Here is an 87,625-nt window from a genome sequence, read left to right as displayed (position 1 = left end):
CTGCGTCCGGTGTGCTACCAGGCGCTGCCGCAGGGCCTGCTGCCCGAGGTGCTGCGTGACGGCAACCCCTGGGGTGTGTCACGGTTGGTCGACGGCAAACGCGAGGCATGAGACGTGAACGACGACAAGACGACCGCTTACCTTCCCCATGACGTGGACCAGGCCCTGCTGGCGGGGCGCGTATGGCGTGACGACGGCCCGGCCCTGGTGGTAGTGCGCCAGGGGGAGGTGATCGACATCTCCGCCCAGTGTGACTGCATGGCCGACCTGCTCGACCGCAAGGACGCCGCCGAGTTCGTGCGGCGTGCCGAAGGCGAATCGCTGGGCTCCGCCACGACCCTGCTGCAGAACTCGCTGGCCGAACCGCAGGTTGTCCCCTACCTGCTCGCCCCCTGCGACGTGCAGGCGATCAAGGCCTGCGGTGTCACCTTCGCCGTGAGCCTGCTGGAACGGGTGATCGAGGAGCAGGCCGGCGGCGACGCCGCCAAGGCCAGCCAGTTGCGCAGCGAGCTCAACGAGCTGATCGGCCAGGACCTGTCGCGTATTGCACCGGGTTCCGACGAGGCCATGGCACTCAAGGCGGCGCTGCAGGCGCGCGGCGCCTGGTCCCAGTACATGGAGGTGGGCCTCGGCCCCGATGCCGAGGTGTTCACCAAGGCGCAACCGCTCTCGTCGGTGGGCTTCGGTGCCCGTGTGGGCCTGCACCCCGCCTCCGAGTGGAACAATCCCGAGCCGGAAATCGTGCTGGCGGTGGACGCCAAGGGGGAAGCCAAGGGCGCCACGCTGGGCAACGACGTCAACCTGCGCGACATCGAGGGCCGCAGCGCCCTGCTGCTGGGCAAGGCCAAGGACAACAACGCCTCCTGCGCCATCGGTCCGTTCATTCGCCTGTTCGACGAGCGCTTCACGCTGGACAGCGTGCGCCAGGCCCACGTGACGCTGCGCATCGAGGGCGAGGACGACGGCTTCCTGCTTGAAGGCGAGAGCGACATGCGCGAGATCAGCCGCGACCCGCTCGACCTGGTGCGCCAGACCGTCGGCGCCCACCACCAGTACCCGGACGGCTTCATGCTGTTTCTCGGCACCATGTTCTCGCCGATCCAGGACCGCGACGGCGAGGGTCAGGGCTTCACCCATCACATCGGCGACAGCGTCACCATCGCCACGCCGGCACTGGGTGCGCTGGTCAACCGCGTCGACCGCTCCGACAGGCTGCCGCCCTGGACCTTCGGTATACGCCAGTGGCGGGCCCATCGGCGCTAGGATGCCTCACGGCAGTACCGCATCGGGGATCCCCCGAGGCGGCACTGCCCCGCGACTCACTCGTGAAAGGCGTCGGTGGTCTCGCGCCATCCCGCGAGACAGGCATCCGCCACGTGGCGCAATGGCGCCAGATCGACGTCCGAACTCCCGCTGCGTATCAGTTGGGCAAAGCGTGCATAGAGCCCGGGATATTCACGCTCCTCGTCGTCGAGAACGCACTGCCCGGCGATCTCCAGCCGACGCCCGCCCTGGGCCAGGCTCAGGCGACCGCGATCCGTCTCGACGTGGATGCTCCAGGTCGGCGGGCCGGGTTGACGGAAATCGAAGTCAGCCACGATCGGTGTCGCCAAGGCGTCGCTGAAGTCCAGCCGGGCCGCAATCGGCGCCTGGCAGTTGCTCGGCACCCATAGCCGCGCATCGCGCAGGAAGAAGGCCTGCGGCAGTATCTCGGTGACGATCGACAACGCGTTGATGCCCGGGTCGAACACGCCCATGCCCGCCGGCTCCCAGATCCAAGCCTGGCCGGGATGCCATACCCTCACGTCCTCCTTCCAGTCGATCTCGACTCGCTCAACCCGACGCTCCCGCAGCCACTCGCGGGCATCCGCCACGCCCGGGGCGAAGCGCGAATGCCAGGCGGCAAACAGGGAGCGACCCTGGCGCTCGGCCAGGGCCATCAGGTCCTCGACCTCGCTCAGCGTCGCCCCTGGCGGTTTCTCCAGCAGCACGTGCTTGCCCTTCTCGAGGGCCAGGCGAGCCTGCGTGTAGCGCAGGCTGGTGGGAGTACAGACAGCCACCGCCTCGAGTTCGGGATGCGCCGTGAGCATCTCGTCCAAGGCGGCATGGCCGGGGATCAATGGGTGACGGGCGTGGGGGTCCGCGCTCGCTACCAGATGGAAATCTCCGCTCTCGGTCAGGGCCGGAAGATGCTGGTCGCGGGCGATCTTGCCGACGCCCACGAGCCCCAGGTTGATGACGGACATGGCACGTCCTTTTTTCGCGTCCGGTGGTGGAATGAGCCACCATGCCGTCTTGGCACCGGGCCTTCAAGTCTGCCAGGGCACGGACCCGGCTATTGCCCCCTGGCCAGAACGCCACCCCAGGCAAGCGTATCCGCGAGGCCATGAGCGGTCAGGCAGCGGTAGGCCGACACCACCGCCGCCACGAAGCCGGCGTGCCCGGCCAATGCCGGCGGGAAAATGGCATCGATCTCGAAAAAAGCCTCCACCAGGGCCTCGATATCCTCACCATGGGCCTCATGCAGAAGCTTGAAGGTCGTCGCCATGGGATCGTCGACGGGATAGGCGTTGCCGTGCAGGTCGACCCCCAAGGTGTAGCGGATCCAGGCCGCTACGCCGAGTGTCGTGCAGGGCACTTCGGCCCCCGCCTCGAGCCGCGCCAGGGCACCCTGCAGCCAGCGCTGGGGCAGCTTCTGGGACCCGTCCATGGCGATCTGCTGCAGGCGATGGCGCAGGCTGTCGTTGGCGAAGCGGTAAAGGAGTTGCTCGGCATAGCGCTCCAGGTCGGTTCCCGCAGGCATCGCCAGAGTCGGCGCCGCCTCACGCAGCATGTAGCGCCGCAACAGGGCGCTCAGATCGTCGCGGCTCACCGCATCGAAGACGGTCTCGATATCGTCCAGCGCGCCCAGGTAAGCCAGTAGCGAATGGCTGCCGTTGAGCATGCGCAGCTTCATGGTCTCGAACGGCGCCACGTCGGCGACCATTTCCACCCCGTCGACCTCCCAGGCCGGCCGGCCGAGGGGAAAGTGGTCTTCCACCACCCATTGCGAGAAGGCCTCGCCCACCACGGCGTTGGGGTCGTCGATTCCCAGCTCGGCCAGGCGGGCAAAATCGCCCTGAGTCATGGCCGGCACGATGCGATCGACCATGCTGCAGGGAAATGCTACCTCGCGCTCGATCCAGGCGGAGAACTCGGCATCACGACAGGCGGCGAGCTGCACCACCGCCGCCCGTGTGCGCTGGCCGTTGTTCGGCATGTTGTCGCAGGAGAGCACGGTGAACGGCGGCAGGCCCGCCTCACGGCGGCGCGCCAGGGCCTCGACCAGGATGCCCGGCGCCGTGCGCGGCGTCTGCGGCTGGGCGATGTCATGAGCGATCAGCGGGTCGTCGCGCAGCAAGGCGCCCTCGGCGGGGCTCAGAAAATAGCCTTTCTCGGTCACCGTCAGGGTGACGAGCCGCGTGTCGGACGAGGTCATGCGCCTGAGCAGCGCCTCGAGATCCCGCCCCCATCGATGCGCGGGGTCCCGGCCAGTAAACAGGGCCTCCTCGATCACGCCGATCTCGCGCAGCGTGACGTGATCACGGTCGGTGTACTCGGCGACATGGAAGCGGTAGCCGGCGTCGCGCAGGGCATCGACCAGCGCCACCCCGCCGCGCAGGTTGGCGCTGCATGCACCCCAGGCGCCGTCGCCGCTGCGCTGCCGATAGCGCTCCAGGTAGACGGCCTGGTGGGCGCGATGGAAAGCGCCCAGTCCCAGGTGGACGATGCCGAGGCGGCCGGTCGGCTCGGCGGCGGGTAGGCGGGTCACGTCTGGCATGAGTGGACTCCTCACCAGTGCCACAGCGTGCCGTCTTCCAGCCGGTTGACCGGCAGGCTGGCACGCTTGTAGGGGTACCGCTTGGCCAGGGCTTCGTCGATGTCGACGCCGTGCCCCGGCGCTTCGCCGACCAGGAAGTGGCCATCCTCGAAACGGTAGTCGTGGGGGAAGACGGCGTCGGTCTCCGGCGTGTGGGGCATGTGCTCCTGGATGCCGAAGTTGGGTACCCAGGTATCGAAATGGATCGCGGCTCCCAGGCACACCGGCGACAGGTCCGTCGGCCCATGAAAGCCGGTGCGCACGTGGTAGAGCCCGGCCAGGTCGGCAATCCGCCGCATATGGGTGATGCCGCCGCCGTGGGAGAGCGGCGTACGGATATAGTCGATCCACTGGTTCTCGATCAGTTCACGGTAGTCGTGGATCGAGTTGAATACCTCCCCCACCGCCAGCGGCGTGGTGGTGTGCTGGCGAATCAGGCGAAAGCTCTCCTGGTTCTCGGCCGGCACACAGTCCTCGAGCCAGAACAGGTGGTAGGGCTCCACCGCCTTGCCCAGGCGCGCCGCCTCGATGGGCGTGAGGCGGTGGTGCACGTCGTGCAGCACGTGCAACTCGTCACCGAAGTGCTCGCGTACCGCGGCGAACAGCTTGGGCACGTGGTTGAGGTACTTCTCGGTGCTCCACACGTGCTCGGCAGGCAAGTCGGCGTCCGCCGGCTCGTAGCGCTCGCCCTCGCGCTTGGCCACGCCGTAGATCGTCGGGATGCCGGGCACGCCGGCCTGCACCCGCACCGCCCGGTAGCCGAGCTTGACGTGTTTCTCGACCTCGGCGAGGCAACCCTCGATGTCGCGCCCCGTGCAGTGGGCGTAGGTCATCACGCGCTCGCGGCTCCTGCCGCCGAGCAACTGGTACAGCGGCATGCCCGCCGCCTTGGCCTTGATGTCCCACAGCGCCAGGTCCACCGCCGAGACCGCCGCCATGGTCACCGGCCCCCGGCGCCAGTAGGCACCGCGGTAGAGGTAGTGCCAGATGTCCTCGATGCGGCTGGCGTCGCGCCCGATCAGGGCGGGCAGCACGTGCTCCTCGAGGTAGGCCACCACGGCCATTTCCCTGCCGTTGAGGGTGGCATCGCCGATGCCGTAGGTACCCGACTCGGTAACGATCTTGAGGGTGACGAAGTTGCGCCCCGGCGAGGTGACGATCACATAGGCGTCGCTGATTTTCATGCGTGTTCCGTCGCAGTCATGGGATAAGGGCTTGGCATCAGGGGCTCGATTCATCGTTCGAAGAGATAGCCCTGCACGTTGTCGTAGCACACCGCCCGCACCAGCTCGCCGATGCGATCGAGGTCGTTGGGCAGCTCGCCGCGCCGGATCTGCGCACCGAGCATCTGGCAGAAGATGCGGCGGAAGTAGTCGTGGCGGGAGAAGGACAGCAGGCTGCGCGAGTCGGTGAGCATGCCGATGAAGTGACGCAGCAGGCCGAAGTTCATCTGGGTGACGAGCTGGCGCTCGATGCCGTCACGCTGGTCGTTGAACCACCAGGCGGCACCGAACTGCAGCTTGCCGGGGATACCGTCGCTGGCGAACGAGCCGACCAGACTCGCCAGCATCTCGTTGTCGCGCGGGTTGAGGTTGTAGACCACGGTGCGCGGCAACGCCCGCTCGCGGTCCAGCGCATCGAGAATCGCCGCCAGCGGCTCGGCATAGGTCACGTCGCCGATGGCGTCGAAGCCGCTGTTGGCGCCGATCTCGGCCAGGCCGCGCTGGCTCAGGCTGCGCAGCGCACCCAGGTGGAGCTGCATCACCCAGCCGCGGCGGGCGTACTCGCGTCCCAGCCACAGCAGCAGCGAGGTGGTGAAGGCGGCGTTCTCGTCGCCGCTGAGGATCCTACCCTGGCGGCGGCGCTCGATCAGCCGGTCGAGTTCGGCCGTGCTCGGCGGCGCGACGAACACCGGCTTCTCCAGGCTGTGGTCGGAGAGGCAGCAGCCGTGGGCGGCGAAGTGCTCGAGGCGCTGGTACAGCGCCGCGAGCAGATCGTCGTAGCCGCGGATCGCCACCCCGCTGGCACGCTCCAGTTCGCCCAGGTAGTCGGCGAAGCCGGGGGCTTCGATCTTGAGCACGGCGTCGGCGCGGAAGGTCGGCAGCATGGCGGGCATCGCCCCGCTCTCGGCATGCCGCCGGTGCAGGCCGAGAGTGTCCACCGGGTCGTCGGTGGTGCAGACGGTGCGCACCTGGAAGCGCTCGAGGATGCCCTGGGCGCTCAGCGGCGGCGTTGCCAGGCGCTCGCGTGCAGTGGACCAGACCTCCTCGGCGGTGGCCGGCGAGAGCAGCGTGTTCTCGATGCCCAGCGGATGACGCAGCTCCAGGTGGGTCCAGTGGTAGAGCGGGTTGCCGAGACAGGCCGGCACCGTCTCGGCCCAGGCCTGAAAGCGCTCGCGGTCGCTCGCTTCGCCGGTGATGCGCCGCTCGTCGATGCCGGCGATGCGCATCGCCCGCCACTTGTAGTGATCGCCCTTGAGCCACAGCTGGGTGAGGTTGTCGAAGCGCACGTTGCCGGCGATTTCCTCGGCGCTCAGGTGCGAGTGGTAGTCGCAGATCGGCATGGCCGCGGCATGTTCGTGGTAGAGCCGCCGCGCCGGCTCGCTTTCGAGCAGGAAATCCGGCCCCATGTAATCGATGCGATCATTGAAGGTCATGACGCGCTCCGTCGTTGTCGGCTGGCTCCATGCTCAGTCCATCAGCAGGTTGGGCAGGAACAGCACGAGGTCGGGGAAGAAGATGATGCCCAGCACCACCACGAATACCGCCAGGGCGAAGGGCACCAGCTCGCGGCTGTAGTCGAAGAAGGAACAGCGCAGGATGCCGCACACGGTGTACATCGAGATACCCACCGGCGGGGTCATGCCGCCGAAGGTCACCAGGGTCATCATCAGCAGGCCGAAATGCACCGGATCGATGCCTGCCGCCTTGACCACCGGCACCAGGATCGGCGTCAGCAGCATCACCACCACGGTGGCCTCGAGCAGCATGCCGAGCAGCACCAGCAGCACGGCCAGGGTCAGCAGCAGCGTGGCGTGGCTGGAGAACACGCCCAGCGTCAGCTCGGCGATGGTCTGCGGCACCCGCTCGAAGGAGACCACGTAGCCGATGATCCCCGCGAACATGATGATCAGCATGATCATGCCGATGTCGCGCACGCTGGCGTGCATCGCCGCCAGGATCTCGCGCAGCCCCATCTCGCGATGGATCACGCAGCCCACCAGCAAGGCAAAGGCCACGGCGAACGCCCCCGCCTCGGTGGGCGTGAACAGGCCGTAGCGGATACCGACCAGCAGCCACACCGGGAACAGCAGCGCCCAGAGGCTGCTGCGTGCGGCCTTGAGTACCTCGCGGCCGGCAGGCAGCCCCTCGCGGACCGGCGTGTAGCCACGCCGCCGGGCGACGAAGAAGGTCGTCACCATCAGCGCCACCATCAGCAGGAAGCCGGGCACCACGCCGGCGATGAACAGCCGCCCGATGGACACCTCGCCCAGGTAGCCGTAGAGGATCAGGCCGATGCTCGGTGGAATGGTGGCGGTGACGAGCCCGCCGATGGAGAGCACCGCCCCGGTGAAGCCGGGGCTGTAACCCTCCTTGACCATGCCCTGCCCCAGCACCCGCGACTGCATGGCGGCATCGGCCACTGCCGAGCCCGAGACCCCTCCCATCAGCGTGCTGAGCACGATGCTGGCCTGGGCCAGTCCGCCGCTCATCCAGCCGGCCAGCAGCGTGGAGAGCCGGATCAGGCGCGGGGTGATGCCGCTGGCGTTCATCAGGTGGCCGATGAAGATGAACAGCGGCACCGCCAGCAGCGGGAACGACTGGGTCGCGGAGACGATGCGCTGCGGCCCGATGTTGATGGGCAAAAAGGTCTCGGGGAGAAAGAAGTAGGTGAAGCCGGCGATGCCGATGGCGAAGGCCACGGGCATGCCGATGGCCATCAGCGCCAGGCCCAGGCCCAGGAGGAGCGCGGCCGTCATGGCGTGCCCTCCACGCGGTCGTCGTCCGGGGCCAGGCTCATCACGATGCCCCGCGCCACGATGCGCCGCAGGAGCGAGACGATCATCAGCATGGCTCCCACCGGCAGCGCCAGCGTGATGTAGCCGTAGCTCAGCCCGGCCACGCCCAGCGGGCGCTGCCAGTTGGAGAGGGCCAGGGGGAAGCCATGCCACACGAGCAGGGCCAGGAATCCCAGCATCAGCATCAGGCACAGGGCGGCGAGCAGGCGCTGCAGCGCCTGCGGCAGTCGCACCGTCAGGGCATCGATGCGCACCTGCCCGCCGTGGCGCAGGGTGATGTCGGCGCCCAGCACCGCGGTCCAGATGAACAGCAGCTGGGCCAGCTCGGCGCCGCCGGCGAAGGGCTGGCCGACGGCACGCGCCGTCGAGCTGGCCAGCAGGGTCAGGGAAGTGCCTCCGAGCAGGCCAACGGCGAGCCACGCCTCGAGCCGGTCGTACCAGTGCCACATAGAGCGAGTCCTCGAAGCCGGAGTGCCTCCGGCCGGTTCCAGGGAGATCCCGCGAGCCGACATGGCCCCTGCCGCCGAGGCGGCAAGGGCGGCGGGCATCACTCGCCGGCGGTCAGCTCATCGCGAAAGCGGTCGTAACCGAGCTCCTCATAGACGCCGTCCACGCGTTCGCGGAACAGCTCGACGTCCACCTCGGTGAAGGTGACCCCCTCCGCTTCCATCCTCTCGCGCACGGCCTCCTGGGCGTCGGCAGTGGCCTGGCTGGCCTCCTCGCCGGCCCTGCGCAGCTCCTCGTCGAGGAGCGTTCGCAGCTCCTCCGGCAGCGACTGATACCACTCCTCCGACGTGGCGATGCCGGTCATCAGGTGGATATGGCCGGTCAGGGCGATATGGTCGATGACCTCGTGCAGGTTCTGGCCTTCGGCGGCGGTGAGCTGCGCCTCGGCGCCATCGATCGAACCGAGCTGCAGCGCCGAGTAGACCTCCGACCACGGCAACGGCGTAGGGGTGGCCCCCATCGCCTCGATGGTCTTGACCCACACCGGTGAATTGATGGTACGCACGCGCACGCCGTCGAGATCCTCCGGCGTCTCCACGGGCTCCTGGGTCAGCATGTGACGCGAGCCCTGGAACCAGTTGTAGTTGAGCAGACGCAGGCCGCTGTTCTCGGCCAGGCTCTCGACCCACCCCTGGTAGCGCTCGGACGAGGTGATGCGCTCGTAGTCCTCGTGGGATTCCACCAAGTAGGGTGCGCTGAGGATGCCCAGCTCCTCCTGATACTCGGAGAGGCGCCCGGCATCGATCAGGATGGCGATGTTGGCCCCGCTACGGATCTGCTCGACCACGTCCTCGTCGGAGCCCAGCTGGCTGTTGGGGAAGACCTGCACGGTGAGCTCGCCATCGGAGCGCTCCGCGATCGTCTGGCTGGCCTCCTCCATGGCCTGGACGATGGGGTCCTGGGCGCTGAGCGCCGAGGAGAGGTTCAGCTGATAGGCCGCCTGGGCGAGGTTGGCACCGGCGGCCAATGCCACGGCGGATACGAGTACGACTGTCTTCATGTGAGCCTCCTGACGTGTGTTGTGGTTGTTGCGTCTCGTGCTTGGCGTGTTGCTGCGTGACGGCTACCTGCTGCCGACGGCGACAGCGGCGGGGGCGCCGTCGAACATCTCGGGGAAGCGACGCATGAGCTCGGGCAGCGACTGCAGGATCTCGCGCTGGTGGATGCTCATGGCCTTTGCCGCCGCCTCGGGGTCGCGGCGAGCGATGGTTTCGACGATCATCGCGTGCTGGTCGGTCAGCTTGGCGATCGGCGTACTGTCGGGGATGCTCAGGTAGCGCACCCGATCGAGCTGCGCCTTGACCTCCTCGGTGACACGCCAGGCCGCGGTATGCCCCACCCCGAGCGACAGCGCGCGATGGAAGGCCTCGTCGAGCCGGAAGAACCGGTCGTAGTCGTTGGGCTCGATGCAGCGCCGCTGGCGTTCGATCAGTTCGCGCAGCTCCTCCAGGGTCGCCGTGGCGACGCCCGAGTCGGCGGCCTCGCGCGCCACCGCCACCTCGATCGCCTCGCGCACGAAGCGGGCCTCGAGCACGGCCTGCCGGGAGATCCTCACCACGTAGGTGCCGCGCTGCGGGCGCACCTCGACCAACCCCGCCTCCGACAGCCGGATGAAGGCCTCGCGCACCGGCTGCCGGCTCACCGAGAAGGCATCGGCCAGCTCCTTTTCCGACAGCGCCTGTCCCGGCGCCAGCACCATGCGAATGATCGACTGGCGCAGCACACGATAGAGCCGCTCGCGAACCGAGCCGTCGTCGCGCGCTTCCTGCCACATGGCCTGCAAGGGAGTTGTCATGGGCACCGTTCTCCGTTGTCACGTTCAGACGCATCGTTTCGCCCGAGCGCATCGCTATTCTGAACAGACTAGTATGGTAGTATGGCAATTAGCAAGGCGGCGAAAAAAAGCCCAGGCCGGTTACCCGGCCTGGGCTTCGAAAATCGCGCTCGCCGCTAGTGGCGAACGCTGCGCTCAGGCGGTGGTGCGGCGACGCACCGGCGCCTCGCCATCCTCGCGGCGGCGACGCGGGGCACGCTCAGGAGCCCCCTGGTCCTCGCTGATCTCCAGCGCACGGCCGGCGACGCGGGCACGCGCCATCTTGGCCAGGATGCTGGGCGGCAGCGAGCTGGGCAGCTCCACCACCGAGAAGGCGTTGCGAATGTCGATGCGGCCGATGCGCGAGCCCTCGATACCGCCCTCGTTGGCCAGCGCGCCGACCAGCTGGCCCGGCTTGACGCCGTCCTTGTGGCCGACGGCCACGCGATAGCGGGTCATGCCCTCGCTCGGGCCGCGCTCGCGACGCGGCGGCTTGCCGTCGCGCGGGGCGCGCTCGGTGCGCTCCTTGCGCGGCGCCTGCAGGCGGCCGATAGGCGCCTCGTCGGCGCGCGCCAGGGCGGCAAAGGCACAGGCCAGCTCGAGCGGATCGTGACCTTCCGCCACCAGTCGCTCGACCAGGGAGCGCTGCTCGTCGGCCCCGGCGGTCAGCATGCCGATGACGCGCTGATGGAACACCTCGTCGCGATGGGCGCGGATGGCGGCCTCGTCGGGCAGCGCCATCTCGGTCATGCGCTGGCCGGTGGCCTGCTCGATCCAGCCCACCTTGCGCCCTTCGCGGAAGCCGACGAAGGTGATCGAGATGCCGGTACGCCCGGCCCGGCCGGTACGACCGATGCGGTGGGTGTAGGCCTCGGCGTCCTGGGGCAGGTCGTAGTTGAAGACGTGGGTGATGCGCGGCACGTCGAGGCCGCGGGCGGCCACGTCGGTGGCGATCAGCACGTCGACCTTGCCACGCTTGAGCCGCTGGATGGTGCGCTCGCGCAGGCTCTGGTCGAGGTCGCCGGAGAGGCTGGCCACGTTGACGCCACGCGCGGAGAGCTGCTCCATCAAGGTGGTACAGGCGGCCCGGGTGCGCACGAAGACGATCGCGGCATCCACCGGCTCGACCTCGAGGATGCGCGCCAGCGCCTCCAGCTTGGCACCGCCGTCGACCCGAACCAGGCGCTGCTCGATGTTCTCGCCGGTGGTGGTGCGCGACTCGATGGCCACCTTGACCGGGTCGACCAGGTAGCGGTTGACGATGCGCTCGATCTCGCTCGGCAGGGTGGCGGAGAAGAACACGCGCTGAGCGTCCTTGGGGGTGTCGGCAACCACGCGCTTGACGTCGTCGATGAAGCCCATGCGCAGCATCTCGTCGGCTTCGTCCAGCACCAGGGCGGAGAGGCCGTCAAGCTTGAGGCTGCCGCGATCCAGATGATCGATCACTCGCCCCGGCGTGCCTACCACCACCTGGGCGCCACGCTTGAGCGCGCCCAGCTGTTCGCGATACTCCTGGCCGCCACACAGGGTGGCCACTTCCAGCCCCGGCAGGTTCTGGCCGTACCTGGTGAAGGAGACGGCCACCTGCTGGGCCAGCTCACGGGTCGGTGCCAGCACCAGCACCTGGGGCTCGCGGCGAGTCAGCTCGAGCCGCGACAGCAGCGGCAGGGCGAAGGCCGCGGTCTTGCCGGTGCCGGTCTGGGCCTGGCCCAGCATGTCACGCCCTTCCAGCAGCGCCGGAATGGTCTGTGTCTGAATCGGTGAAGGCGTTTCGTAACCCAATGTTTCGATAGCGGCGAGGACGGCAGGCAGCAGAGCAAGATCGCCGAAGCTCGGCGAGGCGACAGAAGTCGAGGTCATCAATCACACCTTGGTAGGCCGGCACTCGCCGGCAATCACATTGAGGCATCCCCGACACAGCCATGCGGCATGGTCGGTGGCCCTGTCGTCGCGGGCCGGTTCGGCCTGTACAGAGCGGATCACGTTATCGTGGGACGCCGGTCGCACCTGGCATCCGGTTCGCGCCTTCTGGCGGGAACCGCTGTGGCGACCTTTTTGCACCGATGACGCCCGGTTGGCGGCATCCTGTGGTGCTCCATCTTCACATCTCGGACGTTGCAGCAATCGCTGTCGGTCTCGGTGATTGCCTCTCGTAGGCACAGCCTACGGAGCGAATCGTCATGATGGCGGGGTCAACACATGCGAGGAGCGCGCATGCTACCATCGATACTGGTTCCATGACCAGTGCTTTCCACGTCACGCTCACCCGAGCCTTCACTCAACGCCGAGGAGCCCGCCCGAATGCCCACGCTCTGGGTCGATGCCGATGCCTGCCCCAAGGTCGCGCGCGACATCATCGTTCGCGCCGCCGAGCGCACCGCCACACTGGCCTGGTTCGTCGCCAACCACGCCGTGCCCCTGCCACCCTCGAAGTGGGTCAGGTCGCTGTCGGTGAGCCACGGCTTCGACGCCGCCGACAACGAGATCGTGGCACGCATCGAGCCGGGCGACCTGCTGATCAGCGCCGACCTGCCGCTGGCGTTGGAGGCCATCGACAAGGGCGCAGCGGTGATGACCACCCGCGGCGAGAACCTCGACCGCAACAACATCCGCGCTCGCGTCCAGATGCGGGATTTCATGGAGACCCTGCGCTCCAGCGGCGAGCATACCGGCGGCCCCAAGGGCTACAGCGACGCCGATCGCCGCGAATTCGCCAACGCCCTCGACCGCTGGCTGGCGAAGAACGCCAGGAAGCCGTGAAGTCCCGGGCCCGGGCCTCGGGCTTGAGCAACAAGCACAACCTGTGGCTCGCAGCTCGTGGCTCGTCGCTTACCCCTTTTCGCGAATCCCCCGCCCCGGCAGCCGCTCGCGGTCGTGCGGGCGCTCCAGGTCGAGAAGTGGCCCCTTGGGCACGATGCGCGTCGGGTTGATGGTGTCGTGGCTGTAGTAGTAGTGACGCTTGATATGCTCCAGGCTCACCGTCTCGGCCACGCCCGGCCACTGATAGAGCTCGCGCAGGTAGTGCGAGAGCTGGGGATAGTCCTCGATGCGCCGCAGGTTGCACTTGAAGTGGCCGTGGTAGACGGCATCGAAGCGCACCAGGGTGGTGAACAGGCGGATATCGGCCTCGGTGAGCCACTCGCCGGCCAGGTAGCGCTGCCCGGCAAGACGCGCCTCGATGCGGTCGAGCGCCTCGAACAGCGCCGTCACGTGCTTCTCGTAGACACCCTGCTCGGTGGCGAAGCCGGCCTTGTAGACCCCGTTGTTGATGTGCTCGTAGACGTCCGCGTTGACCGCGTCGATGACGTCACGCAAGTCCGCAGGATAGAAGTCGAGGCGGTTGCCGGCGAGCTCGTCGAAGGCGTCGTTGAGGATGCGCACCAGCTCGGCCGATTCGTTGTTGACGATGCGTCCTTCGCGCTTGTCCCACAGCACCGGCACCGTCACTCGGCCGGTGTAGTGCGGGTCGGTCAGGGTGTAGAGCTCGCGGTGGTACTCGACGCCGTTGACCGGGTCGCCGCTGGCGCCCTCCCCCTGGTGGTAGGTCCAGCCCTGGCCGAGCATCAGCGGGCTGACCCAGGAGACGCCGATCTGCTCTTCCAGCCCCTTGAGCTTGCGCATGATGAGGGTACGGTGCGCCCAGGGACAGGCCAGCGAGACGTAGAGGTGGAAGCGCCCCGCCTCCGCCGGCACCGCGCGCTGCCCTTCGGGCCCGGGGCCGCCGTCGCGGGTCACCCAGTCGCGCAGCTTGGCCGATTCGCGCACGAACTCGCCGCCGTGCTTACTGGTGTCATACCACTGGTCGTGCCACTTGCCATCGATCAACAGGCCCATCGGGTTCTCCCGTCACAGTCAGTTGGCTAGTGAGGGTAACGTCCCCTGCCCGGCGCTCAAGCGCAGTTTTTCCGCCTCTAGCGTCGAAAAAAGCGAACGATCACGCCGGAACCGGGCAAGCGTCGGCCACCGCTTCATGCAGCGTACGGGCCATGGCATGGGTCGCGGGCCCCGCCCGGTCGCGGTCGCGGAAGATCATCTGCATCGGCACCTCGCGAACGCCGCCGGCCGTGAGCGGCAACGGGCGCAGCACGCCCCGCTCCAGCTCGTCATGGATGCGCGTCTCGGGCAGCCAGGCGAAGCCCAGGCCGCGGCGCACCATATCGATCGAGGTCTCGAGATGGCTCACCGTCCAGCGCTGTTCCGCCTTGAGCCAGCCGGCATCCATCGATTGGCGCAGCGCCGAGTCGCGCACCACCAGCTGGCGATGGCGCTGCAGGTCGCGCAGGTCGAGCTCGCGCTCGAGCAGGTGCAGCTCGTGTTCGCGATGGGCCACGGCAATGAAGCGGATCGTGACCAGCGGCTCGCCGAGAAACCCCTGGGCCGCCAGCCCCGAGATGGCCAGGTCGGCGCGGCCGTCATAGAGCATCTCGATGCCGCCGTTGAGCACCGTCTCGTGGAGCTGCACGCGCACGTAGGGAAAGGCGGCGGAAAAACGACTCAGCGCCAGTGCCAGGGCGTCGGCCGGAAAGATCTGGTCGATCGACAGCACCACCTCCGCCTCGAGCCCCTTGGCGAGGCGGCCGGCCACGTCCTCCAGCGCTTCGGCGCTCTCGATCAGCTGGCGCGCACGGCGCAGCAGCATCTCCCCGGCCTCGGTCAGCCGTACCTGGCGCCCCGCCGGTTCCAGCACCTGCACGCCAAGCTGCTGCTCCAGCTTGTGCACGGCGTGATTGAGCGTGGACGGACTCTTGTGTATGGCCTCGGCGGCGCGGGCGAAGCCACCGTGGTCGACGACCGCCGCGAGCATTTGCCACTGGGCCAGGGTGACGCGAGACATATTCGACTTCCTCGAATGAAAGCTGCGAAACGTTGCGCTTAATTTTCGAAAAAAACGGCCTAGAATGCCAGACATATCCACCTCGGAGAGCCCCAACCATGGCTACCAGTCCCCGCATTCGCCACATCGAAGGCCGGCTCCAGAGCCACCCCAGCCAGGACGGCGACGGCGTGCACATCCAGCGCATCCATCGCTTCGACGGCGAACTCGACCCGTTCCTGATGCTCGACGAGCTCGGCTCCGACCGGCCCGACGACTACATCGGCGGCTTCCCGCCGCATCCCCACCGCGGCATCCAGACGCTGACCTACATCGTGCATGGCGGCATCACCCATGAGGACCATCTCGGCCACCGCAGCAGCATCCAGGCCGGCGACGCCCAGTGGATGCATACCGGCCGCGGCATCGTCCATTCCGAGATGCCGCTGAGCGACAGCCAGGGCCTGCACGGCTTCCAGCTGTGGCTCAACCTGCCGGCGCGCGAAAAGATGAGCGAACCACGCTACCGCGACGTGCGCAGCGACGAAATGCCGCGACTGACGGCAGGCAAGGCGGAGCTGATCGCCCTCGGCGGCGACTGGACGACGCAGGCCGGCGACAGCGTCGCGGGCCCGCTGGAGAGCCTGGCAGGCAACGGCGCCGTGGCCCATGTCCGGCTCGCGGCAGGGGGCGAGCTCAGCCTCGCGACAAGCCGCGAGACGCTGGCCGTCTACGTCTTCGAGGGCGCCCTGCAGATCGCCGGCGAGGAAGTCGTCGCCGGCCAGCTGGCCCGACTGGGCGACGGCGACACGCTGGCCCTCGCCAGCCCCGAGGGCGCCCAGTGCCTGGTGCTTGCCGGCACGCCCCACGGTGAGCCGATTGCCCACTACGGCCCCTTCGTGATGAACCACGCCCACGAGATCGACCAGGCCCTGCGCGACTACCGGGGTGGCCGCTTCACCGGCTGATCGTCACGAATTCATTTACCGAATAGGGGTTGTTTCCTACCCTTTATTCACGTTCAATGACTTTGTTGAACAGTGTTCGATATGATTCCGACGGCCCGGGGCCTCAACCGAGGGACTCCGGGCACGTCTTGCTGTATGTGTATACAGTCTAGGCAGGCCATATATCATGGGTTAAGGTTCCCGTGGCTTTTTATATTCTTGTCATCTTTTTTTATGGCCTATACACATGTTGCGAATCCTTCATTCGCTGCCCCGCACGCATAAGTTGCTGCTGTTACCCGTCGCCACCATGGTGACTGTGCTAGGCGCGCAAAAAATCGTCACCCTCGTCGAGAATTCCCAGCGACAGGACCAGGTCCCCCAGACCGTGCTGTTCCCCCTGTCGCCCGAGGCCCAGCCCGGCCTTCCTGCTCTCAACAGCGAGCGCTACTCCGTCGCCGACGCCATCGAGATCGCCACCCAGGCCATCGACGCCACCCGCGACTACATTCCCCTCTCCCAGCTCCAGCCCAGCGAGATCATCGATCTCTCGGGGGTGACCGTGGCCCAGGCGGGGCAAGCGGACGCCTCCACTCCCGCTCCGGCCGCTGCCGAGTCCGATGCCGCCACCATGATCGACGACGACGGCATCGAACTGACAACGGTGCTGGACTCCGGGGCGCTGCACATGGCCATGGTGATCGGCACCCTGGCCAGCGGCATGCTCGACGAGACCCATACCGACGACGAGGCGCTGGCTAGCGACGCGACCTCCTACGAGGATTATTCGGAGGAAGAGCTCGGCCTGTTCGAGGATGGGCCGATCAACTTCGACCATGAGGTCGCCGCCGCCGAACCCTTCGTGCCGGAGTGGCGCACCTACACCGTGCAGCAGGGCGACACCTTCGCCGTGCTGGCCCAGAACGAACTCGGCCTCGGCTACAGCGAGGCGATGCGCCTGCTCGAGGACATGCCCGACAAGCGCCTGCTGACCCACTGGCGCGTCGGCAATACCTTCGAATACCAGCTCGACGAGCAGGAGCGCCTGCTGGCCCTGCGCATCATGAAGAATGCCCGCCAGGGCTTCATGCTCGAGCGCGACGAGGACGGCTTCGACATCGCCACCATCGAGCGTGCCGGAGAAGCCACCCAGCGCCTGTTCGCCGGCAGCGTCAGTGGCAGCTTTGCCCGCTCCGCCCAGGCCACCGGCCTTTCCAGTACCGAAGTGGCGCAGGTAGCGCGGCTGCTGGAGAAGAAGCTCGACTTCCGCCGCGACACCCGTCGCGGCGACGAATTCCAGGTGCTGATCGAGTCCGACATCATCGACGGCGCCAGCTTTGACTCGCGCGTGCTGGCCATCGAGTACCAGGGCGCCCGCATGGACCTGACGCTGGTGCGCAACAGCGACGACAACAACTTCTACACGCCGGATGGCCAGAGCCTCGACCCCGCCTTCAGTCGCTACCCCTTCGAAGGCAGCTACCGCATGAGCTCCAGCTTCAACCCGCGCCGCACGCATCCGGTGACCGGTCGCATCAGCCCGCACCGCGGCACCGACTGGGCCATGCCCATCGGCACCCCCGTGACCGCCCCGGCCGACGGTCGCGTCGAGAAGGTCGGCAACCACCCCGTGGCAGGGCGCTACATCGTGGTGCGCCACGACAACGGCTATCGCACGCGCTACCTGCACCTCTCGCGCGCCATGGTCAACCGCGGCGAGCGCGTCTCGATGGGGGAACGCATCGCGCTGTCGGGCAATACCGGCCGCAGCACCGGGCCTCACCTGCACTACGAGGTGATCGTCGACAACAATGCGGTCGATGCCATGAAGGTCGAGCTGCCGGAGAGCCAGAGCCTCGACGGCGAGCGCCTGGTGGCCTTCCAGCAAGAGGCGGAGCCGCTGCTCGCCACCCTGCGCTCAGGCCAGGCCGGCCCGGTGGTGGCCCAGACCTCGGCCGACGAAGAAAGCGAAGACGACTGACCGAGCAGAGGTCAGCCGCCAGCACGACACGCGACGCCCTGCCCTCGAGCAGGGCGTCGCTTCTTGGACGCAGCCCTTGCCCAGCCAGCCCATGCACCGCACCTCGCCTGCCCCACCGCCGCCCAACGGCAGCCGCCTGGCCGCCTTCTTCGGCGTGTTCCGCTACAGCCGCCGCGCCCTGACGCTGGTGTGGCAGACCTCTCGCGCCCTCACCCTGGGGCTCGCGGTCTGTACCCTGGTCGCCGGGGTACTGCCGGCGGTGGCCGCCTGGATCGGCCAGCTGATCGTCGACGCCGTGGTCGAGGCCATGGCCCATCACCGCGACACCGGCGCCACCCTGACCTTCGACACCACCTGGCCGGTGATGCGCTACGTGCTGGCGGAGGCCGGGGTGATCGCCGCCATCGCCCTGGCCCAGCGGGGGCTCGCGGCGCAGCAGTCGCTGCTTCGCGCGCTGCTCGGCCAGAAGGTCAACGTCATGATCCTGGAGAAGGCGGGCACCCTGTCGCTCGCCCAGTTCGAGGATTCGGAGTTCTACGACAAGCTCACCCGGGCCCGGCGTGAGGCCTCCACGCGGCCGCTGGGATTGGTCAACAAGACCTTCTCGCTGCTGCAGAACGGCATCTCGCTGGCCAGCTTCGGCGTGCTGCTGGTGCAGTTCTCGCCCTGGGCGATCCTGATACTGGTGGTCGGCGCGCTGCCGGTGTTCGTCTCCGAGGCCAAGTTCTCAGGCGACGCCTTTCGCCTGTTCCGCTGGCGCTCGCCACAGACTCGCATGCAGATGTACCTCGAAACCGTGCTGGCCCGCGAGGACAGCATCAAGGAGGTCAAGCTGTTCGGGCTGGAGCGACTGCTGCTCGAGCGCTACCGGCAGATCTTCGACACCCTCTTCGGCGAGGACCGGCGCCTGACGCTGCGCCGCGAGACGTGGGGCTTCCTGCTCGGCCTGCTCGGCACGCTGGCCTTCTATGCCGCCTATGCCTGGGTGGTGGTGGAGACCATCTCGGGCACCCTGACCCTGGGCGAGATGACCATGTACCTGATGGTCTTCAAGCAGGGCCAGGCGGCGCTCTCCGCCAGCCTCACCTCGATCAGCGGCATGTACGAGGACAACCTCTACCTCTCCAACCTCTACGAGTACCTGGAGCAGCCGGTGGCCCCGGAGGGCGGCACCTTGTCCCAAGGCGCCAGGCCGGGCGACGGCATCCGCTTCGAACGGGTCGGCTTCACCTACCCAGGCGCCGACGCACCCGCGCTGCGCGACATCTCGCTGCACCTGGCGCCAGGTCAGAGCCTGGCACTGGTCGGGGCCAACGGCTCCGGCAAGACCACCCTGATCAAGCTGCTCACCCGCCTCTACGAGCCCAGCGAGGGGCGCATCCTGCTCGACGGCAGCGACCTGCGCGAATGGGACCTGGCCACCCTGCGCCGGCGCATCGGCGTGATCTTCCAGGACTTCGTGCGCTACCAGCTCAAGGTGGGCGAGAACCTGGGCGCCGGCGATGTCGAGGCCTTCGCCGACGAGGCGCGCTGGCAGGAGGCGGCCGAGCGCGGCCTGGCCGACGGGTTCATCCGCACCATGCCCGGCGGCTACCACACCCAGCTCGGCCGCTGGTTCAAGGGCGGCCAGGAGCTCTCCGGCGGCCAGTGGCAGAAGATCGCCCTCGCCCGCGCCTACATGCGCGAGAGTGCCGACATCCTGGTGCTGGACGAACCCACCGCGGCCATGGACGCCGCCGCCGAGGCCGCCGTCTACGCCGACTTCCGCGAACACCGCCGCGACAAGATGACCCTCCTCATCTCGCACCGCTTCTCCACCGTACGCGCCGCCGACCAGATCCTCGTGATCGACGGCGGCGAGGTCATCGAGCGCGGCGACCACGACAGCCTGATGGCCCAGAACGGCCGCTATGCGCGGCTGTTCCGGCTGCAGGCCGAGGGGTATCGGTGAGTCTCAAAGGGTCAGCGGGCGATCCAGCGCGCGCAGCAGCGCATCGTCGCGCTCGTAGATGTCGGGGCGGAACGAGAGTTCGCCGTCGTCACCAGGATTCACCGTCCAGTAGTGGATGATGACCGGCATGCGGTTGGCCAGCGAGACGTTGCGCGTCTCGCCGCTGGCGATGCGCGCCTCGATGTCGTGCTCGCTGCGGGTGTCGTCCATCAGCAGCTGGGCCAGCTCGCGAATGTTCTCGACGCGGATGCAGCCGGAGCTGAAGGCGCGCTGCTCGCGTGAGAAGAGGTCCTGGGACGGGGTGTCGTGAAGATAGACCATATGGTCGTTGGGAAAGCGAATGACGAGCTGGCCGAGGGCATTCTGCGGCCCCGGCGCCTGGCGCAGAACGACGTTGCCAGGGTTGTCCCAGTCGATCTCCCAGGGGTCGAGGGGCGTGCCCGACGGGCTCAATACCTGGATCCTTTCGCGCCATAGATAGCCAAGATCCTCCCGCACCCGGGGCAACACATCCTCGCGACGGATGGTGGGCGGTATCGTCCAGGTGGGGTTCACCGTCATGTGGGTGATCTCCGAGCGCAGCGAGGGGGTGCGACGATAGGGCCGACCCACCACGATGCGCGAACGCCAGACCTGGCCGTCCGGGCGATAGTAGCTGAGCCGATAGCCGGCGATGTCGACCAGCACGAACGCCTCCGGCAGCCCGTGCAGCAGCCAGCGGGCACGCTCCATGTTGAGTCGGATCTGGTCGATGCGACGCTCCACCGGCACGTTGAGGGCCGCCAGGGTCTGGCGCCCGACGATCCCATCCGGTTCCAGCAGGTGCCGACGCTGGAAGCGCTTGACCGCGTCCTCGAGGCTGGCATCGTAGCGATGCGGGTCGGGCGCCTCGAACTCTCCCACTGGGAAGAGGTCGTTGTCGGCGACCAGCAGCTCGAGCTCGCCGATGACCGCCAGGCGCTCGCGCAGCCGTGGGACATCGGCATCGACGCCTCCTGGACGCAAGGCCTTGTCGCGTTCCGGCAGGCGCGGCCAGCCCCCCAGCTTCTCGATGTTGCGATAGCGCGCCAGCCCCGAGCGCAGCCGCTGGTAGGGGACGAAATCCGGCCGCACTTCACCGATCAGTGCCTCGAACCTCTGCTGATCCACGCCATCGGACACTGCCTCGAGGGAGTAATCGGGGGGCGCCACCGGCACCTCCCAGCCGGTATCGAGCGCTTCGGGATCGACCTTGCCGCGCTGCAGATGATCCAGTGCCAACAGCAGCATCCGGCTGGCAAACAGGTCGTATCTGGCCTGCGTCTCGGGATCGCCCTCGTCCTGATAGGCAGCGCGATGCCCGGCCCTCACCTCGTCCGGGCGATAGTCCTGCGGACGCAGCCCATCGCTTTCCAGGGTGTGCAGCGCCGAGGCGAACGCCGCCACGGTGTCGGCATCCTGCCATGCCGGGCGATGATCACGCAGGGCGTAGAAGTCCCGTATCCGCTGCTCCTCCGCACCGACCAGGCGGGTCAGTTCGCCCGCGATGCCGCCGGCATCGGCGTGCCGCCCGGCCTCCTGCTCTGCCGAGGCCAGCGGCACGAGGCCAAGCAGCAGCATCACCATGCCCATCCATGTAATTACCCGCATCTCTGGCTCCTGCTCCGTTGATGGCCGGTCTGGTCATCCTCGCCTCTGCCTTCATAATAGGGCCTGGTACTGGGCTGCCAGCCAGCCGGGTCCGTTCACCTTATTCAACCTTTTTCGTTACCGCGAGCGGCACCCGGCGCTCGCGATGCCAACGCCACAGGCACGCCGATGCGCTTTCTACCGACGCTGCGACTCTCGCTCCCGACCCTGGCCGCCTCCCTGCTGGGCGCCCTCTCCCCGGCCCATGCCGGGGAATTCCTGGCCCAGGCCGGGCTCTCGCTGCCCGCTTCCGCGACACTGGGCCAGACCCTGACTCGCCTCGCCCCGGACGCCGACGCCCGAGTGCTGGAGCTAGCCGCCAGTGCCCTGGCCTGCGCCGAGCCCGATGCCGAAAGGCTGGCGGTGATCGACTTCTCGCGTCCTTCCACCGAGCCGCGCCTGTGGGTCTTCGACCTGGCGCAGGAGCGGCTGCTGTTCGAGGAGATGGTGTCCCATGGCCGTGGCTCGGGCGACGCCGAGGCGACGCTGTTCTCCAACACGCCCGAGAGCCACCAGTCGAGCCTGGGGCTGTTCCGCACCCTGAACAGCTACTACGGCCGCAACGGCTATTCGCTGCGCTTGGAAGGGCTGGAGGATGGCGTCAACGACCTCGCCTACGAGCGCGCCATCGTGATCCACGGCGCCGACTACGTCAGCGAGTCCTTCATCCAGAAGACCGGCCGCCTGGGGCGCAGCCACGGCTGCCCGGCGGTGCGCCAGGAAGTGACCTACCCGCTGATCGACAGCATCAAGGAGGACCACTACCTGTTCGCCTACTACCCCGACCCCGAGTGGCTGGAAAACTCGGCCTTCCTCAGCTGCGACCGATCCCCCACGCAGCTGGCCATGTACTGAATCAGCGTGAACGGAGATAGCCCCCTATTGGCACCAGCAGGGGGCATCGTTCTGCGGCACTGCACCATTCTTATCACGTCGACACGCGCTCCCCGCCACTCGCCTCTGTCCCTATCAAACCACAACCCAATGTTTTAAAAGAATAAGCCACTGATGTGGCAAACAGGTTGCTTGACATAAGTCAATGCTGGGTAGGCGTGGACCAGGCTCCCTAGGGAAGCACGAGTGCGTCGGACCTGACCTTCAACGGAGAAGGGCGAACAACACGTATCGACAATCCGTACGAGGTCACAGCCCATGGAAATTCGCAACAAGGCGAACCGCATTCGCCTCCTGAGCCTGCGCACGCCCCAGATGCGCGCCTTCCACTTCTCCTGGTTCGCCTTCCATCTCTGCTTCTTCGGCTGGTTCGGCATCGCCCCGCTGATGGCGGTGGTGCGTGACGATCTGGGGCTGACCAAGACCCAGATCGGCAACACCATCATCGCCTCGGTGGCGATCACCATTGTGGTGCGCCTGGTGATGGGCGTGCTGTGCGACCGCATCGGGCCGCGCAAGGCCTATACCTGGCTGCTCTGCCTCGGCTCGCTGCCGGTGATGGGCATCGGCCTGGCCTCGAGCTTCGAGACCTTCTTCCTGGCGCGCCTGGCCATCGGTGCCATCGGCGCCTCCTTCGTGATCACCCAGTACCACACCTCGGTGATGTTCGCGCCCAACGTGGTCGGCACCGCGAATGCCACTTCGGCCGGCTGGGGCAACCTGGGCGGCGGCACCACGCAGATCCTGATGCCGCTGATCTTCTCCGGCATCCTGATGCTCGGCGTCAACGAGGCGCTCGGCTGGCGCCTGGCGATGATCGTGCCCGGCGTGGTGCTGTTCTTCGCCGGCATCGGCTACTACCTGTTCACCCAGGACGCCCCCGACGGCAATTTCAGTGACCTGCGCGCCCGCGGCGAGCTCCCCGAGGCCAATGGCGAGCACGGCATGGGCGCGAGCTTCAAGACCGCGGCCAAGGATATCCGCGTGTGGGCGCTGTTCGTGGTCTATGCCGCCTGCTTCGGCGTCGAACTGACGATCAACAACATCGCCGCCATCTACTTCTTCGACAACTTCGACCTGACGCTGGCCACCGCGGGCATGATCGCCGGCCTGTTCGGGCTGATGAACATCTTCGCCCGCACCCTGGGGGGTGTGTTCTCCGATCTCTTCGCTCGCAATGGCGGGCTCAAGGGGCGCGTGCGCTGGCTGTTCATCGCCATGCTCTGCGAAGGCGTCGCGCTGCTGTTCTTCTCGCAGATGCACGTGCTGACGCTGGCCATCGGCATCATGCTGGTGTTCAGCCTGTTCGTGCAGATGGCCGAAGGCGCCACCTTCGGCGTGGTGCCCTTCGTCAACAAGAAGGCGCTGGGGGCGGTGGCCGGGATCGTCGGCGCCGGCGGCAACGCCGGTGCGGTGGCGGCCGGCTTCCTGTTCCGCTCCGAGTCGCTCTCCTACCAGCAGGGGCTGTTCTATCTCGGCATCGCCGTGATCATCGCCTCGCTGTGCGCCCTGGTGGTGCGCTTCTCGCCCGAGGTCGAGGCCGAGGAGGCCAAGGCCTACAGCGACGCGGTGGGCGAAGATGCCGGCGCCGGGGCGCTGAGCCTGCGCTGACGACCTGGGTGGACCGGCCGCCGTCCGGCTTCGCGGCAGTTCCTTCGTCCGCTCGACCGACCGCACCATCGCCACCTCCAGCGCCGCCCACCCGGGCGGCGCTGGCGCTTCTGCCTGCGAGGCAGGGCCGCGATCGCGCGGGAGCGGCTATGCTGTTACAGACGCTTCTCTGCCAACGTACTACTGGAGCAGCCGGTGGCCGAACCCAACAGCGTGACCGCTTTCTACGACGAGCGCGTCCTCATCCACCAACCCGACAGCGATGCTCCTTTCCTGCCCGGCCGCATGGACCGGCGCATTCGGCGGCTGCTCTCGTCGCTCAACGTCCCCTGGAAATATCCGGAACACGCCGGGCGGCTCACCGCCATCCGCCACCTGCTGGAGATGGAGCCGGTGCCCGGCCTGCGCTTCGAGAAGGGTCGGGCGGCAACACGGGAACAGCTGGCACGCGTCCACACCAGCGCCTACCTGGAGCACATCTTCGAACTGCGTGGCAAGAATGCCTGGCTCGACGTCGACACCACCGCGGTTTCCCCCGGCAGCGTCGATGCCGCCGAGGTGGCCGCCGGTACCGCTATCGCGGCGGTCGAGGCCGTGCTCCAGGGCCACACCGAGTCCGCCTTCGCACTGGTGCGCCCGCCCGGCCATCATGCCGAGCCGGTGCGGGCCCGCGGCTTCTGTCTCTTCAACAACGCGGCGGTCGCCGCGGCGCATGCGCAGGCCGCGTTCGGCTGCCAGCGCGTGATGATCGTGGATTGGGACGCCCATCACGGCAACGGCACCCAGGACATCTTCTTCGCCGATCCCGACGTGCTGTTCTTCGACATTCATCGCGCATCGCCCTTCTACCCCGGGTCCGGTCAGTTGGAAGATATCGGCGCGGGGCTGGGCGAGGGAACGACGGTCAACGTCCCCCTGCCGGCAGGCGCCGGGGATCGCGCCTACCTCAAGGCCTTCCAGGAGATACTCGTGCCCGCCGCCGACTGGTTCCAGCCCGACCTGATCCTGGTCTCGGCAGGGTTCGATCCACACCCTTTCGACCTGGCACTCAACGTCTCCTTCGAGGGATTCGCCGCCATGACCGGCATCCTGCAGGGCCTGGCGCGTCGCCACTGTGAGGGGCGCCTGGTCTTCGTGCTGGAGGGCGGCTACCACCTCGTCTCGCTGTCGCGCGGCGTCAGGACGGTACTGAACGTGCTGGCAGGTGGCACCATCCCCGAGCCGGACAGCATCGGTCTCGCCGAGGTCGAGGCGGCGGCCGACTTCCACCGTCAGGCTTTCGTGGCCGACGACCCCGACTAGACGCTGCCCGCCCCCTGTCAGGGCTCACTCCACCGACGCGACGGGCAGTCGGATCGTCATGCCCAGCAGCAGGAAGGAGAGCGTCTTGCCGTGGCCGTCCAGGTTCAGCGCGCCATTGACGCCGCCCTGCAACACGTCGTCGATCACCAGGTTCATGCCGGCCAGCCCCGGCATCAGGTAGCGGCGCACGCGGCTGGCGCCGCGGTGGGCGAACAGCGCCAGCACCCGCGCCTCGGTGACCTCCTCCACCAGCGTCGCGTAGTGGTGCGGCTCAAAGGCGAACAGCGCCAGGTTGAGGCGCTCCCCCTTGTCGCCGGCGCGGGCATGGGCCAGGCGATGCAACGGCACCTCTGCGCTACCGACGGGGCCAGCGACATTCGGCTCAGGATACGGCATGGGTAGCCCTCCTCTGACTGGCCATCTTCGTCTCGAAAAGAGTGGCATCGAACAGGGTGGCGCAGGCGTTCACGTCGCCGCGTCTGACCAGGTAGGAGGCCGTGCACACGCGCCGCTGGAACTGGCGACGCACCCCGCCGCCACCGGCCGGGCCGGCGCAGTAGAGCGCCAGCAGCTCCTGGGTGGCACGCTCCACCCAGCGCCGCTCGGCATGCTCGACGGCCAGGCGCAGGCGGTAGTCGCCGCCGACGCCGCCTGGCAGCGTGCGCTGCAGGTCGCCGGCATCGCTGTCGAATACGCTGGCGTGGCCGACGATGTCCAGCCGCGAGCGCAGCTCCGGCGGCGCCCGGAACGTCAGCCGCTCGCGCAGCACCTCGGCGGCGAGCCGGGCGCGGGCCAGGGCGTTGGGCCCGGCGTAGGAGATCTCCGCCTCGCCCTGCCAGCCGCCCTCGTAGCAGACGGTGGTCTTGAGCCGCTGCGGCGCCGGCTTGCCGCGAATGCCGGTTACCGCCACCCGGTCGCGGCCGAGCTCCTCCACCCGCACGGCGGAGAGGTCCACCACCACGTCGGGGGTCAGGTAGTTGGCCGGGTCATGCACCTCGTAGAGCAACTGCTCCTTGACCGTGCGCGCGGTGACCATGCCACCGGTGCCGGCGGGCTTGGTCACCACCAGGCGGCCATCCTCCTCCACCTCGATGATCGGATAGCCGACCCGTGCCAGGTCTGGCACCTCCTTGCAGCCGGGGTCGGCGAAATAGCCGCCGGTGACCTGCGCCCCGCACTCGCCCAGGTGGCCGGCCATCATGCCGGCGGCCAGGCGGTCCCAGTCGTCCCAGGCCCAGCCGAAGTGATGCATCAGCGGCGCCAGGAACAGCGCCGGATCGGCCACCCGGCCGCTGACCACCACCTCAGCGCCGAGCGCGAGGGCCTCGACCAGGGGCGCCGCGCCGAGATAGACGTTGGCCGAGATCAGCGCCTCCTCGCCGGGCAATTCGCGGTTCTCCGCCTCCCAGCGCTCGAGGTCCAGTTCACCGAGGCGCGCGCGGATGTCGTCGCCCTGCACCCGGCCGATGCTCGCCTTGCCCCGCTCGGTGCCGGCGGCCAGCTCGGCCACGATGCGACAGGCACCGTCCGGATTGGCCGCGCCGAAGTTGCCGAGGATGGCGATGCCATGCGTCAGGCAGTCGTCGAGCACCGGCGTAAGCAGCTCTTCCAACAGCGGCTCGTAACCCGCCGCGGGGTCGTCGCGCAGGGCGCGATGGGCTGCCGCCAGGGTGCGCTCGCCCAGGGTCTCGAAGATCAGCGCGGAGGGCTGGCCGCGGCGAATCAGCTCGGCGACGACGGGAATCGCCGCATCGGTGCGATCGCCGGAGAAGCCGGCCCCGCTGCCCAACAGGAAGGTCATGAGTGCGTCTCCTTGGCCGGCATGCCGCGGGCGCGCGGCGTATCCTCGTGGGGTGACGCTGCCAGGCGCTGGCGACGCCTGGCGAAGAGCGCCAGCAGCAGCAGCAGAGCCCCGGTCGTGGTCAGCCAGCCGGGGATCAGCGCCAGGCCCACCACCAGGAGCAGCCCGGCCACGTCCAGCAGCCGATGGCCGGTGACTGCCACCCGCGACATCAGCGCGGCGAAGGCGAACACGAACACCACGCCCTGGCAACTGGCCAGCACGATCTCCAGGCCGCTGCCGAAGCCGGCCAGGGCCGGATAGATCAACAGCAGGAAGGGGATCACGTAGATCGCCGCCGCCAGGCGCACGGCCTCGCCTGCCGAAGGAAGCCAGTGAGTCTGGGCGATGCCCGAGGCGACGAATACCGCCACACAGACCGGTGGCGTGATCACCGAGAGGGTGGCGAAATAGAATACGAACAGATGAGCGATCAGTGGCTCGATGCCGATCTTGGTCAATGCCGGGGCCAGCACCGAGGCGACCAGCACATAAGCGGCGGTAGTGGGAATACCCATGCCCAGAATCAGGCACACGCCACCCACAATCAGTGCAACCAGGAACAGCGACTCGCCGCCGAGGCTCACGATCAGCCCGGCCAGGGTCACGCCGATGCCGGTGAGGCCGATCATTGCCACCAGGATCTGTGCCCCGGCGAGCAGCACGCCGATGATCACCATGCCCTTGCCGGCATCCATCAATCCTGCCAGCAGCTTGCCGGCGATCGTGCGCAGCGGCATCCGGGCCAGCAAGGCGAAGGGCACGAAGGTCAGCACCGTCATCAGGATGCCATAGAAGGCAGCGGTCTGGATCGAACGCCCCAGCGCCACCCCGGTGAACAACCCGCCCAGGGCACCGAGAATCGGAACAAGGCGTTCGGCGCGCAGGATCGAGACCCAACTGGGCATCTCGTCGTCCGGCACCACCTTGAGGCCGCGCCGCTTGGCGATCAAGTGGATGGTCACGAACACGCCCAGGTAGAACAATACCGCCGGCAGTAGCGCCGCCGCGGCGATGCGCACGTAACTCTCGCCGATCAGCTCGGCCATGATGAAGGCCGCCGCCCCGAGGATCGGCGGGGCGATCTGGCCGCCGGTCGAGGCCACCGACTCCACCCCGGCGGCCAGCGGCGCGGGATAGTGCAGGCGCTTCATCATGGGAATGGTGAAATTGCCGGTGGTGGCGACGTTGGCCACCGCACTGCCGCTGACCATGCCGAACAGACCCGAGGCTACCGTGGCGACCTTGGCCGCCCCGCCCGGCGAGCGCCCACTGATGCGCATCGCCAGATCCATGAAGGTCTGGCCGCCGCCGGAGTGCAGCAAAAGGCTGCCGAACAGCACGAAGGCGGCGATGGTCGTTGCCGCCACGCCGACCAGCATGCCCCAGACGCCCCGGTCACCGAGAAAGATCGTTTCGGTGATGTAGGCCTCGTCGAAGCCGCGATGGCCCAGCGCCCCGGGAATGGCGCTGCCGAAGTAGGCATACGCCAGGCCTGCCACCACCAACAATGGGAACATCACGCCGATCGCCCGGCGCGAAATCTCGAGGATCGCCACCAGCAGCACGCCGGTCATCAACAAGTCCTGGAACGTCGCCCAGGGCAGTTCGACCAGGATCCTCTCATAGTTGACGACCACATAGCCGCAGGCCGTCACCACGCCTGCGGCCAAGACCAGATCGACGGCCAGACCGAGCGGCCGCCAGCGACGGCCGCCCCCCAGCGGGTAGATCACCAGCCCCAGGACCAGCACCAGCGCCAGGAAGATGCCGCGCTGCACCAGGCTCTCGAAGGCGCCGGTCGCCGAGGTATAGAGAATGAAGGCGCCCAGTGTCAGGGCCAGCGCCTTGGTCAGATACTCGCGCATGTCTTGCAGCCTCCCGGCCGGGCGTCGCTAGCCGCCTGTCGGGCTTGACCGGCCGCTGCGAGAGAAACGGGTTCGCAGCCGATCCATGTCAAGTCCGATAGGCCGCTTGGTCAGGGTTGCAGTGCGTCGGGGATCTCCACGCCTTGCTCTTCGAAGTAGCGGGCCGCACCGGGATGCAGGGCCACCGTGCCCACCTTCATGGTCATGTCGGCGAGATCGGCGTCCTCGATGGCCGAGAAGGCATTGGCCTGGACTTCCTGGTCCTCCATGGCGGCCTTGACGATCTGGTAGGCGATCTCCTCGTCGAGGTCCGGGGTGGCATGCACGGCCACGCCGAAGGCCCAGGTGGTATAGGCGGGAATGTCATCGCCGGCGCCTTCGGGGATGTCGACCACGGCGATGTCCTTCATCTCCTCGCGCAGCGTATCGGCCTGCTCGTCGGTCAATGACAGCACGCGGATCGGGGTCGAGGTGGCGATGTCCATGGTCGAGCCGTCGAGTTTCTCGCCCACGCCGGATTTCACATAACCGGCTACCCGGTCGTCCTTGATCGAATCGACCACGTCGCCGGTCGAGCCGCGCACGTAGTCGGGAGCGATGCCGAGCGCCTCCATCACGGCCTCGGTGGTGCTCTCGGTGGCCGAACCGGTAATGCCGGGATTGAAGCGCACCCCCTCCAGGGCCTCCAGGCTGTCGACATCCGCGTCCTCGCGCACCACCACGTTCTGGGGTGCCATGGTGTAGACCCAAAGCAGCTGGCTTTCCACCGGGCGGCCCTCGAAATCCCCCAGCCCTTCGGCGGCCTGATAGCCGGTATTGGTCGTCACCAGACCCAGGTCGATCTGGCCGCGGCTCATGCGCTTCAGGTTGTCGACGGTAGCGCCGGTCTCGGTTACCGAGGAACTCACTCCCTCGACGTTATCGTTGATGATCTGGTTGAGCGCGACGAAATAGCTGTAGTGGCTCGAGGAGCTGGATGTCGAACCGATCAGGAGGCGCTCGTCGGCCTGTACGCTGGCGGCATTGAAGAGCAGAGTGGCACCGGCCGTCATGGCGGTCAGAAGGGTCTTTGCGGTTGGCTTCATGAGTGGCTCCTTGAGCCCAGCGGGCGGGCTTGTTGTTGTCGAGTTGCGTTGGGGTTCTGCCCCAAGCAACAGCATGGATCGAGGCGTTAATTTTGTATATTGAATAGTTTTTAAATTGTGTTTTACTTTCTAAATGAAACCCAGTATCAAGCAGCTGCGTGCCTTCGTCGCCGTGGCCCAGTCGAGCAGCCTGGCCGAGGCCAGCGAACGCATCCACCTCTCCCAGCCGGCGATCTCCATCGCCCTGCGCAAGCTGGAGGAAGCCGTCGGCGGCGCGCTGTTCTCGCGCACCACGCGCCAGCTCGGCCTGACGCCCGAGGGCGAGGCCTTCCTGCCGGTGGCGGTGCGCCTGCTGCACGACTGGTCCGAGGCCTTCGAGGATCTCGAGGAGCGCTTCTCCAAGCAACGCGGCAAGGTCACGGTGGCCGCCCTGCCCACCCTGGCGGCGGGGCTGCTGCCCGGCATCATCGCCGCCTTCCATGCCCGCTACCCGCGCATCAACCTGAGCCTGCATGACGTGCTGGCCGAACAGGTCAGCCAGCTGGTACGCGAGGGCCGCGCCGACCTGGGACTGTCGGTGGCGCCACACGACAGCGAGGAACTGGCCTTCGAACCGGTGCTGGTCGATCGCTACGTGGCGGTCTGCCCCAGCGGCCACCCGCTGCTGGAGCAGCGCAGCGTGCAGTGGGCACAGCTCGCCGGACACCCCTTCATCGGCATCAGCCGGCTCTCCAGCTCGCGCCAGGACATCGACCGCATCATGGCCGAGGTGGGCGCCCCGCTATCGATCCTGTGCGACGCCAGCCAGATCGCCACCGTGGGGCGCATGGTCGCCGCCGGCCTCGGCATCAGCGTGCTGCCGCAGCTCAGCTTTCGCCAGATCGCCACCGACGGCATCGCATACCGGCCGCTGACGACGCCGGACGTCAGCCGTCCGCTGGGCATCGTCCTGCGCCCCCGCCATCCCCTCTCGGCCGCCGCCGCGGCGCTGCGCGCGCTGATTCGGGAACATGCGGTGGAGTGAACCGGGGGCGGGCAAAGGCGGTAAGGGCGGGGCTCCTGCAACTACACTGTTGACTTGGGCGGGTCGCCCCCGCAGCTTCCACGACGATCTCCCACGACGAGAGGAGCACGACATGAAGGATGGCATGAATGCACGCGGCAGCTGCCTGTGCGGCGCAGTGAAGGTCGCCGTGGCAGTCAACAAGCAGAACGTCGGCGCCTGCCACTGCGGCATGTGCCGCACCTGGGGCGGCGGCCCCCTGCTGGCGCTGGAATCGGTCAGCGACGTCGAGATCGAGGGCGAGGAGAACATCACGGTCTATGCCTCGTCGGACTGGGCCGAACGCGGCTTCTGCCGTCGCTGTGGCACCCATCTCTTCTACCGCCTCAAGACCGGCAACCACTACGCCATTCCGGTGGGGCTGGTCGACGGCGGCGAGGCGTGGAGCTTCGACAGCCAGATCTTCATCGATCAGAAGCCGGAGTACTACCGCTTCGCCAACGAGACCCGCGACATGACCGGCCAGGAAGTCTTCGATGCCTACCAGGGCAGCTAGCCGGGCTACACTCGGCTACGTGCCAGGACGCCAAACTGCGCTACAGTATCGCTAACCCAGACACCACATGGAGCCGCCCATGCCCATTTCCGTAGGCGACAAGATTCCCGACGTCACCCTCAAGACCAACGGCCCCGACGGGCCCGAGGACATCTCCACGGGCGAACTGTTCGCCGGCAAGCGCGTGGTGCTGTTCGGCGTGCCCGGCGCCTTCACCCCCGGCTGCTCCAACACCCACATGCCGGGCTTCGTGATCAAGGCCGACAAGGTGCTGGAGAAGGCCGACACCCTGGCCTGCATGGCGGTCAACGACGCCTTCGTCATGCGTGCCTGGCAGAAGGATCAGAACGCCGAGGCGATCCTGATGCTGGCCGACGGCAACGCCGAGCTGACCCGCGCCCTGGGCATGGAGAAGGACGCCAGCGGTGCCGGCATGGGCGTGCGCAGCCTTCGCTTCGCGCTGATCGCCGAGGACGGCGTGGTGACTTACGTGGGCATCGACACCGAGCGCGGCGTGGTCGACAAGAGCAGCGTCGATACCGTGCTGGCCCACCTCGCGTAATCCCCCGCCGGGCCCGTGTCGGCGGGCCCGGCCCTTTCCGGCGTTCACTCGCGCTGCCCCAGCACGTCGACCCGGTCGCCGAGCACGTCCTCGATATAGAGCATCTGCACGGCGACGACCGCCACCACCGCAATGGGCGTCGCCAGCATGACCCCGGCCACCCCCGCCACCGCCGCACCGGCGAGCTGGACCACCACGGTAAAGGCCGGCGGCAGGCTGACCATCTCCCTGGCCGCCAGCGGCATGACGATGTTCGACTCCAGCGTCTCGATGATCACGTAGAGTCCGATGGCATAGAGAGCCAGCACGGGCGCTTCGAGAAAGGCGATCAGTATCGTCGGGATGGCGCCGAGGATCGGCCCCAGGTACGGGATGAAAGAGAGCAGACCCGCGATCAGCCCCAGCGCGCCCGCCATCGGCACGCCCATGATCACCAAGCCGAGGGCAACGCCGACACCGACGAACAGCATGGAGATCAGCCGGCTCACCAGCCACAGCCGCAGCGAGCGCCCCTGCAGGCTCAGCACCTGATGCAGTCGTTCGCGCCGAGCGGGCGGGCACAGCAGCACCAGCCGGCTCAGGTACTGGCGCGGGCTGAGAACCAGGTAGAAGCCGATCAAGAGGACCAGCAGGAAATTCGTGAGCGCACCGAAAGTGGTGGAGATGGCGGTGGACAGGCGGTCCAGCACGGGCTGTCCGACCAGGCTTGCGGGGTCGTCGAACTGCTGCAGGGCCGCCTCGACGCCGGGCAGCCCCTGAACCGCTGCCATGAGGCGACGAATGGCCTCCGGGAGCTGCTGGACGAGCTGCGGTAGCTGCTCCGCCAGGCGCGGGCCGATCAGCGCACCCAGCCCGCCCAGCACCAGGCAGATCAGCAGCAGCGCCGTGACCAGCGCCCAGCGTCGGCCGATCGGCAAGAAGCGTCGGCACAGCCGCACCACCCCATCGATGGCCACGGCCGTCAAGATGCCGGCGAAGACCAGCAGCAGCACATGGATGAGCTTGCTGGCGAAGTACAGCAATACCGCCACGAGGGCCACGAGCCCGATGGCGATCATCACGCGCCGGGTGTAGCGCGAAAGCGTTTCGGTGCCGCTCTCCTCCTTGTCGGCCATGGGAGCTCCTTGCCAGCCGCGGCATTTGCCGCATCGCGCCATTCCAGGCGCCCGCAGGAGTCAGCCTAGCAGATGTCGAAGAGGCGGCTCACGCCGCGGAACTTCGCCCGCTCGGTTCGCGGGCCCAGCGGCAACCGGCGCGACGAAACTCATTCGAGCAGCAGCGCGAGCACCAGAAGCGCCAGCAGTGCGGCAAGCCCCTGCCAGAAGCGCACGGGATCGCGCTCGATCAGCGGCGGACGACGCTTCTGCACAAACACGGGGCTGGGCTGGCGCAGCTCGTGGACGAACTCGGAGAGCGCCTCGAAGCGCCGTTCGGGCCTGGGATGCAGCGCCTTCCTGAGCACCTCGTCGAGCCAGCCAGGCAGGTCGCGGTTGTGCGTCAGCGCCGAGCGATAGCGGAGGCGACGCTGGGCCGCCCGGGTGCGCGACCCGGCCACCTCGGTGCCGTAGGGCAACGCCCCGGTGAGGGCATGATAGGCGATCACCGCCAGCGAGAACTGATCCGAGCGCGGCGTGGACGGCTCACCGAGGAAGCACTCCGGTGCCGTATAGGCGGCCGTGCCCAGCGGGTCGTTGGCCTGCCCCGGCCGGGCTTCGGCGATGCCGGCCACGCGCACCGAGCCGAAGTCGATGAGGGTCGCGTGGCCCGCGGCGTCGACCATGACGTTCTGCGGCCGCAGGTCCTGGTGCACCATCTCCAGGCGATGGAAGGCACGCAGGCCGCGGGCGATCTGCCCGACGAGGTCACGCACCGTCTCCAGCTCCGGGCGCGGCTCGTCGCGCAACCACTGGGCGAGCGTGCGCCCCTCGAGGTACTCGGTCACGCTGTAGAGGTAACGGCGGGGGCGCACCGAGCGATGCGCCTTGACCACGTGGGGACTGGCGATGCGCCGGGCGATCCACTCCTCCAGCAGAAAGCGCTCGACGTGTCCCGGATCCTCGCGCAGCTCGGTCGCCAGGGTCTTGATGACGACCTTCTCCGCGGTTTCCGTGTCCACGGCCAGGTAGGCATGGCTGCGCGCGCTGGCGTGGAGCTGGCGCAGGATGCGATAGCCGTCGAGGGACATGCGTGGCGAGAGTTGCGGCGGGAACGGCAGTCTCGCCTCGCCCGAATAGATCTCCCCGGCCTGACCCAGCGGCACTTCCTCCACCCGCACCACCTGCACCGTCAGGTTGTCGTCGCTGCCCGCATCGAAGGCTGCCTGCACCAGGGCGCGGGCGGCGGCGTTCAGGTCCGCCTCGTGCTCGGCGAGAATCGCCTGCATGCGCGATTCGCCCAGGTGCTCGTATACGCCATCGGTCATCAGCAGGAAGCGCTCACCCGCCTCCACCGGCAGGGCCAGGTAGTCGATCTCGAGCTGCTCGCTGGCGCCCATCGCCCGGCCGAGGTAGTAGCTGTCCGGCGTCGCCCGGACGCGATGCTCGCGGGTCAGCGGCTCGAGGCCACCCTGAGCGCCCAGGCGATAGAGCCGTGCATCGCCGACATGAAAGACGTGTGCCGTACGCGACTTCAGCACCAGCGCGGTGAAGGTGCAGACGTAGCCGCGATCCTTGTCCCAGCGGTATTCGCTGCGCCGGGTCTGGGCATGCAGCCAGGAGTTGGCCGCCGTCAGCACCCGCTGGGCGGCGGTCTTCACCGTCCAGCTCTCGGCGGTGCAGTAGTAGTCCTCGATGAAACTCCTGACCGCCGCTTCGCTGGCGATCCGACTCACCGCGCTGCTGCTGATGCCGTCGGCCAGCGCCACCACGATGCCCTTGCGCGAGAGCTCCGGCTCACGCGGTACGTAGGCGCCGTGGAAGTCCTGGTTGACCGCCTTGCGCCCCGCCTCCGAACACTGGCCCAGCGACACCCGCAGCGACCCGCCAGGCTGGAAGGCCGACATCTCAGATGTCGCGCAGCGGCGCGGTGCGCACGTGGGTGGCGTAGAGCGTCAGCCCGGTCAGCGAGAGCCCACCGATCAGGTTGCCGACCACCACCGGGATCTCGTTCCAGATCAGGTAATCCGCGATCGAGAAGCCGCCGCCCATCATCATCGCCGAGGGGAACAGGAACATGTTGACGATGGAGTGCTCGAAGCCCATGAAGAAGAACACCATGATCGGCATCCACATGGCGATCACCTTGCCGCCCACCGTGGTCGAGATCATCGCCCCGACCACGCCGAGCGAGACCATCCAGTTGCACAGGATGCCGCGGATCAGGATGGTCAGCATGCCGGCCGCGCCGAACTCCTTGTAGCCCACGGTACGGGCATGGCCGATGCCGGCAATCTTCTGCCCCACCTCGTCCGGCGGTGTGGAGAAGCCGTAGGTGAAGACGATCGCCATCAGCACCGCCACGGTCAGGGCACCGGCCAGGTTGCCGCAGAAGACCTTGCCCCAGTGGACCAGGATCCTCTCGATGGTGACCCCGGGGCGGCGGTCCAGCCAGGCCAGCGGCGTCAGCACGAAGACCCCGGTCAGCAGGTCGAAGCCCATCAGGTAGAGCATGCAGAAGCCGACCGGAAACAGCGCGGCCCCGAGGATGGCCGAACCGGTCTCGACCGTGATGGTCACCGCGAAGACCGCGGCCAGGGCCAGGATGGCCCCCGCCATGAAGGCGCGGATCAGGACGTCCCGGGTGGCCATGTGGAGCTTGGACTCGCCGGCATCCACCATCTTGGTCGCGAACTCGGAAGGAAGCAGATAGGACATAGCGTTGTTTACGCGCGTGGCGCCTCTCGTCTCGTGGCTGACGTGACAAACGCAAGGGCGCCTGAAGCCGGCGTGCAGCTTCAGGCGCCCTTGCCTGTGTTCGTCGCGTTGTCGTGGGCCTGCGAAGAATGGCAGCGGCGATCGTCGTTGATCCCGCCGGCCCGCCTGCATTGGCAGCAGAGCCCTGCCATGAACAAGCACGTTGCGTGCCAACTCATTGGCAACTGCGACAAGGAAGCCAGCGGAAGGCAACCGCGGGGGGCTCAAGCGATGCCGCCAGCCATCGGGATTCGACGACCGAGGGTCGGAGAGGCACTATGTCCGGGCGAGATCGGCCACGCCGGTGCATCCCGGCGTGTCGTCGCTCAATCTTGGTGCATGTGGCCCTTGGTCTGGGCAGACGGGGCAGCGGCCGGGCTGGTCGCGACCATGCGCACCACGCTGCCCACCACGATCAGGCACGGCGACGGCAGCGGCGTGGCGGCGAGCTGGTCCGGCATGTCGGCCAGGGTGCCGACCCGCGAGGCCTGTTCCGGCAGGCTGGCGTTGGCCACCAGCATGATCGGCCAGTCGTCGGGCAGGCCGGCCCGACGCAGGCCGTGGCAGATGGCCTTGACCTTGTTCAGGCCCATGTAGAAGATCAGCGTCTCGTCGGTGCGCGCCAGCTCGGCCCAGTCGGGCTCGCCGCCCTTGCGGCACAGCTGGGCGGTGACGAAGCGCAGCTGCTGGGCGTGGGCGCGGTCGGTGAGCGGGATGCCCATGCCGGCGGCAGCGGCCGAGGCGGCGGTGATGCCCGGCACGATCTCGGCCTCGACGCCGCCCTCGGCCAGTGCGGCCAGCTCCTCGCCCATGCGCCCGAACACGCCGGGGTCGCCGCCCTTGAGGCGCACCACCGACTTGCCCTGCCGGGCAAGCGAGACCAGCAGCGCGCCGATCTCGGCCTGGGGCACGCTGTGGTGGCCGCGCGCCTTGCCCACGTAGTAGCGCTCGTGGCCGGCGGGAATCAGCGCCAGCACGTCATCGCCCACCAGGCGGTCGTAGACCACCGCGTCGGCCTGCTGCAGCAACCGCGCGGCCTTGAGCGTGAGCAGCTCGACGTCGCCGCTGCCCGCCCCCACCAGGTAGACCCGCCCGGGGCGGCACTCGCCGTCCAGGGTCAGGGTGGGCAGCTCGACGCGGGTGGAGCGGCCGAACGGCGAGCGCACGATGTGCCCCAGGCCGTGCAGCCGCGAGAAGGCGGCCTGCCCCAGCGCCCTGGGCAGCGTCGCCCGGCGGAGCAGCTCAGGCGACAGCAGTGACTTCAGTTGGCTCAGCGCCCGCATGGGCCTTCTCCTCTTCGATCAACGATTTCAGCTCGGGAATGCAGCTTCCGCACTGGGTGCCACAGGCCAGCCTGGCGCCCAGCGCCTCGACGCTGTCGTCGCCTTCACGGATGGCTCCTAGGATAGCGCGTTGGCCCACCTGATGGCAGCTGCACACCACCGGCCCCTGGTTGGCGGCGCCGTCGTCGCAGCCGGCCAGCAGGCGCCGTCGCTGTGCGGCGGTCACGCCCTCGCTTCTGGCGGCCTCGCCGAAGCGCTCGGCGAGCCAGGCGAGGTTCGGCAGCTCCCGTGGTGGCCCCGACATGAACCACCAGCGCAGGCGTCCGCGCTCATCGACCCCGGCGGCGCGCAGGCGGCCGCTGGCGGGGTCGCTGCACCACAACGTCGGCGCCACCGGCAGCCTCGCCTCGAGCCAGGCCAGCCAGTCGCGCTCGACTTTTTCCATCCCGGCGCAGGCGCCCGGCTCATCGCCGGCCAGTTGCCAGCGCTGGCAGTCAGCCAGAGGGATGCGCGCCCAGTAGCGGCTCTCGTCACACCAGGTCGTCTCCGCCACGCCCAGGTCGTCGGCCACCAGCAGCGTGGCCTCCCAGTCCAGCGGCAGCGGCTCCAGCGAAACAGCGCCGTGCTTGGACTCCGGCTGGCCGGAAAACGGGTCGAGATGCGCCTCGAGCAGCTCGCCCATGCGTGCCGAGCCGCTGAAGTGGCCGCTCCAGTGCATCGGTACGAACACCTCGCCGCGGCGCTGCCCGCGCGACACCCGCACCCGGCCGACGTAGTGCCCCCCGGCACCCGTCAGCCTGGCCAGCGCCTGCTCCTCCACGCCCCACTCGGCGGCGTCCTCCGGGGCGACCTCGATGAACGGCTCGGCGCGGTGATTCATCAGCCGCGGCGCCCGCCCGGTGCGGGTCATGGTGTGCCACTGGTCGCGAATGCGCCCGGTGTTGAGCCGCAGCGGCCGCGCAGCGTCCAGCGCCTGGGCCGGCGGGCGCGGGCGCACCGGCAGCAGGCGGGCACGGCCGTCTGGCGTGGCGAAGCGGCCATCGGTGAACAGCCGCGCGGTGCCGTGGGGGGCGGCGGCGTTGACCGGCCACTGGATCGGCGCCAGGGCGTCGTAGGCGCCACGGTCGAGCCCGGCCAGGCCGGAGATGTCGAACAGCCTGGGGCTCTCGCCCGGCCCCTCACCGTTCTCGAACCCCGAGAGCCGCGCGTGCTCGTCGAAGATCTCGCAGGGATGGGCATAGTCGAAGGCCTCGCCGAAGCCCAGCCGCCTGGCCACCTCGCAGACAATCCACCAGTCGTGGCGCGCTTCCCCCGGCGGCGGCAGGAGGCCGCGCTGGCGCGAGATGCACCGCTCGGAGTTGGTCACGGTGCCGTCCTTCTCCGACCAGCTCGAGGCCGGCAGCACGATGTCGGCGCAGGCCAGCAGGTCGGCGTCGGCCATGCACTCGGAGACGATCACCAGCGGGCACTTGGCCAGTGCCGCGCGCACCCGGTCGGCCCGCGGCAGGCTCACCGCCGGGTTGGTGGCCATGATCCATAGCGCCTGCACCTCGCCGCGCTCGATCGCCTCGAACAGCGCCACCGCCTTGTGACCGGGCGCCTCCGGCAGGCACGGCACCAGCCGCTCGGTGGCCCAGAAGCGCGTGACCCGGTCGCGCGCGCCGGGGGTGTCGTAGTCCATGTGGGCGGCCAACTGGTTGGCCAGCCCGCCCACCTCGCGCCCGCCCATGGCGTTGGGCTGGCCGGTGATCGAGAACGGCCCCGCCCCGGGCAGGCCGATCTTGCCGCCGGCCAGGTGGCAGTTGATGATGGCGTTGCCCTTGTCGGTGCCGCTGCTCGACTGGTTCACCCCCTGGGAGAACAGCGTGACCACGTGCAGGTGGGTGGCGAACCAGTAGAAAAAGGTCTCCAGGCGCTCGGCATCGACGTCGCAGTCGGCGGCGATGGCCTCCACCGAGGCGTCCTGCTCGCGCGCCGCGGCAAGCGCCTCCTCGATGCCCTGGGCATGCGCCTCCAGGTAGACCCGGTCGAGCCTGTTGCGCTCGGCCATCCACGCCAGCAGCCCGGTGAACAGGCGCGCGTCGCTGCCCGGCTTAAGCCCCAGGTAGAGGTCGGCGATCTCGCAGGTATCGGTGACCCGCGGGTCGATCACCACCACCCGCAGCAGCGGGTTGCGCTGCTTGGCCACCTTCAGGCGCTGGTAGAGCACCGGGTGGTTCCAGGCCAGGTTGGAGCCCACCAGCACCACCAGCTCGGCCTCCTCGAGATCCTCGTAGCTGCACGGCACGGCGTCGGCGCCGAAGGCGCGCTTGTGGGCCGCCACCGCCGAGGCCATGCACAGCCGCGAGTTGGTATCCAGGTGCGGCGTGCCGAGAAAGCCCTTGAACAGCTTGTTGGCGACGTAGTAGTCCTCGGTGAGCAGCTGCCCGGAAAGGTAGGCGGCCAGCGCCTGCGAACCGTGGCGGTCGCGCACCGCCGTCAGCCGCTCGGCCACCGTGGCCAGCGCCGTCTCCCAGTCGACCTCGACCCCATCGACCCGGGGCTGGGTCAGGCGCCCTTGGCTGCCCAGCGTCTCGTGCAGGGCCGAGCCCTTCACGCACAGCCGGCCGAAGTTGGCCGGATGCGTCGGGTCGCCCTGCACCTCGACGATCCGCTCCTCCTCGACGCTGGCCAGCACGCCACAGCCGACGCCGCAGTAGGGGCAGGTGGTTCGGGCCTCGCGCATCTCCATCTCCTGTCTTGTCGGTGGCGAAACGACGACGCCCGCCAGCGGCCGGCCCCGAAGGGTGGCGTTGGCGGGCGTCGTTGCCGCTCGGGGCGCCGCGTGGCGCCCCTGTCAATCGTATTGACCTGCATCAAGCAGGAAGCGTGCCACCCACAGGAGAAGAAACTTCATTCAGGCAGATGCCCTTCGCCGTCGTCGCTCCCGCATGCTGCCCTGCACCATCCGCCTGCGACCGGCCCCGCCCTTGCACCAGCCTGGTGCCGGGCGGGCGAGCATGGCTCGCTCGCGCCTCCGGCCGAAAGCGCCAGGCGCCACGCCATCGCCGGCCAAGCGAAACCTGGAACGTTTCTTGCAGTGCGCTGGGCAAGGACACCCTGGCACGCCTTTCATGAGCGAGACCCTATGCCACCACCATCCCCCCTGAACATCCTGCTGGTCGACGACGAGGTCGTGCGCGCCGCCATGGTCGAGGAGGCACTGATGGCCGAAGGGCACCGGGTCATCTGCCGGCTCTCGAACCCGGCCAGCCTCAACGAGATGGTCGCGCGCCATCAGCCCGACGTGGTGATCATCGACATGGAGAGCCCCGACCGCGACACCCTCGAGAGCATGGCGCTGCTCAACCGCGAGAACCCGCGCCCGGTGGTGTTCTTCGCCGACCAGCACGACTCCGATATGCTTCAGGCCGCGCTCAAGGCCGGCGTCAGCGCCTACGTGGTGGACGGCCTGGTGCCCGAGCGCGTCGAGGCCATCGTCGAGGTGGCCATCGCCCGCTTCGACGCCTTCCACAGCATGCGCCAGGAGCTCGACAAGGCGCGCAACCAGCTGGCCGACCGCAAGCGCATCGAGCGCGCCAAGGGCCTGTTGATGAAGCACCAGGGCTGCGACGAGGAGCAGGCCTACCGCATGCTGCGCAAGCTGGCCATGGATCGCGGCCAGCGCATCGCCGAGGTCGCCGATAGCGTCATCGACATTCTCGATCGCCTGAACCCCCTCTCGCCCCAGGGGCGAACCGCCGACAACCGGGGAACCCGCTCATGAGCCAACCGCCACACCACGCCGCCTCGCCGGAACTCGAGCGACTCACCCTCGGGTTCGTCCCGCTGATCGACGCCGCCCTGCTGATCGTCGCCCGCGAGCAGGGATGCTTCGCTGCCCAGGGCCTCGACGTCAGCCTGTCACGGGAGAACGCCTGGGCCACCCTGCGCGACAAGGTCGCCGCCGGCCTGCTCGACGGCGCCCAGATGCTCGCCCCCATGCCGCTGGCCATGAGCCTGGGGCTCGGTCGCGCCCCCTGCGAGACCCTGGCGCCGCTGCTGCTCAGCCGCAACGGCAACACCCTCACGCTTTCCACGGCGTTGAGCCAGGCCAGCGGTGCGGAACTGACCGACGACCCGGCCGCCAGCGCCCTGGCACTCGGCACCTGGCTGCGCGGCCAGGGCGGCGGCCAGCGTCCGCGCCTGGCCATGGTCTACCCCTACTCCTGCCAGCACTACCAGCTGCGTGAATGGCTGACGCTGGGCGACATCGCCCCCGACCGCGACGTGGAGCTGATCGCCCTGCCGCCGCCGCGCATGGTCGAAGCCCTGCGCGACGGCCAGATCGACGGCTTCTGTGCCGGTGAGCCCTGGGGCACCCTGGCGCGCCACTGCGGCGTGGGCCGGCTGGTCGCCACCGGCGCCCAGCTGTGGCCCGGCCACCCGGAGAAGGCTCTCGGCGTGACGCGCTCCTGGGCGCAGCGCTACCCCGCCACCCTGGCCGCCCTGCTGCGTGCCCTGACGGCGGCCGGCGTGTGGTTGGCCGCCTCGCCCGAGCACCGCCGGCAGGCGCGGGAGTGGCTGGCCCTGCCACCCTACCTGGACCGCTCGATTCGCCACCTCGACACCCTCGCTCACGACGTGTCCCCCGTTCATCAGCATCTCTACGGCCCGGACGTGCTGCGCCCCACGCCGCAGGCCGCCCTGCACTTCGCCGACCCCATCGTGCGCCAGCTGGAAGCCCAGGGCGGCCGCTTCGATCCCGCCGTGCTGGCGGCGTGCTACAGCCCTGTGCATTTCGATGCCGCAACGCACCACTGATGTGCACGGCCGGCGCTCGCCAGGCGCCGGCCGGCCCTTTTCCCATCACCCAACCCGCTGTCACAAAAGGAAAATGCCCAGCCATTCGGCGTTCTGGCCGGGATCTTGAAGCAGGCAAGGCAACCTGCGATCAATGGCGATCGCACCACATTGCAAGCGACAACGACGTCTCTGCGCTTCCCGAATCGATCCCAGTTCGATCGGGGCCGCGCCGAGGCGTCGTTGCGTTTATGCCCCGTTACCCCGCAAGCGCATCGAGAGGAGCTGCCAGCCATGCGACAGCGACATCCCGCAGCGGCATCCCGCGAACACCTGGTCATCGTCGGCAACGGCATGGCCGGCCATCGCCTGGTCGAGGCGCTGCTCGCCCGGCCCGAGCGCTCCGCCAGGATCACGGTCATCGGGGCCGAAGCAGCACCGGCCTACAACCGCATCCTGCTTTCGCCGCTACTCGCCGGCGAGATGGAACGCGAGGCCCTTACCCTGCGCGATGCCGAGTGGTACGCCGAACACGATATCGAACTGGTACTGGGCGAGCGCGTGGAAAACATCGACCGCAGCGCACGGCGCCTGACCACCGATGCCGGCCGTGAACTCGACTACGACCGCCTGGTACTGGCCACCGGCTCCCATCCGGCCCGCCCACCAGTGCCGGGGCTGGAGCTGCCGGGCGTTCACGTGTTTCGCGACCTGAACGACGCCGACGCCCTGGCACACGCCGCCGAAACCGGCCGCAATGCCGTGGTGATCGGTGGCGGCCTGCTCGGCCTGGAAGCGGCGGAGGGCCTGCGTAAGCGCGGCATGCAGGTAAGCCTGCTGCAGCGCGACGACCGCCTGATGAACCGCCAGCTCGACCTCACCGCCGCCCGCCTGCTCGAGAACGAGCTGCGCGGCCGTGGGCTCGACATCCATACCACCGCCCAGCTCGAGCGCCTGGAAGCCGACGCCGAGGGCCAGGTGTGCGCCGCGCACTTGGCCGACGGCACACGGCTCGCCGCCGACTGCGTGGTGGTGGCCATCGGCATCGTGCCCCACGCGGCGCTTGCCCGCACTGCCGGGCTCGAGGTCAACCGCGGCGTGGTCGTCGACGAGTGGCTGACCACGTCCGATCCTGCGATCCACGCCCTGGGCGAGTGCTGCGAGCACCAAGGCAATCTCTATGGCCTGGTCGAGCCGATCTGGCGCCAGGTCGACGTGCTGGCCGAGCGGCTCTGCCGCCCCAGTGCCGAAGGTGTACCGGGCTACGTCGAACAGCCCACCGCCACCAAGCTCAAGGTCAGCGGCATCTCGCTCTACGCCTTCGGCCCCACCGAAGCCGAACCCGATCACGAGATACTCAGCTACCGCGATCCCCAGCAGGGCGACTACCGTCGCCTGCTGCTGCGCGAGGGCCGCCTGGAAGGCGCCGTGCTTTACGCCGACACCGCCTCCGGCCCTTGGTACTTCGAGCAGGCCCTGGCGGGCCGCGACCTCACCGCCTGCCGCGCCGCGCTGCTGCTCGGCGCCGCCGACGCCCAACTCCTGCTCGACGACGCTTCGAACGAATCACCGCAACGCCCCGCCAAGGAGGCCGCATGAACACGCCCGCGAAACCGCAACTGATCGTCATCGGCAACGGCATGGTCGGCCACCACCTGGTCGAGCAGCTGGTCGAACAGGGCGCCACCGAGCGCTACGCCGTCACCGTGTTCGGCGAGGAGCGCCACCTGGCCTACGACCGCGTGCACCTCTCCGAATACTTCAGCGGCCGCGATGCCGCCTCGCTGGCGCTCTCCACCAGCGCGTACTACGCCGAGCACGGCATCGAACTGCGCCTGCACGAAGCCGTCACCGCCATCGACCGAGACAAGGGTGAGGTGGTCACCCCCCAGGGCCGCTACGCCTACGACCGCCTGGTGCTGGCCACCGGCTCCTACCCCTTCGTACCGCCGATTCCCGGCAACGAGCGCGAAGGCTGCCTAGTCTACCGCACCTTGGAAGACCTCGACGCCATCCGTGAAGCGGCCAAGACCGCCGCCACCGGCGTGGTGGTGGGCGGCGGCCTGCTCGGCCTGGAAGCCGCCAACGCCCTGCGCGGGCTCAACCTCGACACCGCCGTGGTGGAGTTCGCCCCACGGCTGATGCCGATGCAGGTGGACAGCGAAGGGGGCGAGCTGCTGCGCGAGAAGATCGAGGCGCTGGGCGTGCAGGTGCTTACCGGTCGCGCCACCCAGGAGATCGTCGACGGCGAGGCCAGCCGCCACCGCATGGTGTTCCAGGACGACAAGGTGCTGGAAACCGACCTCATCGTCTTCTCCGCCGGCATTCGCCCCCGCGACGAGCTGGCCCGCGGCTGCGGCCTGGAGATCGGCGAGCGCGGCGGCGTGGTGATCGACGACAACTGCCTGACCAGCGACCCGGCGATTCTCGCCGTGGGTGAGGTCGCGCTGTGGAACAACAGCATCTTCGGCCTGGTCGCCCCCGGCTACCAGATGGCCAAGGCCGCCGCCTCCACCCTGCTCGAAGGCGGTACCACCTTCGCCGGCGCCGACATGAGCACCAAGCTCAAGCTGATGGGTGTCGACGTGGGCTCCATCGGCGACGCCCACGGCGACCGTACCCCCGGCGCACGGCAGTACCGTTTCCTCGACCCGCTCAAGCAGCAGTACCGCAAGCTGGTGGTCTCCAGCGACGGCAAGCGCGTGGTCGGGGCCATGCTGGTCGGCGACAACAGCGTCTACGACACCCTGCTGCAGTACTACGCCAACCGTATCGAGCTGCCCGAGGACCCGGCTGCGCTGATCCTGCCCGCCGGTGGCGAAGCCGCCCCCGCGCTGGGGCCGGACGCCCTACCCGAAACCGCCACCATCTGCTCGTGCCACAACGTCACCAAGGGCGACGTGTGCGCCTCGATCGACGCCGGCGCCGTGGACCTCGGCGCGGTGAAAGGCGCGACCAAGGCCAGCACCGGCTGCGGCGGCTGTGCCGCGCTGCTCAAGAACCTGGTGGACCATGAGCTTGAGAGCCGCGGCGTGGAGGTCGACAAGTCGATCTGCGAGCATTTCCCCCACACCCGCCAGGAGCTCTACGACATCGTGCGGGTGGAGGGCATCAAGACCTTCAGCGAACTGGTGAATAAACACGGCCATGGCCTCGGCTGCGACATCTGCAAGCCGGCAGTGGCCTCGATCCTGGCTTCGTGCTTCAACGAGCCGATCACCGACGCGGCCCACATCCCGCTGCAGGACACCAACGACACCTTCATGGCCAACATGCAGAAGAACGGCACCTACTCCGTCGTTCCCCGCGTGCCGGGCGGCGAGATCACCCCCGACAAGCTGGTGGTGCTGGGCCAGGTGGCGCAGAAGTACCAGCTCTACACCAAGGTGACCGGCGGCCAGCGCATCGACCTGTTCGGCGCCCGCCTGGAGGATCTGCCGGCGATCTGGGGCGAGCTGATCGAGGCCGGCTTCGAGACCGGCCACGCCTACGGCAAGTCGCTGCGTACGGTGAAGTCCTGCGTGGGCAGCACCTGGTGCCGTTACGGCGTGCAGGACAGCGTGGGCATGGCGATCCAGCTGGAGCACCGCTACAAGGGCCTGCGCGCCCCGCACAAGATCAAGTTCGGCGTTTCCGGCTGCACCCGCGAGTGCGCCGAGGCCCAGAGCAAGGACATAGGCGTGATCGCCACCGAGAACGGATGGAACCTGTACGTGTGCGGCAACGGCGGCATGCGCCCGCGCCACGCCGAACTCTTCGCCACCGATCTCGACGACGAGCAGCTCTACCGCATCATCGACCGCTTCCTGATGTTCTACATCCGCACCGCCGACCGCCTGCAGCGCACCTCGGTGTGGCGCGAGAACCTGGAAGGCGGCCTGGACTACCTCAAGCAGGTGATCCTCGAGGACAGCCTCGGCATCGGCGAAGAACTCGATAGGCAGATGCAGGCCGTGGTCGACACCTACGAGTGCGAATGGGCCAACGCCATCAGCGACCCGGAGAAACTCAAGCGCTTCCGCAGCTTCGTCAACGACGCCCGCCCGGACCCGGACATCATATACACCACCGAGCGCGGCCAACTCCGCCCGGCCTGATGGAAATGGGCGAGCGAATCGCGCCGTTACGCGGCACTCGCTCGCCGATTTCCCGATACCATTGCTAGGAATCACCTTATGACACTCGCCAACGCAGCAGCCAAGACCATGACCCAGACCTGGCAAACCCTCTGCTCCCGCGCCGACCTGGTGCCCTTCTCCGGCGTCGCCGCCTGGGTGGAAACCCCGCAAGGCCCGGCCCAGGTCGCCCTCTTCTACTTGCCCGGCCAGGCGCAGGAGCTCTACGCCCTGGACCACCACGACCCCTTCTCCAGCGCCAACGTGATTGCCCGCGGTATCGTCGGCGACCTCAAGGGCCAGCCCGTCGTCGCCTCGCCGATCTACAAGCAGCACTTCCGCCTGGAAGACGGCCAGTGCCTGGAAGACGAAAGCGTAGCGCTTCGCACCTGGAAGGTGAGCTTCAAGGGCGACGAGGTGTGGATCGAGGCGTAAGATTTCAGCCTTTTGAAATGAAAAAGCCGCCGGTGCTTGGGGAGCGCCGGCGGCTTTGTCTCGTGTCGGTGACGGACCCACGCCAGGGAGAAGGTCACCCCCGTTTTCGAAACCGGAAGCGGAATTCAGCCGTTGGACTAAGGTTGGATGAACGGTTATCCGATTTTCGGCCCACGGACATGACTGACCACTCTGATGACAGACTACTTTGTTCAGGCGTTTATTTACCTGGTGGCGGCGGTGATCGCGGTGCCACTGGCCAGGCGGTTCGGGCTGGGGTCGGTACTCGGTTACCTGGTGGCCGGTGTGGTCATAGGGCCGGTGACCGGACTGGTGGGCCAGGAGACCGTCACCGTTCAGCATTTTGCCGAGTTCGGCGTGGTCATGATGCTGTTCCTGGTGGGGATGGAGCTTGACCCCAAAACCCTCTGGGCCATGCGGGTCCGTCTGCTCGGTCTCGGCGGCCTGCAGGTCACACTGACCGCCGCCGCCGCCACCGGTTTTGCCTGGTCCCTGGGCCTGCCCTGGCAAACAGCCCTGGCGGTGGGGTTTCTCTTCTCCCTCTCCTCAACCGCGATCGTCCTGCAGACGCTGACCGAAAAGGGCCTGGTCAAGACCGAAGGCGGCCGAAGTGCCTTCTCAGTGCTGCTGTTCCAGGACATCGCGGTGATTCCCATGCTGGCCGTCATCCCGCTGCTGGCCGTGTCGGAAATCTCCGGTACCGACGCAGAGCACGGGCACAGCAGCCTGAGCCTGGTTGAGAACCTGCCGGGCTGGGCGCATGGGCTGGTGGTTGTCGGTGCGATCGTGCTGGTGATTGTCTGCGGCCATTACCTGAGCCGACCGCTGTTCCGCTACGTGGTGCAGTCCGGCATGCGGGAAGTGTTCACCGCCACCTCCCTGATGCTGATTATCGGCATCGCGGCACTCATGAGCCTGGTGAATCTGTCGCCGGCGCTCGGCGCTTTCCTGGCCGGCGTGGTCCTGGCCAACAGCGAATTCCGGCACGAGCTGGAAGCCAATATCGAACCGTTCAAGGGGCTACTGCTGGGACTGTTCTTCATTACCGTGGGCGCGGGGATCAATTTCGGGGTGCTGGCGGATGCCTGGGATACGGTCCTTCTTCTCGCCCTGGCGGTTATCGTGGGCAAGGCGCTGATTCTGGTTGGCCTGGCCTTCGCATTCGGCATCCGCGACAGCGAAGGCTGGCTGTTCACCCTCGGGCTGGCCCAAGCCGGTGAGTTCGGCTTTGTCCTGCTGACCTACAGCACCCAGAACCGGGTGATTCCTGCGGACACCGCCCAGGTCCTGTCACTGGTGGTGGCCCTGTCCATGTTCCTGACGCCGCTGTTGTTCATTGTCTATGACCGGGTGGTGCTGCCGCGCTATCAGAAGGTCTCCAACGAAGAAGCGGAGCCGGATGAGATAGAAGAGCAGGCGCCGGTGATCGTGGCCGGGGTCGGCCGCTTCGGGCAGATCGTCTGTCGTTTGCTTCGCGCCAACAACATTCCCAGCGTGGCCCTGGACCATGCTCTGGATCAGATCGAAAATCTGCGCCGGATCCAACTGAAAAGTTACTTTGGCGACGCCACCCGCATCCAGCTACTGGAAACCGCCGGCATTGCCGAGGCACGCCTGCTGGTCGTCGCCATCGATGACCGCGACCGGGCCGTGAGCCTGGTACGCCACGTCAAACAGCTTTACCCGGAGGTCTGGATACTGGCCCGCGCCTTCGACCGCGGCCATGGTTACGAGTTACGTGAAGCCGGTGCCGACGACGTAGTGAGCGAGACCTATTACTCCGCCCTGAAACTCGGCGGCGAGGCCCTCACCGCCATGGGCGTCCACCCACAACGCGCCCGCCGGATGACCGACTCCTTTATCGGCAGCGAAAAAGCCAACGAAGACCAACTGTTTAACGCCTGGCGCAACATTGAAGAAGGCATCCACTTCAGCCCGCGCTACGGGGAGTTGTTCATGAAGCTCGAAGAGTCGTTGGGGCACGCCATGCGGGAAGACGCAAGGCGAACCGAGGACGAAGCACCGGCTTGGACACCACCGAGGGACAGTGGCTGATCACAATAACACAAGTCGGGTTAAATGAATTGTTCCGAAACGAATGTGTTTCTGCGGCTTAATGGTCACAAAAAGGAATGGGTGACGGCAGTCACCCGCAGGCCGAGCGTGGTGGTGCCCACCCGGTTGTGCTCATCTTCTGCATTCAGGGCCTCGCTGCCGCCTTTTTCTGGAAATCCTCGGTGCGCTGCTCGCTCCAGTCCAGGGCCAGACAAGGTGTGAGGCTCAGTTGTTCGGTAAGCGGGGGCGTGTAGCCGGCTTCGGCGAAGAGCTAGCGGGAGGAGTCCCGTAAATGGTCGCATCCGGAGACGGACACTCCACGATTACCGACCGCCTTATTCCGCGCTTCAAGCCGCCAGATCGTCAGTAAGACTTTTCCAACGCCGAGGAATCGTCGTGGGCATGTCTGACCCGACGAACTTTCCACCAGATCGACAGCATCACGACGGGCACCAATACCGCCATCACCGGTGCGACAACATCGTAAATGTACGGGATACCTTTCAAGAAATAGCCTGAAAGACTCACGACGTAATATGAAATTGCTGCCACAGACAGGCCTTCAACCGTTTGCTGAAGACGTAATTGCAGCTTGACTCGGTTGTTCATCGACTCCAGCAAGTCCCGATTCTGACGTTCCAGTTCGACATCGATCCAAGAGCGCAGCAGTGAGATGTCTCGTGTCAGCTTGTCGGAGAGATTGGCCTGGCGTTCTTTTACCGAAAGGCAGGTTCGCATCGCAGGAGCAATGCGACGTTGAAGGAAATCCCGCCAGGTGAAATATCCGGACACCCCCTCTTCCAATAGCGCTGCCAACCTCTCTTCAACGATCTCGTAGTAAGCCCGACTGGCGCCAAATCGATAGAGATTCGCAGCAACGCAGGCCTCCAATTTTGCAGCCAGACTGGTCAATTCTGACAGAAGGAGGTGGTTGTCACGCCGCGCTTCCGAGTTCGTAGCCATCTCATCCGTAATCATTGCAAGTCGTGACTCCATGCTGCGCAGCTCCGTCGTCATTGATCTTGTCAACGGCAACGACAATAAGGCCAAGGTCCGATAGGTCTCGATCTCCAGAAGACGTTGCGCCAGCGCACCCGCTCGCGCAGGCTTTAAATCATGCGCAAGGATCAGGATGTGCGTCAGGCCGTCGTCATCCTGTCGAAAATCGGTCAGGATGGCAGCGTTCCCACTTTCTACCAGCGAGTAACAAAGGCTAGAACGATCGAAGCGATCTACCTCCTTCTCAGTTTCTGAAGTCCATGGAAGAAACGTCAGACGCACGCCCGACACCACCGGGCCGGGAGGGATGAACCCATGCTTGAACGGATTCTCGCCGCCTGGTTCTCCGGTTTCGGGGTCAAGCTCGGCACACCACAGATACGTCGAATACTCCGAGTGTTTTTCACAATGCAGGTCTCCGTCGTCCCAGGCCAAGCCGTGAAATGGCGAAGATTGGTCAGGCTCAGCCACGCCGAAACGACCAGACAACTCATTCATCGCCAACTTATCCTTAGTCAGATCTCCTCCGGTCATGAAAGCGAACTGCAACATCTCCCTCGGGGCTTGAATCATGAGGTGTGGGCGCGCATGCACTTCGTTCACGGCCGCAGCCCGATCGGCATAGGCCGGCATTCCATACACAGTATCGGTTGAGGCCGGCTGATCGTTCGGATTGTGGGTCGACTCGGTCATAATGACCTCATGTTAACTGGTTGAAAAAATACTGAGTGGAGCACGATTAACACTATAGCTCACTACGCGAAGGTGACCCTGTGCGCTATTGCGGCACGACGTAACATCTGACCAAAGAACAGGTCCAAGGCAGGGAAAGTTCCCGTTTAATGGTCTACACTTGGTAGTGAAGAATCCTACACAAGCTCTCGCGCCTCCACGATAAAACCACCCTGGATGCGCTCAGCAGATCGGGAGGTGTTTCTTGCAGCGCACGACTGACATGCCCGCCAGCATCACCACGACGCTCACCTACCTGGCCAAGCACGACGCGAAACCCTATGTGCATACCGAGGCTCTGACCGGTGATAGCGAGCCACACTACTTTGCCGAGCAGGAGGAGCGCGAAGTCACGATATACAATGGCCGACCGTTGGTAGACAGCCTTGCTCTGGACAAGCAGGGGTTCGAACTTCATCGGCGGGATACGGTGGTCGACGACCTTTACGACGATACGTCGGTGGAAAACATTTACTATGCCGAGGTCGAGGACTTGATCAAGGAGCTGACGGGCGCGAGCCGGGTCGTCATCTTCGACCACACCCGGCGTAGCGATGCCGAGCAACGGGGTATTCGCGGCCCGGCCAGCCGTGTGCATAACGACTACACCGAGCGCTCGGGCCCTGAGCGTATCCGCGAAGTGCTGGGCAGGGATCAGGCCGACGCGCTGGCAACGGTGCCGGTGGCTCAGATCAACCTCTGGCGCCCGATAAACGGGCCCGTCAAGCGTTCGCCGCTGGCCCTGCTGGACGCATCGACGCTCGACCCCGATGACCTGCTGGCCACCGACCTGGTCTACCCGGATCGTGTCGGTGAGATCTATCACCTGGCCTACAATCCGCGCCAGCGCTGGTACTATTTTCCGGACATGCGCCGTGACGAAGCCTTGCTGATCAAAGGATATGACTCCCGTCACGACGGTCGAGCCCGCTTCACCCCCCATACCGCCTTCCAGGACCCCCATACGCCGCCAGGAGCCCCGCCGCGAGAAAGTATCGAGGTTCGCACCCTAGCCTTCTTCGGTTAGGTATTGACCACCTGGCGAGGGCCTCCTCCGTACGGTACTTTACCGGCTTATGGCGACATGACGAAGTCAGGTAAAACGAATTGGCCGATTTCCTCAATGACCTCACCGGCGGGGCGTCGGCCGTATTTCAAGTTGATGATCACATGGTTAACGCCGATCTCCTGCAAACTGTGAAGCAGCGCAATAAGGTGATGCCGTCCCAGTTGATACCCCAAGTGGATCGGCCGTGGTGGTGTCTGCGGGTTATCTGTCAGGTCGAGGTAAAGTGACTGAGTAAAGGGTTTGAACAGCTCGCCACATTCATCACGAACCGCCGTTCGCCAGCTCTCGACAACCACCTGCTGAGCCCTCGGGGGGCGCGGATAACTGATCCACCCATGACTGTAGCGGGCGATCCACTCCAGCGTCTGGCGGCTATGGCCGGTCACGAAGAATGGAATTTCCGCTGTGGTTGGCTTGGGAATCAGATCGGCTCCCTGAAGCGTGCCGCCGGACCAGGTCAAAGGCACGAAACTGCTGAGCTGAACCTCGCGAAATACGTTGAGGTATTCGCGGAACAGACTACCGCGTTGCTCCGGGTCGACACCGAATGCCGGGAACTCCACCGGACGGTCACCGGAAGCCACGCCGAGTAACAGACGGCCACCACTGAGTTGATCGACACTCGTTGCAGCCTTGGCAGTGTGTAGGGGATTACGGATTGGCAGGATGACCGACGCGGTACCCAGCGCTATCGAACGGGTGTGTGCTGCCATAAAACCCAAGTAGACCCAGGGATCGAACACCTGGCCCGAATCCCCGAAGCTGGGGTCGCGTAACGGCACGTCGCGGAACCAGAGGGCAGAGAAGCCCAGCTTTTCGGCACGTTCGGCCAAGCTTACTTGGTCGAGCATACTCGGCATATCGCCAGTAAAGGCTTCGAGGGGAGAGAAAAGCCCCAGGCTCAGGCGGCCTTGGAGGTAAGTTCGCTGAAAGCCAGGTTGTTGCTGATAGGGAATGGAATTCGGAGTAAACACGCTCTTTTCTCCATTTGCTCCCGCTGCAAGGCAGCGAGATACAGCGAGACGGTCGAGTGCGACAGGCCTACCCAACCGGGTTGACTCTCATTGAGCATCACGAGCGTCATGGTTCGTGCGCACCTCACTCTCGTAACGTCCCTCCCGCTAGCCTCTTCACCCCTTCGCGCTTCTGCCTGCTCTCCTGCTCGCGCACCAGCCAGTAGATTGCGCCGAGAGCCAGAATCGCCGCGCTCAGCCCCAGCAGGGTCATGGGGTCGATCTTTGTGGCATCCAGGATAATGAATTTTCGAACCAGGGCGAGGAGCGCAATAAGCAGGACGGTCTTTATCTGCACGATACTATTCTGACGCTCGGCTATACTCAGCACGGAATGATTGAATTCCAAGGCAATCAGTAACGTCATGACCATGCCGAAGACCACCTGGAAGACGGATTGGTTGGCGGGATCGACGACCCCGAACACAATCAGCATGACGATTCGCCAGGTCAGATGGACGACAGCCACTGCGACCACGAGACTGAGCAGCAGCGTGAGGATTATCGCCACGATCTGCTCGAAGCGCTGGTAGTAGGACATGTTCGGCCAGGCAAAGCGTGTCTCCGGGAACCGTCCAGCGAGTGCGGAACCTATGCGGCGCGACCTGCTACCGCCGCCCCCTTTCGGGGGCTTTCCTCTGGACATATGGCATGCCCCCTGTCCGCCGTCTCTGTGGCTTCGTTACTCCGGTTCGGTTGCGGGCGCCTTTGCTTCCTTCTCCCAGCGGATCTCACTTCGATCCTTGTCGAAGACGAAGCGCAGGCTATCACCTTCTTCTATGTCGCCCCGCAATACGGCACTCGCTAGGCGCGTCTCGATCAGGGAACGGATCTGGCGACGAAGTTCTCGCGCACCGAACTCCGGCCGGTAGCCGACGTCGGCCAAATGGTCGATGAGTGAGTCGTCAAACTCCACCGTCAAATCCTGCCCATGTGCGATACGCTTTACACGCTCGAGCTGCAGGCCTACGATCTCACGGATTTGTTCGCGGTCGAGTGCGTGGAACACGATGATCTCATCAATACGATTGATGAACTCCGGGCGGAGATAACGCCGAAGCACGTTCAACAGCTCCGACTTCAACTCCGCGTCGTCCTTGCGCTTGCCCTTCGGGGCCTCGATGTTCTCCCGGATGACATCGGAACCGATATTGCTCGTGGCTATTATGATGGTATTGGTGAAATCCACGACACGCCCCTTGCCATCAGTGAGCCGCCCATCCTCAAAGACCTGCAGCAGCACGTTCTGGACGTCCATGTGTGCTTTCTCGAACTCGTCCAGTAGAACGACGCTGTACGGCTTTCTCCGCACCCTCTCGGTAAGCTGACCCCCTTCCTCGTACCCGACGTACCCGGGCGGCGCCCCGATCAGGCGCGCAACCGTGTGCCGCTCCATGTACTCGCTCATGTCAATACGGATCATCGCCTCCTCGTCGCCAAATACCGTTTCCGCAAGGGCTTTGGTCAATTCCGTCTTTCCCACTCCCGTGGGACCGAGGAAGAAGAAGGTTGCGATGGGACGGCGCCGGTCGCCGAGCCCGGCGCGAGACAGTCGCACGGCATCGGATACGGCACGCACCGCCTCGTCCTGACCGACGACCCGCTGATGTAGACGCTGTTCCATCTCCATCAACCTGGCGCGCTCCTCGGTCGTGAGCTCCGCCACCGGAATTCCGGTCAAACGCGAAACGATCTGCGCCACATCCTCGACGATCACCTGATTGGCACCAGTACTCCGTGTGGTGTTCCATTCCTCAAGGCGTTGGTCATAGTCGCCCTGGTGCTCTTCGATACTCGCTTCCAACTTGCTTGCGCGTTCGAAATCCTTGCGGTTGGATGCGTAATCACGCTCGCGCCGCAGCTGCTCAAGCTGCACAGCGAGCTCATGGAGCTCCGGCGGCCGCGACGTGCCGCCAATTCGTACCCGAGCAGCCGCCTGATCTATCAGGTCGATGGCCTTATCCGGCAGGAATCGGTTGGTAACATATCGGTCGGCCATCTCCACGGCGGCGATGATCGCCTCGTCGGTAATCGTGACCTTGTGGTGTGCCTCCAGTCGATCCCTGAGCCCTCTCAGCATAGTGATGGTCTGGTCGACCGTCGGCTCGGCGACGAACACCGGTTGCAGCCGCCGCTCCAGCGCGGCGTCCTTTTCGATGTGCTTCTGGTATTCGCCCAGCGTGGTAGCCCCGACCAAATGCAATTCGCCACGCGCCAGTTGCGGCTTGAGGGTATTGGCGACGTCCAGCCCGCCCTCGCCCCCGGTCGATCCGGCGCCGACAATGGTGTGCAGCTCGTCGATGAACAACACAATGTCGTTTTCGTGGGACGTGATTTCATCGAGCACCTGCTTGACCCGCTCCTCGAATTGGCCGCGATACTGGGAACCGGCCACCAGCGAGTTGACGTTGAGCTCCACCACCCGCTTGTTCCTGAGCAGATCCGGCACTTCATCCTGAACAATTCGCTGCGCCAGCCCTTCGACAATCGCGGTCTTGCCCACGCCCGGCTCGCCGATGAGAACGGGGTTGTTCTTGCGCCGGCGGGAGAGAACCTCGATCACGGTCTCGATCTCGGCCGCCCGCCCGATCACCGGGTCCAGCTTGCCCTCGGCAGCCAGTGCCGTAAGATCCCGACTGTACTTGTCCAGGGTGGGCGTGTCGCTTTGCTCAGGTAGCCGCCCCTCCTGTGCACCCTTTCCGACCACCTGCACGGTCTTCTGCCGAAGACTGTGTGCAGAGAGGCCATAACGGTTCAGCAAGTCGCTGGCCAGCCCCTCCTCCTCGGCCAGACCGATCAGAAGGTGTTCGGGACCGATGTAGCTGTGTCCAAGGTCTCTCGACGCCTGGAAGGCGCGCTATAGCGCTGCTTTCACGCGTGGGGAAACTCCGATCTTTGTGGCCCCACCCGTTTTGGGTTCGCTCGCACCTTTGGGTGTCAGTTGCTCAACCTGGGTCTTGAGGTCCCTGGCCGATAGCTGGTATCGCTCGAGGAGCGCCTGCACCACATCGTTATCGGCCAGCGCGTAAAGCAGGTGGCTGGTATCGATGAGCTGCGAACCCCACTCCACCGCGGTAGCCGCGGCTTGCTGCAGAATCTGCTCGCTCTGCTCGCTAAGCAGGTCACCCAGGTCGACCGATTCACTGTCCTGCGGCCGTCCGTTCTCCCGACTGACGACACTGCCGAAGCCGAAGTCCTCGTCTCGCGCCAGTCGCTCAAAGAAATCGTCGGAGAGCAACCCGCTTCCGAAGAGGGATTCGAATGGAGAGGCACTTCGCGCTCTCAGACGCAAATAATCCGTTTGGCATACGTTGAGGGTGCGTCTGCGACCGGCCTGTGAAACCGTTACCTGAAGGGCTGCAGGACGTTGCCGGCAGATGTCGCATGATACTTGCTGTGATTTTTCCGCGCTCTTGCCCATGCCCATGTTCCCTCCGCAGTTCCGTTGTGTGACTTACAACAGTCATATAGGAACGGCAAAGCCTTAGAAAAGGGGCGGAGCCCAGTAAAACCTGGGAGGGGGCAGAGCCCGAGAGAAGCTTAAAATCCAGTATAGCGCGAGGTGGATCGAAAGCAAGGCGGCATCGGTGAAACCGGGACAGATCTATTTTCCGGCTGGTGAATGGCCGTCAGGCTGTAATATAGCGGAAAGGCATCACGATAGTCGGAGTATGAAATAGGTCTGTCCCGGTTTTCTAAGCGGCCGGTTTTTTGGCGGTGCTTCCACTAGCATCCGCCGGTACTGGAAGTACAACCTGCCCCGCGAAGCTTTATGTCGCTGCCGTCGAGGGGCGATGGTGAACATCCGCGAAATTGAGAGGCTGAGTCGGCATTCCTACCTACACAAAACAAAATTTTCGCCGCACATCACCGCTGATTCACTTCCTGGTTGCGGCGTTGCTGTCGGTAGCCATAGGTCGCGTTTCTGACGGTTTCTTCATCTTCCAATCCAGCCCCCAGGGCTCCAGCGATAGTGGCAACCGAAGTCGCCAGCCAGGCAAGGGCCGTGTAATCGAAAAGGCTGGCCGCGTGGCCGAGTTGCGCTTCCAGCATGTTGGCCGGAATGAAAACGAGAACTGCGAAACAGAATAGGCCAAGCAGGATCGTATAATAAAATATGACCCCTGCGCTTAGCGTGAGTACAGTGACCGTATTATAGAGGCGAACCAGGTGTGGCGATGGGGCGTTTCTTATCGATTCCCAAAGAGCGTGGGCAAGAATGATCCAGGCGATCATGGCCACCATGGCGACGCCCATCAGCAGAACAAGGCGTGGCCAGCCATAATTGTTGCTGAGCTGCCAAAGGGTGGGAAACACCAGGCCATAGGCGCCGGTCGCGAACGCGACGGCGATGACGCCCTTGAAAGAAGGAAAGATGGTCCAGGGTCGGTTGGCGCGCACCATGCCGGCCAGGATGCGAAGGTTCCCGTTGAGCCATGAATCGGCAATGAAGCGTACGTCGAAGGACTCTCCCTCGCCCGATAGTGTTACCCGTCGTATCGGGAACAGTTTCTCGTAGAGGTGCCTACCCACTAGTTGCCAGGCACCTTTGCCACGCAGGCTCTCATGGACTTTACGGGATCGCTCGGTACGCTGCTCTTGGCGGGCACGGTCCTCTTCCGAACTGCCATGATGCAATTCGTTGACCAGTTGCAGAATCGCTTCGCTCAGGCGACGGGGTATCGAGGTAATGCCGAAAGCAGGCAATGAGATCATCGCCACGCCATGCACCGTGCTGGTTTCCGCGATCACGAAGCGCCCATGCTTGTGGATCGGCAGATCGGTAATACAGATCGCGTAGTCCCATTGCCGATGCTGCTTGTACTCGAGAATACTACCGATGATATCGGTGGAAGCCTCTGCAGCGCCGACCAACGGATCGACAATCAGTAGCACCTCCCAGCTCAACCGGTCATCCACGTAGTTGGCCAGAAGTTCGGGTAACTGGTCGATCACCTTTTTGGCCATCTCAGCGGGCATCTCCGGGGCGGGAACCAGGCCCACCACCTTTCGACATGCATTGACCGTCCGGCCCCCTTCCGCTGCGGGTTCCTTGGTGTAGACCTCGTGCCGAACCTTGGGCATAAGCGCTCCTTGACGACGTGGCCAGCATTAGGGAGTGGGAGCCCGTAAAAACCCACACTGGCATATCCAAGCTTAGGTCAAGAACAGAATACCGCGACTCTCGCTATAGTCAGTGAAAAACCGATCTGTCCCGGATTCATGTGCTCACGTACCCACGGGTGCGATTTTCCGACCTTGGCCAGGTGGCACAGGAACTGCCAGGCCTGTCCAACCAGTTCGGCCAACTTACTACCCGCATAAGGAAATGCGGCGCCCAGCGTGCCGCCCACTTCATCTCGCTCGCCGCACCGACCCGGTGCCCTACTCCGGCGTCGCCGCCCGGGTGGAAACGGCGGAAGGCCCCGCCCAGGTAGCAATTCTTCCAAGCGACCCGAACACGTCGCAGCTAGCCGAGCAAGCGTAGAAGCTCTATGCCCTGACCTCTACGCCCCCCTTCTCCAACGCCAACGGCTTCGTCGGCGACCGTCAAGGGCCAGCTCGTCGTCGCCTCGCCGGTCTACAAGCCAGAAGTGCCCCCCTTCTGAGCTGCACAGGCTAATGTGGCACGGCGGCTTACAACCTAGGAATGTGTGACAGTATTTAGCCGACCACAAAAATCAAGGCAGACATAGTGAAAGTTATTTTTTAAACAAATAAACAACAACACCGAACGCCAAACCGTTACTATCAAGTCATGCCATTGAGCAAGAATTGCGCACACGAAATATACCTACGAACCTTCTGCTGCTCCCCCTTCTCGGTAAACACCAAACTCTCCCGCCATTTCTGCGAGCTTGTTGTGTAGCGTGACAAACAGTTCTGCTTTAGGAGAACCGGCGCGATGAATCATGCCGATTTTCCTGAAGACTTGAGGTTCGCCAAAAGGCAGTTTCAACATGTCGCGGCCATTTTCTCGCACAGCAATATCCGGCACGATGCTAACCCCCAGGCCGGCTGCAACACATTCCACAATGGCTGGCACCGTGTCTATCTCTGCAATGTCCTGAACTGTAATGCCTAAGCGCGCGAGTTCGTTATTGATCAGTGCCCCCAATGGGACGTCGCTGCCGAACCGCACGAAGGGTAACGCTTCGAGTAACTCCTTGGCCGGCATCCAAGGGGTGCCGGGAGGAGCAATCACCATCAGCGGCTCCCGTATGAATGGGGACCAAAGTAGGTTCCGAGAGACACCAGCGTGCTCAGCTACAATGGCCAGATCCAGTCGGTCTGCATTGACGTCACTGATTAGCATTGAAGACATGCCAACACGCAGGTTTACACTCAATTCGGGGAATTCCTGGCGTAGCGCGACGATAGCACGTGGGAGTAAACCGATCGTACTGGTGCGCACCGAGCCTACATTAAGAGTGCCGGTCATCTGTTTCCCGGACAGAACACCTCGGGTTTCGTCCACCAGGGCCAGAATCTGTTTAGCCGTTTCCAGCATTTTTAGACCCTGAAGGTTGAGGCTGGGTGGTCTCGAGTCACGATTGAACAGCTTGGTATCGAGTTCCTGCTCAAGCGCATAGATCTGTTGGCTGACTGCGGAAGGCGTCAAATTCACGACAGAGGCTGCTCTCGCAAACGTGCCATTTTCCGCGATCGCCACGAAGGTACGAAGTTGGCGGGTATCCATGAGCCTGCTCCAAATTAAGATATTCTTCACTTAATGCAAAATTTTATTCGCTTTTGTAAACCAAATCTACCTGTATCCTGAGAAGAACACGAAAAGCAGCCGCCCTGTGACGCTACACCGATCCGGGTCCGGCTGCCCTCGCCACAATAGGGAGGAACCGATTTGGCAGCGCAACCGACGATTCTGATAACAGGCCCTGACCTCGTAACCACAGCGAGGGAAATGGCCGAAACCGCTGGTTATACTTTAGTTCACACCCCACCCTATCCGTCCGAAGAAATGCTGGTGGAATTCATTGTGCAACACGACCCGGTCGGCGTCGTATCGCGAATGGGGAAGTTTGGTGCAGGTGCTGTCGCGGCTGGAAAATCTTTACGCGTGATCTCCAAACACGGCGCGGGCGTCGACAATATCGACGTCGAGGCGGCAACCCGACATGGTATCCAAGTGATCCGTGCCACTGGCGGCAATGCCGTCTCGGTCGCCGAGCATGCTGTCGCCCTGATCTTTGCCACTGTCAAGCGCCTGCTGCCTCTGGATAAGAGCATGCGCGCAGGTCGCTGGGAGAAGGCAGGGTTCCTCGGTCGGGAATTGTCGGGTATGCGCCTTGGGTTGGTCGGTGGCGGCGCCATCGCTGCAGCCGTGGCGCAGATAGTAAAAGGCATGGGGCTGAATGTGATGGTCTACGACCCTTACGCCCCGGCCGAGGCCATCGAGGCCATGGGCGCCCGCCGCGTCGAGCAACTCGAGGAACTGCTCAGCCAATCGGACATCGTCAGCCTGCATTGTCCGCTGACCAAGGAGAACGCTCATCTGCTCAACGCCGAGACCCTTGCCTTGATGCCGGCCGATAGCTACGTCGTCAATACCTCCCGGGGTGGCCTGATCGACGAGGCCGCGCTGCTATGCGCTCTGGAAAGCGGTCACCTCGCGGGCGCGGGGCTCGATACCTTTGAGCAGGAGCCCCCTTCAGACGTGAGTTCGTTGGCCGCCTCTGAGCGAGTCGTCCTCACGCCGCATATCGCCGGCGTTACCGCAGAGGCAGGCACCCGCGTCGGCGAGCTGGCGGTCAAGGGCATCATCGACTTCCTCGCCGGCAACTCCCTACCGAAAGCGCGCCTGGCCAATGCACCGGTAACAGCGACCATAACCTGAGAAAACCCATCTCCTAACTTTCAGCCCTTCGACGGAGTGATGCAATGACAGTCGGAAATAGAATTCTTCAGCGCAAGCGTCGTGTTGACGACGAGCTCGTTAAAGCCTTCTCGGAACTGCCTGTGGCGGTGGTCAGCGACAGCATGTCCCGGGTATTTGCCGGCGGCTCAAGCCTGCGCCCCATGCACCGCGATGGTAACCTGGCCGGTGTCGCACTCACGGTCCGCACACGCCCTGGAGATAACCTGATGCTGCACAAGGCAATCGACATGGCAGCGCCTGGTGACGTCATCGTCTGCGATGCCGGAGGAGACACCACCAATGCGTTGATGGGTGAGTTGATGCTCGCATACGCGGTAAAGAAAGGGGTGGCGGGGTTCGTACTCAACGGTGCGATTCGCGACCTGGACGGTTTTCGCGAGACTAACCTGCCTACCTTCGCCGCTGGCGTGACCCATCGTGGGCCTTACAAGAACGGTCCCGGCGAAGTTAACACACCGATTAGCCTGGGAGGCATGGTCATCGAGCCTGGCGATCTGATCCTCGGCGACAGTGATGGCTTGATTGCAGTCCCCTTCGACGATGCCGCAACAGTGCTCGAGGCGGCGCAAGCAAAGCACGCAGCGGAAGAGAATCAGATGGCGGCCATCCATGCCGGCAAGAATGACCGCTCCTGGGTCGACAAGGCTCTGCAGGCCACTGGCTGCAGCATGTCGAGGGGCTGAGATTGCGTTTGCCGAAAGCCGCCTCACCGCTGATCAACGCCCGCCTTCGTGTATACCTCGCGGGAAATGCGGCTTCGGCTGTTGGCACCTGGGCACAGCGCGTTGTATTGCTATGGCTAGCCTGGGATACCACACAATCCAGCTTCATGCTGGGATTAATGGCAATGGCCGACCTGCTGCCGTCGGTCATCGTGGCTCCCTTTGCAGGCACATTGATTGACCGTAAGCACCGATTACGCCTAGCACTTCGGCTACAGCTTTTGTCGATCCTGCCCCCCTGCATGATGTTACTGGCAACGGTGGCCGGGCTTGTCAGCCCGGCTTTCTTGCTTGTAGTGGCAGGGTTGACTGGAACCCTCAATGGCTTCGACCACCCGACACGCATGGTCGTCGTCAGCAGCATCGTTCCCAAAGGAGATATACCAGGGGCGGTGGCGATCAACTCTATGGTGTTCAACCTTGCGCGGATGTTGGGGCCGGCAGCAGCTGGCCTAGCCTTAACGTTGGGGACACTCTGGTCGGTCTTTATATTCAACGCTATCAGCTACCTGCTCTTCGCACTGATACTGTCACGGCTTGCCTGTCAGGAAGCCACAGAAAAAGGGACAGATAACGATGCTCCAGCCAACCCGACTATCGGTCAGCACCAAGGTTCGTCTTGGTCGGCGGTCCGCAATGGCCTGACAAGTCAGCATAAGCTTCTCTTATTGTTCTTCGCACTCCTGGCGCTATGCTACCGGCCAATTTTCGAGTTGCTACCGGCTTTCGCCGTCCATCTGGCGGTCAGCGAGGCCGAAAGGGCAACAGCCTTCTCGCTGATGACATCAGCTCAAGGGTTCGGGGCGACGCTCGGTGCGTTGGTAACATCAGTACTGCTGACAAGAGGTCGTCCTCTGATGCTAACCATGGGTTTCGGCCTGGTGGCGGTAGTGGGGTGCGTACTCTTTCTGCTCAGCAATGCCCTTTGGGCAGCTCTGACCTCTCTTATGCTTTTATCGGGAGCCATTCTCGCCAATGGAATCTGTACTCAGGTCGTCCTGCAAACACAGGTGCCAGACACAGTCAGAGGTAAGGTGCTGTCGCTCTACACGATGATCTTCCGCGGCCTCCCGGCCCTAGGGGCCATGGCAGTCGGGCTGCTCGCCGATAAGGCACATGAGAGAGTCATTTTCGCAATCGGCAGTCTTCCGGTATTGGTCATGTTATTAAGAATAACTTGGATCCTGAACAAGGACCGAAAAAAGGAAGCTCCCAGCAGGCTCTGAATACAAAGAAACCATATCAACCTTATGCCTTTTGTGTTCGATGAGACGGGAAATCTAAGTCAGTGTAGGATTGGCTTTAAAAGAGCGCCCGTACCTATAGATCAAGCCGTGTCATGATTTACACCACCTCGTCACTGCTCATTGTTCATTGTTATGGCCCGACGCACCTACTTTCCTTTTTCGGCAACTCACTGGCCAGCCAAGATTCGACCAACGTCTTATTTACAGCGATCGACTAGACACGAACTTCGAATAAAGAAATTCTGCATCTTTCCTCAAAAAAAACGCGCTTTATACAGCAAGTCTTTTCATGTTCAATTTCCCAAGGGTCAACAAGACTGTGTCTCAGGATTTTGTAACATAGACCAATATCTATTGACGCGTTTACACCCAATCGCAACGCCATCACGTGCTGTACCGCCAGCTCCTCGAACACCGACATCAACAACGATTCTAGAGGTAAGGACATGAAAACCAAGCACTTCCTAGTATCCAGCCTGATCATTATGGGCACCGCTGCGGTAGGTGGCGCACAGGCCGCCGACTGGACGGGCTACACCTATTCCTCGGTGTCAACCACCGCAGCCGTGAAGGGCATGGAGCGTATCTCTGACCGCGTCGAGGCAGAAGCTGATGATCTGTCGATCTCGCTTCATCTAGGGAAAACGCTTCAGATCGCCTCCAGCGATATCACTCAATCGGTCGGCGATGGGTTCATCGATTTTTCGGCCGACCTCTTCTTTTCAGGCAACGTTCCTATCGCGCGCATCCTTAACCTTCCAATGCTAATCGAGAACGGTGACCAATGGGATAAGGCCTATGAGGCCATGATCCCCTATCTCGAGGAAGGTTTCGCCAAGCAGGACGTGAATTTTCTCGGTGCGTATCGGTACCCCCAGCAGGTTATCTTTACCTCGTTCGAGATCGACTCTCTCGACGATCTAGAGAACCGCAAAATCCGTGTGACCTCACCCGAACAGGGCGCCTTTGTCGAAGCCTTCGGCGGCTCTCCCATCACGCTGTCCGGCTCCGATGTGCCGACCGCGCTGGAGCGGGGCGTAATTGATGGCGTTCTGACCGCCAGTGCGGGTGGAGCCAAGAACTGGCACGAGTTCCTCGACTACAACTACCGCCTGCCGGTGAACTATGCCTACAGCGCCGTGATTGCCAACAATGGCGCCTACGAATCCCTGAGCGAAGCCGACCGCGAGACCTTGGCTACCATCGTCAGCGAGGAGACGGCCAACATCACCGAAGCCTTCCTGGTCGACGAGCAGGCCCAGAAGCAATCCCAGGCGGAAGCGGGCATGACCATCATCGAGCCCAGCGACGAGGATATCGCCAAGGCCCAGGACGCCCTCGCCCCCTTTTGGCGGGAGTGGGCCAGCGACGCCGGCCCGGAGCACGAGCAGGCGCTGCAGGACGTGCTCACCGCCCTCGGCAAGTGATCGATCCGTCAGAGGACCGCAACGTGTCTGAATACCAGTATGAAACAGGACAAGGGCCAGCCTCCGCCGGCCCCGTCTTTGACGCGATCGCCGCCGTGGTACGCCTTCTCGCCGGCCTGGGGCTGATAACGCTCACCACCCTGGTCGTCGCCGAGATCGGCTCGCGGCTGATCCTCAACGGCTCCCTCCACGTGGTGGAGGAGCTCTCAGGCTACCTGGTCATTGCCACCACCCTGTTCGGCGCCAGCCTGGCGATCCGTCACGATGCCCTCTTTCAGGTCGGCTTTCTGTATGGCGCCCTGCCGGCGCGGGTGAAACGGTTGCTCGGCCTGGTGTACATCGTGCTGGGCATCGGCATCTGCGGCGTGCTCATCTGGCATTCCGCCCTGCTCGTGATGAGTTCGTTCTCTCGCGGTAACGTGGCACCCACCGCCATGATGACCCCGCTCTGGATCCCGCAGTTGCTGCTGCCGGTAGGTCTGTCCGTGATGACCCTGTTCCTGTTCGAACGCGCCCTGCTGCAGCTCGGCATCGGAGGAAAGCGCTGATGGATGCGATAATCGCCTTTTCCGCCCTGCTTCTGCTGATCCTCGGCGGCCTGTGGGTACAATTCGCCGTCGGGGCCGCGGCCCTCGGCTATCTGTGGCTGATGAAAGGCTTCGCCGGCTGGAAGGCCCTCGGGCTGGTCAGCTGGGGAGCGGCCAACAGCTTCACCCTGGCCGCCATACCGCTGTTCATCCTGATGGCCGAGATCCTGCTCGGCAGTGGCCTCAGCGGACGTCTCTACAACGGCATCGCGCCCTTCATGCGGCGCCTGCCAGGAGGCCTGCTGCACACCAACATCATGGGCAGCGGCATCTTCGCCGCCGTCGCCGGCGGCAGTGCCCCCACCGCCGCGGCCATGTCGACCGTGGCCCTACCGGCACTGTCCTCGCGAGGCTATCAGAAGCGTATCATCGCGGGTTCGCTGGCCGCTGGTGGCACCTTGGGCATCCTGATACCGCCCTCGATCACGATGATTATCTACGCCACCTTTACCGAGACGTCGATCGCAAAGCTGTTCGCAGCCGGTTTGGTGCCGGGCATCCTGTTGGCCGTCTGCTACAGTCTTTTTATTGCCGCTCGTGCGCTCGCAAATCCCTCGCTGGCACCTCGCGACACAACCCCGCTGGAGTTGACCGACTACCTGAAAGCAGCGCTTGATATTGTTCCTTTCATGATTCTGATTGGCTTTGTACTAGGCAGCATTTATGCGGGACTTGCCACGCCGACAGAGGCCGGTGCGGTCGGCGTAGTCGGGGCGATGATAATCGCAGCCTCATATCGCCGCCTCAGTCTAATCCTGCTTAGAAACGCCATCTCGCGAACACTATTGATGAGCGGTAATGTGCTGTTCATCGTCCTTATTTCGATGATCTTTGCCTACGCCACGGCCCTTTCGGGCGTCGGTGAGGATTTAGTTAGTTGGGTAGGCGAAGCCGACATGTCGCCGTTCGTGTTCCTGCTGCTGCTGATGGTGACATTCGCCATACTGGGCTGCTTTATGGAAGGCTTGGGAATGATTGCCATTATTGTGCCGATCGTTTTCCCGGTCCTGCTGGCGATGAACATCGACCCGATCTGGTTTGGTGTCTTTGTGGTCATTTTAGTCGAGCTTGGACAACTGACGCCGCCACTGGGCATCATCCTGTTCGTGGTCGCCAGTTCGGATAGCAACGTCAAGGTCGAGGAAGTCGTCATGGGTGTGCTGCCCTTCTTCCTGATTATTCTAGCTTTCTTGGTTCTATTGATCTGGTACCCAGACATAGCCCTATGGCTCCCATCCCTGACCTCTGGAGGCTGAGCATGGCTTTCCCCCATCCCGATCCGGTATTGATAGAGGCAGAGATTTTTACTGAACTTCCGGCGACATTGAGAAGGACGGGGCAGCGATCCTATTGGGCGGAACGCAACCGGCGCGGAGCAGTCGTTGACAGCTTCATCGAAGGTCCTTCTTTTGATCTCGTAGGTAACCTGTGGTTCGTCGATATTCCGTTCGGGCGAATCTTCCGCGCTTCACCGCACGGCGACATCGAGCAGGTTGCCGAATACGACGGCCAGCCCAACGGCCTGAAGATCGATGCCTATGGACGTATCTTCATCGCCGACTTTCGCAATGGCATCATGCAGCTGAGCCCGGACACTGGCGAGGTGTCCAGCGTACTGTGCGATGCCGACACCGAGGGCTTCAAGGGATGCAACGACCTGCACTTCGGCCCTGACGGCGCGTTGTACTTCACCGACCAGGGCCAGACAGGCTTGCAGGATCCCTCTGGCCGGGTCTATCGCTGGCACCAAGAAAGCGGACGATTGGACTGCCTGATCGACAAGGTGCCAAGCCCCAACGGGCTGGTGCTCGACAAGGCCGGTCATGCACTCTACGTGGCGGTGACCCGTGCCAACGCCGTCTGGCGTCTGCCGATCTCGGACAGCGGACGCGTGGTGAAGGCCGGGCTATTCCTGCAGTTTTCCGGTGGCCGTGCGGGACCGGACGGCCTGGCGCTGACAGAAGACGGCGGCGTGGTGGTCTGTCAGACGGGTATGGGGCTGGTTTGGGTTCACGACGCGCTCGGTGTACCGATCGCCGTGGTGAGATCCCCTCGCGGGCTCGGCACCACCAATTGCGCCTTCGGCGGACCAGAGGGTCGTTCGCTGTTCATCACCGAGTCCGACACCGGCACCATCCTGCGCGCCGAGCTGCCCGTCGGTGGCTTTCCCATGGCCTCAGGTTGGGGGGCGTGATGCCTTGTAGCCGCACAACGATGTCTCTCCATCATGATCCTTAATCTCGATGACTACGAAGCTGCGGCCCGTCGGCGGCTTCCCCGCCCCCTATTCCAGTACGTCGCGGGCGCCGCGGAAACCTCGGCGGCCTATGAGGACAATCGTACCGCGCTCAGCGGGCTGAAACTCATTCCCCGCACGTTGCGTGGGGTGGAGAGTCGGAGTACCCGTCATCGCCTCTTCGGCACCGAGTGGTCGGCTCCGTTCGGCATCGCGCCAATGGGTATCAGTGCGCTGATGGCCCATGACGGCGATAATGTCGCGGCGCGGGTCGCCGGACGCGAGGGTATCCCCTACGTGCTTAGCGGCTCCTCCCTGACTCCCATGGAAGAGGTGATCGAGGCCAACCCTCAAGCTTGGTTCCAGGCCTACGTCCCCGGCGAGGACGACCGCATCGCGGCGCTGATCGAGCGCGTCAAGACCGCCGGATACAAGACGCTGGTTATCACTGCGGACACGGCCGTACTGGCCAATCGCGAGAATAACCTGCGTGCCGGTTTTTCCACGCCGCTTCGCTTCACCCCTCGTATGGCCTGGGATTTCGGCACCAAGCCACGCTGGCTGCTTGCCACCTTCCTGCGTACCCTCCACCGTCGCGGCATGCCCCATTTCGAGAACTCTTACGCGCAGCGGGGAGCTCCCATCGTTTCGCGGCAGGCCGCGCGGGACTTCGGTCGCAAGGACCACCTCAACTGGGAGCACATCAGCCGTATCCGTGACCAGTGGCAGGGTCGGCTGGTGGTGAAGGGGCTGCTGTCCCATCACGACGTCGCAATAGCAAGAACGCTCGGCTGTGATGGTGTGGTGCTGTCCAACCACGGCGGGCGCCAGCTCGATCACGCCATTTCAGCTGTGCGGGCGCTTCCCCTAGCGAAGGCCGAAGCGGGAGACATGGCTGTCATGCTTGACGGCGGGATTCGGCGCGGCACCGATGTCGTCAAGGCCCTGGCGCTCGGTGCCGACTTCGTCTTCATCGGCCGCCCCTTCCTGTTTGCCTCCACGGTGGGTGGAGACAAGGCACTCGGCCAGGCTGTGCGCATCATGCAGAGCGAGGTTCACCGCGACCTGGGCTTGCTCGGATGCCGCTCTTTGGATGAGCTTGATGCCTCAGCCGTCTTCGATCCGAGCCAAGGGCCACGGCCAATCACTGTCGCGGGTCAATGAACCCACGGCTGGAGGAAATCGTGATGCCCCCCTGGAACCATCATCAAGAAGGCTGTGACGACTCCGACGAGCGGCCATGGCGCCAACGTCCCGACGTCAACTCGCCAAACCCTCTCCCACGGCCGGACTGGCTCGCCCAAGTCCGGGAACCCTCGCTGGCCCCAGAGCAAAAAATCGTCGATGCCCATCACCACCTTTGGGATCGCCGGGGCTTTCGGTATCTGCTCGAGGAGTTCGCCGATGACATTGGCAACAGCGGTCATCGAGTCACCGCCTCGGTCTACGTCCAGTGCCGAACGATGTATCGCGCAAGCGGACCCACGGCCTATCGATCCGTCGGCGAGATCGAGTTCGTTCGCGGCCTCTCCGCCCAGGCACGCAGCGGCCACTATGGGCCCACCGATGTGGCGGCAGCCATCGTCGGCCACGCCGACCTGCTGATGGGAGCCAATGTCGCGCCGGTGCTCGAGACGCTGATAGAGGCAGGCGGTGGGCGCTTCCGCGGTGTGCGTATGCCAGTCGCGGCGCATCCCGACCCCACCGTGCGCTCCAACCCCGTGCCGGCTCCTGAGGGGCTGCTGGTCAGCAAGCCCTTCACCGAGGGAGCGCAGGAGTTGGCCCGCCGCGGCTTATCGCTAGATATCTGGGCCTACCAGACCCAGCTCGACGAGGTAGCGTTCTTGGCCCGCCGACTGCCCGCGCTGACCATCGTGCTCGACCATGCCGGCGGTCCCTTGGGCGTCGGGCCCTATTCCAGCTCTCATGCTGACCGCAACTCGGTCCATCGCCGGGCTTGGCGCGACGGCTTGGCACGACTGGCCGAACTTCCCAACGTAATGCTCAAGATCGGCGGCTTCGGCATGCCGATCATGGGCTTCGGCTTTGACACGGGAAAGGTGCCACCGGACTCACAGCGGCTCGCCGATGCCATTGCCCCCGATGTGGACGCCTGTATCGAGCACTTCACCCCATCGCGCTGCATGCTGGAGAGTAACTTCCCTGTCGACAAGGGCAGCATCTCTTACGGCGTGCTGTGGAACGCTTATCACCGACTCACCGCCTCCTGGAGCCAGGAGGAGCGCAACGCTGTGTTTCACGACACGGCAACACGGGTCTACCGGCTACCCGCCGGCTCATGACCCTCAATAGCCGAGCACTCAAAAGACCATGAGCGCAAGTTCAACTAAAAAAACGGAATATGTCAGCATGAAACAACAACTATTAAGCCTGTCCCTCGTCGCTTTTGCGTCGACCTCCCTGCTGGTCGGCGCCAGTCTCGCCCAGGCCGACTATCCCGAGAAAACGATAAATCTGGTGGTTGGCTACTCCGCTGGTGGCGGCACGGATGTCATGGCCCGCACCGTAGCCAAGTATGTCGAGGAGCAACTGGGTGAGGGAGCCACAGTGGTGGTCAAGAATATGCCCGGTGCGGGCGGCCAGATTGGTTTTTCGGCTATAGCGTCGGCCGAGCCGGACGGTTACACGATCGGTACCATGAACCTGCCGGCAGCTATGGCGCTGACCTATGATCGCGATGCCGACTACGATGTGGACAGCTTCACCTGGCTGGCCAATGTGGTCTCTGACCCCAACACCTTGGTAGTGCCGAAAGGATCCGATATCCATTCCCTGGAGGAACTCATCGAACACGCCAGGAACTCCCCGGGAAAGGTACCGGTAGGCTTGTCATCACTCGGTGGCAACGATCATTTCTCGGCCATCCAATTCGCCGAAGCGGCCGATGTAGAACTGAACTACGTGCCTTTCAATGGCGCTGCCCAGGCGCGCAGCGCCCTGATGGGCGGCCATGTCGCCATGGGCACCATGGCCTTTAGCCAGACCGTGGGTTTCGAGGAAGAGTTGCGCGTGCTGGCCGTGCTCTCCGATGAGCGTTTGCCCCAGGCCCCTGACGTTCCGACGGCGAAGGAGCTCGGATTCGATATCGAAATGGGATCATTCCGAGGTCTGGCGGCTCCAGCCGGTCTCCCGGACGATATCCGCGCCGATTTGGTGAGCGCACTCGAGAGTATGGCCACCGATCCCGCTTTCCTCTCCGACATGGCACGGCAGGGAAACCCACTGAGCTTTTCCTACGGTGACGATTACCAGGCCCTGGCAGAGGCACAGGACGAAGCGGCACGCCGCACTTGGGAAGAGACGCCGTGGAAATAGCCGCCAGCTGAAGCCAACTGGTGTGGGGCTTTCACACACCCCACACCTTTCAATAGCAATTTTCTCATCTAGCCGTCTTCGACCATAGTCGATAACCCATTATTTTCTTCCATCATGGCAACAGCCCTAAACCCTGGCCATCAGGGGTCGTTGAGTGTACCAGCCCACATGATGCAACAAATCTTACGACAAAGTTAAAAAGTATTCGCTTTGATTCAGCCATGCTGTACGTTTCACTGCACAAAGAAGCTTGGCCTCGGGCCTTTTCGCTCAACGTGATATCAACGGGAGTACAAAAAGATGACCGCCAGGATTTCCACTATTGCCGCCGCTCTCTGCCTTGCCAGCGTTACCTCTACGCAAGCCTTCGCTGACTACCCCGAAAAGAAGATCGACCTAATCGTTGGCTATGCCGCCGGAGGTGGTACCGACGTCATGGCCCGCACCGTCGCCCCCTTTCTCGAGGAGCATCTCGGCAACGACGCCACGGTCGTGGTCAAGAACATGCCCGGAGCGAGCGGCCAGATCGGCGTCACCGCCGTGGCCCAGGCCGAGCCTGACGGCCACACTATCGGCACCTACAACCTGCCCGGCATGATGGCGCGCACCCTCGACCGCGACGCCGACTACGATGCCGACAGCTTCACCTACCTGGCCAACGTGGTGGACGACCCAAATGTGATCGTCACGCCCAAAAGCAGCGACATCGACACTATGGACAAACTGGTCGCCACCGCACAGGAACGAGAAGGCGCCGTCACTGTCAGCATGTCGAGCCTAGGTGGAGATGACCACTTCTTCCTGATCCGTCTCTCGGAGGTGACCGATGCCGAGTACACCATCGTTCCCTTCTCGGGCTCCGCGCCAGCGCGCAGCGCCCTGATGGGCGGCCACGTCACCATGGGCATTATCAACCTGTCAGAAGTGGTTAACTTCCGCGACGAACTGAACGTGCTGGGCATCGCCACCGAAGAGCGCTCGGAACTGCTGGAAGACGTACCGACCTTCACCGAGGAAGGCTATGACATCGTCAACGGTTCGCTGCGTGGATTCATCGCACCTGCCGGCCTGCCCGACGAGGTCGAGTCCAGCCTGATCACAGCCTTCGAGAAAACCTATGAAGACCCGGAGTTCCGTGAGGCCATGCTCAAGTCCGGTAATCCGGTCAAACTGACCACAGGAAATGACTTCGAGGCACTCAACGCCGAGCAGCTCGAGCTGGCCGAGCGCGTCTGGGAAACCTCCCCCTGGAAATAAGCCGACTGGCCGGGGCACTCCACCGCCCCGGTCTGCCATGACCAGTCACCCTCGGCACGCCTCGTGACGAGACAGGACGTCTCCCCGCCATACCACACGACTCGAACTACGCAGGTGGCATGTCGAGGAAGACGCTCTGTGAGCAAGCCAGACAGACAGGATCGACCATGAAACAGACAGCCTCCGAGCACGGTCCGCATCCCGACCTTATCGCCGGTATCGCCATAATCGTCGTCGCAGGGTTTCTGCTGTTACGCACGCCAGACATGCCGACCATGAGTTCAATACTGCCCATCACCATGCTAAGCGCGCTGATCGGCTTCGCCGCACTGATGATCCTACGGGTCTTCGTCGCCAATCGAAGTGAACGCGTGAAGGCCCCGCGCCATCGGACCTTCGATTCCTGGCCGCGCTTTCTCGGCATCATCACGTCCATCGGCATTTACGTGGTCAGCGTAAGCCTGATCGGCTTTTACACTACCACCGCGGTCATGGTGCCCGTGGTGGCGTGGTGCTTCGGCTATCGGAATATTAAGCGGCTACTACTGGCGGACCTGATCTTCACCGGCGGCCTCGCGGTTATCTTCGTCCTGATGATGGGCCAGGACCTTCCCACTGAATTCTTCATCCGCTGACGGAGGGCTGACACATGTATGGAAGTTTATTGGATGCACTCCCGGCGGTGCTGTCACTAGGCAACTTCGCCGCCGTGGTTATCGGCGTCATTGCCGGCATCTGCATCGGCGCCCTACCTGGGCTCAGCGCCACCATGGCTATCTCGGTGCTGATCCCCTTCACCTTTGGCATGGACCCGCTGGTCGCACTTGGCATGATGGCCGGCATCTACAACGGCGCCATGTACGGCGGCTCCATTCCGGCAGTACTGCTGCGCATTCCCGGAACTCCCGCTGCCGTGGCCACCAGCTTCGACGGCTACCCCATGGCTCAGCAGGGCAAGGGGGGCTACGCGCTGCAGGTCTCCGTGGTCTCCTCCGCTATTGGCGGCATCGCCTCGGCCATCGTGCTGATGCTGCTGGCTCCACCGCTGGCCAAGGTGACACTGCTTTTCGGCCCCTCCGAGGTCTTCTGGGTGGCCGTCTTCGGCCTGTCGGCAATCGTCTTTCTGCTCGGTGGCGATATCCTCAAAGGGCTGATGAGCGCCTGTTTCGGGGTCTTCGTATCGCTGGTCGGCCTGGACTCCATTTCGGGTTATGACCGTTACACCTTCGGCCACCTGGAACTGCTCGACGGAATCAACATCGTGGTGCTGCTCGTCGGGCTCTACGCCATGCCTCCAGCCATTGCGCTGCTGGAAGAGATCGTGGATTTAGATACCTCTATGTCCGGTAAGCTCAACACCGTCAGTCTCTGGAAGGCCATTCCCAGTATGCTGAAATACTGGAAGACTTGGCTGCGTTCTTCGATAATCGGCATCTTTGTCGGCATCTTGCCAGGAGCCGGCGGCTCGATGGCAGCTTTCCTCAGCTACAACGAAGCACGCCGTGCCTCCAGCAATCCGGATGACTGGGGCAAGGGCGAGCCTGAAGGCGTAGCTGCCTCTGAGACTTCTAACAATGCCGATACTGCCTCGGCACTGATTCCTGCCCTGACGCTCGGCATCCCCGGTACTGCGGTAGCGGCGGTGATGCTCGGTGGTCTGCTGATCCACGGCCTACAGCCCGGCCCGATGCTCTTCCGAGACAACCCCGACATCGTGTTCGGCTTCATGTGGCAGTTCCTGTTCGCCGCCATCCTGCTGATCGTACTCGGTGGTGCCCTGGCCACGAACAGCTTCGCTCAGGTACTGCGCCTGCCGCGCCCGTTACTCGGTGCCTTCATCATTGCACTGGTACTGGTGGGGGTTTACTCGATCAATGGTCGCATGTTCGACGTTTACCTTATGCTGGGCTTCGGCCTTGTTGGCTACTTCATGGATAAGCTTAAGTTCCCGCTCCCACCTGTGGTACTTGGCTTGATACTCGGTGGATTCGCCGAGCAAAACTTGAGACTGGCCCTGCGCATTGGTGGAGGTGACTGGACAGCACTGGCAAGCAGCACGACTTCTAAGGTCATTATTGCCCTGATTCTTCTCGTGGTACTCACACCGCTTTTCAAGAGAATATTCAGACCCAAAAGAAGCCTTACCTCGGCATCATAATAAAGCGCAGCTGAGCGCCATGTTTGGCGCACAAAAAAGCCGCCGACGCTGACGAAGCGTCGGCGGCTTTGCTTTGGATAAGCCCGTCATTTTTTCTCAACCGCGAAAGGCTGCCTCGATCTTAGCGATATCGATCTTCTGCATCGTCATCATGGCTTCGAATGCCCGCTTGGCGGCGGCGCGGTCGGGGCTGGTGAAGGCTTTCGTCAGCGCGATTGGGGTAATCTGCCAGGAGATGCCCCACTTGTCCTTGCACCACCCGCATTGGCTCTCCTCGCCGCCATTGCCGACGATGGCGTTCCAGTAGCGATCCGTCTCCTCCTGGTCCTCGGTCGCCACCTGGAACGAGAACGCCTCGCTGTGCTTGAACATAGGCCCGCCGTTCAGTCCGAGGCACGCCACGCCCAACACGGTGAACTCGACCGTCAGTACGCTCCCCTCCTTGCCCGCTGGGTAATCCCCAGGCGCGCGGTGCACCGCATCGAGCGATGAGTCGGGGAAGGTCTCGGCATAAAATCGTGCGGCTTCCTCAGCGGCGCCATCGTACCAAAGGCAGATCGTGTTCTTTGCCATGTGCTTCATGATCAGCTCCGTTTCGTGGGTGATTGCTGTGGGTGGCAATCTAATGTCGAATGGAGCTGACCGAAATCGACAGGGGTGGTGCCTAACGCAAAGCTAAGCGGCGGCCTTGGAGCGTAGCGGAAAGGCCGTCCGGCGGAGGCCCGATCAGGGCCGGAGCGAACTTGAGCGACTGGTTATATCTTTTGCAGTGCCTCTGACGCAGACCGTACAGCCTCCTGGACATTCAGCCGCCCCCCAATCAAGTAGCCCTCATCACAGATTATGGTCGAAGTTCCATCGACGACCGCGCTCATGTTGCCGTCATTCACATCCAGCTCCTTAACGAACTCCGACTGTCGCCGTCCTTCCCCCTTCAGGTAAGCAACATCATGCTCCCTCATATTCCGGACCAGCCGAGCTTCAGGTAGCCGATCCCGATAGTGACAGAATTCACGGTACTTCTGGTCGTCAATCCCACTGAGCTCCTCGCCCCACTCAAGAGACTTACCAACAGCAATAACGAAAAAATGCTCGTAGGTGCTAGAAAGCTGAATATCGGTATGCGCCTCCGACATATCGATGAGCGAATTTCCAATATTCACCACCGCCTTGAGCCACTTCTGCACAGAATCGGTAACAAACCAGCTATCCACTTAGCCTCCTGAGATATAACGCCCAAAACAGCGGCGCATTTATGCGTCCGCCTGATTTTGCTTGTTAGCCGGTTCGGCTTCTATCATTCCAATCTCTCTGAGCAGCATACGCCCAAGATGGGTTATGTCTGTATAGCTGGTGCGCGGTTTGCCAGAGAATTTATCGAACTCAGGTACTCCCGTTTTCCTGTCAAACTTTATCTTCGACTCCACCAGCCCTAATCTTTCGAGATGCTCCTTGTAACTCTCCTGAATCGACGCCTTTTCAATTTCTGATTCTGGAGCTCCGATGTAAGCTCTTGCGGGCTCAAACACTTTTTCATGCTTATTTCGGAACTCATGATCTCCGTCGATTACGGGATTAAAAAAGAAACGCAACCATAAAACCTCTTCATCATTGAGTTCTGAAAGTAGATTTAGTAGGTACCGCTGGCGGCTTTCAGACATTTCTTAAACCGAAAGTCCGTTGGCAACAACGGATGCTATGTAAGATGCCCTATCCTTCGTCACTGCTCTCGAAGCTGAAATATATCCGTCCTCAGCTAGAGCTAACCCCTCCGGTTTATTTAGTGAAGCTCTTACAATCGTTTCTTCTGCGCTAGAAAGTCTACTCTCAAGCTCTTTGACATAAGTCGCCAAACGATCCATTCGCTGATCGGGCACCAAATGATCAACTATTTCAGCGAGTAAAGGTCCTGCAAATGGAACCACTCCCAAAATGGACCTCCCGGCAGAGGCTATAAGGTCATTTTTTTTATCGTCTAAAGGTGAACTCATAAGGGGAGGTCCGATGCTCTATTTACGGCTAACGCCTTGCTCACCGGAAAATTGCGAGCGCAGCGAGTGATTTTTCCGAGTGCAGCAACTTGTTATAAGCTGGGCGCATGTATGATGTCAGAGAAAGAATTTTGAACTATCCTCCAGTGCCCATTGGGCATAGATCGGACAGATGGATTATTCTCTAAGTCTTGGTATATTGCGTGCACTGAAACTTCTTTAAATTTTTGTTGACCATCAACTTCAAAACACAGCTCCGCTATTACGTGAGAAACGGCAGCAGCTTGGTCATCTATATCCAATAGTTTAAATGATACCGGTATATGATTACCAAAATCTTGCCGTGCCATACCGGCCTTCTTTCCCTTAGGGGTATCGGTAAAATATAAAAGGGCCTCAGCGATAAGGCCAAACCGCTTATTGCACCAATGATCTAAAAAGGCAGCCACCGCATGTTCAGGTGTATTTTCAGGCAAATGGGAAAGATCCCCTTCAAATGGCAGGTATGGAATATTCTCAGATACTCTCGGCTTCCATTCTTCAATGGACTTCTTCAAAAGGTTTGTTTCAGAGATTTGCTTAAATAGCTGTTTCCAGCTCACCTCTTCTTTTGGTTTTGGCTCCTTTTTCCCATCATCAAGCGCTCCAGCCCAGTCTCTCGCCGCAAAGAGAGCAGCCCAGCACTTCGCTGCCACTACTTTGTTATCAAAGGCTAACTCGCGACCATGAAGAATCCCGTTTCTGTATGGGATTGATATAGCGTCTTCATTCGTTTTATTTCTGCCTTTAGTGAGAATTGAAGCTAGTGTTTGAAGACCTGACTCATGAGCTGCTATGCAATCCCAAGCTGTCAAATCGACGTTCTCAGCAAAAAAACCTACATGCTTCGACACATCGTTTACGAGACCATCCAGCAAGCTCAGCAACAGCGGTACACACGCATGATACCTACCAGCTAAGTAATCCTCTCTAGCTAACTCCGCGAGCCTTACTCTTTTTCCAAAATGACGATTTCCATTAAATCTTAATATTCCCCACTTTAACTCTTCTTCGCCATAGGAATCGGCTAGGTATTGTTCCGCTGGCTCCTTCCCCTCAGCATCACAAATATTTATTGCTTTCTGCATTACCTCTATGTTCATGGACTCATATGCGATCCAGCCTAGATTCGCAAAACGCTCATTGAACTGGTCTGGGGCCCCCAATATTTCCGCTTGTTTTTTAATCTTATTGAATTCATTGAAGGCATCTTCCATTTTAGGGAAGATTCTACGAGCAAATGGAAAAGCTTTGTAAAGGGCTTCCAAGCTCTCAAAAGCCGCGAACTGCTTTAACAGTTCTGCACTTGTTGGATTGTCAATGATCTTCTTTGACTTACTCACAATGCTTCCTTGAGCTTATAACGCAGAGCGCACCGGTGGCCTTTACAGAGCGGAGCGGCGTAAAGGGCATCCTAGTGACGCGTTTGGTTAAATGCAATTCGCGACATGCACATAACTTCCAACCCCCAGCCGCAAACAGTCTGAATAATCTTCGGGCTCAGACCCCGTACATATGGATTGCACCAACAGAGTATGGTCCACAATCCCATCGAAGCTCAGCTCAAAACCGTGTCCGTTCCAGGCTTCACCCATTTGCCGAACAGCAGTTACCTGAGCTCCCATAAACCGATCGAACATAGCAAAACCCACAATGCCACTGCCGTCGGAAGTGTGTCTTTCTTTGGGTGATGCCCCCAGTTCATGAAATCCCAGAATCTCACCACCAATCTCAGGCTGAGTAGCGAACCAGCGGCCACCAGCTTTCAGATAGAGCACATTGAACTCATCTGCAACGTAGTTAACCAACGCTTTCTCCAGCGACAAACCTACGATCTTGGGAAGATCAGCGGTCTTTTGAAGTATGAGTTCAGGATAGTTATACGAGGTCATCTTCCCCACATTTAACAGTGATTGGACTGCGCGTCCTGATATTGAATGAACAGCCTGCGCGTTCAACAATATTATCTGACGCGCTTCCTTTATTCTAACTCATTGATTTTTCTTCAACCTAAGTATAGCTCGGACACCTATGCAGAATTCGCGCGCTTGCGCGTTTTGCCAGAACCAATAACATTGTATGCATATACGGATCATGAGGGGGCTGCTCTATGGATACGCATATCAGACCGCCGAAGCTGATGGACCGTGTGAAGGCCACCATGCGGGTGAAGCGCTACAGCCCGCGTACCGAGAAAACCTACTGCTATTGGATACGCTACTTCATTCGCTTCCATGGCATGCGCCATCCTTCAACATGGGGGGTTCGAGGTACGCGCCTTTCTGGAGCACCTTGCGGTAGAACGCCATGTGTCAGCCGCCATGTAGAACCAGGCGAAGAAGCTGGGGTATGGAATATCGAGTCATTCAGGCACGCTACCGCCAGGGGATGCTGCTCACCAGCCCCCTTCATGGCGTTCACAGGCCGCCCGCATGCCTCCATCGCGATGAGAACACGCTTTGAGGCATATGATTTTAATTAATTACTGCTAACTAAATGAACCATCGGCATAGGCCGCCGCATCTTAAGGAAAAGAGTCGTACGATGCAGGTAGCCGTCGCCATCGAATTACCAGGCGCCATCTCAGACCCCGAGAAGCTCAAACGCTTGCTCAGTTTCATCAATGACGCCCGGCCTCCTCCAGACAATCTCTACGCCATCAAGCGAGGCATGCTGCAGCCAACCAAAACCCCTTATCTACTGCCTTTTGACGGAGCATTACCGCGATCGCCACCAGATGGATTACCCGAAGTGGATGGCCAGTTCCCACCCGGCCCAGGATGACTGGAAGGCCCACGTCCTGCGCCTTTGCCACCACCACCTTTGCTGCCACTTGCGCCGGCACCTTTTCCACCACTGCTGCCTTTAGACATGACATGCTCCTTATGGAGTGGCCGGAATCACGAACATTGAAGTATCAACTTCCGGCATGCATTGATACTCCCCTCGCCTGTTACCCAGCTCTACGCCACATCCTGCACCTCCCTGCACTTGGGAAAGGCCGAGCAGCCCCAGAATCGGTTGCCGGCGTTCGCGCCGCGTTTCGCGGTGCGCAGCACCATGGCGCTGCCGCACTTCGAGCAGGTTCGATCGGAGCTGGATTCGAAGCGGGCCTTGAGCTGCTTGACGTGCTGACGGTGCGTTTCACGGCTGGGCGTCAATCGGCCGGTTTCGATTCTTCTCAAGGCTTCCCGGACCTGGAAATCGTTCAGCACTGGTTCGCGGAACGACTTGATGTAGCGCACATAGCCGCCGCCGATGGTGACGTTGTCGGGCATGCTGGTCTTGAACACGGCGCTGCCCGAGAAGACGACCACGGAGTGGATGGCTTCCACAGGCACGTCTAGCAGGGCTTCCAGCGCCTTCACGTGCTTGTAGTTCTGGCGCAGCGGGTTCTGGAACTTGAAGGTCTTGCGGTAGAGCTTCTGGGTCCACTGCGCCTGCTGCTCGCTGCCGAAGATCCAGCCCGTCATGTGCTTAGTCTCGATGACGAAGATGCCGTAGCGAGAGACCAAGATGTGATCGATCTGGGTGGTGCCCCCGGGCGTGGGGAGCGTGACGTTGTGGATTCCCCGGTACTCATCCGCCGGTAGCCGTACCCTGGCGATCAGCTTGACGAAGGCCTCGCCGAACAGGCCCTTGAACCAGCGGGACTTGAGGATGCCGAGCGCCAGCGCGACGAGGAGAATCCACCACAGCGGGCGCACGGCTTCAAAAAAGATCGAGGTGTAGTCCAAGGCGCGTCTCGCTCTGGTCCGGCGCAGAGCCATTGGTTCAGCTCGCTTAGCCCAACGCTAACGCCATCTTGCGTGTAAATCTACGTAACGAACCTGAAATTTGACCTTGGTCGTGTCGGTAAGGGCAAATGCTTACGCCATGTAAGCCTTCTCTTACATGGGCCGGTTTTTCAGGTTTCAGTGAGACGGTAAGCGACTCGGCATCGATACTTGAGGCTGCATGGCTCCTCCCTGCCTGGTCGATGCTTTCCTTGGCCAGGAACAGTGAAGAAGTCCCCATGCCGGGGGTGGCTAGTCCGAGCTGACGCCATGCTCGTCGGCATCTTCGTCGCCTTCTTCGATCATCTCGCTGGCCTCTTGCTGCTCTTCGGCGGAAGCGTCCGACTTCTCTCGGTCCTTCTGCGCGACGGAAAACTCGGCGCTAATCCCGAAGTGGTCGGAGCCGGGCATCCTTACCCGGTCCATATCGACCAGGTGAAAGCCGTCGGAGACGAACAGATGGTCGATGGGGTAGCGCAACAACGGCTTTCCTACAGGGTAAGTGTTCAGTAGCGCGCGGCCGCGGCGTGGATCCTTCAGGTCGCTCAGGTCCGAGAACAGCCGGGTGGTATCGGACCAGGCGACGTCGTTGAAGTCGCCGGTAACGATCCAGCGGTTGTCGGGGTCTTCTTCGACATGCCGGGCGACGAGCATCAGCTCCGCGTCGCGAACCCGGCTGTCGCGACGCTCGCTCTTCTCGTCGTTGCGGGCGATCCTGTCGCGCAGCCCCGGCGGGACGGGATGGATGCCGACATAGCGTACCGGCCCCACTTCCGGCAGCTCCAGGGTAGCGAAGACCGATGGCCGGCGATCGGATACCAGGTGCTTGACCTCCTGCTCGAGCAGCGGGAAGCGTGACCAGAGCACGATGCCCAGCCCCTCGCCCCGCACCTCCCCGACGCGATGCGGGTAGTGTTCGTCGAGTGGCTCCAGCGCCTCGGCCCAGGCCCGATCGACCTCGATCAGCAGCAGGATATCCGCATCTTCGCGCCGGACCCTGTCGAGCAGCTCGTCGTAGCGGTCATTGCTGTAGGTGACATTCGCGGTAAGCATCTTGAACGTCGCCCGGGCCTCGTCGGGTTCGTTCTCGGCGGCGGGTACCTCGGCCGGCCAGAGCGAGGTGAACGGCAAAATGTGCGACAGCTGCCATGCCCCTGTACCGAGGAGTGCCACCAGCAGCACCCCGTGCTCCGCTCGCGGCCGATACCGCCACGCATGGATTGCCAGTAGCCCCAGGGGCAACAGCAGCGCCCAGGCCAACTGCGGACGAGGAAATTCCCACAGCCGAATCCACCACTGCCCGCTGGGAAACAGGGGCAGCACGCTTACCGCCATCAGCAGCAGCGTCAGCAATCGTGTCGCCCAGAGAAGGAGGGTTGCCGCCATGTCACCTCGCGTGTATCGACTGTATGCTTTCACTGTAGTCGTTCACGCTAACGCCTGGCTCATCCGCTCGACACGGCACAACAGTGGAAGTGCTGGCGGGCGGGCCGGTTGACGCTTCCAGGATATTCAATGCTCAGGTCAGACTGGTGAACCGTCTATGCGCCCTTTCTGGCAACGATGAATACCGTCGCCTTACCGGGCTGCCACTCCCGTTCGATGGAGAGCCCAGCGCCAGTCAGCTTATCGATCAGCGCCTGCTTGCCGAAGCGGTTCACATAGGGAGCGAACCCCAGCACCTGCATGGGCGGAATCACCAGGCGCAGCAGGAAGTTGATATCGCCGATCAGGACGGTGCTGGAGACGAACACGCCGCCGGGCTTGAGCAGGCTGTGGACCCTGGCCAGCGTCGCTTCCAGGTCTTCGAGCAGGTGCAGGATGTTGAGCCCCAGGACGGCATCGAAACCCGCCTTCTCCAGCTCTACCCCGCCCAAGGTGCCTTGTTTGAAGGTGATGTTCTCGACGCCGGCATCGCGCGCCTTCCGCTCGGCGATCTCCAGCATCTGATCGGAGATATCGATGGCGACGATGTTCTTGACGTGGGGCGCATGAATGATCGCTGTGCTCCCCGTACCGCAGCCGAACTCCAGCACGCGGCTATCCGGACGCAGGTACTCCTGGGTGATGGCGAGCTTCCTGCGGTACGCATCCTCGTCGCGAATGGGGCGCTTGGCGTAGCGTGCCGCGCTGTTGTCCCAGAACGCTCTGGCATTTTTCATTGATTTAATCCATGTATCCCCATCACCCACGGCACCTGGTATCTCGATCAGCGGGGCCGATACCCTGGCGTTGGTTTGGGCTCAGCATAGCGAGGGGAAGCCCACCCCTCCAGTCAGTGCTTACTTACCTTGGCATACCCTGCTGGTGGGCGCTGTGGCTAGAGATATGGCCGCCCATATAACTGGAGGAGGCCACGGCGTGGCCCCACGCGGCGCCGCTGTGTCCTCCCAAGGCCTCGCAAAAAAATGCTCAAGATTGGGATGGGCACGCCGATAAACTCTGTACTAGGCTAAATGAAACCGAATGTTACCAAATGCACGATTAGTGTATCTGAGCGGCGACAACTACGGCAGTGCCTAGTGGATGGAGAGGCGCTTTGGCGCCATGAAGCCCGCCGAGCAGACGGGATCAAAGCCGAGCGCAAGCGCGCTGTAGTGAACTGAAGAATCCTGGCGCCGCTGCGCCAGTGGAGGTAACGCCATGAACTGGACCCAATTTCCTGACGACTGGTGGTGCAACGAGTTCGGCGACCAGATCCACCGCTACGAGATCCTGGACGACGAGGACCGATGCCAGATCGAGTACCACCTCCGCCAGGCAGGCGAGCGTCTGCCCTGGAGTGGCAAAACCCACACGCTGGCCGAAGCCCAGCGTCAGCTGGAGCACAGCCGGGCATTGATGGTCTGAAGAGCAGCGTTCCTCTGGCTTACGGCACCGTGTAGCGCAGCTCCGCAAAGCCCGTGCCCACCTGGCGGACGGAGACCAGCTCCAGCGGCGGGTTGCTGATACGGCGTGGAAACAGCGGCTTGCCGCTGCCCAGGGTGACCGAGCCCACCTGCACGAGAATTTCATCCAGCAGGCCGGCGTCATGGAATTGGCCGGCCAGGTCGCCACCGCCCACGATCCAGAGGTTCTTTCCGCCTGCCGCTCTCACCATCTCGGCATGAACGGGCGCGACGCCGCCCTGCACGAAGCGAATATCCCCACCCTCGATGCTCGGCAGTTTGCGGTGCGAGAAGACCCAGGTGGGCTGCGTATAGGGCCATGCCGAGCCGGTTTCCTCGGCAACTTTTTCGGAATGGCGCAGCATCCATTCATAGGTGGTGGAGCCCATGGCCAGCGCGCCCACTTCCGCAATGAATTCGGGATAGCTGGTGTCGTTGATATCACCAAGGGGAAACAGCCAGTCCAGGGAATCGTCTTCGGTGGCGATGAAGCCATCGAGGCTCGTGGCGGTGTAGTACTGAGTCTTCATGGTATTTCGGCTCCGATTGTTAAGGCGCTCTTCCGGCGGCCTCAGCGGTCATTCAGTCCCTTACCCGCGAGAATGGTCGGTACGCACTTCTCGATTCTCGATGCTCGCGTACTGGACTGCTTGGCACCGGAGAAATGAAGGATATAACCCCGCTGACGCCCCGGCGTGAGTGCTTCGAAGGCAGCTTTCAACGCCGCGTTGCCGTCCAGCGCCACCTGGAATTCTTCGGGATATTCCAGTTCGTGCTTCTCCTTGAAATCCACCGTCAGGCCGGCCTTTTCTATCGCTATGGCTTCATGAAGATAGGCTTTCAACGTTGCCGCCAATGCATCGATTTCTTGCGCCTGGGTAAAACGAACCTGACGCATCGCCTGGGAATGCTCACCCGGCGCGACGAGAATGCCTTCGGGGTCCTTCAACAAGCTGCCCTTGAAGAAACCGAATGCGCAGTATGACTTCATTGCAAAGATGATGGCCACGTTGTTGCCTTGTAACGAGTAGCAGAGTTTCCCCCACTTCACGTCTTCCCCCAACCCGCATTCAAGCAGCATGGCCCGCAGCTTCTTTTTCTCTTCCTGCCACTCGGCCTTGTTCAAGAGCGCTGCGACTTTTGGATTTGTTGTTTTCATTGCCTCTCCTCTCTTGAGCTATTGAATGAGCGCTTCGCCCCAGTCAGTGCTTACTTACACCGTAGCCCTGTCAGACTCCCCTTAGTGCGATTCACCACTCACGAGGGAGCGTATCACTCGGCAGGGGTTGCCGCCGGCGAACACGTCCTCGGGGATGTCCTTGGTCACCACGCTGCCCGCGCCGATGACCGAGCGGGCGCCGATGGTGACGCCGGGGCAGAGAATCGCCCCGCCGCCGATCCAGACATCGTCGTCGATGGTGATGGGACTGGCGGCTTCCAGCCCGCCGCGGCGCTGCTCGGCATCGAGCGGGTGAGTGGCGGTATAGACCTGCACGCCCGGGCCGAACAGCACGTGGTTGCCGATGGTGACCTGCGCCACGTCGAGAATCACGCAGTTGAAGTTCATGAAGACCCGCTCGCCCAACGCGATGTTACCGCCGTAGTCGCAGTGGAACGGCGGCTCGATGAAGGTGCCCTTGCCGATGGCGCCGAACAGCTCGCCCAGAAGTCGCTTGCGCTCTCGGCCCTGATCGTCGCTCGTATCGTTGAAGGCCTTGGTCAGCAGGCGGGCGCGGCGGCGCTCGCTCAGGAGCTGGGTATCGCGCGGGTCGTAGAGTTCACCGGCCAGCATCTTCTCTTTTTCCGTACGCATCGTTCCCTCATGTGTTTGGCGATATACAGCCCATTCAAACGGCAGGATCTACGCACTCAAGACCACCCGTCGGAAACGGTCTCGTGCTGACGGGGCCGCCAGCGAACCGTACGAGACAGCGTCACATCACAGGCCAAACAGCCGCCACACCAGCGGCAGGAACAGCGCGGTGAATATGCCCGTCAGGCTCATGCCGAGCGAGGCGAAGGCGCCGGCGGTGGGGCCGAGTTCGAAGGCGCGCACGATGCCGATGGCGTGGCCGTTCACGCCGAGGGCGAAGCCGAGGAGGCGCTTGTCATCGATCTTGAGCAGGCGCGCCAGCAGTGAGACGAAGATGGTGGTCAGCACGCCGGTGATCAGCAGCCCGCCCAGCATCAGCGAGAGCGAGCCGCCGATCTGCTCGATGATGCCCATGGCCAACGGTGCGGTGACCGACTTCGGCGCCAGCGAGGCCAGCACGTCGGGCGGCGCCCCCAGCAGCCAGGCGATCAGCACGGCATAGAGCGCGGCCAGGGCGGCGGCGAGGGGCAGGCAGCAGAGGATCGGCTTCCACAGCGCAAAGATATGCTGGCGCTGCTGGTAGAGCGGCACCGCCAGCGCCACGGTGGCGGGGCCCAGCAGCAGGGTCAGCCAGGTCACGTTACGCTGGTAGTCGGCATAGTCGTAGCGCAGCAGCCACAGGCTGGCCGCGGTGAGCACGGCGCCGATCAGCACCGCGGGGCACCAGCTCGGTCGGCCCATCCGCTCGAACAGGTGGATGCCGCCGAGATAGGCGGCCAGAGTCAGCGCAACGGCGAGAATCGGCGTGTCGATCAGGGAAGCATGCAGCTCGCTCATGGCTGGCGCTCCCGCTCGTCGGCATTGGCGGCCTCGCGGGGCATGAAGCGCCGCATCAGCCAGAGCGTGGTCAGCACGCTGAGGAAGGTGCCCACCCCCAGGGCGACCATGATCGCCGTCCAGTGGCCGGCGAACTCGTCGATCACGAAAAACACGCCCACCACGCCGGGCATGATCAGCATGGCGAGCAGCGGGATCAGCGCCTGGCTGGCCGTGGCCACGCTCTCGTTCAGCCGCCGCTTGGCGAGCAGCCAGCCCAGCAGCAACAGCAGCCCTGCCATGGCGTGGGAGACCGGCAGCGACAGCAGCTCGACGACAGCGTGGCCGAGCAGTTGGAAACCGAGCAGCCACAGGAACCCTCGCAACAACTTCATGCCATCTCCATTCGGCCCGGAAAGGTGTCCCGCTCGTGGCTGCGGAAGAGCAGTCAGCCACGATAGGGTCTTTACGGAAAAGATTATCACGCTATCGTTTGAGCGGGGATGTTACTGCCCCCCTGCTCACTTGCCGCTGCGCAATACCCCCGCCCCAGTAAGCGTTTACCTACCCGCCAGCACCCATAACAGGGCATTGAGCGTACACCGCCGCCCCATCACCCTCCTGTGTGAGGCCTGGCATCAGGCAAGGCACGTTCGGCAAACAGCCACGCCGGCAGCTGGGCGCGCTTCAGCCATGGCAGCCTGGCCAGCAGGGCGATGACCACCAGCGCGAAGCCGAGCCGCGCCCACAGCAGGCCGGAGAGATCCGCCCCCAGCAGCATGATCAGCAGCGTATCCTCGATCAGGCTGTGGCAGAGGCCGAGGAAGCAGAGCGTTAGCAGGATGTCCCGCGGGGCCAGGCGGCCAGAGCGCGCCTCGCGCAGCAGCAGGCCGGCACCGAAGGTGAGCCCCAGGGTGATGCCGATCACGGTGATGTTGGCGCCTGCCGGGCCGATGCCCAGCAGCCTCAGCAGCGGATAGAGCAGCTTGTGGATCAGCCGCTCGACACCCAGCCAGTGCAGCAGCCTGAGCAAGCTCATCAGCGCGAAGATCACCACGAAGATGGTCGCCAGCGTCGCGGCCTGGCCCTGCAGCCAGGCCGCCAGGGTCGACTCCTGGGCGGAAGGCTGCCACACCACGTGGTTGGCGTGCTGAAGCCAGCCTCCCCACGCATAGCTCAGGTGCAGCAACCAACCCAGCAGCCAGGCGCCGCCGACTCGCAGCAGCACGGTCATCCACCAGGGCACGCCGGCCATGCGTGCCACGGCCCCTTCTATCGGCAGCGAGTGCCCTACGGCCATCAGCGCCCCCAGCACCGTCACCTGCGCCACGGTCAGCGGCGCATCCCGCGTGACTTCGAAGAAGATGACCAGACCGGTATAGATATTGGTCAGCAGCGTGGCGGCCCACACCAGGCTCAGCGGTTCGGGCAGTCCCAGCGGCGCCATCAAGGGCGCGAGCCAGTGGCCGAGCAGCTCGGTCATGCCCAGCATCTCGAGCGCCTTGACGATCAGCAGTGCCGGCACCATCACCTTGAGCAGGGTCCAGTAAACTTTCCATGCTTCGCGCAGCAAACTGCCCACCGTGCCGGGGAGCGAGGCAAGGCGTCGTTGTGTCATGGGTGATTCCATCAATGGAGCAGCTGCCTAGTTTATCGCCAGGCGCGTGCAATTGCTTGCCATGCGCTACTCGTCCTTGGGTCCGATCCAGACGAAGGGGTTGTGGGCCACTTCCCAGAGGTACCCGTCCGGGTCGGAGAAATACCCCGAGTAGCCGCCCCAGAACACCTTCTGGCCGGGCTTGACCAGCCTGGCGCCGGCGGCGACCGCCTGCTCCAGCAGCTCGTCGACCTCGGCTTCGGTGGCCAGGTTATGGGCCAGGGCGATGCCGGTAAAGCCGCTGCCTTCGGCAGGGACGCCCGCATCCTCGGCCAGCGCCTCGCGGCCGTAGAGCGCGAGCCAGGTACCGTCGAGGGTGAAGAAGGCCACTTCGGGCGGCGACTCCATACGGGGCAGGCCCAGCCCCTCTTCGTAGAAGCGAATCGACGCCGCCAGGTCGCGGACGCCGAGCGTGATCATGCTGATTCTGGGTTTCATGGTGCCTCTCCTCTTGCCTGGCCAACGAACACTGCCGCTCGTCATCAGCGACGAGCCACCAGCAGGCCCACCCCGGCACTGCCAAGCAGCGCCGCACAGCCACGATTGAACAGCCGCCGCATGGCGGGGCGCGAGAACCACTGGCGCAGGAAAGCGCCGACACAGGCGTAGCCGGCGATGGCGACCCATTCGAGCAGCAGGAAGAGCGCCCCGAGCACCGTGAACTGCAGCGCAACGGGGCCTGCAGGGTCGACGAACTGCGGCAGGAAGGCGGTGAAGATCAGGATCGCCTTGGGATTGCCGGCCGCCAGCAGGAATTCCTGGCGTGCCAGCCCCAGCAGGCTGCGCTGCCGCTCTTCCTGCTCACACTCTTCACCGGGCGCGGCGAACCACAGCTGGTAGGCCAGCCAGAACAGGTAAGCGGCCCCCAGCAGCTTGATGACCAGGAACAACTTTTCCGATGCATACAGCAGCGTGGCAAGCCCGGAGGCCGCCAGCGCAATCATCGCCACGAACGCGACCAGGCGGCCGATCCCCGCCAGGCAGGCGACGTTGACGCCGTAGCGCTTGGCATTGCTCATGGAGAGCAGGTTGTTGGGGCCCGGCGCCAGGTTGAGCGCGAAGCAGGCCGGTATGAACAGCAATAGCGTCGTCAGGTCCATGGTCGCTTTCCTGATGTCTTGTTGTGTCGCCTCGCCCGGGGCGGC

General features: G+C 63.9%; 78 protein-coding genes and 1 pseudogene. 34 read left to right on the top strand and 45 right to left on the bottom strand.

Features of this window, described 5'->3' with window-relative positions:
• Positions 1–114 precede the first annotated feature (114 nt).
• Positions 115–1,263 carry a fumarylacetoacetate hydrolase family protein gene (locus DIS04_RS17705; RefSeq protein WP_111415114.1) on the top strand — a complete coding sequence of 383 codons (1,149 nt, stop codon included), beginning with the start codon at positions 115–117 and terminating at the stop codon, positions 1,261–1,263.
• Positions 1,264–1,319: 56 nt separating this feature from the next.
• On the opposite strand, the gene DIS04_RS17700 is transcribed toward DIS04_RS17705, so the two are convergent.
• The 9 genes from DIS04_RS17700 to DIS04_RS17660 form a co-directional block, all read right to left on the bottom strand.
• Positions 1,320–2,246 (bottom strand): Gfo/Idh/MocA family protein, encoded by a 927-nt coding sequence (locus tag DIS04_RS17700; RefSeq protein ID WP_111415113.1) that lies wholly within the window; start codon positions 2,244–2,246, stop codon positions 1,320–1,322.
• Between the two features lie 89 nt (positions 2,247–2,335).
• Positions 2,336–3,820, bottom strand: coding sequence for a mannitol dehydrogenase family protein (locus tag DIS04_RS17695; RefSeq protein WP_111415112.1), 1,485 nt, complete (start codon positions 3,818–3,820; stop codon positions 2,336–2,338).
• Positions 3,821–3,831: 11 nt separating this feature from the next.
• A complete protein-coding gene (gene manD, locus DIS04_RS17690) occupies positions 3,832–5,043 on the bottom strand; it encodes a D-mannonate dehydratase ManD (RefSeq protein WP_111415111.1) in 1,212 nt (403 codons plus the stop codon).
• A gap of 50 nt (positions 5,044–5,093) precedes the next feature.
• Positions 5,094–6,515, bottom strand: a complete 1,422-nt coding sequence (uxaC, locus tag DIS04_RS17685) for a glucuronate isomerase (protein WP_111415110.1) — start codon at positions 6,513–6,515, stop codon at positions 5,094–5,096.
• Positions 6,516–6,548: 33 nt separating this feature from the next.
• Complete coding sequence (locus DIS04_RS17680) at positions 6,549–7,838, bottom strand: TRAP transporter large permease (protein WP_111415109.1); 1,290 nt, start codon at positions 7,836–7,838, stop codon at positions 6,549–6,551.
• Positions 7,835–8,326, bottom strand: coding sequence for a TRAP transporter small permease (locus tag DIS04_RS17675; protein ID WP_111415108.1), 492 nt, complete (start codon positions 8,324–8,326; stop codon positions 7,835–7,837). Before DIS04_RS17675 ends, DIS04_RS17680 begins: the two co-directional genes overlap by 4 nt.
• A 98-nt stretch (positions 8,327–8,424) precedes the next feature.
• Positions 8,425–9,384, bottom strand: coding sequence for a C4-dicarboxylate TRAP transporter substrate-binding protein (locus DIS04_RS17670; RefSeq protein ID WP_111415107.1), 960 nt, complete (start codon positions 9,382–9,384; stop codon positions 8,425–8,427).
• A gap of 63 nt (positions 9,385–9,447) precedes the next feature.
• Positions 9,448–10,179, bottom strand: coding sequence for a GntR family transcriptional regulator (locus tag DIS04_RS17665; RefSeq protein ID WP_111415106.1), 732 nt, complete (start codon positions 10,177–10,179; stop codon positions 9,448–9,450).
• 174 nt (positions 10,180–10,353) lie between these two features.
• Complete coding sequence (locus tag DIS04_RS17660) at positions 10,354–12,057, bottom strand: DEAD/DEAH box helicase (RefSeq protein WP_111415105.1); 1,704 nt, start codon at positions 12,055–12,057, stop codon at positions 10,354–10,356.
• Positions 12,058–12,498: 441 nt separating this feature from the next.
• Here DIS04_RS17660 and DIS04_RS17655 point away from each other — a divergent pair, with 441 nt between their 5' ends.
• Positions 12,499–12,957 (top strand): YaiI/YqxD family protein, encoded by a 459-nt coding sequence (locus DIS04_RS17655; protein ID WP_111415104.1) that lies wholly within the window; start codon positions 12,499–12,501, stop codon positions 12,955–12,957.
• Between the two features lie 69 nt (positions 12,958–13,026).
• Here the strand turns inward: DIS04_RS17655 and DIS04_RS17650 are convergent, their stop codons facing one another.
• Both DIS04_RS17650 and DIS04_RS17645 read right to left on the bottom strand, forming a co-directional pair.
• Positions 13,027–14,031, bottom strand: coding sequence for a glutathione S-transferase family protein (locus DIS04_RS17650; protein ID WP_111415103.1), 1,005 nt, complete (start codon positions 14,029–14,031; stop codon positions 13,027–13,029).
• A gap of 100 nt (positions 14,032–14,131) precedes the next feature.
• Positions 14,132–15,031, bottom strand: coding sequence for a LysR family transcriptional regulator (locus tag DIS04_RS17645; RefSeq protein WP_111415102.1), 900 nt, complete (start codon positions 15,029–15,031; stop codon positions 14,132–14,134).
• Positions 15,032–15,129: 98 nt separating this feature from the next.
• Here DIS04_RS17645 and DIS04_RS17640 point away from each other — a divergent pair, with 98 nt between their 5' ends.
• From DIS04_RS17640 to DIS04_RS17630, 3 genes are all read left to right on the top strand, one after another.
• On the top strand, positions 15,130–15,978 hold the full coding sequence (locus DIS04_RS17640) for a pirin family protein (RefSeq protein ID WP_111415101.1): 849 nt from the start codon (positions 15,130–15,132) through the stop codon (positions 15,976–15,978).
• Positions 15,979–16,204: 226 nt separating this feature from the next.
• Complete coding sequence (locus tag DIS04_RS17635; RefSeq protein WP_111415100.1) at positions 16,205–17,938, top strand: peptidoglycan DD-metalloendopeptidase family protein; 1,734 nt, start codon at positions 16,205–16,207, stop codon at positions 17,936–17,938.
• 91 nt (positions 17,939–18,029) lie between these two features.
• On the top strand, positions 18,030–19,889 hold the full coding sequence (locus DIS04_RS17630; protein WP_111415120.1) for an ABC transporter ATP-binding protein: 1,860 nt from the start codon (positions 18,030–18,032) through the stop codon (positions 19,887–19,889).
• A gap of 3 nt (positions 19,890–19,892) precedes the next feature.
• Here DIS04_RS17630 and DIS04_RS17625 read toward each other — a convergent pair whose 3' ends face one another.
• Positions 19,893–21,518 carry a L,D-transpeptidase family protein gene (locus DIS04_RS17625; protein WP_245904600.1) on the bottom strand — a complete coding sequence of 542 codons (1,626 nt, stop codon included), beginning with the start codon at positions 21,516–21,518 and terminating at the stop codon, positions 19,893–19,895.
• 168 nt (positions 21,519–21,686) lie between these two features.
• Between DIS04_RS17625 and DIS04_RS17620 the strand changes: the two genes are divergently transcribed.
• The 3 genes from DIS04_RS17620 (at position 21,687) to DIS04_RS17610 (ending at position 25,364) form a co-directional block, all read left to right on the top strand.
• Positions 21,687–22,412, top strand: coding sequence for a murein L,D-transpeptidase catalytic domain family protein (locus tag DIS04_RS17620; protein WP_111415099.1), 726 nt, complete (start codon positions 21,687–21,689; stop codon positions 22,410–22,412).
• A gap of 297 nt (positions 22,413–22,709) precedes the next feature.
• A complete protein-coding gene (locus DIS04_RS17615) occupies positions 22,710–24,062 on the top strand; it encodes an MFS transporter (protein WP_111415098.1) in 1,353 nt (450 codons plus the stop codon).
• 195 nt (positions 24,063–24,257) lie between these two features.
• Positions 24,258–25,364, top strand: coding sequence for a histone deacetylase family protein (locus DIS04_RS17610; RefSeq protein WP_245904599.1), 1,107 nt, complete (start codon positions 24,258–24,260; stop codon positions 25,362–25,364).
• Between the two features lie 24 nt (positions 25,365–25,388).
• On the opposite strand, the gene DIS04_RS17605 is transcribed toward DIS04_RS17610, so the two are convergent.
• The 4 genes from DIS04_RS17605 to DIS04_RS17590 form a co-directional block, all read right to left on the bottom strand.
• Positions 25,389–25,760 carry an AtuA-related protein gene (locus DIS04_RS17605; RefSeq protein WP_111415097.1) on the bottom strand — a complete coding sequence of 124 codons (372 nt, stop codon included), beginning with the start codon at positions 25,758–25,760 and terminating at the stop codon, positions 25,389–25,391.
• A complete protein-coding gene (locus DIS04_RS17600; RefSeq protein WP_111415096.1) occupies positions 25,747–27,165 on the bottom strand; it encodes an acyclic terpene utilization AtuA family protein in 1,419 nt (472 codons plus the stop codon). Before DIS04_RS17600 ends, DIS04_RS17605 begins: the two co-directional genes overlap by 14 nt.
• Positions 27,162–29,072, bottom strand: coding sequence for a TRAP transporter permease (locus DIS04_RS17595; RefSeq protein ID WP_111415095.1), 1,911 nt, complete (start codon positions 29,070–29,072; stop codon positions 27,162–27,164). Before DIS04_RS17595 ends, DIS04_RS17600 begins: the two co-directional genes overlap by 4 nt.
• A gap of 110 nt (positions 29,073–29,182) precedes the next feature.
• Entirely contained in the window at positions 29,183–30,157 is a 975-nt protein-coding gene (locus DIS04_RS17590; RefSeq protein ID WP_111415094.1) for a TAXI family TRAP transporter solute-binding subunit, read from the bottom strand.
• 133 nt (positions 30,158–30,290) lie between these two features.
• Between DIS04_RS17590 and DIS04_RS17585 the strand changes: the two genes are divergently transcribed.
• The 3 genes from DIS04_RS17585 to DIS04_RS17575 all read left to right on the top strand — a co-directional run bounded on the left by DIS04_RS17585 (position 30,291) and on the right by DIS04_RS17575 (position 32,278).
• Positions 30,291–31,181 (top strand): LysR family transcriptional regulator, encoded by an 891-nt coding sequence (locus DIS04_RS17585; protein ID WP_111415093.1) that lies wholly within the window; start codon positions 30,291–30,293, stop codon positions 31,179–31,181.
• A gap of 112 nt (positions 31,182–31,293) precedes the next feature.
• On the top strand, positions 31,294–31,716 hold the full coding sequence (locus DIS04_RS17580) for a GFA family protein (protein WP_111415092.1): 423 nt from the start codon (positions 31,294–31,296) through the stop codon (positions 31,714–31,716).
• Positions 31,717–31,795: 79 nt separating this feature from the next.
• Complete coding sequence (locus DIS04_RS17575) at positions 31,796–32,278, top strand: peroxiredoxin (RefSeq protein WP_111415091.1); 483 nt, start codon at positions 31,796–31,798, stop codon at positions 32,276–32,278.
• A gap of 44 nt (positions 32,279–32,322) precedes the next feature.
• On the opposite strand, the gene DIS04_RS17570 is transcribed toward DIS04_RS17575, so the two are convergent.
• The 5 genes from DIS04_RS17570 to DIS04_RS17550 all read right to left on the bottom strand — a co-directional run bounded on the left by DIS04_RS17570 (position 32,323) and on the right by DIS04_RS17550 (position 40,137).
• Complete coding sequence (locus tag DIS04_RS17570) at positions 32,323–33,393, bottom strand: AI-2E family transporter (RefSeq protein ID WP_162623112.1); 1,071 nt, start codon at positions 33,391–33,393, stop codon at positions 32,323–32,325.
• 149 nt (positions 33,394–33,542) lie between these two features.
• On the bottom strand, positions 33,543–35,279 hold the full coding sequence (locus tag DIS04_RS17565) for a bifunctional protein-serine/threonine kinase/phosphatase (RefSeq protein WP_111415089.1): 1,737 nt from the start codon (positions 35,277–35,279) through the stop codon (positions 33,543–33,545).
• A gap of 1 nt (position 35,280) precedes the next feature.
• Complete coding sequence (locus DIS04_RS17560; RefSeq protein ID WP_111415088.1) at positions 35,281–36,090, bottom strand: formate/nitrite transporter family protein; 810 nt, start codon at positions 36,088–36,090, stop codon at positions 35,281–35,283.
• 365 nt (positions 36,091–36,455) lie between these two features.
• Positions 36,456–37,412, bottom strand: a complete 957-nt coding sequence (cobA, locus tag DIS04_RS17555) for a uroporphyrinogen-III C-methyltransferase (protein WP_111415087.1) — start codon at positions 37,410–37,412, stop codon at positions 36,456–36,458.
• Positions 37,372–40,137, bottom strand: coding sequence for a nitrate reductase (locus tag DIS04_RS17550; protein WP_111415086.1), 2,766 nt, complete (start codon positions 40,135–40,137; stop codon positions 37,372–37,374). The genes cobA and DIS04_RS17550 overlap by 41 nt, the downstream gene beginning before the upstream one ends.
• Before the next feature lie 402 nt (positions 40,138–40,539).
• Between DIS04_RS17550 and DIS04_RS17545 the strand changes: the two genes are divergently transcribed.
• The 6 genes from DIS04_RS17545 (at position 40,540) to DIS04_RS17520 (ending at position 48,820) form a co-directional block, all read left to right on the top strand.
• Positions 40,540–41,178, top strand: coding sequence for an ANTAR domain-containing response regulator (locus DIS04_RS17545; RefSeq protein WP_111415085.1), 639 nt, complete (start codon positions 40,540–40,542; stop codon positions 41,176–41,178).
• Positions 41,175–42,215, top strand: a complete 1,041-nt coding sequence (locus DIS04_RS17540) for a CmpA/NrtA family ABC transporter substrate-binding protein (protein ID WP_111415084.1) — start codon at positions 41,175–41,177, stop codon at positions 42,213–42,215. The genes DIS04_RS17545 and DIS04_RS17540 overlap by 4 nt, the downstream gene beginning before the upstream one ends.
• A gap of 273 nt (positions 42,216–42,488) precedes the next feature.
• The gene (locus DIS04_RS17535) at positions 42,489–43,793 is read left to right on the top strand and encodes an NAD(P)/FAD-dependent oxidoreductase (protein WP_111415083.1); all 1,305 of its coding nucleotides are present in this window, start codon (positions 42,489–42,491) and stop codon (positions 43,791–43,793) included.
• On the top strand, positions 43,790–46,291 hold the full coding sequence (gene nirB, locus DIS04_RS17530) for a nitrite reductase large subunit NirB (RefSeq protein ID WP_111415082.1): 2,502 nt from the start codon (positions 43,790–43,792) through the stop codon (positions 46,289–46,291). The genes DIS04_RS17535 and nirB overlap by 4 nt, the downstream gene beginning before the upstream one ends.
• Before the next feature lie 78 nt (positions 46,292–46,369).
• A complete protein-coding gene (nirD, locus tag DIS04_RS17525) occupies positions 46,370–46,744 on the top strand; it encodes a nitrite reductase small subunit NirD (RefSeq protein ID WP_111415081.1) in 375 nt (124 codons plus the stop codon).
• A gap of 195 nt (positions 46,745–46,939) precedes the next feature.
• On the top strand, positions 46,940–48,820 hold the full coding sequence (locus tag DIS04_RS17520) for a monovalent cation:proton antiporter-2 (CPA2) family protein (RefSeq protein ID WP_111415080.1): 1,881 nt from the start codon (positions 46,940–46,942) through the stop codon (positions 48,818–48,820).
• Between the two features lie 363 nt (positions 48,821–49,183).
• Here the strand turns inward: DIS04_RS17520 and DIS04_RS17515 are convergent, their stop codons facing one another.
• Positions 49,184–50,512, bottom strand: coding sequence for a DUF3422 family protein (locus tag DIS04_RS17515; RefSeq protein WP_111415079.1), 1,329 nt, complete (start codon positions 50,510–50,512; stop codon positions 49,184–49,186).
• A 244-nt stretch (positions 50,513–50,756) separates the two neighbouring features.
• Here DIS04_RS17515 and DIS04_RS17510 point away from each other — a divergent pair, with 244 nt between their 5' ends.
• Positions 50,757–51,578, top strand: coding sequence for a CmcJ/NvfI family oxidoreductase (locus DIS04_RS17510; RefSeq protein ID WP_111415078.1), 822 nt, complete (start codon positions 50,757–50,759; stop codon positions 51,576–51,578).
• Positions 51,579–51,625: 47 nt separating this feature from the next.
• Here DIS04_RS17510 and DIS04_RS17505 read toward each other — a convergent pair whose 3' ends face one another.
• The 7 genes and pseudogenes from DIS04_RS17505 to DIS04_RS17485 form a co-directional block, all read right to left on the bottom strand.
• The gene (locus DIS04_RS17505) at positions 51,626–52,594 is read right to left on the bottom strand and encodes an LLM class oxidoreductase (RefSeq protein WP_111415077.1); all 969 of its coding nucleotides are present in this window, start codon (positions 52,592–52,594) and stop codon (positions 51,626–51,628) included.
• Between the two features lie 124 nt (positions 52,595–52,718).
• Positions 52,719–53,174 carry a phosphate-starvation-inducible PsiE family protein gene (locus DIS04_RS17500; RefSeq protein ID WP_111415076.1) on the bottom strand — a complete coding sequence of 152 codons (456 nt, stop codon included), beginning with the start codon at positions 53,172–53,174 and terminating at the stop codon, positions 52,719–52,721.
• Positions 53,175–53,315: 141 nt separating this feature from the next.
• Positions 53,316–55,196 (bottom strand): ATP-dependent Clp protease ATP-binding subunit, encoded by a 1,881-nt coding sequence (locus DIS04_RS20905; protein ID WP_422668187.1) that lies wholly within the window; start codon positions 55,194–55,196, stop codon positions 53,316–53,318.
• Between the two features lie 93 nt (positions 55,197–55,289).
• Positions 55,290–55,475: pseudogene (locus DIS04_RS20990) on the bottom strand (Clp protease N-terminal domain-containing protein); the annotation flags it as partial.
• Between the two features lie 15 nt (positions 55,476–55,490).
• On the bottom strand, positions 55,491–56,060 hold the full coding sequence (locus DIS04_RS20985) for a Clp protease N-terminal domain-containing protein (RefSeq protein WP_245904598.1): 570 nt from the start codon (positions 56,058–56,060) through the stop codon (positions 55,491–55,493).
• 440 nt (positions 56,061–56,500) lie between these two features.
• On the bottom strand, positions 56,501–57,718 hold the full coding sequence (locus DIS04_RS17490; RefSeq protein ID WP_111415075.1) for a hypothetical protein: 1,218 nt from the start codon (positions 57,716–57,718) through the stop codon (positions 56,501–56,503).
• Between the two features lie 709 nt (positions 57,719–58,427).
• On the bottom strand, positions 58,428–59,333 hold the full coding sequence (locus tag DIS04_RS17485; protein ID WP_111415074.1) for a LysR family transcriptional regulator: 906 nt from the start codon (positions 59,331–59,333) through the stop codon (positions 58,428–58,430).
• Positions 59,334–59,555: 222 nt separating this feature from the next.
• On the opposite strand from DIS04_RS17485, the gene DIS04_RS17480 reads away from it, so the two are divergent.
• From DIS04_RS17480 to DIS04_RS17420, 13 genes are all read left to right on the top strand, one after another.
• The gene (locus DIS04_RS17480) at positions 59,556–60,488 is read left to right on the top strand and encodes a hydroxyacid dehydrogenase (RefSeq protein WP_111415073.1); all 933 of its coding nucleotides are present in this window, start codon (positions 59,556–59,558) and stop codon (positions 60,486–60,488) included.
• Between the two features lie 44 nt (positions 60,489–60,532).
• Positions 60,533–61,213 carry an RraA family protein gene (locus tag DIS04_RS17475; RefSeq protein ID WP_111415072.1) on the top strand — a complete coding sequence of 227 codons (681 nt, stop codon included), beginning with the start codon at positions 60,533–60,535 and terminating at the stop codon, positions 61,211–61,213.
• Positions 61,214–61,221: 8 nt separating this feature from the next.
• Positions 61,222–62,478 (top strand): MFS transporter, encoded by a 1,257-nt coding sequence (locus tag DIS04_RS17470; RefSeq protein ID WP_162623111.1) that lies wholly within the window; start codon positions 61,222–61,224, stop codon positions 62,476–62,478.
• Positions 62,479–62,945: 467 nt separating this feature from the next.
• On the top strand, positions 62,946–63,926 hold the full coding sequence (gene dctP / locus DIS04_RS17465; RefSeq protein ID WP_111415070.1) for a TRAP transporter substrate-binding protein DctP: 981 nt from the start codon (positions 62,946–62,948) through the stop codon (positions 63,924–63,926).
• 95 nt (positions 63,927–64,021) lie between these two features.
• Positions 64,022–64,474 carry a TRAP transporter small permease gene (locus DIS04_RS17460; protein ID WP_218938189.1) on the top strand — a complete coding sequence of 151 codons (453 nt, stop codon included), beginning with the start codon at positions 64,022–64,024 and terminating at the stop codon, positions 64,472–64,474.
• On the top strand, positions 64,474–65,769 hold the full coding sequence (locus DIS04_RS17455; protein ID WP_111415069.1) for a TRAP transporter large permease: 1,296 nt from the start codon (positions 64,474–64,476) through the stop codon (positions 65,767–65,769). The genes DIS04_RS17460 and DIS04_RS17455 overlap by 1 nt, the downstream gene beginning before the upstream one ends.
• 2 nt (positions 65,770–65,771) lie before the next feature.
• Entirely contained in the window at positions 65,772–66,707 is a 936-nt protein-coding gene (locus DIS04_RS17450; RefSeq protein WP_179951298.1) for an SMP-30/gluconolactonase/LRE family protein, read from the top strand.
• Between the two features lie 33 nt (positions 66,708–66,740).
• Positions 66,741–67,913, top strand: coding sequence for an alpha-hydroxy acid oxidase (locus tag DIS04_RS17445; RefSeq protein WP_111415068.1), 1,173 nt, complete (start codon positions 66,741–66,743; stop codon positions 67,911–67,913).
• A 23-nt stretch (positions 67,914–67,936) separates the two neighbouring features.
• A complete protein-coding gene (locus DIS04_RS17440; protein ID WP_162623110.1) occupies positions 67,937–69,052 on the top strand; it encodes an amidohydrolase family protein in 1,116 nt (371 codons plus the stop codon).
• A gap of 67 nt (positions 69,053–69,119) precedes the next feature.
• Entirely contained in the window at positions 69,120–70,085 is a 966-nt protein-coding gene (locus tag DIS04_RS17435) for a Bug family tripartite tricarboxylate transporter substrate binding protein (protein ID WP_245904597.1), read from the top strand.
• Positions 70,086–70,385: 300 nt separating this feature from the next.
• Positions 70,386–71,342, top strand: coding sequence for a Bug family tripartite tricarboxylate transporter substrate binding protein (locus DIS04_RS17430; RefSeq protein ID WP_111415065.1), 957 nt, complete (start codon positions 70,386–70,388; stop codon positions 71,340–71,342).
• A gap of 167 nt (positions 71,343–71,509) precedes the next feature.
• Positions 71,510–71,977 carry a tripartite tricarboxylate transporter TctB family protein gene (locus DIS04_RS17425; protein ID WP_162623109.1) on the top strand — a complete coding sequence of 156 codons (468 nt, stop codon included), beginning with the start codon at positions 71,510–71,512 and terminating at the stop codon, positions 71,975–71,977.
• A gap of 29 nt (positions 71,978–72,006) precedes the next feature.
• Positions 72,007–73,500 carry a tripartite tricarboxylate transporter permease gene (locus tag DIS04_RS17420; protein WP_245904596.1) on the top strand — a complete coding sequence of 498 codons (1,494 nt, stop codon included), beginning with the start codon at positions 72,007–72,009 and terminating at the stop codon, positions 73,498–73,500.
• Positions 73,501–73,596: 96 nt separating this feature from the next.
• Here DIS04_RS17420 and DIS04_RS17415 read toward each other — a convergent pair whose 3' ends face one another.
• The 5 genes from DIS04_RS17415 to DIS04_RS20530 form a co-directional block, all read right to left on the bottom strand.
• Positions 73,597–74,082 carry a VOC family protein gene (locus tag DIS04_RS17415; protein WP_111415062.1) on the bottom strand — a complete coding sequence of 162 codons (486 nt, stop codon included), beginning with the start codon at positions 74,080–74,082 and terminating at the stop codon, positions 73,597–73,599.
• Between the two features lie 173 nt (positions 74,083–74,255).
• Positions 74,256–74,714: a hypothetical protein gene (locus tag DIS04_RS17410; protein WP_111415061.1), complete on the bottom strand. Its 459-nt coding sequence runs from the start codon at positions 74,712–74,714 to the stop codon at positions 74,256–74,258.
• A gap of 39 nt (positions 74,715–74,753) precedes the next feature.
• Complete coding sequence (locus DIS04_RS20675; protein ID WP_218938188.1) at positions 74,754–75,161, bottom strand: hypothetical protein; 408 nt, start codon at positions 75,159–75,161, stop codon at positions 74,754–74,756.
• Positions 75,162–75,583: 422 nt separating this feature from the next.
• Positions 75,584–76,873, bottom strand: coding sequence for a hypothetical protein (locus DIS04_RS17400; protein WP_111415060.1), 1,290 nt, complete (start codon positions 76,871–76,873; stop codon positions 75,584–75,586).
• Positions 76,874–76,960: 87 nt separating this feature from the next.
• Positions 76,961–77,422 carry a hypothetical protein gene (locus DIS04_RS20530; RefSeq protein ID WP_162623108.1) on the bottom strand — a complete coding sequence of 154 codons (462 nt, stop codon included), beginning with the start codon at positions 77,420–77,422 and terminating at the stop codon, positions 76,961–76,963.
• Positions 77,423–77,640: 218 nt separating this feature from the next.
• Here DIS04_RS20530 and DIS04_RS20980 point away from each other — a divergent pair, with 218 nt between their 5' ends.
• Positions 77,641–78,012 (top strand): site-specific integrase, encoded by a 372-nt coding sequence (locus DIS04_RS20980; protein ID WP_218938187.1) that lies wholly within the window; start codon positions 77,641–77,643, stop codon positions 78,010–78,012.
• A gap of 62 nt (positions 78,013–78,074) precedes the next feature.
• Positions 78,075–78,314 (top strand): hypothetical protein, encoded by a 240-nt coding sequence (locus DIS04_RS20525; RefSeq protein ID WP_162623107.1) that lies wholly within the window; start codon positions 78,075–78,077, stop codon positions 78,312–78,314.
• Between the two features lie 179 nt (positions 78,315–78,493).
• Here DIS04_RS20525 and DIS04_RS17385 read toward each other — a convergent pair whose 3' ends face one another.
• From DIS04_RS17385 to DIS04_RS17375, 3 genes are all read right to left on the bottom strand, one after another.
• The gene (locus tag DIS04_RS17385) at positions 78,494–79,267 is read right to left on the bottom strand and encodes an NERD domain-containing protein (protein ID WP_218938186.1); all 774 of its coding nucleotides are present in this window, start codon (positions 79,265–79,267) and stop codon (positions 78,494–78,496) included.
• A 291-nt stretch (positions 79,268–79,558) separates the two neighbouring features.
• Positions 79,559–80,692 (bottom strand): endonuclease/exonuclease/phosphatase family protein, encoded by a 1,134-nt coding sequence (locus DIS04_RS17380; protein ID WP_111415057.1) that lies wholly within the window; start codon positions 80,690–80,692, stop codon positions 79,559–79,561.
• Between the two features lie 155 nt (positions 80,693–80,847).
• Positions 80,848–81,468, bottom strand: a complete 621-nt coding sequence (locus DIS04_RS17375; RefSeq protein ID WP_111415056.1) for a class I SAM-dependent methyltransferase — start codon at positions 81,466–81,468, stop codon at positions 80,848–80,850.
• Positions 81,469–81,949: 481 nt separating this feature from the next.
• Between DIS04_RS17375 and DIS04_RS17370 the strand changes: the two genes are divergently transcribed.
• Positions 81,950–82,156 (top strand): hypothetical protein, encoded by a 207-nt coding sequence (locus tag DIS04_RS17370; protein WP_111415055.1) that lies wholly within the window; start codon positions 81,950–81,952, stop codon positions 82,154–82,156.
• A gap of 19 nt (positions 82,157–82,175) precedes the next feature.
• Here the strand turns inward: DIS04_RS17370 and DIS04_RS17365 are convergent, their stop codons facing one another.
• From DIS04_RS17365 to DIS04_RS17330, 8 genes are all read right to left on the bottom strand, one after another.
• Positions 82,176–82,724 (bottom strand): dihydrofolate reductase family protein, encoded by a 549-nt coding sequence (locus tag DIS04_RS17365; RefSeq protein WP_111415054.1) that lies wholly within the window; start codon positions 82,722–82,724, stop codon positions 82,176–82,178.
• 41 nt (positions 82,725–82,765) lie between these two features.
• Complete coding sequence (locus DIS04_RS17360; RefSeq protein WP_111415053.1) at positions 82,766–83,353, bottom strand: YdeI/OmpD-associated family protein; 588 nt, start codon at positions 83,351–83,353, stop codon at positions 82,766–82,768.
• Positions 83,354–83,434: 81 nt separating this feature from the next.
• Positions 83,435–84,007, bottom strand: a complete 573-nt coding sequence (locus tag DIS04_RS17355) for a sugar O-acetyltransferase (protein WP_111415052.1) — start codon at positions 84,005–84,007, stop codon at positions 83,435–83,437.
• A gap of 126 nt (positions 84,008–84,133) precedes the next feature.
• Entirely contained in the window at positions 84,134–84,844 is a 711-nt protein-coding gene (locus DIS04_RS17350; RefSeq protein ID WP_111415051.1) for an LrgB family protein, read from the bottom strand.
• Positions 84,841–85,218 carry a CidA/LrgA family protein gene (locus tag DIS04_RS17345; protein ID WP_111415050.1) on the bottom strand — a complete coding sequence of 126 codons (378 nt, stop codon included), beginning with the start codon at positions 85,216–85,218 and terminating at the stop codon, positions 84,841–84,843. The genes DIS04_RS17350 and DIS04_RS17345 overlap by 4 nt, the downstream gene beginning before the upstream one ends.
• A 218-nt stretch (positions 85,219–85,436) precedes the next feature.
• The gene (locus DIS04_RS17340; protein WP_179951297.1) at positions 85,437–86,441 is read right to left on the bottom strand and encodes a nucleoside recognition domain-containing protein; all 1,005 of its coding nucleotides are present in this window, start codon (positions 86,439–86,441) and stop codon (positions 85,437–85,439) included.
• 66 nt (positions 86,442–86,507) lie between these two features.
• Positions 86,508–86,918 (bottom strand): VOC family protein, encoded by a 411-nt coding sequence (locus DIS04_RS17335; RefSeq protein ID WP_111415049.1) that lies wholly within the window; start codon positions 86,916–86,918, stop codon positions 86,508–86,510.
• 44 nt (positions 86,919–86,962) lie between these two features.
• On the bottom strand, positions 86,963–87,580 hold the full coding sequence (locus tag DIS04_RS17330) for a LysE family translocator (protein WP_111415048.1): 618 nt from the start codon (positions 87,578–87,580) through the stop codon (positions 86,963–86,965).
• Positions 87,581–87,625 lie beyond the last annotated feature (45 nt).

Source organism: Billgrantia lactosivorans (assembly GCF_003254665.1).
GTDB lineage: Bacteria > Pseudomonadota > Gammaproteobacteria > Pseudomonadales > Halomonadaceae > Halomonas > Halomonas lactosivorans.
Note: the sequence above shows the minus strand (reverse complement) of the source record. Positions and strands in the feature narration are given on the sequence as shown.

Bases quoted from the DNA above. Each gene is read 5' to 3' on its own strand.
- DIS04_RS17430 (WP_111415065.1), top strand. From the start codon at position 70,386: ATGACCGCCAGGATTTCCACTATTGCCGCCGCTCTCTGCCTTGCCAGC.
- DIS04_RS17630 (WP_111415120.1), top strand. From the start codon at position 18,030: ATGCACCGCACCTCGCCTGCCCCACCGCCGCCCAACGGCAGCCGCCTG.
- DIS04_RS17595 (WP_111415095.1), bottom strand. From the start codon at position 29,072: ATGCGCGAGTATCTGACCAAGGCGCTGGCCCTGACACTGGGCGCCTTC.
- DIS04_RS17575 (WP_111415091.1), top strand. From the start codon at position 31,796: ATGCCCATTTCCGTAGGCGACAAGATTCCCGACGTCACCCTCAAGACC.
- DIS04_RS17545 (WP_111415085.1), top strand. From the start codon at position 40,540: ATGCCACCACCATCCCCCCTGAACATCCTGCTGGTCGACGACGAGGTC.
- DIS04_RS17355 (WP_111415052.1), bottom strand. From the start codon at position 84,007: ATGCGTACGGAAAAAGAGAAGATGCTGGCCGGTGAACTCTACGACCCG.
- DIS04_RS17490 (WP_111415075.1), bottom strand. From the start codon at position 57,718: ATGCCCAAGGTTCGGCACGAGGTCTACACCAAGGAACCCGCAGCGGAA.
- nirB (WP_111415082.1), top strand. From the start codon at position 43,790: ATGAACACGCCCGCGAAACCGCAACTGATCGTCATCGGCAACGGCATG.
- DIS04_RS17365 (WP_111415054.1), bottom strand. From the start codon at position 82,724: ATGAAGACTCAGTACTACACCGCCACGAGCCTCGATGGCTTCATCGCC.
- DIS04_RS17665 (WP_111415106.1), bottom strand. From the start codon at position 10,179: ATGACAACTCCCTTGCAGGCCATGTGGCAGGAAGCGCGCGACGACGGC.
- DIS04_RS17455 (WP_111415069.1), top strand. From the start codon at position 64,474: ATGGATGCGATAATCGCCTTTTCCGCCCTGCTTCTGCTGATCCTCGGC.
- DIS04_RS17625 (WP_245904600.1), bottom strand. From the start codon at position 21,518: ATGCGGGTAATTACATGGATGGGCATGGTGATGCTGCTGCTTGGCCTC.
- uxaC (WP_111415110.1), bottom strand. From the start codon at position 6,515: ATGACCTTCAATGATCGCATCGATTACATGGGGCCGGATTTCCTGCTC.
- DIS04_RS17550 (WP_111415086.1), bottom strand. From the start codon at position 40,137: ATGCGCGAGGCCCGAACCACCTGCCCCTACTGCGGCGTCGGCTGTGGC.
- dctP (WP_111415070.1), top strand. From the start codon at position 62,946: ATGAAAACCAAGCACTTCCTAGTATCCAGCCTGATCATTATGGGCACC.
- DIS04_RS17515 (WP_111415079.1), bottom strand. From the start codon at position 50,512: ATGACCGAGTCGACCCACAATCCGAACGATCAGCCGGCCTCAACCGAT.
- DIS04_RS17635 (WP_111415100.1), top strand. From the start codon at position 16,205: ATGTTGCGAATCCTTCATTCGCTGCCCCGCACGCATAAGTTGCTGCTG.
- DIS04_RS17605 (WP_111415097.1), bottom strand. From the start codon at position 25,760: ATGCCGTATCCTGAGCCGAATGTCGCTGGCCCCGTCGGTAGCGCAGAG.
- DIS04_RS17645 (WP_111415102.1), bottom strand. From the start codon at position 15,031: ATGTCTCGCGTCACCCTGGCCCAGTGGCAAATGCTCGCGGCGGTCGTC.
- DIS04_RS17475 (WP_111415072.1), top strand. From the start codon at position 60,533: ATGACAGTCGGAAATAGAATTCTTCAGCGCAAGCGTCGTGTTGACGAC.
- cobA (WP_111415087.1), bottom strand. From the start codon at position 37,412: ATGCGGGCGCTGAGCCAACTGAAGTCACTGCTGTCGCCTGAGCTGCTC.
- DIS04_RS17660 (WP_111415105.1), bottom strand. From the start codon at position 12,057: ATGACCTCGACTTCTGTCGCCTCGCCGAGCTTCGGCGATCTTGCTCTG.
- DIS04_RS17340 (WP_179951297.1), bottom strand. From the start codon at position 86,441: ATGACACAACGACGCCTTGCCTCGCTCCCCGGCACGGTGGGCAGTTTG.
- DIS04_RS17570 (WP_162623112.1), bottom strand. From the start codon at position 33,393: ATGGCCGACAAGGAGGAGAGCGGCACCGAAACGCTTTCGCGCTACACC.
- DIS04_RS17655 (WP_111415104.1), top strand. From the start codon at position 12,499: ATGCCCACGCTCTGGGTCGATGCCGATGCCTGCCCCAAGGTCGCGCGC.
- DIS04_RS17480 (WP_111415073.1), top strand. From the start codon at position 59,556: ATGGCCGAAACCGCTGGTTATACTTTAGTTCACACCCCACCCTATCCG.
- DIS04_RS17440 (WP_162623110.1), top strand. From the start codon at position 67,937: ATGCCCCCCTGGAACCATCATCAAGAAGGCTGTGACGACTCCGACGAG.
- DIS04_RS17675 (WP_111415108.1), bottom strand. From the start codon at position 8,326: ATGTGGCACTGGTACGACCGGCTCGAGGCGTGGCTCGCCGTTGGCCTG.
- DIS04_RS17620 (WP_111415099.1), top strand. From the start codon at position 21,687: ATGCGCTTTCTACCGACGCTGCGACTCTCGCTCCCGACCCTGGCCGCC.
- DIS04_RS20980 (WP_218938187.1), top strand. From the start codon at position 77,641: ATGGATACGCATATCAGACCGCCGAAGCTGATGGACCGTGTGAAGGCC.
- DIS04_RS17450 (WP_179951298.1), top strand. From the start codon at position 65,772: ATGGCTTTCCCCCATCCCGATCCGGTATTGATAGAGGCAGAGATTTTT.
- manD (WP_111415111.1), bottom strand. From the start codon at position 5,043: ATGAAAATCAGCGACGCCTATGTGATCGTCACCTCGCCGGGGCGCAAC.
- nirD (WP_111415081.1), top strand. From the start codon at position 46,370: ATGACACTCGCCAACGCAGCAGCCAAGACCATGACCCAGACCTGGCAA.
- DIS04_RS17680 (WP_111415109.1), bottom strand. From the start codon at position 7,838: ATGACGGCCGCGCTCCTCCTGGGCCTGGGCCTGGCGCTGATGGCCATC.
- DIS04_RS17350 (WP_111415051.1), bottom strand. From the start codon at position 84,844: ATGAGCGAGCTGCATGCTTCCCTGATCGACACGCCGATTCTCGCCGTT.
- DIS04_RS17485 (WP_111415074.1), bottom strand. From the start codon at position 59,333: ATGGATACCCGCCAACTTCGTACCTTCGTGGCGATCGCGGAAAATGGC.
- DIS04_RS17345 (WP_111415050.1), bottom strand. From the start codon at position 85,218: ATGAAGTTGTTGCGAGGGTTCCTGTGGCTGCTCGGTTTCCAACTGCTC.
- DIS04_RS17415 (WP_111415062.1), bottom strand. From the start codon at position 74,082: ATGAAGCACATGGCAAAGAACACGATCTGCCTTTGGTACGATGGCGCC.
- DIS04_RS17520 (WP_111415080.1), top strand. From the start codon at position 46,940: ATGACAGACTACTTTGTTCAGGCGTTTATTTACCTGGTGGCGGCGGTG.
- DIS04_RS17695 (WP_111415112.1), bottom strand. From the start codon at position 3,820: ATGCCAGACGTGACCCGCCTACCCGCCGCCGAGCCGACCGGCCGCCTC.
- DIS04_RS17640 (WP_111415101.1), top strand. From the start codon at position 15,130: ATGGCTACCAGTCCCCGCATTCGCCACATCGAAGGCCGGCTCCAGAGC.
- DIS04_RS17650 (WP_111415103.1), bottom strand. From the start codon at position 14,031: ATGGGCCTGTTGATCGATGGCAAGTGGCACGACCAGTGGTATGACACC.
- DIS04_RS17535 (WP_111415083.1), top strand. From the start codon at position 42,489: ATGCGACAGCGACATCCCGCAGCGGCATCCCGCGAACACCTGGTCATC.
- DIS04_RS20985 (WP_245904598.1), bottom strand. From the start codon at position 56,060: ATGGGCATGGGCAAGAGCGCGGAAAAATCACAGCAAGTATCATGCGAC.
- DIS04_RS17585 (WP_111415093.1), top strand. From the start codon at position 30,291: ATGAAACCCAGTATCAAGCAGCTGCGTGCCTTCGTCGCCGTGGCCCAG.
- DIS04_RS17670 (WP_111415107.1), bottom strand. From the start codon at position 9,384: ATGAAGACAGTCGTACTCGTATCCGCCGTGGCATTGGCCGCCGGTGCC.
- DIS04_RS17375 (WP_111415056.1), bottom strand. From the start codon at position 81,468: ATGAAAAATGCCAGAGCGTTCTGGGACAACAGCGCGGCACGCTACGCC.
- DIS04_RS17370 (WP_111415055.1), top strand. From the start codon at position 81,950: ATGAACTGGACCCAATTTCCTGACGACTGGTGGTGCAACGAGTTCGGC.
- DIS04_RS20525 (WP_162623107.1), top strand. From the start codon at position 78,075: ATGCAGGTAGCCGTCGCCATCGAATTACCAGGCGCCATCTCAGACCCC.
- DIS04_RS17500 (WP_111415076.1), bottom strand. From the start codon at position 53,174: ATGTCCTACTACCAGCGCTTCGAGCAGATCGTGGCGATAATCCTCACG.
- DIS04_RS17540 (WP_111415084.1), top strand. From the start codon at position 41,175: ATGAGCCAACCGCCACACCACGCCGCCTCGCCGGAACTCGAGCGACTC.
- DIS04_RS17380 (WP_111415057.1), bottom strand. From the start codon at position 80,692: ATGGCGGCAACCCTCCTTCTCTGGGCGACACGATTGCTGACGCTGCTG.
- DIS04_RS17435 (WP_245904597.1), top strand. From the start codon at position 69,120: ATGAAACAACAACTATTAAGCCTGTCCCTCGTCGCTTTTGCGTCGACC.
- DIS04_RS20530 (WP_162623108.1), bottom strand. From the start codon at position 77,422: ATGACCTCGTATAACTATCCTGAACTCATACTTCAAAAGACCGCTGAT.
- DIS04_RS20675 (WP_218938188.1), bottom strand. From the start codon at position 75,161: ATGTCTGAAAGCCGCCAGCGGTACCTACTAAATCTACTTTCAGAACTC.
- DIS04_RS17600 (WP_111415096.1), bottom strand. From the start codon at position 27,165: ATGACCTTCCTGTTGGGCAGCGGGGCCGGCTTCTCCGGCGATCGCACC.
- DIS04_RS17590 (WP_111415094.1), bottom strand. From the start codon at position 30,157: ATGAAGCCAACCGCAAAGACCCTTCTGACCGCCATGACGGCCGGTGCC.
- DIS04_RS17565 (WP_111415089.1), bottom strand. From the start codon at position 35,279: ATGTCGGCCTTCCAGCCTGGCGGGTCGCTGCGGGTGTCGCTGGGCCAG.
- DIS04_RS17335 (WP_111415049.1), bottom strand. From the start codon at position 86,918: ATGAAACCCAGAATCAGCATGATCACGCTCGGCGTCCGCGACCTGGCG.
- DIS04_RS17360 (WP_111415053.1), bottom strand. From the start codon at position 83,353: ATGAAAACAACAAATCCAAAAGTCGCAGCGCTCTTGAACAAGGCCGAG.
- DIS04_RS17330 (WP_111415048.1), bottom strand. From the start codon at position 87,580: ATGGACCTGACGACGCTATTGCTGTTCATACCGGCCTGCTTCGCGCTC.
- DIS04_RS17615 (WP_111415098.1), top strand. From the start codon at position 22,710: ATGGAAATTCGCAACAAGGCGAACCGCATTCGCCTCCTGAGCCTGCGC.
- DIS04_RS17560 (WP_111415088.1), bottom strand. From the start codon at position 36,090: ATGTCCTATCTGCTTCCTTCCGAGTTCGCGACCAAGATGGTGGATGCC.
- DIS04_RS17580 (WP_111415092.1), top strand. From the start codon at position 31,294: ATGAAGGATGGCATGAATGCACGCGGCAGCTGCCTGTGCGGCGCAGTG.
- DIS04_RS17445 (WP_111415068.1), top strand. From the start codon at position 66,741: ATGATCCTTAATCTCGATGACTACGAAGCTGCGGCCCGTCGGCGGCTT.
- DIS04_RS17700 (WP_111415113.1), bottom strand. From the start codon at position 2,246: ATGTCCGTCATCAACCTGGGGCTCGTGGGCGTCGGCAAGATCGCCCGC.
- DIS04_RS17425 (WP_162623109.1), top strand. From the start codon at position 71,510: ATGAAACAGACAGCCTCCGAGCACGGTCCGCATCCCGACCTTATCGCC.